Origin of the sequence: Escherichia sp. Marseille-Q3837 (genome assembly GCF_916618735.1) — a bacterium.
Lineage (GTDB): Bacteria > Pseudomonadota > Gammaproteobacteria > Enterobacterales > Enterobacteriaceae > Escherichia > Escherichia ruysiae.
Genome location: NZ_CAKAKC010000001.1, coordinates 2,244,417 through 2,359,759, shown reverse-complemented (window position 1 = coordinate 2,359,759; position 115,343 = coordinate 2,244,417). Strand labels below are relative to the sequence as shown.

The 115,343-nt window shown below is 50.6% G+C and carries 110 protein-coding genes, 6 tRNA genes, 1 other RNA gene and 3 pseudogenes (2 of these 120 cut by a window edge); 51 read left to right on the top strand and 69 right to left on the bottom strand.

The genetic code is table 11. The annotated features are described in order from the left end of the window. From LG381_RS11045 to LG381_RS11010, 8 genes are all read left to right on the top strand, one after another. A protein-coding gene (locus LG381_RS11045; RefSeq protein ID WP_000089393.1) for an integrase arm-type DNA-binding domain-containing protein crosses the window boundary here: on the top strand, positions 1 to 338 show its 3' end. Its footprint begins 949 nt before the window's first position; the window shows 338 of its 1,287 coding nt (coding positions 950-1,287); its start codon lies beyond the left edge, outside the window; the stop codon is at positions 336 to 338. Positions 339 to 508: 170 nt separating this feature from the next. Then, a protein-coding gene (locus LG381_RS11040) for an IS3 family transposase (RefSeq protein WP_085959875.1) occupies positions 509 to 1,737 on the top strand; the annotation gives its coding sequence in 2 pieces (ribosomal slippage) (positions 509 to 824 and positions 824 to 1,737; 1,230 coding nt in all). Further along, positions 1,712 to 2,422, top strand: a complete 711-nt coding sequence (locus LG381_RS11035) for a hypothetical protein (RefSeq protein WP_225762409.1) — start codon at positions 1,712 to 1,714, stop codon at positions 2,420 to 2,422. Before LG381_RS11040 ends, LG381_RS11035 begins: the two co-directional genes overlap by 26 nt. 156 nt (positions 2,423 to 2,578) lie before the next feature. Continuing rightward, positions 2,579 to 2,770: an AlpA family transcriptional regulator gene (locus LG381_RS11030; RefSeq protein WP_000749077.1), complete on the top strand. Its 192-nt coding sequence runs from the start codon at positions 2,579 to 2,581 to the stop codon at positions 2,768 to 2,770. Positions 2,771 to 2,818: 48 nt separating this feature from the next. Next, on the top strand, positions 2,819 to 3,010 hold the full coding sequence (locus tag LG381_RS11025; RefSeq protein WP_001176264.1) for a hypothetical protein: 192 nt from the start codon (positions 2,819 to 2,821) through the stop codon (positions 3,008 to 3,010). Between the two features lie 81 nt (positions 3,011 to 3,091). Continuing rightward, entirely contained in the window at positions 3,092 to 3,286 is a 195-nt protein-coding gene (locus tag LG381_RS11020) for a DNA-binding protein (RefSeq protein WP_000611589.1), read from the top strand. Further along, positions 3,283 to 3,669, top strand: coding sequence for a hypothetical protein (locus LG381_RS11015; RefSeq protein ID WP_000105963.1), 387 nt, complete (start codon positions 3,283 to 3,285; stop codon positions 3,667 to 3,669). The genes LG381_RS11020 and LG381_RS11015 overlap by 4 nt, the downstream gene beginning before the upstream one ends. A 473-nt stretch (positions 3,670 to 4,142) precedes the next feature. Then, positions 4,143 to 4,790 (top strand): replication protein, encoded by a 648-nt coding sequence (locus LG381_RS11010; RefSeq protein WP_122358587.1) that lies wholly within the window; start codon positions 4,143 to 4,145, stop codon positions 4,788 to 4,790. 753 nt (positions 4,791 to 5,543) lie between these two features. Here LG381_RS11010 and LG381_RS11005 read toward each other — a convergent pair. The 3 genes from LG381_RS11005 to LG381_RS10995 all read right to left on the bottom strand — a co-directional run bounded on the left by LG381_RS11005 (position 5,544) and on the right by LG381_RS10995 (position 9,786). Further along, a complete protein-coding gene (locus LG381_RS11005) occupies positions 5,544 to 8,828 on the bottom strand; it encodes a hypothetical protein (RefSeq protein WP_000989353.1) in 3,285 nt (1,094 codons plus the stop codon). A gap of 12 nt (positions 8,829 to 8,840) precedes the next feature. Next, positions 8,841 to 9,170 carry a hypothetical protein gene (locus LG381_RS11000; RefSeq protein WP_000346990.1) on the bottom strand — a complete coding sequence of 110 codons (330 nt, stop codon included), beginning with the start codon at positions 9,168 to 9,170 and terminating at the stop codon, positions 8,841 to 8,843. A 409-nt stretch (positions 9,171 to 9,579) separates the two neighbouring features. Next, positions 9,580 to 9,786, bottom strand: coding sequence for a hypothetical protein (locus LG381_RS10995; protein WP_000416087.1), 207 nt, complete (start codon positions 9,784 to 9,786; stop codon positions 9,580 to 9,582). A 363-nt stretch (positions 9,787 to 10,149) separates the two neighbouring features. Between LG381_RS10995 and LG381_RS10990 the strand changes: the two genes are divergently transcribed. From LG381_RS10990 to LG381_RS10980, 3 genes are all read left to right on the top strand, one after another. Beyond that, positions 10,150 to 10,776 carry a recombinase family protein gene (locus tag LG381_RS10990; protein WP_021554498.1) on the top strand — a complete coding sequence of 209 codons (627 nt, stop codon included), beginning with the start codon at positions 10,150 to 10,152 and terminating at the stop codon, positions 10,774 to 10,776. A gap of 320 nt (positions 10,777 to 11,096) precedes the next feature. Beyond that, positions 11,097 to 12,254 (top strand): prophage integrase IntS, encoded by a 1,158-nt coding sequence (intS, locus tag LG381_RS10985; RefSeq protein WP_225762979.1) that lies wholly within the window; start codon positions 11,097 to 11,099, stop codon positions 12,252 to 12,254. 207 nt (positions 12,255 to 12,461) lie between these two features. Next, complete coding sequence (locus LG381_RS10980; protein ID WP_225762408.1) at positions 12,462 to 14,300, top strand: acyltransferase; 1,839 nt, start codon at positions 12,462 to 12,464, stop codon at positions 14,298 to 14,300. Positions 14,301 to 14,370: 70 nt separating this feature from the next. On the opposite strand, the gene LG381_RS10975 is transcribed toward LG381_RS10980, so the two are convergent. Further along, positions 14,371 to 15,558, bottom strand: a complete 1,188-nt coding sequence (locus LG381_RS10975) for an IS4 family transposase (protein WP_225762407.1) — start codon at positions 15,556 to 15,558, stop codon at positions 14,371 to 14,373. A 339-nt stretch (positions 15,559 to 15,897) separates the two neighbouring features. On the opposite strand from LG381_RS10975, the pseudogene LG381_RS10970 reads away from it, so the two are divergent. From LG381_RS10970 to istB, 3 genes and pseudogenes are all read left to right on the top strand, one after another. Further along, positions 15,898 to 16,989 (top strand): annotated as a pseudogene (locus LG381_RS10970) (IS3 family transposase); the annotation flags it as partial. Between the two features lie 80 nt (positions 16,990 to 17,069). Further along, positions 17,070 to 18,091: pseudogene (gene istA, locus LG381_RS10965) on the top strand (IS21-like element IS100 family transposase). Continuing rightward, entirely contained in the window at positions 18,088 to 18,870 is a 783-nt protein-coding gene (gene istB / locus LG381_RS10960) for an IS21-like element IS100kyp family helper ATPase IstB (RefSeq protein ID WP_225762406.1), read from the top strand. Before istA ends, istB begins: the two are co-directional and overlap by 4 nt. Before the next feature lie 73 nt (positions 18,871 to 18,943). On the opposite strand, the gene LG381_RS10955 is transcribed toward istB, so the two are convergent. The 3 genes from LG381_RS10955 to LG381_RS22350 form a co-directional block, all read right to left on the bottom strand. Beyond that, positions 18,944 to 19,117, bottom strand: coding sequence for a hypothetical protein (locus LG381_RS10955; protein ID WP_225762405.1), 174 nt, complete (start codon positions 19,115 to 19,117; stop codon positions 18,944 to 18,946). A 180-nt stretch (positions 19,118 to 19,297) separates the two neighbouring features. Further along, complete coding sequence (locus LG381_RS10950) at positions 19,298 to 19,831, bottom strand: transposase (RefSeq protein WP_225762404.1); 534 nt, start codon at positions 19,829 to 19,831, stop codon at positions 19,298 to 19,300. Between the two features lie 19 nt (positions 19,832 to 19,850). Continuing rightward, complete coding sequence (locus tag LG381_RS22350; protein WP_300979951.1) at positions 19,851 to 19,985, bottom strand: hypothetical protein; 135 nt, start codon at positions 19,983 to 19,985, stop codon at positions 19,851 to 19,853. 345 nt (positions 19,986 to 20,330) lie between these two features. On the opposite strand from LG381_RS22350, the gene torI reads away from it, so the two are divergent. Beyond that, positions 20,331 to 20,531 carry a response regulator inhibitor TorI gene (torI, locus tag LG381_RS10945; protein WP_105290830.1) on the top strand — a complete coding sequence of 67 codons (201 nt, stop codon included), beginning with the start codon at positions 20,331 to 20,333 and terminating at the stop codon, positions 20,529 to 20,531. A gap of 92 nt (positions 20,532 to 20,623) precedes the next feature. Here torI and LG381_RS10940 read toward each other — a convergent pair whose 3' ends face one another. Beyond that, positions 20,624 to 20,866 carry a YfdY family protein gene (locus LG381_RS10940; protein WP_000639879.1) on the bottom strand — a complete coding sequence of 81 codons (243 nt, stop codon included), beginning with the start codon at positions 20,864 to 20,866 and terminating at the stop codon, positions 20,624 to 20,626. Between the two features lie 353 nt (positions 20,867 to 21,219). On the opposite strand from LG381_RS10940, the gene lpxP reads away from it, so the two are divergent. Together lpxP and ypdK are read left to right on the top strand one after the other, a co-directional pair. Further along, the gene (gene lpxP, locus LG381_RS10935) at positions 21,220 to 22,140 is read left to right on the top strand and encodes a kdo(2)-lipid IV(A) palmitoleoyltransferase (protein ID WP_000484421.1); all 921 of its coding nucleotides are present in this window, start codon (positions 21,220 to 21,222) and stop codon (positions 22,138 to 22,140) included. A 354-nt stretch (positions 22,141 to 22,494) separates the two neighbouring features. Continuing rightward, complete coding sequence (gene ypdK, locus LG381_RS10930; RefSeq protein ID WP_010723117.1) at positions 22,495 to 22,566, top strand: membrane protein YpdK; 72 nt, start codon at positions 22,495 to 22,497, stop codon at positions 22,564 to 22,566. Positions 22,567 to 22,629: 63 nt separating this feature from the next. Here the strand turns inward: ypdK and alaC are convergent, their stop codons facing one another. Further along, positions 22,630 to 23,868, bottom strand: coding sequence for an alanine transaminase (alaC, locus tag LG381_RS10925; protein WP_225762403.1), 1,239 nt, complete (start codon positions 23,866 to 23,868; stop codon positions 22,630 to 22,632). A 377-nt stretch (positions 23,869 to 24,245) separates the two neighbouring features. On the opposite strand from alaC, the gene ypdA reads away from it, so the two are divergent. From ypdA to LG381_RS10910, 3 genes are read left to right on the top strand one after another with little or no spacing between them, the layout of a single operon-like run. Beyond that, complete coding sequence (gene ypdA, locus LG381_RS10920; RefSeq protein WP_000544384.1) at positions 24,246 to 25,943, top strand: two-component system sensor histidine kinase YpdA; 1,698 nt, start codon at positions 24,246 to 24,248, stop codon at positions 25,941 to 25,943. Positions 25,944 to 25,957: 14 nt separating this feature from the next. Next, a complete protein-coding gene (gene ypdB, locus LG381_RS10915; RefSeq protein WP_001298580.1) occupies positions 25,958 to 26,692 on the top strand; it encodes a two-component system response regulator YpdB in 735 nt (244 codons plus the stop codon). Between the two features lie 12 nt (positions 26,693 to 26,704). After that, complete coding sequence (locus LG381_RS10910; protein WP_225762402.1) at positions 26,705 to 27,562, top strand: AraC family transcriptional regulator; 858 nt, start codon at positions 26,705 to 26,707, stop codon at positions 27,560 to 27,562. 2 nt (positions 27,563 to 27,564) lie between these two features. Here LG381_RS10910 and ptsP read toward each other — a convergent pair whose 3' ends face one another. From ptsP to glk, 6 genes are all read right to left on the bottom strand, one after another. Next, positions 27,565 to 30,060 carry a phosphoenolpyruvate--protein phosphotransferase gene (ptsP, locus tag LG381_RS10905; RefSeq protein WP_225762401.1) on the bottom strand — a complete coding sequence of 832 codons (2,496 nt, stop codon included), beginning with the start codon at positions 30,058 to 30,060 and terminating at the stop codon, positions 27,565 to 27,567. 24 nt (positions 30,061 to 30,084) lie between these two features. Next, a complete protein-coding gene (ypdE, locus tag LG381_RS10900; RefSeq protein WP_225762400.1) occupies positions 30,085 to 31,122 on the bottom strand; it encodes an aminopeptidase in 1,038 nt (345 codons plus the stop codon). Further along, positions 31,122 to 32,207 (bottom strand): aminopeptidase, encoded by a 1,086-nt coding sequence (gene ypdF / locus LG381_RS10895; protein ID WP_225762399.1) that lies wholly within the window; start codon positions 32,205 to 32,207, stop codon positions 31,122 to 31,124. Before ypdF ends, ypdE begins: the two co-directional genes overlap by 1 nt. Positions 32,208 to 32,221: 14 nt before the next feature. Then, positions 32,222 to 33,469, bottom strand: coding sequence for a PTS fructose transporter subunit IIC (locus LG381_RS10890; RefSeq protein ID WP_225762398.1), 1,248 nt, complete (start codon positions 33,467 to 33,469; stop codon positions 32,222 to 32,224). A gap of 21 nt (positions 33,470 to 33,490) precedes the next feature. Next, a complete protein-coding gene (locus LG381_RS10885) occupies positions 33,491 to 33,817 on the bottom strand; it encodes a PTS fructose transporter subunit IIB (protein ID WP_000038454.1) in 327 nt (108 codons plus the stop codon). A 218-nt stretch (positions 33,818 to 34,035) separates the two neighbouring features. Continuing rightward, positions 34,036 to 35,001: a glucokinase gene (gene glk / locus LG381_RS10880; RefSeq protein WP_000170385.1), complete on the bottom strand. Its 966-nt coding sequence runs from the start codon at positions 34,999 to 35,001 to the stop codon at positions 34,036 to 34,038. Between the two features lie 203 nt (positions 35,002 to 35,204). Between glk and LG381_RS10875 the strand changes: the two are divergent. Next, positions 35,205 to 36,460: pseudogene (locus LG381_RS10875) on the top strand (ion channel protein). Positions 36,461 to 36,574: 114 nt separating this feature from the next. Next, entirely contained in the window at positions 36,575 to 36,901 is a 327-nt protein-coding gene (ypeC, locus tag LG381_RS10870) for a DUF2502 domain-containing protein YpeC (protein WP_000490072.1), read from the top strand. Between the two features lie 142 nt (positions 36,902 to 37,043). Here the strand turns inward: ypeC and LG381_RS10865 are convergent, their stop codons facing one another. Continuing rightward, positions 37,044 to 38,282, bottom strand: a complete 1,239-nt coding sequence (locus tag LG381_RS10865; protein WP_032225852.1) for an Nramp family divalent metal transporter — start codon at positions 38,280 to 38,282, stop codon at positions 37,044 to 37,046. A gap of 338 nt (positions 38,283 to 38,620) precedes the next feature. Between LG381_RS10865 and nupC the strand changes: the two genes are divergently transcribed. Further along, a complete protein-coding gene (nupC, locus tag LG381_RS10860; protein ID WP_001516818.1) occupies positions 38,621 to 39,823 on the top strand; it encodes a nucleoside permease NupC in 1,203 nt (400 codons plus the stop codon). A 55-nt stretch (positions 39,824 to 39,878) separates the two neighbouring features. On the opposite strand, the gene LG381_RS10855 is transcribed toward nupC, so the two are convergent. The 3 genes from LG381_RS10855 to LG381_RS10845 all read right to left on the bottom strand — a co-directional run bounded on the left by LG381_RS10855 (position 39,879) and on the right by LG381_RS10845 (position 42,466). Beyond that, positions 39,879 to 42,068 (bottom strand): sensor domain-containing phosphodiesterase, encoded by a 2,190-nt coding sequence (locus tag LG381_RS10855; protein ID WP_225762397.1) that lies wholly within the window; start codon positions 42,066 to 42,068, stop codon positions 39,879 to 39,881. Positions 42,069 to 42,275: 207 nt separating this feature from the next. After that, positions 42,276 to 42,351: transfer RNA gene (locus tag LG381_RS10850), tRNA-Ala, on the bottom strand. Between the two features lie 39 nt (positions 42,352 to 42,390). After that, positions 42,391 to 42,466, bottom strand: a tRNA-Ala gene (locus LG381_RS10845). A 220-nt stretch (positions 42,467 to 42,686) separates the two neighbouring features. Here LG381_RS10845 and LG381_RS10840 point away from each other — a divergent pair. Both LG381_RS10840 and LG381_RS10835 read left to right on the top strand, forming a co-directional pair. Beyond that, on the top strand, positions 42,687 to 43,046 hold the full coding sequence (locus tag LG381_RS10840) for a YfeC-like transcriptional regulator (protein WP_000472029.1): 360 nt from the start codon (positions 42,687 to 42,689) through the stop codon (positions 43,044 to 43,046). Position 43,047: 1 nt separating this feature from the next. Then, positions 43,048 to 43,440 (top strand): YfeC-like transcriptional regulator, encoded by a 393-nt coding sequence (locus LG381_RS10835; protein WP_000826490.1) that lies wholly within the window; start codon positions 43,048 to 43,050, stop codon positions 43,438 to 43,440. A 50-nt stretch (positions 43,441 to 43,490) separates the two neighbouring features. On the opposite strand, the gene gltX is transcribed toward LG381_RS10835, so the two are convergent. Continuing rightward, entirely contained in the window at positions 43,491 to 44,906 is a 1,416-nt protein-coding gene (gene gltX, locus LG381_RS10830; protein WP_222680768.1) for a glutamate--tRNA ligase, read from the bottom strand. 258 nt (positions 44,907 to 45,164) lie between these two features. On the opposite strand from gltX, the gene LG381_RS10825 reads away from it, so the two are divergent. The 5 genes from LG381_RS10825 (at position 45,165) to LG381_RS10805 (ending at position 45,718) form a co-directional block, all read left to right on the top strand. Beyond that, positions 45,165 to 45,240 (top strand) — tRNA-Val (locus LG381_RS10825). Positions 45,241 to 45,284: 44 nt separating this feature from the next. Next, positions 45,285 to 45,360: transfer RNA gene (locus tag LG381_RS10820), tRNA-Val, on the top strand. A 46-nt stretch (positions 45,361 to 45,406) separates the two neighbouring features. Further along, positions 45,407 to 45,482: transfer RNA gene (locus LG381_RS10815), tRNA-Val, on the top strand. 4 nt (positions 45,483 to 45,486) lie between these two features. Next, a tRNA-Lys gene (locus tag LG381_RS10810) sits at positions 45,487 to 45,562 on the top strand. A 22-nt stretch (positions 45,563 to 45,584) separates the two neighbouring features. Beyond that, positions 45,585 to 45,718: non-coding RNA, RtT sRNA (locus LG381_RS10805), on the top strand. Positions 45,719 to 45,824: 106 nt separating this feature from the next. Here LG381_RS10805 and xapR read toward each other — a convergent pair. The 4 genes from xapR to xapA are packed head-to-tail and all read right to left on the bottom strand — an operon-like array spanning position 45,825 to position 49,110. Next, positions 45,825 to 46,709: a DNA-binding transcriptional regulator XapR gene (xapR, locus tag LG381_RS10800; RefSeq protein WP_000439925.1), complete on the bottom strand. Its 885-nt coding sequence runs from the start codon at positions 46,707 to 46,709 to the stop codon at positions 45,825 to 45,827. Between the two features lie 40 nt (positions 46,710 to 46,749). Further along, positions 46,750 to 46,908, bottom strand: a complete 159-nt coding sequence (locus tag LG381_RS10795) for a DUF1427 family protein (protein ID WP_000651752.1) — start codon at positions 46,906 to 46,908, stop codon at positions 46,750 to 46,752. A gap of 52 nt (positions 46,909 to 46,960) precedes the next feature. Continuing rightward, positions 46,961 to 48,217, bottom strand: a complete 1,257-nt coding sequence (gene xapB / locus LG381_RS10790; RefSeq protein ID WP_000020387.1) for a xanthosine/proton symporter XapB — start codon at positions 48,215 to 48,217, stop codon at positions 46,961 to 46,963. A 59-nt stretch (positions 48,218 to 48,276) separates the two neighbouring features. Next, positions 48,277 to 49,110 (bottom strand): xanthosine phosphorylase, encoded by an 834-nt coding sequence (gene xapA, locus LG381_RS10785; RefSeq protein ID WP_225762396.1) that lies wholly within the window; start codon positions 49,108 to 49,110, stop codon positions 48,277 to 48,279. A 249-nt stretch (positions 49,111 to 49,359) separates the two neighbouring features. Here xapA and LG381_RS10780 point away from each other — a divergent pair, with 249 nt between their 5' ends. Continuing rightward, entirely contained in the window at positions 49,360 to 50,124 is a 765-nt protein-coding gene (locus tag LG381_RS10780; RefSeq protein ID WP_000716426.1) for an outer membrane protein OmpK, read from the top strand. A gap of 283 nt (positions 50,125 to 50,407) precedes the next feature. Beyond that, a complete protein-coding gene (locus LG381_RS10775) occupies positions 50,408 to 51,406 on the top strand; it encodes a bile acid:sodium symporter family protein (RefSeq protein ID WP_000765627.1) in 999 nt (332 codons plus the stop codon). On the opposite strand, the gene LG381_RS10770 is transcribed toward LG381_RS10775, so the two are convergent. From LG381_RS10770 to zipA, 3 genes are all read right to left on the bottom strand, one after another. Further along, positions 51,403 to 51,621, bottom strand: coding sequence for a DUF3820 family protein (locus LG381_RS10770; RefSeq protein ID WP_000410201.1), 219 nt, complete (start codon positions 51,619 to 51,621; stop codon positions 51,403 to 51,405). The genes LG381_RS10775 and LG381_RS10770 overlap by 4 nt on opposite strands. 1 nt (position 51,622) lies before the next feature. Continuing rightward, positions 51,623 to 53,638, bottom strand: a complete 2,016-nt coding sequence (gene ligA, locus LG381_RS10765) for an NAD-dependent DNA ligase LigA (RefSeq protein WP_000443720.1) — start codon at positions 53,636 to 53,638, stop codon at positions 51,623 to 51,625. A 70-nt stretch (positions 53,639 to 53,708) separates the two neighbouring features. Then, the gene (gene zipA / locus LG381_RS10760; RefSeq protein WP_225762395.1) at positions 53,709 to 54,701 is read right to left on the bottom strand and encodes a cell division protein ZipA; all 993 of its coding nucleotides are present in this window, start codon (positions 54,699 to 54,701) and stop codon (positions 53,709 to 53,711) included. Positions 54,702 to 54,930: 229 nt separating this feature from the next. Between zipA and cysZ the strand changes: the two genes are divergently transcribed. The 5 genes from cysZ to crr all read left to right on the top strand — a co-directional run bounded on the left by cysZ (position 54,931) and on the right by crr (position 59,810). Further along, entirely contained in the window at positions 54,931 to 55,692 is a 762-nt protein-coding gene (gene cysZ, locus LG381_RS10755) for a sulfate transporter CysZ (protein WP_000255356.1), read from the top strand. 183 nt (positions 55,693 to 55,875) lie between these two features. After that, positions 55,876 to 56,847 carry a cysteine synthase A gene (gene cysK, locus LG381_RS10750; RefSeq protein ID WP_000034402.1) on the top strand — a complete coding sequence of 324 codons (972 nt, stop codon included), beginning with the start codon at positions 55,876 to 55,878 and terminating at the stop codon, positions 56,845 to 56,847. Positions 56,848 to 57,230: 383 nt separating this feature from the next. Next, positions 57,231 to 57,488: a phosphocarrier protein Hpr gene (ptsH, locus tag LG381_RS10745; protein WP_000487600.1), complete on the top strand. Its 258-nt coding sequence runs from the start codon at positions 57,231 to 57,233 to the stop codon at positions 57,486 to 57,488. Between the two features lie 44 nt (positions 57,489 to 57,532). Then, positions 57,533 to 59,260, top strand: coding sequence for a phosphoenolpyruvate-protein phosphotransferase PtsI (gene ptsI / locus LG381_RS10740; protein WP_000623129.1), 1,728 nt, complete (start codon positions 57,533 to 57,535; stop codon positions 59,258 to 59,260). 40 nt (positions 59,261 to 59,300) lie between these two features. Continuing rightward, positions 59,301 to 59,810 (top strand): PTS glucose transporter subunit IIA, encoded by a 510-nt coding sequence (crr, locus tag LG381_RS10735; RefSeq protein ID WP_000522247.1) that lies wholly within the window; start codon positions 59,301 to 59,303, stop codon positions 59,808 to 59,810. A 41-nt stretch (positions 59,811 to 59,851) separates the two neighbouring features. Here crr and pdxK read toward each other — a convergent pair whose 3' ends face one another. Further along, complete coding sequence (pdxK, locus tag LG381_RS10730; RefSeq protein WP_032225896.1) at positions 59,852 to 60,703, bottom strand: pyridoxine/pyridoxal/pyridoxamine kinase; 852 nt, start codon at positions 60,701 to 60,703, stop codon at positions 59,852 to 59,854. Positions 60,704 to 60,806: 103 nt separating this feature from the next. Here pdxK and LG381_RS10725 point away from each other — a divergent pair, with 103 nt between their 5' ends. Beyond that, entirely contained in the window at positions 60,807 to 61,175 is a 369-nt protein-coding gene (locus LG381_RS10725) for a YfeK family protein (protein WP_225762394.1), read from the top strand. 2 nt (positions 61,176 to 61,177) lie between these two features. Here the strand turns inward: LG381_RS10725 and cysM are convergent, their stop codons facing one another. The 6 genes from cysM to ucpA all read right to left on the bottom strand — a co-directional run bounded on the left by cysM (position 61,178) and on the right by ucpA (position 67,130). Continuing rightward, positions 61,178 to 62,089 carry a cysteine synthase B gene (gene cysM, locus LG381_RS10720; RefSeq protein WP_000105472.1) on the bottom strand — a complete coding sequence of 304 codons (912 nt, stop codon included), beginning with the start codon at positions 62,087 to 62,089 and terminating at the stop codon, positions 61,178 to 61,180. 134 nt (positions 62,090 to 62,223) lie between these two features. Further along, on the bottom strand, positions 62,224 to 63,321 hold the full coding sequence (gene cysA, locus LG381_RS10715) for a sulfate/thiosulfate ABC transporter ATP-binding protein CysA (protein ID WP_225762393.1): 1,098 nt from the start codon (positions 63,319 to 63,321) through the stop codon (positions 62,224 to 62,226). Beyond that, positions 63,311 to 64,186, bottom strand: coding sequence for a sulfate/thiosulfate ABC transporter permease CysW (gene cysW / locus LG381_RS10710; RefSeq protein WP_225762392.1), 876 nt, complete (start codon positions 64,184 to 64,186; stop codon positions 63,311 to 63,313). The genes cysA and cysW overlap by 11 nt, the downstream gene beginning before the upstream one ends. Continuing rightward, on the bottom strand, positions 64,186 to 65,019 hold the full coding sequence (gene cysT / locus LG381_RS10705; RefSeq protein WP_032225900.1) for a sulfate/thiosulfate ABC transporter permease CysT: 834 nt from the start codon (positions 65,017 to 65,019) through the stop codon (positions 64,186 to 64,188). Before cysT ends, cysW begins: the two co-directional genes overlap by 1 nt. Beyond that, entirely contained in the window at positions 65,019 to 66,035 is a 1,017-nt protein-coding gene (cysP, locus tag LG381_RS10700) for a thiosulfate/sulfate ABC transporter substrate-binding protein CysP (protein ID WP_000290254.1), read from the bottom strand. The genes cysT and cysP overlap by 1 nt, the downstream gene beginning before the upstream one ends. Positions 66,036 to 66,338: 303 nt before the next feature. Beyond that, complete coding sequence (gene ucpA, locus LG381_RS10695; protein ID WP_225762391.1) at positions 66,339 to 67,130, bottom strand: SDR family oxidoreductase UcpA; 792 nt, start codon at positions 67,128 to 67,130, stop codon at positions 66,339 to 66,341. Positions 67,131 to 67,359: 229 nt separating this feature from the next. Here ucpA and murQ point away from each other — a divergent pair, with 229 nt between their 5' ends. Further along, positions 67,360 to 68,256, top strand: coding sequence for an N-acetylmuramic acid 6-phosphate etherase (murQ, locus tag LG381_RS10690; RefSeq protein ID WP_001175639.1), 897 nt, complete (start codon positions 67,360 to 67,362; stop codon positions 68,254 to 68,256). Positions 68,257 to 68,259: 3 nt separating this feature from the next. Further along, a complete protein-coding gene (murP, locus tag LG381_RS10685) occupies positions 68,260 to 69,684 on the top strand; it encodes a PTS N-acetylmuramic acid transporter subunit IIBC (RefSeq protein ID WP_001040441.1) in 1,425 nt (474 codons plus the stop codon). Between the two features lie 146 nt (positions 69,685 to 69,830). Here the strand turns inward: murP and yfeX are convergent, their stop codons facing one another. The 4 genes from yfeX to LG381_RS10665 all read right to left on the bottom strand — a co-directional run bounded on the left by yfeX (position 69,831) and on the right by LG381_RS10665 (position 72,323). Further along, positions 69,831 to 70,730: a porphyrinogen peroxidase gene (gene yfeX / locus LG381_RS10680; RefSeq protein ID WP_010344616.1), complete on the bottom strand. Its 900-nt coding sequence runs from the start codon at positions 70,728 to 70,730 to the stop codon at positions 69,831 to 69,833. A gap of 95 nt (positions 70,731 to 70,825) precedes the next feature. Next, the gene (locus LG381_RS10675) at positions 70,826 to 71,401 is read right to left on the bottom strand and encodes an RpoE-regulated lipoprotein (protein ID WP_065227367.1); all 576 of its coding nucleotides are present in this window, start codon (positions 71,399 to 71,401) and stop codon (positions 70,826 to 70,828) included. A 60-nt stretch (positions 71,402 to 71,461) separates the two neighbouring features. Further along, the gene (locus LG381_RS10670; protein ID WP_024212565.1) at positions 71,462 to 71,911 is read right to left on the bottom strand and encodes a DUF2919 domain-containing protein; all 450 of its coding nucleotides are present in this window, start codon (positions 71,909 to 71,911) and stop codon (positions 71,462 to 71,464) included. Further along, entirely contained in the window at positions 71,898 to 72,323 is a 426-nt protein-coding gene (locus LG381_RS10665; protein ID WP_000406000.1) for a GNAT family acetyltransferase, read from the bottom strand. The genes LG381_RS10670 and LG381_RS10665 overlap by 14 nt, the downstream gene beginning before the upstream one ends. 213 nt (positions 72,324 to 72,536) lie before the next feature. Between LG381_RS10665 and amiA the strand changes: the two genes are divergently transcribed. After that, complete coding sequence (amiA, locus tag LG381_RS10660) at positions 72,537 to 73,406, top strand: N-acetylmuramoyl-L-alanine amidase AmiA (protein WP_222680753.1); 870 nt, start codon at positions 72,537 to 72,539, stop codon at positions 73,404 to 73,406. 3 nt (positions 73,407 to 73,409) lie between these two features. Further along, positions 73,410 to 74,309 (top strand): oxygen-dependent coproporphyrinogen oxidase, encoded by a 900-nt coding sequence (hemF, locus tag LG381_RS10655; RefSeq protein WP_225762390.1) that lies wholly within the window; start codon positions 73,410 to 73,412, stop codon positions 74,307 to 74,309. A gap of 5 nt (positions 74,310 to 74,314) precedes the next feature. Here the strand turns inward: hemF and eutR are convergent, their stop codons facing one another. The 18 genes from eutR to maeB form a co-directional block, all read right to left on the bottom strand. Next, the gene (gene eutR, locus LG381_RS10650) at positions 74,315 to 75,367 is read right to left on the bottom strand and encodes an HTH-type transcriptional regulator EutR (RefSeq protein WP_032225906.1); all 1,053 of its coding nucleotides are present in this window, start codon (positions 75,365 to 75,367) and stop codon (positions 74,315 to 74,317) included. 45 nt (positions 75,368 to 75,412) lie between these two features. Then, positions 75,413 to 75,901: an ethanolamine utilization microcompartment protein EutK gene (gene eutK, locus LG381_RS10645; RefSeq protein WP_010350327.1), complete on the bottom strand. Its 489-nt coding sequence runs from the start codon at positions 75,899 to 75,901 to the stop codon at positions 75,413 to 75,415. A 12-nt stretch (positions 75,902 to 75,913) separates the two neighbouring features. Further along, the gene (eutL, locus tag LG381_RS10640; RefSeq protein ID WP_001111028.1) at positions 75,914 to 76,573 is read right to left on the bottom strand and encodes an ethanolamine utilization microcompartment protein EutL; all 660 of its coding nucleotides are present in this window, start codon (positions 76,571 to 76,573) and stop codon (positions 75,914 to 75,916) included. A gap of 9 nt (positions 76,574 to 76,582) precedes the next feature. Next, positions 76,583 to 77,470 carry an ethanolamine ammonia-lyase subunit beta gene (eutC, locus tag LG381_RS10635; protein WP_137325486.1) on the bottom strand — a complete coding sequence of 296 codons (888 nt, stop codon included), beginning with the start codon at positions 77,468 to 77,470 and terminating at the stop codon, positions 76,583 to 76,585. Positions 77,471 to 77,490: 20 nt separating this feature from the next. Beyond that, positions 77,491 to 78,852 carry an ethanolamine ammonia-lyase subunit alpha gene (gene eutB, locus LG381_RS10630; RefSeq protein ID WP_000769998.1) on the bottom strand — a complete coding sequence of 454 codons (1,362 nt, stop codon included), beginning with the start codon at positions 78,850 to 78,852 and terminating at the stop codon, positions 77,491 to 77,493. 11 nt (positions 78,853 to 78,863) lie between these two features. Continuing rightward, positions 78,864 to 80,267 (bottom strand): ethanolamine ammonia-lyase reactivating factor EutA, encoded by a 1,404-nt coding sequence (eutA, locus tag LG381_RS10625; protein WP_225762389.1) that lies wholly within the window; start codon positions 80,265 to 80,267, stop codon positions 78,864 to 78,866. Beyond that, positions 80,264 to 81,490, bottom strand: coding sequence for an ethanolamine utilization protein EutH (gene eutH / locus LG381_RS10620; RefSeq protein ID WP_000512384.1), 1,227 nt, complete (start codon positions 81,488 to 81,490; stop codon positions 80,264 to 80,266). Before eutH ends, eutA begins: the two co-directional genes overlap by 4 nt. Before the next feature lie 213 nt (positions 81,491 to 81,703). Beyond that, positions 81,704 to 82,891, bottom strand: coding sequence for an ethanolamine utilization ethanol dehydrogenase EutG (eutG, locus tag LG381_RS10615; protein WP_225762388.1), 1,188 nt, complete (start codon positions 82,889 to 82,891; stop codon positions 81,704 to 81,706). Continuing rightward, entirely contained in the window at positions 82,881 to 83,717 is an 837-nt protein-coding gene (gene eutJ, locus LG381_RS10610; RefSeq protein ID WP_225762387.1) for an ethanolamine utilization protein EutJ, read from the bottom strand. The genes eutG and eutJ overlap by 11 nt, the downstream gene beginning before the upstream one ends. A gap of 10 nt (positions 83,718 to 83,727) precedes the next feature. Beyond that, positions 83,728 to 85,131, bottom strand: a complete 1,404-nt coding sequence (locus LG381_RS10605; protein WP_225762386.1) for an aldehyde dehydrogenase family protein — start codon at positions 85,129 to 85,131, stop codon at positions 83,728 to 83,730. 11 nt (positions 85,132 to 85,142) lie between these two features. Next, complete coding sequence (gene eutN / locus LG381_RS10600) at positions 85,143 to 85,430, bottom strand: ethanolamine utilization microcompartment protein EutN (RefSeq protein WP_000762200.1); 288 nt, start codon at positions 85,428 to 85,430, stop codon at positions 85,143 to 85,145. A gap of 106 nt (positions 85,431 to 85,536) precedes the next feature. Then, positions 85,537 to 85,830: an ethanolamine utilization microcompartment protein EutM gene (gene eutM, locus LG381_RS10595; RefSeq protein ID WP_000387713.1), complete on the bottom strand. Its 294-nt coding sequence runs from the start codon at positions 85,828 to 85,830 to the stop codon at positions 85,537 to 85,539. Positions 85,831 to 85,868: 38 nt separating this feature from the next. After that, the gene (pta, locus tag LG381_RS10590) at positions 85,869 to 86,885 is read right to left on the bottom strand and encodes a phosphate acetyltransferase (protein ID WP_225762385.1); all 1,017 of its coding nucleotides are present in this window, start codon (positions 86,883 to 86,885) and stop codon (positions 85,869 to 85,871) included. Beyond that, entirely contained in the window at positions 86,882 to 87,685 is an 804-nt protein-coding gene (gene eutT, locus LG381_RS10585) for an ethanolamine utilization cob(I)yrinic acid a,c-diamide adenosyltransferase EutT (RefSeq protein ID WP_225762384.1), read from the bottom strand. The genes pta and eutT overlap by 4 nt, the downstream gene beginning before the upstream one ends. Then, the gene (gene eutQ / locus LG381_RS10580) at positions 87,682 to 88,383 is read right to left on the bottom strand and encodes an ethanolamine utilization acetate kinase EutQ (RefSeq protein WP_000733924.1); all 702 of its coding nucleotides are present in this window, start codon (positions 88,381 to 88,383) and stop codon (positions 87,682 to 87,684) included. Before eutQ ends, eutT begins: the two co-directional genes overlap by 4 nt. Beyond that, the gene (gene eutP / locus LG381_RS10575; protein WP_000820741.1) at positions 88,358 to 88,837 is read right to left on the bottom strand and encodes an ethanolamine utilization acetate kinase EutP; all 480 of its coding nucleotides are present in this window, start codon (positions 88,835 to 88,837) and stop codon (positions 88,358 to 88,360) included. The genes eutQ and eutP overlap by 26 nt, the downstream gene beginning before the upstream one ends. Positions 88,838 to 88,849: 12 nt before the next feature. Further along, positions 88,850 to 89,185, bottom strand: a complete 336-nt coding sequence (gene eutS / locus LG381_RS10570; RefSeq protein WP_000356956.1) for an ethanolamine utilization microcompartment protein EutS — start codon at positions 89,183 to 89,185, stop codon at positions 88,850 to 88,852. Positions 89,186 to 89,475: 290 nt separating this feature from the next. Next, positions 89,476 to 91,755 carry an NADP-dependent oxaloacetate-decarboxylating malate dehydrogenase gene (gene maeB, locus LG381_RS10565; RefSeq protein WP_000342666.1) on the bottom strand — a complete coding sequence of 760 codons (2,280 nt, stop codon included), beginning with the start codon at positions 91,753 to 91,755 and terminating at the stop codon, positions 89,476 to 89,478. A gap of 285 nt (positions 91,756 to 92,040) precedes the next feature. Between maeB and tal the strand changes: the two genes are divergently transcribed. Both tal and tkt read left to right on the top strand, forming a co-directional pair. Further along, entirely contained in the window at positions 92,041 to 92,991 is a 951-nt protein-coding gene (tal, locus tag LG381_RS10560; RefSeq protein WP_001003728.1) for a transaldolase, read from the top strand. A 19-nt stretch (positions 92,992 to 93,010) separates the two neighbouring features. Further along, a complete protein-coding gene (tkt, locus tag LG381_RS10555; protein WP_032225925.1) occupies positions 93,011 to 95,020 on the top strand; it encodes a transketolase in 2,010 nt (669 codons plus the stop codon). Positions 95,021 to 95,095: 75 nt separating this feature from the next. Here tkt and LG381_RS10550 read toward each other — a convergent pair whose 3' ends face one another. From LG381_RS10550 to aegA, 3 genes are all read right to left on the bottom strand, one after another. After that, the gene (locus tag LG381_RS10550; RefSeq protein WP_225762383.1) at positions 95,096 to 96,139 is read right to left on the bottom strand and encodes a DUF1176 domain-containing protein; all 1,044 of its coding nucleotides are present in this window, start codon (positions 96,137 to 96,139) and stop codon (positions 95,096 to 95,098) included. Positions 96,140 to 96,264: 125 nt separating this feature from the next. Continuing rightward, positions 96,265 to 96,840: a GDP-mannose pyrophosphatase NudK gene (nudK, locus tag LG381_RS10545; protein WP_010344584.1), complete on the bottom strand. Its 576-nt coding sequence runs from the start codon at positions 96,838 to 96,840 to the stop codon at positions 96,265 to 96,267. A 67-nt stretch (positions 96,841 to 96,907) separates the two neighbouring features. After that, complete coding sequence (gene aegA / locus LG381_RS10540; protein ID WP_225762382.1) at positions 96,908 to 98,887, bottom strand: formate-dependent uric acid utilization protein AegA; 1,980 nt, start codon at positions 98,885 to 98,887, stop codon at positions 96,908 to 96,910. Positions 98,888 to 99,092: 205 nt separating this feature from the next. Between aegA and narQ the strand changes: the two genes are divergently transcribed. Together narQ and acrD are read left to right on the top strand one after the other, a co-directional pair. After that, a complete protein-coding gene (gene narQ, locus LG381_RS10535) occupies positions 99,093 to 100,793 on the top strand; it encodes a nitrate/nitrite two-component system sensor histidine kinase NarQ (protein ID WP_024212552.1) in 1,701 nt (566 codons plus the stop codon). 163 nt (positions 100,794 to 100,956) lie between these two features. Then, complete coding sequence (acrD, locus tag LG381_RS10530; RefSeq protein ID WP_001263108.1) at positions 100,957 to 104,070, top strand: multidrug efflux RND transporter permease AcrD; 3,114 nt, start codon at positions 100,957 to 100,959, stop codon at positions 104,068 to 104,070. A gap of 98 nt (positions 104,071 to 104,168) precedes the next feature. Here the strand turns inward: acrD and ypfM are convergent, their stop codons facing one another. Next, positions 104,169 to 104,228, bottom strand: coding sequence for a protein YpfM (ypfM, locus tag LG381_RS10525; protein WP_001386977.1), 60 nt, complete (start codon positions 104,226 to 104,228; stop codon positions 104,169 to 104,171). Positions 104,229 to 104,606: 378 nt separating this feature from the next. Between ypfM and LG381_RS10520 the strand changes: the two genes are divergently transcribed. Genes LG381_RS10520 through LG381_RS10510 form a run of 3 tightly spaced genes read left to right on the top strand, consistent with a single transcriptional unit; the run spans position 104,607 to position 106,322 of the window. Next, the gene (locus tag LG381_RS10520) at positions 104,607 to 104,963 is read left to right on the top strand and encodes an ArsC family reductase (RefSeq protein ID WP_032225932.1); all 357 of its coding nucleotides are present in this window, start codon (positions 104,607 to 104,609) and stop codon (positions 104,961 to 104,963) included. Between the two features lie 3 nt (positions 104,964 to 104,966). Further along, complete coding sequence (gene dapE / locus LG381_RS10515; protein ID WP_225762381.1) at positions 104,967 to 106,094, top strand: succinyl-diaminopimelate desuccinylase; 1,128 nt, start codon at positions 104,967 to 104,969, stop codon at positions 106,092 to 106,094. A gap of 27 nt (positions 106,095 to 106,121) precedes the next feature. After that, positions 106,122 to 106,322 carry a YpfN family protein gene (locus LG381_RS10510; RefSeq protein ID WP_000383836.1) on the top strand — a complete coding sequence of 67 codons (201 nt, stop codon included), beginning with the start codon at positions 106,122 to 106,124 and terminating at the stop codon, positions 106,320 to 106,322. Positions 106,323 to 106,450: 128 nt separating this feature from the next. Here the strand turns inward: LG381_RS10510 and ypfH are convergent, their stop codons facing one another. The 8 genes from ypfH to dapA form a co-directional block, all read right to left on the bottom strand. Continuing rightward, the gene (gene ypfH, locus LG381_RS10505; RefSeq protein WP_085461008.1) at positions 106,451 to 107,149 is read right to left on the bottom strand and encodes an esterase; all 699 of its coding nucleotides are present in this window, start codon (positions 107,147 to 107,149) and stop codon (positions 106,451 to 106,453) included. A gap of 73 nt (positions 107,150 to 107,222) precedes the next feature. After that, entirely contained in the window at positions 107,223 to 109,238 is a 2,016-nt protein-coding gene (gene tmcA, locus LG381_RS10500) for a tRNA cytosine(34) acetyltransferase TmcA (protein WP_225762380.1), read from the bottom strand. Positions 109,239 to 109,252: 14 nt separating this feature from the next. Then, complete coding sequence (locus LG381_RS10495; RefSeq protein ID WP_001267512.1) at positions 109,253 to 110,116, bottom strand: neutral zinc metallopeptidase; 864 nt, start codon at positions 110,114 to 110,116, stop codon at positions 109,253 to 109,255. 146 nt (positions 110,117 to 110,262) lie between these two features. Further along, positions 110,263 to 110,661 carry a type II toxin-antitoxin system VapC family toxin gene (locus LG381_RS10490; RefSeq protein WP_016158766.1) on the bottom strand — a complete coding sequence of 133 codons (399 nt, stop codon included), beginning with the start codon at positions 110,659 to 110,661 and terminating at the stop codon, positions 110,263 to 110,265. Further along, the gene (vapB, locus tag LG381_RS10485) at positions 110,661 to 110,888 is read right to left on the bottom strand and encodes a toxin-antitoxin system antitoxin VapB (RefSeq protein ID WP_000450525.1); all 228 of its coding nucleotides are present in this window, start codon (positions 110,886 to 110,888) and stop codon (positions 110,661 to 110,663) included. Before vapB ends, LG381_RS10490 begins: the two co-directional genes overlap by 1 nt. 153 nt (positions 110,889 to 111,041) lie before the next feature. After that, positions 111,042 to 111,755 carry a phosphoribosylaminoimidazolesuccinocarboxamide synthase gene (purC, locus tag LG381_RS10480; protein WP_001295467.1) on the bottom strand — a complete coding sequence of 238 codons (714 nt, stop codon included), beginning with the start codon at positions 111,753 to 111,755 and terminating at the stop codon, positions 111,042 to 111,044. Positions 111,756 to 111,967: 212 nt separating this feature from the next. After that, entirely contained in the window at positions 111,968 to 113,002 is a 1,035-nt protein-coding gene (bamC, locus tag LG381_RS10475) for an outer membrane protein assembly factor BamC (protein ID WP_010344578.1), read from the bottom strand. Between the two features lie 16 nt (positions 113,003 to 113,018). Next, positions 113,019 to 113,897 (bottom strand): 4-hydroxy-tetrahydrodipicolinate synthase, encoded by an 879-nt coding sequence (dapA, locus tag LG381_RS10470; RefSeq protein WP_010349870.1) that lies wholly within the window; start codon positions 113,895 to 113,897, stop codon positions 113,019 to 113,021. Positions 113,898 to 114,043: 146 nt separating this feature from the next. On the opposite strand from dapA, the gene LG381_RS10465 reads away from it, so the two are divergent. Further along, a complete protein-coding gene (locus LG381_RS10465) occupies positions 114,044 to 114,616 on the top strand; it encodes a glycine cleavage system transcriptional repressor (protein ID WP_000176182.1) in 573 nt (190 codons plus the stop codon). Continuing rightward, positions 114,616 to 115,086 carry a thioredoxin-dependent thiol peroxidase gene (gene bcp, locus LG381_RS10460; RefSeq protein ID WP_001068678.1) on the top strand — a complete coding sequence of 157 codons (471 nt, stop codon included), beginning with the start codon at positions 114,616 to 114,618 and terminating at the stop codon, positions 115,084 to 115,086. Before LG381_RS10465 ends, bcp begins: the two co-directional genes overlap by 1 nt. 75 nt (positions 115,087 to 115,161) lie before the next feature. On the opposite strand, the gene LG381_RS10455 is transcribed toward bcp, so the two are convergent. Next, positions 115,162 to 115,343, bottom strand: the end of a protein-coding gene (locus tag LG381_RS10455; protein ID WP_000892038.1) for an AI-2E family transporter. It continues 880 nt past the right edge of the window; 182 of the gene's 1,062 nt are visible here — the last part of the coding sequence; the start codon falls outside the window, past its right edge; its stop codon occupies positions 115,162 to 115,164.

Below are 115,343 nucleotides of genomic sequence, written 5' to 3'. Positions count from 1 at the left end.
TTCCGAATGAAAGAAACACCAAAGGCGTGATGAGTGAAAACACGGTAAACAAGGCATTACGCTTAATGGGCTATAACACGCAAGAGGACGTAACTGGACATGGATTCCGTGCCACAGCCTGTAGTTCCCTGATGGAGTCCGGTTTGTGGCAGGAGGACGCAGTAGAGCGCCAGATGAGCCACAAAGAATATAAAGACGTTAAAAGAGCCTACAAGCACAAGGCTGATTACTTAGAAGAGCGCAAACTAATGCTTCAATGGTGGGCAGATTATCTGGACGCCAATCGAGAAATACACATAAGCCCTTACGAGTTCGGAAGGAGAACACGCCGTGACTAAGATGACAGGACTAGATGCGTTTTATAACGAGTCAGAAGATAAAATCTGGTTTGGTAATCTGATCAGCGAACTGGCAAGATAGACTGGCCCCCTGAATCTCCAGACAACCAATATCACTTATTTAAGTGATAGTCTTAATACTAGTTTTTAGACTAGTCATTGGAGAGCAGATGATTGATGTCTTAGGACCGGAGAAACGCAGACGGCGTACTACACAGGAAAAGATCGCTATTGTTCAGCAGAGTTTTGAACCGGGAATGACAGTCTCCCTTGTTGCCCGGCAACACGGTGTGGCAGCCAGCCAGTTATTTCTCTGGCGCAAGCAATACCAGGAGGGAAGTCTTACTGCTGTGGCCGCAGGAGAACAGGTCGTTCCTGCCTCTGAACTTGCTGCCGCCATGAAGCAGATTAAAGAACTCCAGCGCCTGCTCGGCAAAAAAACGATGGAAAATGAACTCCTTAAAGAAGCCGTTGAATACGGGCGTGCAAAAAAGTGGATAGCGCACGCGCCCTTATTGCCCGGGGATGGGGAGTAAGCTTAGTCAGCCGTTGTCTCCGGGTGTCGCGTGCGCAGTTGCACGTCATTCTCAGACGAACCGATGACTGGAAAGATGGTCGCCGCAGCCGTCACTCAGATGATACGGATGTGCTTCTCCGTATACACCATGTTATCGGAGAGCTGCCCACATATGGTTATCGTCGGGTATGGGCGCTGCTTCGCAGACAGGCCGAACTTGATGGTATGCCTGCGATCAATGCCAAACGTATTTACCGGATCATGCGCCAGAATGCGCTGTTGCTTGAGCGAAAACCCGCTGTACCGCCATCGAAACGGGCACATACCGGCAGAGTGGCTGTGAAAGAAAGTAATCAGCGATGGTGCTCTGACGGGTTCGAGTTCCGCTGTGATAACGGAGAAAAACTGCGAGTCACGTTCGCGCTGGACTGCTGTGACCGTGAGGCACTGCACTGGGCGGTCACTACGGGCGGCTTCAACAGTGAAACAGTACAGGACGTCATGCTGGGAGCGGTGGAACGCCGTTTCGGCAACGAGCTTCCGGCGTCTCCAGTAGAGTGGCTGACGGATAATGGTTCATGCTACCGGGCTAATGAAACACGGCAGTTTGCCCGGATGTTGGGGCTTGAACCGAAGAACACGGCGGTGCGGAGTCCGGAGAGTAACGGCATAGCAGAGAGCTTCGTGAAAACGATAAAGCGTGACTACATCAGTGTCATGCCCAAACCAGACGGGTTAACGGCAGCAAAGAACCTTGCAGAGGCATTCGAGCATTATAACGAATGGCATCCGCATAGTGCACTGGGTTATCGCTCGCCACGGGAATATCTACGGCAGCAAGCCAGTAATGGGTTAAGTGATAACAGGTGTCTGGAAATATAGGGGCAAATCCACAAGACTAAACAATGAAAATGAAAGAATGATAGCTGCCGCTATCTTAAGTAACTACAGATTGAGCAAGACTAAACCAGATACTTTAGGGGGGCTGGGCTTTTATCAGTTCGATTGGGTATCTGGTTTTACGACAAATGAAGACTTTGAAAAGCAGTGTGTGGAGTTTTTAGGTCTTCTGGCTATGGGGCATGAATACAGGGAGAGCCCGATACCGGGGGAAGAAGGGACTTTCAACGTTAGGAAAGGAGAAGACTTTTTATATCACGATGATGAGGATGATTGGTATGGGTCTTACGATTCGTTTTATTTCAAGCGATCCGAGGTTGTGAACTTCTTCCCAGAACTGGATATGAATGTTCCAGATAACGAACCAGAAATTGGAGCACTGTCAAAAAAAGTAGAAAGAGAACAAAACTGGAGAGGAAAAGATACGGCTTTAAAGATGATCGCCGGAATGGCGATTGCCTTATTTGAATCAAGCAAAGATTTCCATAGTGGAGGAAACCTTAGTATCAATAGGGTTAGTGCCCAAGTAATAGAAAACAACATAATATTCGGGAACGATGAAGACAGCGATACCCACCCAGATACATTTCGGAGATTGCTAACGAACGCTTTGGATAAGTACGCCCCCAAATTTAAGAACAAAGCAACCAAAAAGCGTCCAAAATAAAGGAAGGATGTTCCCAAATTGTGCGTTAGAACTAAAAAATAACGCCCAATTTGGGGTAATTCTATTCCCAAAAATTTTTTCTCCAAATTCACAGAAAACTTAAAAAAACAATGATTTACTATCTCACATAGTCAAGCAACGTATTACGAGGTAGATATGAAAAAGTCGCTGATTCGGCTATCTGAGGTTTTGAAACGCACTGGCTATAGCAAGGCGTGGGTATATGCTCTGATGAGCCGAGGACAATTCCCCCAATCAGTCAAGATTGGTGCTCGCGCAATAGCTTTTATTGAAAGCGAGATCGATGACTGGATCGATCAACGTATAGCCGAATCGCGTAGCAACTAAAGAACAGAAACAAACAGGATACAAACAATACGTTATTAGGTATTAAGAATGCAGTTGAAACCTACCAATCAAAAGCTGAACGTAACCCATGTTGATTTTGAAACCTTCGCGGCACTGATTAGATCAGAGCCACAAAAGGTGAGCACCAGCACCAGGGTTTATGATGTGAAATCCACCAGCGGTGGAAAAGCTATCGGCATTGCCTCTGGCGATGATTACTTAGTAATAGATCTGATTTAATCGCACAAAAATTGTAGAGTAATTTGGGGAGACAGGAAGTCTCCTCCGTATTGCATTTTGGTACAACAGTAAGGGAATAAAATGATTAATTACCTGACCGCTAAAGACGCAGCAGAATATCTTGGCGTCTGTCTGTCACGCTTCTATCAGTTAAAGCGATATATCCGAAGCTTTCCTCCCTATATAAATCAGACCATCAATGGTCGCAAGCGCCGGGTGTGGCTTGCCTCCAGCCTTGATCAATTTGCCGACAGATTTCTGGGGGGACGAAAATGAGCACTCTTACACGCTCTCAGGTCGCCGCGAATATACGCGATATCCTACTAAGTGGCAGGAAGCTTACCCCAAAAGAGTTTGACGACATATTAAGGAAAGCCGGAAATCACGAACGTAGTCGCGTTTTAACGCTGTTACGCAACGATTGGGGAATTCCTGTTGAGCAGTTTAAAACAGGGGCGTATCACGTCACAGAACGCAATTTAGAAGCATACCACAGCGATAAAGACGAAACATTGAAGATCTGGAGGACGAACGCCAGATATGTAAAGACATTGCGTAAGGTAAACATAACGTTGTCGTTGTTGCGTGGGCTGGTGGGTAAAGTGCCTGAAGACACGCTTAGAACTGTTTACAAGGGTATTGAAACCAAATACCTGTGATTGACAAAGCAGAAAGCCGACTTTGCGAGAGTCGGCTTTGAAGCAATTGAAATATATGAACTTTACACATGGAATTATACGATAAAGACGCGAGTCTATCCACAAAATCACAAGCCGTAATCAATCACATCAATGGTCGCACATTAGCTTATGTGAAATCAGTTACGCACAAACGTAATGAATTAAAGGCAGAGAATAAACGCCAATCATCAAAGGCTAACCACTGCATACCACCAGCCTGGACAAAGAAGAAATGGCGTACAATGAGGCGAGCTTTGTTTACTCTGGATGTCGAATCAACTAGTGGTATCCCCTACTCCTTTACCTTCAGACCCGTTAAGGGAACAACGCCAGAGAAATTCAACAAAGCGTTAAAGGCACTTACCAGATGGTTGACTTCGAAAGGCAATCAGTGGGTTTACGTCATGGAGTGGGCTCAACACCAGTCAGAGCCGCATGTACACGCAATAATCATGGTGAACGAAAGAAGCATTAATGGGCAAGCTGGCAAAATTGTCAGCAAATGGGTAACACTGGCAAACAATGCAATCCCATCAAATGTTCCTCCTCAGTGGGATCTAGATTTGAAAGGTCAGCAATATTCAGAGCCTACCAAGCATATAGGTAAACAAATTGATTACATGGCAAAGCCCGAAACTAAGTTAAATGACTTTAATAGAGAGGCGAGCAAGAGCCTATATGATTGGTCAGATGCCAGCGTTTGGGGTTATTCGAATGGCTGGGCGCGGCATGAGATAAAAAAAGAAACACTTTCTGTCACTGGCTTTCATGCTGTAAGACGCATACTAAAAGCCGTTCAGGCATCAAGGAAAGACAACTACAAATCTAAGCGGCAGATACAGCGTACATTAAAACGGCAAGACATAAATCGCTCACCAATCGCCCCATTCGAAGCACCGTTAATTAGCAAGCACGATTGGGACTTATCAGTGATAGCGGTCACCAAAGAGGCAGAGACAGAGCGTAGGGAGTTACTATCCTCACAGATAATAAACTCGAACAAAGTACAAACCCACCCGCTGTTAAGGATGTTAAGAAAAGCACGAGTGAGAGCATCCAGAGCCAGAAGAGAAAGCGGAGGTTATGACCATTACTACTAGTAGTGACAGATCGTGACAAGGCAGAGCAAAAAACGACCAATAATAAGAGAAATATGCCTGCCAAACAGCCAAAAGCGCGGAGCGCGGCAAACGCAGCGAGAGGCGCAAGAAGGCGAACCTATCCATTGAAACGGTCAGAAGAGCGCATCGCGCTCGATGACCGGAGTCCCAACTAACACCATCAATAAAAGATCAAAGTCTTAGAAAAAAATGATTTTCCATTGATGGGCATCCATCCGTAAAAATCAATTTTTTAGAAAAAGTACTTATAGAAATTAATCACTTTATAAGAATGTGTTGACGTTAGCAGGCATCGCTTAAGCTCATCATTAATTACATAAAAAACAATCCAATAGAGATATCTGGCAATCAAAACCCCAGAAAAAAACCATCAACATAACATCAACTTTATAAGCGATTTTACCGGTATTTCTTAGGTTGAATTCACGTAGAAATCTCAGTCGTGAATTTAAACCACATAGAAGCAATTTTTTGCATAATTGTACCTGAGTTAGTTTCCTTTAACATGTTACTTAACCATCCCAAAAATAAATCCAATGATGATCCTCAGGTCAGACGGGCGATATTGATACCTTACCTGGCAGTACCTGGCAGTCGGCTGTGCCTAAAGCGGACGTTAGGAATAAACCAATGACGAGCAGGTCACATCATTGGTTAAGGGACACAGCTTGTACCAATTTATATTTTTGATTGTTCTAAATCCAATCACTATAATAGTTCATCTGACAATGATTAACTTGCTTCAATACTCCCTTGCTCATCTATTTTTTTACCATTCTGACAAGCAACCAGGCTCTCATTACATGCTTTAATATCCAGAAAATGTCCTATTGTGAACTCAGTAGTCAGCAATGATATCAATTCCAAGTATTTACGAACTCTTCGAGGCATATCTATTACATTATAGATTAGTAATGCTAATCTTTGTTCAGCAGTTTCACCATCCAGATTAACTATTGCAGAGCGACAGCAATAATTAAAAACATGCTCAACATATCCATCATACCGTGGATTGTGTGCTCTACCACCAGCTAAAATAGCTCCATCTATGCAAGCCATCACTGTTACGTTTCTCACAATTGCAGTTAGGTAGTTTAGAGAAGATCCTGTTGCAGAAATGGTTTCTCCATATTTTTCCATAAACTTGAATACTAAGTATGTATCAGAAATTTCTGCTGAGCGGCTGAGATATAATATATCATCATACAAAATTGGAACAGGTGTACCCGAAGATAAGTTAGTTTGAATGCTTTTTTTTCTTTCCGGCAAAGATAAAGAGTTTAAAATCCTCATGACAAAGGAATTCATATTTGCCGTTGGATACTCTGAACTATACGCTAATTCACACATCAAATGGTCAATGCTAAGCAATGGGATACTATTTGCTATAGAAAGCTGGAAGGTAGAGTAAACAGCCCAATCAACCAAATCTCTTACTTTAACTAATAACTCTGGTGTATCTGCTGGTTTCAGCGGTTCTACTGTTACAAATTCAAGTAATATCTGGAGATTATGAATAAAATCACATGAATCCCTTCGAATATCTTCAGATGTGACTCTATAAAGTCCTTTATCAGATACACCTATAGACATGTAGTCTTCTCTTAGAATATTTTCAATCCACCCTTCCAATACTTGCTTTGTATATTTACATACAATTATTTCTATATTCGAATCTACTACAGCTGAAGAAAAACCCATTAATGAGAAATAAACAGCCGTATACACATCAATAATTACCTTATTTGGTGTTTCTTCTCCACTATTGAATAACTTCAAATATTTGGTTGATGTAATTGACGTTAAATGTGTTATAGCCCCTCTTACAGGGTCTGTAGGATCCGTAAAATTGCCTTTCATCGTTAAAGGTATATTGGGGGTATGCAATACTGCATCCCTTTCTTTATCTTTCGTAGAATATCGTTTTAGAATATTCTCAAAATAAGGAATGAATTCCTCTTCATGAGGAGGTAGAGAAAATTGTCTGAAAACATCAGTACCATCGTTACCTTTACTGCGAAGCTCCACAGCCTGCCTAAATACTGCGACGTAAGGAGGCACACGCTTAATCATTGTAAAGTCACCAGAACAATCTCCTTCCTGCATATTCTCGAGAATCTGTCCAAGTGGTGACTCTATTTCTAACAAGCACGGATGACTAGCCTCAACGTCACGTACAAGAATTCGGGTAAATGTTTCAAACCCATCAGAATATGTAATACCATCCCCACACTTATTAGGGACAAGTGGATTACTATTAACTTTTTGGCTATTTATCAATGAGTTTGCGTGAATCTGGGTCAAAGGCTTTGCCACTTTTACTGGGTTTTGGACAAACCAATCAACAAGCACTCTCTCCGCAATGTGTATATCAATATAAGTCGCTATTTCATTAACTAATGTGATCTTTGACTCATCGTAGGTAGAAAAAATAACTTCTGGGATCTCAAAAACAATTTCTTTAAGAAACTGCGCATCCCCCCCATTTTTTCTTGATGTGTGCAGCAATAAGTACCAGGAATAAGGGTTGTTTGGTGAAATTTCAATTGCAAATCTGATCGATTTTATTGATAGCTCATATTCATCTAATCGGTCGTACACTTGGGCTTCTCTTAAATAAATTAGCTCTGTTTTATCGCATGGTTCTAAGTGCTTTATTTTATTTAAAAATAAATCAATCTTATCACTGAGAAATAGAGCGTTAAGATAACATTCGAAAATCGGAGATACCCAAGCTTCATCAGATAACAATGGGGTGAGATAATTAACCGCGTTCAATGGTAAATTACATAAAATAAATTTATCGCATAAGTTTAATATGTTCGCAGGGTTTATTAGCATAAACTTTTTAGAATCTAATTCTAAAAAATCTTGCGCTTTTTTATCCAGCAGTTGGATTTCATTCTTATCGTCAACCGAACATACTAGCGCCCTAAGGTACAAGTTCAAGAAGGAATTAATATAATCATCTCCTGTTTCAATTATCCCTCCATTGTCTATCCAGTTATTTACGTCTTTAGCTTTCATCTGATTATTCTCAATAGCAAAAATAAGAAATGAAAACTTTTCCAAATCCAAAACATCAGATACTAATTCAAATTTAATATCGGGAGTGCTCATTCCTATTGAGGACTGCTCTAGATACTCCGCAGAAAAGGAGTCTATCTCCCTAACTTTATCAATATGCAACTTTCCTAAATTATAAAGTCGACTATCTGAAAAATAGGTAAGTTTAAGCAAATTGGTTAAAACAGCGATATATCTATCATCTTTTCCATCATCAATATCAGCTAGTAATTGGATTATTAACCGGTCAACATTATCTTTTTCCTGTTTACTAAGTGAAACATAATGATTACGTTGGTTTCGAGTTATGAGTAAACAGGTTTCAGTGTATAGCCGAAGAATCCTTGAATTATTGGATGAATAATACTTATCCAGATTCTGAGCCAGTTCAAACGCAAAAACAAAATCTTGGACTCTTAAAGCACCGCGAACTAATCCAGTTAACTCTTGCTCGGATAAATCATAAACCTCTGTGTTATGATAGCTTTTAGATAGCTCTTCCATTGAGGCTAATCGCTCAAAGAACACCTCTTTGAGATAGAACCCATCTATTTTTAAATCTGAATATCTTTTTTTAGCTAACTCTTCAGAGGTTCTCGATTCCAAATCGATCAATATAGATGTAATGACCTCACGAACATCACCAGGGAGGTCATTGTTCTGTAGCAATTTTAGAAGATCATTTTTTGATGATGATATCGAGCCTTTTACCAACTCAAGCTTTACATTCAAAGCATTCAATAGTAGATATACATCATTTTCTAATGAATGAATATTATTAAGAACGTCTAGCTTTTCACGAACTCTGCCTAATTCTCTATAGCAAATATCTCTCATTATACTGTCTATAACAGTCCGCAGATCCCTAGATTTAATACTACGAATTATATATTCGTATTTGTCACCTATGATATTGTCACCTACGCCACTGTGTATTTGATCTACCATCATCGTCCATTTCTTCTATTTGTATATATTTTTGTTTCCAATAATGTTATCACCAGAACCACTGTGATTCTGAGTCACTGACCCAATATTCGTGTTTTGCTCAGGCTGAATCAGTTTTAAAATTTGCTGTATTTCTGATGATTCGTTCAATTTTCGCTCGATAACATGCTCTCCATAATCCTTAAGCTCAAGAGTATTTACTTTATAAGCTAAAGTCTCCAATAAAGTATCGTCAACAATCCATCCATGTAGCTTTTCTTTCAAGAAACCTGTAGTTATTGCAACGCCGTTCTTAAACCCATCATAGAGTATTCCTGATAGCAGAGTACTTGTTAAAAAATCCATATCCCCCCCTTAAATTGCTTATTTAAACCTGTTGTCGCCGACTAAAACTGACCCATCCTTTTTGAGTTTTCGAGGTACAAAAGATGGTGTCTGAACTTGCTATCTGTGTTCTGGCTATATAGGACTAGTCCATTAAATGATGATTACCTACTTGAACCCATCATAGTGCCCGCCAATGGGCTTAACATACCCTAATGTAATTAATGTCTCAATGTGACTAGATCGCCCTTTTGCACTTTAGGACTGATAGATCCGCTGCTCGCTTAAGGTTGCCCGCTCCCTTCTGCATATGTTACTGAAGATGGTCAAGCAACATGCAAATGGGTAGTCAACTGGATGCGAATACTCATATTTTGTCTTATCCGACCATGTAAACACATCCCAGAGGGGTGTATATTGATGATTTAGGCTATTCAAGATCGCTAGTGTCGAAAACAATCTGCGACTTATCCATCTCCAGGCAATCTGGAGGCAAACCCAGCATAGCCTCAGCATCACCTACATTACCGATAATGGCGTAGTCATCATATCCCCATCTTTCCAGATCGAGATTGCTTTCGGGATAACCAGGGGATAGTAACAACCATTCACGCAACTCTTTCAGTGTCTTTTCCATAATCAATAAGTTCCATGTTTAAGATTGGCTGACCACCAGCTACAGTCAATGATTATCCCATACGGGTAAAGCGGTGTCGGGCTATTTCTTCCAACTATCCCCCAATGAGTAGGGTTATCAAGAACCAGCAAGATAGCGGCAGTTGGAAGAGTAAACATTGATGTTTGAGGCATAACGCAAATTTGCGTTATGCCTGATTAACGGTAAACCGGAACTACCAGCTATCATCCCCCTCTCAATAGGGTATACCGTAATGACAAGCTGATACAAAGTCTCAATAGGGTTTCCTAGGAACATTTTGACTACACAAAATACCTTATGTATCATTTGCACTTGTATTTATAACCCTATTGAGACAATGCAATGAACGTTAGAATTTACTGCCGAGCATCAACTGAGGGGCAACACGCTGATCGAGCACTTACCAGCCTACGTGAATTTTCAAAATTAAAAGGCTGGCAGATTGCTGGAGAGTACATAGAAAATGCTAGCGGGGCGAAGCTGGAGCGCGTAGAGCTTATGCGGCTATTGTCTGAAGCCCAGCCCGGCGATCTGTTGCTAGTGGAAGCTATAGATCGTCTGAGTCGCCTAGAACATAGCGCATGGGTTGAACTGAAAGATACGCTCAACCGAAAAGGGTTAATCATCGTATCAATGGATTTGCCAACGAGCTGGCAGATGGTCGAGATGGCAGGCAATGACCTAACCAGCGGCATCCTGAGAGCTGTAAATGCCATGTTGATAGATATCCTTGCCACAATGGCGCGACAGGATTACGAAACACGCCGTAAACGCCAACAGCAAGGCATAGAGCGGGCTAAAAGCGAAGGCATATACATTGGCAGGGAGAAAAATCAGGAAGCCCGTGAGATCGTTCAAGAGATGTTGGAGCAAGGAGTAAAACCTGAACTCATCATGAAGGCAGCAGGAATCAGCCGAGCGACTTACTACCGTATAAAAAGTGAGCTGTCAGTCGTAAAATCAGAATAACATTTGAAAGGTAGTCAGGCTTGTTTCATCAGCTAAAACCAGCTTTTCTGACCACAACATCTGGGGGCACCCATTGGGGCACCCACCAAAATCGAAAACAAAATTAATTAGAATTCAAATTTTTAATTGATTTTTCGATTCCTGCAGGGGACACCATTTATCAGTTCGCTCCCATCATCTGTACCAGTCCGCAAAATCCCTTTGAATATCAAGATGCCCGCGCATCCACAGTTCGTCATGATTCGCGTAAGATTGTTAACAGCCGCACTCCATGACGGGTAAAAGTGGATAAAATAATTTTACCCACCGGATTTTTACCCATGCTCACCGTTAAGCAGATTGAAGCAGCAAAGCCGAAAGAAAAACCATACCGCCTTCTCGATGGTAATGGTCTGTACATTTATGTCCCTGTATCCGGGAAAAAGGTATGGCAGATTCGCTACAAGATTGACGGCAAGGAGAAAATCCTGACTGTCGGAAAATATCCGCTTATGACTTTGCAGGAAGCAAGGGATAAGGCATGGGCTGCGAGGAAAGACATCTCGGTTGGCATCGATCCGGTAAAAGCGAAAAAGGCTTCGTCTAGCAACAATTCCTTTAGCGCAATTTACAAGGAATGGTACGAGCACAAGAAGCAAGTCTGGTCAGTAGGCTATGCGACTGAACTTGACAAAATGTTTGATGACGACATTTTACCCATCATCGGCGGTCTTGAGATTCAGGATATTGAGCCGATGCAATTGCTGGAAGTGATCCGCAGATTTGAAAATCGCGGTGCAATGGAGCGAGCCGACAAAGCACGCAGAAGATGCGGCGAGGTTTTCCGTTACGCTATTGTCACCGATAGGGCTAAATATAACCCGGCACCTGACCTTGCTGACGCCATGAAGGGATACCGTAAGAAAAACTTCCCGTTTCTGCCTGCAGACCAGATACCGGAATTCAACAAAGCACTGGCAACATTTTCAGGAAGTATCGTATCGCTCATTGCGACCAAAGTTTTACGCTACACAGCCCTAAGGACGAAAGAGCTTCGTTCTATGCTATGGAAGAACGTCGATTTTGAAAACAGGATTATCACCATCGACGCCAGTGTGATGAAGGGACGCAAAATTCATGTGGTTCCGATGTCAGACCAGGTGGTTGAACTTCTCATTACACTAAGCTCCATCACTAAACCAGTATCAGAGTTTGTTTGTGCCGGGCGTAACGATAAGAAGAAGCCAATCTGCGAGAACGCGGTACTGCTTGTGATCAAACAAATCGGCTATGAAGGTCTGGAAAGCGGTCACGGATTCAGGCATGAATTCAGCACGATTATGAACGAGCACGAATGGCCTGCTGATGCTATTGAAGTGCAACTGGCACATGCCAACGGCGGATCTGTGCGTGGTATTTACAACCATGCTCAGTATCTCGATAAGCGCAGAGAAATGATGCAGTGGTGGGCGGACTGGATTGATGGGAAGGTTGCATAGCCCTACCTACATCGCCGGACAATCATCAAGCTCAACTTGATGATGTACGTTATCACTCAGAATATAGGTCATAATGCTATCAACAAGTCATACTGCAAGACTGGCTTCTCCCTTGTGGTGTGGCTTTCACTTTTCTGGTTGATCTTGCTGATCTTGCTTGTTCATGCATGTACAATTCCCCAACTCAAAATCATAAAATTTACGAATATGACTATAAAATACAGACCAGATATTGACGGATTGAGGGCTATAGCAGTCCTGTCGGTTGTTATCTTTCACTTTCAGAATACAATACTTCCTGGTGGGTTTGTGGGGGTGGATGTGTTCTTCACAATATCAGGTTATTTAATGACCGGGATAATATTATCTTCTATTCAAGATAATAGTTTTTCAATATACAAATTTTATTTATCTCGTGCAAAAAGGATATTACCAGCACTGAGTTTATTATGTGCGACATTGATGGTTGCCGGGTGGTTCTTATTGCCACCGCTTCAATATACGGCATTAGGAAAACACGTTTTATCAAGCGTTCTTTTTGTTTCAAACTTTGTCTACTGGCAGGAGTCTGGATATTTTGATGCAGAATCTCATGAAAAATGGCTGTTACATACATGGTCGTTATCAACGGAATGGCAATTTTATCTTTTATTCCCAATATTTATCTTACTAATACAAAGATTACTTGGAAATAGATTGATATTGCCATCTCTCGTGGTTTTATTATTAGTAAGCTTTTGTTATAGTGCAATATATTCCTCATCATATCCAGTATCGTCATACTATTTACTTCCAAGCCGTGCATGGGAAATGATTGCAGGTGGACTAGCATATTTCTATGTCACTAGCAAATATGCAAATAAATCAGTTAAACTTCATTACGCTGGAGTAGGTGTTATTTTATTTTCTTGCTTCTACATATCCTCTAGTGACATATGGCCAGGATATTTTGCAGCATTACCAGTCATCGGTTCATGCATGTATCTTGCAGCCAATCATCAAGATAAAATTTTGAACTCAGCTCCTTTTAAATTAATTGGCAGATGGTCTTATTCAATTTATTTATGGCACTGGCCAATTGTAGTATACTGTCATATTAATAATATAAACATTAATATTTTACTGGGTATTTTCATTTCTATAATACTTGGTTTTATAAGTTTTTCAATTATTGAAAAAAGAAGAAGCGTAAAACTACTTGCAGGTACACCATTTACTGCAGCCGCAGCTTGCTTTTTATTTTTCAACTCTGGATATGCATATCAAATGCCTAAAGATGTTTATTCATCATCAATGCTTGATCCAAAATCAGATGATTATGGCGGATACACCTGGAAAAGAATCAAAGAATTAAACACTGGATTCACTTCTAACAAAAACAATAAAATACTGGTCATTGGTGATTCACAAGCAGGGGATTTCATAAATATACTTGATGAGTCAGGTTTGGCCAATGGTTACGAGATAAGGAGCAGGATGATATCTACAAGATGCTCATCTTTCTATTTAAACCAAGAGCAAAGGAATAAACTTTATACGATAATGCCTGAAATCCAAAAAGGGCTTATTACAAAAACTGATTGTGACAAAGAAATCGGAAGGGTGTTTGATGATAAAATTGTATATGATGCTGACGTTATATTCATTGCAATGAATTGGAAAGACTACGCCATACCCTACAATAAAGAATCTCTAATTAACCTTAGAGAGAAAACAAAAAAACCAATATACATTATAGGGAATAAGAATTATAGCAAAGCCTTGCCTTCAATCATCTACAATGCTTTTGTGAATAAAACCGATATTGGTAAAAGTGCTTATATTGCGTCTGAAAAAGAGATTCAGATTAATCATAAAATGAAAGAAATGGTCACATCTAGTGATATGGCTACATATATAAACCTTAAGGGCTACTCATGTAACTCAAAAATAAATGAATGTGTAACTAGTTATAAGGGTGAGCCTATCCTTTATGATGCTATGCATACAACAAAGAATGGCGCAGTATATTACTCCAAAGCACTGCAAGGAAAAGTAAAGTTGTAAAAGACCACCTCCTGAGGAGGTGGCTTTTCAGAATGCCCCCATAAGCTGAGGGATCCCCAGAAAATTTTCATCAGTAAGCCAGCACCATACTTCGGTAAGTGCTGGCCAACCGGCACAATATCTTTTCAGGTTGTGCTCGTCGTAGAAGTTCAGGGTTAAATCTCAGGACGTTTTCAGCCAGCGTCAGAAAAGACAATACTCTTCGTTTTTTGAGACTATTAGCCTGATACTTTAAATGAAATCCTTTATTTTCAAAATGATAACCAAGTAGCCAGAGTACGATACTGGCCAGTGTAACCAGTAGACTTAATACCAGAAAACGCTCTCCCCTCCGACTTCTGCTCGCCCGAAGGCCAAAACCAAAGCGTTCACTTTTTTCATCCCGAAAGTTTTGCTCTATCTGCATTCTTCGACTGTACAGTTTCATGATTTTTTTGGCATTAAACTCAGCTGTATTGCTGAATATTAACCATGGTTCTCTGCCTGCGGCTTTTTGTTCTTTTTCCGTTGTTGGTAAGCCCGGCCTCCCTCTGGCACGCCTGCTTTTTCTGCCTTTAGGTGAATGTTTATAAAGATAAAAATGTCCTTCACACTGCGAGCGTTTTTTCCGGGCCAGGGTTCCCGTCCCCAGGTATTTTGCCTCTGAACTCCCCCTGCACATTTTTATGTCCAGCCACTTATCTTTGTCACTATCCAGCCTGAACTTCACTACCCCCCTGATACGGCCAATAAAATCCCATCCCAGTGATTTGATATGACGAAACCATGCACTTTGAAAACCGGCATCAGTAACAATAACAACACGAGTCCGGGGAGAAATGGCCCCGGAAAGCGCATCCAGAAAAGCGATTTCCACCGCCTCGTTTTTTTTTGACGGGAAGACCTGACTCATCAGGGGGATAGAACGACCGTCGCAGAGGAGGCTGGCACGAAGGACATGATATTTCTGAAAAGGGTAACCGCTCCAGTCAACAGCGATAACACACCACGACAGTTTTTTTGCCATCATGGAAGTAATATTTTTGAATATCAGAGGGATATCATTATGAAGTCGTGTATTACCCAGCAGACGGTCAACGCGTTTTATTTTATCTTTCACGCGAGCAGGACCGGGTAAATGCCGGCCAATGCTGGTAAGAGAAAGAGATGCGCCACCGACTAAAGCAGCAGCAGAATCAATAATGGCATTTTGTCGATACTGATGCGTGGAAGCTAAAGCATTACGGAAAAAAGTCAGGCATACTTTACGGGCAGGCATAGAGGTGATCTCATTGAATTTGTTAGCGCAATCAGTAGATCACAAAACTCTATGCCTGTCTTCTTTTCTGGGGATTCCTCAGCCATAAGGGGCGACTGTCATATTCCGTTTGAGACTGTAATTTAAATAGTGTAATTGCCTGGTTTTGATATGTTCACTCCAACAACGGAGACAGGTAAATTATGGACTAAAAGAAGCTTAAAGCCCTTGCGGCTGAACTGGCTAAAGGCCTCAATCAGTTTTCCCGTATGCTGATGAAATTAACTGTGAAGTGGTTTACTGAATTTGTCCACCTGAACAGAGGTGATATGCTCACCTCAGAACAACACAGGTGTCACAATGAAAAGAAGAAATTTCAGCGCAGAGTTTAAACGTGAATCCGCTCAACTGGTTCTTGATCAGACCTACACCGTTGCAGATGCGGCCAGTGCTATGAATGTGGGTCTTTCTAATGACGCAATGGGGAAAGCAGCTTCGTGATGAACGACAGGGCAAAACGCCAAAAGCCTCCCCCATAACCCCGGAGCAGATCGAAATACGTGAGCTCAGGAAAAAGCCACAACACATTGAAATGGAAAACGAAATATTAAAAAAGGCTACCGCGCTCTTGATGTCAGACTCCCTGAACAGTTCTCGTTAATCGGGAAACTCAGAGCGCATTATCCTGTGGTCACTCTCTGCCACGTGTTCGGGGTCCATCACAGCAGTTACAAATACTGGAAAAGCCGCCCTGAAAAGCCAGACGGCAGACGGGCTGTATGACGCAGTCAGGTTATGGAGCTGCATAACATCAGCCATGGCTCTGCCGGCGCAAGAAGTATCGCGACTATGGCAACCCAGAGAGGCTTCAGAATGGGCCGCTGCCTTGCCGGCAGGCTCATGAAAGAGCTGGGACTGGTGAGTCGTCAGTAGCCCACTCACTGGTATAAACGTGGTGGTCATGAACACATAGCTATCCCGAATCACCCTGAGCAACAGTTCGCAGTGACAGAGCCTAATCAGGTGTGGTGCGGCGACGTGACGTATATCTGGGCAGGAAAGAGTTGGGCTTACCTCGCTGTTGTTCTCGACCTGTTCGCAAGGAAAGCGGTGGGATGGGCAATATCGTTCTCACCGGACAGCAGACTGACCATCAAAGCACTGGAAATGGCGTGGGAAACTTGCAGTAAAACAGCCGGGGTGATGTTCCATAGCGACCAGGGGAGGTATTACACAAGCAGGCCGTTCCGGCAGTTACTGTGGCATTACCGGATCAAGCAGAGTATGAGCCGACGTGGAAATTGTTGGGATAACAGCCCGATGGAACACTTCTTCAGAAGTCTGAAGAACGAGTGGGTGCCGGTGACAGGTTATATAAACTTTAGCGAAGCAGCTCATGCAATCACAGGGTATATCGTCGGGTATTACAGCTCGCTGAGGCCACATTGTTACGAACGGTGCAAAAGTGATCCACACCCAACGCCTGAAATCAGATCCAGGGGGTTATCTGCTCTCCTGATTCAGGAGAGCTTATGGTCACTTTTGAGACAGTTATGGAAATTAAAATCCTGCACAAGCAGGGAATGAGTAGCCGGGCGATTGCTAGAGAACTGGGGATCTCCCGCAATACGGTTAAACGTTATTTGCAGGCAAAATCTGAGCCGCCAAAATATACGCCGCGACCTGCTGTTGCTTCACTCCTGGATGAATACCGGGATTATATTCGTCAACGCATCGCCGATGCTCATCCTTACAAAATCCCGGCAACGGTAATCGCTCGCGAGATCAGAGACCAGGGATATCGTGGCGGCATGACCATTCTCAGGGCGTTCATTCGTTCTCTCTCGCTTCCTCAGGAGCAGGAGGCTGCTGTTCGGTTCGAAACTGAACCCGGACGACAGATGCAGGTTGACTGGGGCACTATGCGTAATGGTCGCTCACCGCTTCACGTGTTCGTTGCTGTTCTCGGATACAGCCGAATGCTGTACATCGAATTCACTGACAATATGCGTTATGACACGCTGGAGACCTGCCATCGTAATGCGTTCCGCTTCTTTGGTGGTGTGCCGCGCGAAGTGTTGTATGACAATATGAAAACTGTGGTTCTGCAACGTGACGCATATCAGACCGGTCAGCACCGGTTCCATCCTTCGCTGTGGCAGTTCGGCAAGGAGATGGGCTTCTCTCCCCGACTGTGTCGTCCCTTCAGGGCACAGACTAAAGGTAAGGTGGAACGGATGGTGCAGTACACCCGTAACAGTTTTTACATCCCACTAATGACTCGCCTGCGCCCGATGGGGATCACTGTCGATGTTGAAACAGCCAACCGCCACGGTCTGCGCTGGCTGCATGATGTCGCTAACCAACGAAAGCATGAAACAATCCAGGCCCGTCCCTGCGATCGCTGGCTCGAAGAGCAGCAGTCCATGCTGGCACTGCCTCCGGAGAAAAAAGAGTATGACGTGCATCTTGGTGAAAATCTGGTGAACTTCGACAACCCCCCCTGCATCATCCACTCTCCATCTACGACTCATTCTGCAGAGGAGTGGCGTGATGATGGAACTGCAACATCAACGACTGATGTCGCTCGCCGGACAGTTGCAACTGGAAAGCCTTATAAGCGCAGCGCCTGCGCTGTCACAACAGGCAGTAGACCAGGAATGGAGTTATATGGACTTCCTGGAGCATCTGCTTCATGAAGAAAAACTGGCACGTCATCAACGTAAACAGGCGATGTATACCCGAATGGCAGCCTTCCCGGCGGTGAAAACGTTCGAAGAGTATGACTTCACGTTCGCCACCGGAGCACCGCAGAAGCAACTCCAGTCGTTACGCTCACTCAGCTTCATAGAACGTAATGAAAATATCGTATTACTGGGGCCATCAGGTGTGGGGAAAACCCATCTGGCAATAGCGATGGGCTATGAAGCAGTCCGTGCAGGTATCAAGGTTCGCTTCACAACAGCAGCAGATCTGTTACTTCAGTTATCTACGGCACAACGTCAGGGCCGTTATAAAACGACGCTTCAGCGTGGAGTAATGGCCCCCCGCCTGCTCATCATTGATGAAATAGGCTATCTGCCGTTCAGTCAGGAAGAAGCAAAGCTGTTCTTCCAGGTCATCGCTAAACGTTACGAAAAGAGCGCAATGATCCTGACATCCAATTTGCCGTTCGGGCAGTGGGATCAAACGTTCGCCGGTGATGCAGCCCTGACCTCAGCGATGCTGGACCGTATCTTACACCACTCACATGTCGTTCAAATCAAAGGAGAAAGCTATCGACTCAGACAGAAACGAAAGGCCGGGGTTATAGCAGAAGCTAATCCTGAGTAAAACGGTGGATCAATATTGGGCCGTTGGTGGAGATATAAGTGGATCACTTTTCATCCGTCGTTGACACACATGATTATAATGGTGGATTATCACCAAACGAATCGGAAAACCGATACTGGAAAAAATCTAAAACCGTGGTCAGTTTTTGTTGACCATATATGGACGCCCCAGGTGATGCAAGTACTGGTTCTATGCGGTTTGCGACCATATGTCCGGCATCGTTAGTAGGTTCAATGACCTGCGCCATGATGTTATCCGAGTCCTGTTTCCTAATCACTACACCGGTATTTAATTACCCAGGTCAACTTCAGACTGTTACAGGGACGGTAGCCGTTATCTCATCAGTGCCTGCAAACTCATTTAAAAATGTTTTCTGTAATTTGCTGTTTTTATTTAATTCATCGCAACGGCCTTCTGCATATTAAAATCAACACCATCGGTCAAAACACGCCGATAATTCTCTCCCACTCGAGAACTGTGTAGCATCAACTTCGCTGAGAAATGCTACTGCAATCAGGGGACCGACGTCCGGGATTGTTAATAAATGCCGGTACTCAATTTGTTGTGATGACAGCAGTCGACGAAGAGTGAATGTCAGGCTGTTTGAGGCATCTTCAATCAGTTCCGGTAGCTTTTGCTGGAGACGCAGGAGCCCGACAGGAATAGTGAAGCCATATTCAGCGAGCAGAGAACGAAGCTGGTTGGCCAGCGCCGTTCTCTGCTTAACCATCAGTTGACGTGTGTTCCGGAGCGCCTTGATATCCTGCTGTTCTGTGGTTTTTACAGAAACAAAGTGAATACCCGGGCGAAATGCTGTCTCGCAAATTGCCAGTGCATCATTAGCATCATTTTTCTGGCTACGGACAAAAGCCTTTATGTGTTGTGCAGGGATGCGCCTGACACAATAGCTCATAGATGTGAGGGTTCGCCCCCAGACATGCGGAGTGGCGCAAGCCTCCATAGCAACAAGAGTTCCAGGTTCAATGTCGGATAGTCTCCAGCAATTTAGAACGAGAGATTTTTTTGTTCCATGTGACGGGGCTATCGACCATCCAGACGCAGACCTGAAATACTGATTTGGCGATATCAATACCAACAACCCTGATTGTGTTCATGTGATTTACTCCCGTAGCAAACGCAGACAGTAAAAGTATGGCACTGGCTGCTTCAGGAAAGGGCGTCCATCACATCACTACAGTTCCGGCATTCAAAGGCATCCTCAACGAATGGGATTCACTCGTTGCTCTGTTGAAGTCTGAAATGAAGATACACGGAAACAAAGCACCAGAGACTTACAGAAGAATTAGTGAGCTACGCAAGAACTAACTATGGAATCACACAGCCTCACACTCGATTAGGCCTGTCAGTTGCTCAAGATATCCAGACCAACCATCGCCGCATCAATGCGTTTTTTTATTGCCTTATTTGCAGGTTCGATTCCCTATTCGGAGATAGCACTCATGCAACACGAACTACAGCCTGATTCATTGGTTGATTTGAAATTCATCATGGCTGATACTGGTTTCGGTAAAACCTTCATCTACGACCGGATTAAGTCCGGCACCCTGCCAAAAGCCAAAGTTATCCACGGGCGCGCAAGATGGTTATATCGTGACCATTGTGAATTCAAAAATAAGCTCTTAAGCCGCGCCAATGGGTAAAATAGCGGGTAAAAGATTTCTCACATCTAAAAAACACCAGTCCGATCAATCCCCTGCCGCTTCAAGTAGATGTCTGCAGGGGACACCATTCACTACCGCCTTCCATACCCCACCATAAAGCGGATCATCAAGCCACAAGCTGGGGCAATAAACATAAATATCCCCGTTACCAGCTCATTACCGCCAGTTAAACACATAGTGAAGTAATAAATGAGGGCGGCGAGGATCACCATGCCGAAAAATGAAGAGACGGCAGATACTACATTTAGTACCTGGCCAATATATCCGCTGACACAAACAATACACAGGGCGAGAAACATCCATAAATAAATCATAGCTCAACCTCCTGCCGCGCTAAAAAACCTGTTACTTCAGGTGATTTAATAGTAAGACAATTCTTAATCACTGGCAATTTTTGCCAGGTTCTAATAAAAACAAGATGTTAAAAAATAGGGTTATTCGCTCCTGAAAAATATTTACTTGAGTGATTAATAATCAGTAGCTGAAAACAATCGGCTGATGATAAAATGGAAGTACCGCATTCATGCTCCTCGTGGTTTTGTCCTGACTAGTCTTTACACTCTTTACAGGAACCATTGTCGTACATGATGGCCTAATATTATTGAGTGTACCGCTGTCGACATGGAATCTTCTGCGATACAACAATTCGTATCTACAGAAGGTAACTATGTTTCCACAGCGCAAATTTTCCCGCGAGTTTCTCCATCCTCGCTACTGGCTCACGTGGTTTGGTCTGGGCGTACTCTGGCTTTGGGTACAACTTCCTTATCCTGTCTTGTGCTTTCTTGGCACACGTATCGGCACGATGGCCAGACCATTTCTGAAACGTCGCGAATCCATCGCCCGTAAAAACCTTGAACTTTGCTTCCCGCAGCATTCATCTGAAGAACGCGAGAAGATGATTGCCGAAAACTTTCGTTCACTCGGCATGGCGCTGGTAGAAACCGGCATGGCGTGGTTCTGGCCCGATCGTCGCGTGCGTAAATGGTTTGATGTTGAAGGTCTGGATAACCTGCAACGCGCACAAATGCAAAATCGCGGCGTAATGGTCGTCGGCGTACATTTTATGTCTCTGGAACTGGGTGGCCGCGTAATGGGGCTTTGCCAGCCAATGATGGCAACTTATCGTCCGCATAATAATCAATTGATGGAATGGGTGCAGACCCGTGGTCGGATGCGCTCAAATAAAGCGATGATCGGCAGGAATAATCTGCGCGGTATTGTTGGTGCTTTGAAAAAAGGTGAAGCCGTATGGTTCGCTCCCGACCAGGATTATGGTCGTAAAGGAAGCTCCTTCGCTCCGTTCTTTGCGGTAGAAAATGTTGCGACGACCAATGGCACTTACGTGTTGTCACGCCTCTCAGGTTCCGCCATGTTAACTGTGACGATGGTACGAAAAGCCGATTACAGCGGATACCGTTTGTATATCACCCCAGAAATGGAAGGCTACCCGACTGATGAAGGTCAGGCTGCGGCTTATATGAACAAGATTATTGAGAAAGAGATTATGCGCGCACCGGAGCAGTATCTCTGGATCCACCGCCGCTTCAAAACGCGTCCGGTGGGTGAAGCATCGTTATACGTTTAACAAACGACCAACACTTCTTCCCTCCTCAAATTAGCCATAATAACCCAATGGTTTTTATGGCTTTTTTCTTAAGGCTTTTCCCTTCGCTGAATTATGAATTATTACTGACAGAAATTAAACTGTCGCCGATATGAGACACTTGTAAGTTACTAAAAGTAAATAAGAAAATGCCACTTGTTTCAATTTAGTTTTAGGCGTACATTAGCGCCGTCTCGAGCAAATCAGCTCAGAATTCTGGGGTGATGCCCACGGCAAAACAGAGCCCTGTTAAGGTCGTTTTCCCGGTGTCAACTCACTGTATCAGATGTAATGAAGTCATTCAGGCGTAACAGTAATTACGCGGAGAGATGTAAAGTGAAATATTTCTTTATGGGCATTTCTTTTATGGTCATCGTTTGGGCCGGTACTTTTGCCCTGATGATCTAAAAGCAAACTGTGCAATGAAAAACAGGAGCCATCTGGCTCCTGTTTTCGTTCCTGAGAATGCATTTATTCGGCGTTTTCGTGAATATGTTTACTGCTGGCTGGAAGTAAACCATCGGCGCGGAACATCGCTTTGATGCCTCTGACTGCCTGACGAATACGGTCACGGTTTTCAATCAACGCAAAGCGTACATGCGTGTCGCCGTAGTCACCAAAGCCAATCCCCGGCGAGACACAGACCTTCGCTTCGTTAAGCAGCTTTTTGGCAAACTCCAGCGAGCCCATTGCCGCATACGGTTCAGGGATTTTCGCCCAGACATACATCGAAGCTTTCGGCATTTCGACCATCCAGCCCGCTTCATGCAGCCCTTTTACCAGCACATCGCGGCGGCGCTTATACTGTTCGGCAATATCGCGCACGCACTGTTGATCGCCTTCCAGCGCGGCAATTGCAGCCACCTGTAACGGTGTAAAGGTGCCGTAATCGTGATAACTTTTGATACGCGCCAGCGCACTGACCAGCGTTTTGTTACCAACCATAAAGCCGATACGCCAGCCTGCCATGTTGTAACTTTTCGACAAGGTAAAGAACTCAACCGCCACGTCACGTGCGCCCGGCACCTGCATAATTGACGGCGCTTTCCAGCCATCGTAGACAATATCAGCATAGGCCAGGTCGTGGACCACCAGCACATCGTAGCGTTTCGCCAGCGCCACCACTTTTTCGAAGAACTCCAGTTCCACACATTGCGCTGTTGGGTTCGACGGGAAGCCGAGGATCATCATCTTCGGTTTCGGATAACTTTCGCGAATAGCGCGTTCCAGTTCATTGAAGAAATCGACACCCTCCACCAGCGGCACTGAACGTACCTGCGCACCGGCAATCACAGCGCCGTAGATATGAATCGGATAACTTGGATTCGGCACCAGCACCGTGTCGCCGTGATCCAGCGTCGCCAGCATCAGATGCGCCAGCCCCTCTTTCGAGCCAATGGTGACGATGGCTTCTGATTCCGGATCAATCTCGACATCGTAGCGATCCTGATACCAGCGGGAAATGGCGCGACGTAAGCGCGGAATGCCGCGTGAAGTGGAATAGCCGTGTGTGTCCGGGCGCTGCGCCACGGTACAGAGTTTTTCGACGATATGCGGCGGGGTCGCGCCGTCCGGATTGCCCATACTGAAATCGATAATATCTTCGCCACGCCGACGCGCAGCCATTTTCAGTTCAGCGGTAATGTTAAAAACGTAGGGCGGGAGACGATCAATACGCGTAAAGCGACGTTCAGGGCGAGTGTCAGCCATAATTTCCTCAGATTAACGTGAGCGCCCGGACCGTCCGAGCGACGCTGCCACGATGGGTGGCTGTTTTGAAAATAGCCTGATTAATTTCTGTCTGTCGAGCGTTTTAGCAAAAAATTTTTTCTACCAAAAAATGAGGAACACTTGTAATAAAATGGGAAATCCTTACTTTCTTTCAAGAAAATCAAACTCACATTAATTAACATTATAATTTCAATAATTTTACTTATTGAGTGTGCATTATCAAGAGATGCATTGCCAATACACCATTCACCTGATAATCCCCTTTTAAAACTGTGGTTTTTCCTCAAAAACGGCCTGCTGGTCATCAGCCTTCAGGTTACCTATCATAGAGGTTTAATCCTTATCCAGAGTTACCCGTGCACGAAATATTCAACATGCTGCTGGCGGTCTTCGATCGGGCAGCGTTAATGCTTATCTGCCTGTTCTTCCTTATTCGTATCCGCCTGTTTCGCGAGTTGTTGCACAAGTCGGCGCACTCACCGAAAGAGCTGCTCGCAGTTACCGCCATTTTCTCGCTGTTCGCCCTGTTCAGCACCTGGTCCGGCGTGCCGGTGGAAGGCTCACTGGTTAACGTGCGTATTATTGCGGTGATGTCAGGCGGGATTTTATTTGGTCCGTGGGTGGGGATCATTACCGGCGTGATAGCCGGGATTCACCGCTATCTTATTGATATTGGTGGCGTGACGGCGATTCCCTGCTTTATCACCAGTATTCTGGCGGGATGTATATCGGGCTGGATCAACCTAAAAATCCCCAAAGCGCAGCGTTGGCGTGTCGGTATTCTCGGCGGTATGTTGTGTGAAACGTTGACCATGATTCTGGTGATTGTCTGGGCGCCGACCACCGAACTGGGGATCGATATCGTCTCTAAAATCGGTATCCCGATGATCCTTGGCAGCGTCTGTATCGGCTTTATTGTGCTGCTGGTGCAAAGCGTTGAGGGCGAAAAGGAGGCCAGCGCCGCGCGGCAGGCCAAGCTGGCGCTGGATATCGCCAACAAAACACTGCCGCTGTTTCGCCATGTCAATAGCGAATCGTTACGTAAAGTCTGCGAAATTATCCGCGATGACATTCACGCCGATGCGGTAGCAATCACCAATACCGATCATGTGCTGGCCTACGTTGGCGTGGGTGAACATAACTATCAGAATGGTGATGACTTTATTAGCCCAACCACACGGCAGGCGATGAATTACGGTAAAATCATCATTAAAAACAATGATGAAGCCCATCGCACGCCGGAAATCCACTCGATGCTGGTGATCCCGCTTTGGGAGAAAGGTGTCGTGACCGGGACGCTGAAAATCTACTACTGCCACGCGCATCAGATCACCTCGTCATTGCAGGAAATGGCGGTCGGTCTGTCGCAAATCATCTCCACGCAACTGGAGGTTTCGCGTGCCGAGCAGCTACGTGAAATGGCAAATAAGGCAGAGCTTCGCGCCCTGCAAAGCAAAATTAATCCCCATTTCCTGTTTAACGCTCTGAACGCAATCTCCTCATCAATTCGCCTGAATCCGGATACCGCTCGCCAGCTGATCTTTAATCTGTCGCGTTATCTGCGCTATAACATTGAATTAAAAGACGATGAGCAAATCGATATCAAAAAAGAGCTGTATCAAATTAAAGACTATATTGCCATTGAGCAGGCCCGCTTTGGCGACAAGCTGACGGTTATCTATGATATTGATGAAGAGGTGAATTGCTGCATTCCCAGCCTGCTGATCCAGCCGTTGGTGGAGAACGCCATTGTCCACGGTATTCAGCCTTGCAAAGGTAAAGGCGTTGTCACCATCAGCGTTGCAGAGTGCGGTAATCGGGTACGCATTGCGGTGCGAGATACCGGGCACGGCATCGATCCAAAGGTGATTGAGCGGGTCGAAGCGAATGAAATGCCGGGCAATAAAATTGGCCTGCTGAATGTGCATCATCGCGTGAAGTTGTTATATGGTGAGGGGCTGCATATTCGTCGTCTGGAGCCTGGGACGGAAATCGCGTTTTACATTCCTAACCAACGCACCCCTGTCGCCTCACAGGCTACGTTATTGCTTTGAGCCGGAGTGATATTGTGAAAGTCATCATTGTTGAAGACGAATTCCTGGCACAACAGGAACTGAGCTGGCTAATTAAAGAGCACAGCCAGATGGAGATTGTCGGCACCTTTGACGACGGTCTGGACGTGTTGAAGTTTTTGCAGCATAACCGCGTCGACGCCATTTTTCTGGATATCAATATTCCGTCGCTGGATGGCGTGTTGCTGGCGCAAAACATCAGCCAGTTCGCCCATAAACCGTTTATTGTGTTTATCACCGCGTGGAAAGAACATGCGGTAGAAGCGTTTGAACTGGAGGCGTTTGACTACATTCTCAAACCGTATCAGGAATCACGCATCACCGGGATGCTGCAAAAACTGGAAGCGGCCTGGCAGCAACAGCAAACCAGCAGTACGCCTGCCACAACGGTAACGCGTGAGAATGACACCATTAATCTGGTGAAAGATGAGCGAATTATCGTTACGCCAATTAATGATATCTATTACGCCGAAGCGCACGAAAAAATGACCTTTGTCTATACGCGGCGTGAATCCTACGTAATGCCGATGAACATTACCGAGTTTTGCAGCAAGCTGCCTCCATCGCATTTTTTCCGCTGCCATCGCTCGTTTTGTGTCAATCTGAACAAAATCCGCGAAATCGAACCGTGGTTTAATAACACTTATATTCTGCGGCTAAAAGATCTGGATTTTGAAGTGCCGGTCAGTCGCAGCAAAGTAAAAGAATTCAGGCAGTTAATGCATCTGTAATCAGGAATACTCATGAAAGCAACAGGCTTGCCCGCCGATCAACAATTTTTCGCCGATCTGTTCAGCGGCCTGGTGCTTAACCCGCAACTACTTGGGCGCGTCTGGTTTGCCAGCCAGCCTGCCTCGTTGCCGGTGGGTAGTTTATGTATTGACTTTCCCCGTCTGGATATCGTGCTGCGCGGCGAATACGGCAATCTGCTGGAAGCAAAGCAGCAGCGTATGGTGGAAGGGGAAATGCTGTTTATTCCGGCGCGCGCGGCTAATTTACCGGTCAACAACAAACCGGTAATGCTGTTAAGCCTGGTGTTCGCACCGACCTGGCTTGGGTTATCGTATTACGATAGCCGCAGCACGTCATTGTTGCATCCGGTTCGCCGGATCCAGCTTCCCAGTCTGCAACGCGGTGAAGGTGAAGCAATGCTCACCGCCCTCACCCATCTCAGCCGTTCGCCTCTGGAGCAGAATATCATTCAGCCACTGGTGTTAAGTTTGCTGCATCTTTGCCGCAACGTGGTGAATATGCCGCCGGGCAATTCGCAACCTCGCGGCGATTTTCTCTATCACAGCATTTGTAACTGGGTTCAGGATAACTACGCCCAGCCGCTCACCCGCGAGAGCGTGGCGCTGTTTTTTAATATCACGCCCAATCATTTGTCAAAACTGTTTGCGCAGCATGGGACGATACGTTTTATCGAATATGTGCGTTGGGTGCGAATGGCGAAGGCGAGGATGATTTTGCAGAAATATCATCTGTCGATTCATGAAGTGGCGCAGCGTTGCGGCTTTCCGGATAGCGACTATTTTTGTCGCGTCTTCCGGCGTCAGTTTGGCCTGACGCCGGGAGAGTACAGCGCCCGTTTTCAGGGCTAACATTAGAAGGTTAATTCCGTTTCCAGCAGCGTCAGGATGCTTTGTGCGTCTTGCGCGGCGAACAGCGACTGGCGGAAGTTTTTATTCACCAGTTTGCGCGCCAGCTGCGAGAAGACCTTCACATGGTTCATCCCTTCGCTAGCGCCCAGCGTCAGCATGATCACCAGCTCGACTTCGCCCATTTCTGACTGCCAGTCAACCGGTTTCGCCAGCCGGGCAATGCTGATACTGGAATGACGGATCCACTGAGATTTAGTGTGCGGGATCGCCACGCCAAAACCAACGCCAGTAGTAACAATCTCTTCCCGTTGCCAGACATCTTCTTCCAGCTCGAACGGATGCTCAGTGCGCCCGTTGACGCCAAGGTTGCCGCACAGAAACTGAATCGCCTGCTCTTTATTACTAAAGGCCTGATCAACAAAGATATTCTCCAGCGCCAGCAATGGGCGAACGTCTTCTTCCGGCGTAAAGGCGGTGAGTAACGCTTCAATTTCCTGCGCACTGCGGCACTCGCAAGCCTGACGCGCAAGTTCCCGACACGCCTCGCTATCCAGTTGACGCAACTGGCTTTTCACCGCCGGAATGCGTGGGCTACTCATACTTAGCTCATCCAGGCCCAGCCCAAGCAGTAGCGGCAGATAACGGCTTTCACCACCCAGCTCACCGCAAATGCCGACCCATTTTCCCCGCTGATGCGCAGTGGTCACTATCTGCTGCAACATGCGCAGGAAAGATGGCGTAATCGGGTTATACAGCGGCGATACGCGCGGGTTATTACGATCGACCGCATACAGATACTGGGTCATATCGTTGGAGCCGATACTAAAGAAATCGACCTCATCGCAGAAGTGATCGATGATGTAGCACACCGACGGCACTTCCACCATGATACCCAGCGTAATCGTCTCTGCATGACGCAGGCCATCGCGCTTAAGCTCAACGATTGCTTTCTGGATCTCACTCTTCACCCATAAGATCTGATCGAGGCTGTGAACCATCGGGATCATCAACTGAGCGTTACCGTAACTGGCAGCACGCAAAATGGCCCGTAGCTGGGTACGGAACAGGCCAGCAAATTCCGGGTAAATACGCACAGCACGATAGCCGAGGAACGGGTTCTCTTCCTGGGGAATGTTGAGATATGGAATGCTTTTATCGCCGCCGATGTCCATCGTGCGGAAAATAATTGGCTTGTCGCCCGCCGCCAGTAACACCTGCTGGTAGGCTTCAAACTGTTCCTGCTCGTCCGGCGCGCTATCGCGATCCATATACAGCATTTCGGTGCGGAACAGCCCGACGCCTTCCGCGCCATTGGCAAACGCACCAGGAGCTTCCAGAGCGGTGCCAATATTCGCGGCGATATCAATTCGCTTGTTATCACGGGAATAGGCCAGTTGCGCGGCGGCCTGCGCCTGTTGTTTTTGGCGTTTGTCCGCCAGCGTCTGCGCAACCTGGTAATAACCGCTCACCGCGTCATCAGGATTAATCGCCAGCACGCCACACTGGGCGTCAAGCACCGCCGGTTGCCCGGCATAACGGGCTATCGCATCCAGCGGCAAGCCGCTCAGTACCGGGATCGCCGAAGCTCGCGCCAGAATCAGGGTATGCGATGTGCGCCCGGTTTTCTCCAGAATCATGCCTGCGAGATTTTTTAAATCGAGACTCAAAAACTGGCTTGGAGTTAAATCTTCGGCGACCAGAATGGTCGATTTTTCAAGCAGCAGATTATTGCGCGGCTTCACTTCCGGCCAGGTGATATGCAGCAACTGTTCGCTGATATCACGAATATCACTAACTCGTTCGCGCAGATAATCGCTGGCAGAGGCAGAAAGTTTGTCGCAAACCTGCTCCATATTGCTGATGATTGCCGCCCCCAGTCCCTGATGTTGTTCTGCCATCAGACGACGGATATTCCCCGCAAACTCTTCATCCTGAATCAGCGACAAATGGGCGCTAAGAATGGTTTTACTTTCGCCGTCACGCTCGCGCAGCTGCTGGTTCAGTTGTTCGGCAAGCGTTGCCAGGCTGTGTTCCAGCCGGGTGGTGTCTTGCACACTGGCAGGGATCGCCCGATAACTGTCGAGGCTGTCGCTCTGCAACAACGTTAACGTACCAACACCGACGCCGCTCGCCAGCACGTTACCGTACAGCAAATCAGGGTTAAGGCGACTTAATGAACGTGGCAGCGGATGCGCCGTCAGTTCTGCTTGTGTCGGTTGGATGCTGTCGCTGTCGATAAAGCGCACCTGGATGTACTCTTCCAGTACGCGCCGTGCCTGTTCTTCATCGCTACCGCTAATGTTCAGGCTGCAACTGTCATTAAATAAAGTGCCGGTGCCAATCAGCGCCAGTGAACTTTTGGCATCGGCCTTGGCGTTCTGGCGATGGTTGATAAAAGCGATTTCGCTTTGCCACTGACTACACTGTTCTTTAAGTTCCCACGCCGGACGGGCATGAAGTCCGTTAGGCAAAGGACAGAGAAATTGAATCGATAACATAACCGCTCCGGGTTAATCGGGAAATCATCTGAAATCCGTCAGTTGAACAACCGTCTCACGGGTAAGACGTTGAATAAGGGCAGATAAAAGTTGCTGCATCTGCAAGATGTCGCGGCAGTCGGCAATCGATGCGGCGCAATGTCCGTGCCGGGTGGCAGGCCCCATCACCACTGTGGGTACGCCAGTACCGGTTAAATGCACCGCTCCGCCGTCCGTACCGCCGTTGCTGAACATATCGGCCTGCAACGGAACACCAATTTCTGCCGCCACGGTTTCGATCCAGGCTGTGAGTTTTGGCGGCGCAATCAGCGATTTATCGCTTAACACCAGCATCGGACCGTTACCAATCTGGCGATGGTTCGCCGCGCCATAATCAAAGTTTTTCGCCCAGCAGGCGGTATCAAGCACAATGGCGACGTCCGGCGACACCGCGCGGGTGGCGGTTTGCCCGCCGCGTAATCCCACCTCTTCGCTGGAACTTGCCACCAGCCACACTTCCGCAGGCAACTCGGCGCGGTGTAGTTCGCGCAGTAAGGTCACCAGCAGATAGCAACCGAGGCGGTCATCAAAAGCTTTCCCCATCACTCGCTGGTGGGGGAGAACCTGAAAAGTAGTATCAAACGTGACGCGATCGCCTGGACGAATTCCCGCCTGCATCACTTCGTCATACGAGCGCGCACCAATGTCCACGCGCATGGCGCTGACCTCATTTCCCTGCCGCTCGCCGTCAAGCAGGCCGGGAATTTTGCACTCTTCACGGGTGGTGATGCGCACCGGCTGCAACTGGCGGGCAGCCATGCGCACGTTGCCAACCGGCAGCACGTCAATAGCGCCTTCGCGGGAGATGCTGCGCACCATAAATCCCACTTCGTCCATATGCGCACAGATCATCACTTTCGGACCTGTCGATTCATTGAGGCGGATCAGCACCGATCCCAGACCATCAAATCGCACTTCTTTTTGCAGTCGATCCGCTTCATCCAGCAGAATCTGCCGGACTTCCTGTTCCGAGGAGGCGATCGCATCGGCCTCGCTCAACGCTTTTAATAGCGATAAATCCATTATGCCTCTCCCGTGAGCAACACTGTTTTCGGCATGGCGTAGAGCACTTCTGCGCCTTGCGGGGTAACCAGCACGACATCTTCGATGCGCACGCCCCCTTGCCCTGGCAAATAAATCCCCGGCTCTACGGTCAGTAACATGCCTGGCTGGAGCATCGTGGTATCACGTGGTGAAAAACGCGGATCTTCATGTACGTCAATGCCGATTGCATGACCGGTGTTATGGCCGAAATACTCTCCATAACCGGCTTCTGTAATGACCCGACGCGCGGCGTCGTCAACCTGCTGGCAACGCACGCCGGGGAGAATTGCGGAGATTGCCGCCAGCTGTGCCTGCAGGACAATCTGATAGACGTTAAACAGCGGGTGAGATTCGGCGCTCACCCCTTCGCCATGAACCAGGAAGGTGCGCGTCATATCAGAGCAGTAGCCCTGATACAGCGCACCGAAATCGAGTGTGACAAACTCGCCCGCTACAACCACTTTGTCGCTGGCCTTGCCGTGCGGCAGCGCCCCACGCCAGCCACTGGCAACAATGGTGTCAAAGGAGGCTTTTTCCGCGCCCTGCTGGCGCATAAACCACTCCAGTTCAGCGGCAATCTCGCGCTCGCTCATCCCCGCCTGAATAAAGCGGCGAATATGCTCTGCACCACGATCGGCAATCCCACAGGCGAGACGGATTTTTTCCACCTCCTCTGGCGTTTTGATTTGCCGCAGCACATCCGGCGTGGCGCTGACCAGCTTTGCATTAAGTTCAGCCTGCCAGCGGTGCGCGGTTTCCCAACTCACCTGCTGGCCTTCAAAACCGAGCGTTTGCAGCTGCTCATCGGCAATGATTTGATTGACGATGGTTGCCAGCGTGTGCATCGCGTCAAGCAAATGTAGCTGGTAGCCTTGCGCACGAGCTTCCACCTCCACGTAATAGCGCGAATCCACCAGAATGTGCGCACTTTCACGGCCAATCAGCACATAGCCTGACCCGGTGGAAATCCCCAGATGGGGCTGTTTGTTCTGCCGTGAGGAGAGAAGCACCGCATCCAGCTGTTGCGCCTTAAGCCAGTCGCGCAGCGAAGCGAGTAATGTCATCAGGATTGTCCTTCTTACAGGCTATCGATTAACAATTTGCCTTTGCGGAACATCATCAAACGCAGGAACACCACCATCAGCGCGGTAATGATTGCCCCCAGCGCGATCCCCGCCATGTAAACGCCCAGATTAGTCACCAGCGGCCACGCCCAGATTGCTGATTCCGGGAACCATTGCACTGCGCCCAGCCAGACAGCGGCGGTGGAGCCGACAACCGCACCGACCATATAGGACGGAATTGCGGTGATGGGGCTTTCCAGCGCAAACGGAATCGCACCTTCACTGATCCCCATAAAGGCCAGGAACATGGCGGTTTTACCCTGCGGATAAAGCTGGGCGTTAAACAGGCGTTTGCCGGTTAAACGACGGTCGATAATAGTCGCCAGACCCAGACCAATCGGCGGAATGACGATTGCGATAGAACGCGCGGTAACCGGTAATACGTGGTCAGTGGTAAAGCTGAAAGCAACGAAACCTGCTGCTTTGTTGATGGGGCCACCGAGGTCGATTGCGGTCGCTGCTGCGATACCCATCGCATACATCAGCGCCCCCTTCTCTCCTGCGGCGGTCAATACGGCACGGATCCCACCGTTGATCCAACCGCCAAATGGGGTGATGACGTAATACATCGCCAGCATGACAAAAATGGCGGAAAGAATCGGTAGCAAAAATGTGGTTTTGAACGCTAACAGGAAATCCGGTAACTGGATTTTCTGGTTCATCCACTTCACAAGGTAACCTGCAACGATAGAAATGATCAGCGCACCAATGAAGGTAGACGGCACCGGTGAAGAGGTCGCCCACTGCATGGTACTGGGATCAAAGTTCAGCAGTTGCGTTGGCTGGGTAGACATTAACCCGCCGATAAACCCAGCCGGGAACGCCAGTTTGCCGCCAATGGAGTTCGCCACAAAAGCAGCAAACATCGGAATGGCAAAACCAAACAACACGCCGCCAAAGGACTGCGACAGCCAGGCAAATTTCAGTAAGGAGAGGTCGAAACCGGAAAATTTCCCGCTATTAAGTGCATCCATAATGCCAATGTCAGCGGGAATTTTTAGCCAGCTATAAGCAATCAGCTGGCTGAAAGCGAGGATCACGCCGCCCATAATTAAGGTCGGCACCATGCGTGAAATCCCTGACATCACATGCTGCGGAAGTTCACCCCAGAAGCTGCTTTTAGAGACCTGCGGATTCTTAATTGCCGCTGCCGCACCGGATGCGCCAGGCACAACGGTTGCACTGCGTTTTTTAATGGCCATAACAATTATCCCTGTCGAAAATTACGGTTGTTCAGCGGCAATCATCTCTTCGATTTCTTTGATGATGCCCGCAGCGTTTTTAATTGCGTCCTGCAAAGTGATTTCATAAACGTCGCGGGATTCGAAACGTTCGTTATCTTCTGGGGTAACAGCTACGGAGTGGATGATGATGGTCGCTTCGGCGATATCCTGCGCCGTCAGGCGATTCTGGATGCCGTCTGCGCCCTGGGTTTCAATCTTCACTTCATAGCCAGCTTCCACTGCGGCCTCTTCCAGCGCCTGAGCCGCCATAAAAGTGTGCGCCAGGCCCATCGGGCAGGCACATAAGGCAATCAGTTTCTTACTCATCGTTATTTCCTCGTTCGTTTATAGTTAACGAGTGAAATTATGAACGTGCAAAACAAATTGCCGTTACCAGACAAATAATGCATTTACTGGAGAATTAATCCCGTAGTGCGGAAGTGTGACGCAGGTCGGCCTTGTGATGAAACACAAAGAAAAATTGAACTAACCGTATGATTTAAAAGATTATCGGGAGGATTATCTCCCGATATGGCAGGAAAGATTTACAGGACGTACCCTAAGGTCTGGCGTAAATGTGCACCTGAGCCGAGAAGACCCGGATTGTCATGGACGATAAGATAAGCCGGAATATCATGGACATATTCTTTAAAGCGGCCTTTGTCTTCAAAAGCGGCACGGAAACCAGAGGCTTTGAAGAATTCAAGGAAACGCGGCACGATACCGCCCGCAATAAACACGCCGCCAAATGTGCCGAGATTGAGCGCCAGATTGCCGCCAAAACGGCCCATAATCACGCAAAACAGCGACAACGCGCGGCGGCAATCGGTGCAACTGTCGGCCAGCGCGCGTTCGGTAATATCTTTTGGCTTGAGATTTTCTGGCAGACGGTTATCTGCTTTCACAATCGCGCGGTACAAATTCACCAGCCCTGGCCCAGAGAGCACGCGTTCAGCAGAGACATGGCCTATTTCAGCACGCAGTATTTCGAGAATAATGGCCTCTTCTTCGCTGTTTGGCGCAAAATCAACGTGACCGCCTTCGCCTGGCAGGCTTACCCAGCGTTTATCAACATGAACCAGATGCGCCACGCCTAGCCCCGTTCCGGCACCGTAAACCGCGATAGGTTTACCTTCAACTGGTTCCTTACCGCCAAACTGGATCAGATGCTCTTTTTTCAGCATCGGGATCGCCATCGATACAGCGGTAAAATCGTTAATAATTTCCAGATGGCTAAAACCGAGATTCTTTTTCATTTCGGCAATTGAGAACGCCCAGGTATGGTTGGTCATTGCCACCCAGTCACCGGTAATTGGGCAAGCGATGGCAATACAACCGTCTTTCACCTCGACCTTATGTTCTTCGAGATAAACGCGGATAACCGCTTCCAGGCTGGGATAATCAAGCCCAGAATAGGTTTTAGCCTGCGAGATTTCACCACTGGTAATATCACACAGAGCAAGACGTGCGTTGGTGCCGCCCACATCACCGACTAATGCATACTTTGTCATTCTTCTACTGCTCCGCTAAAGTCAAAATAATTCTTTCTCACACTGTAAATACCTGGGAGCCTAACAACAACGCCGGAAAGGCGGGCTCCCTGTAAATATCGATCTGGGTCACACTATTACTTTATCGTTTCAGCACCAATTGCAGCGATGCCTTTATGCAAGCTGGGCAAACTAAGTATCTGACCCCGCATAAGGAATAGAACATGCTCCATTCGCGAGCCAGAACCATGTTGTTATTATCGCTTCCCGCCCTGGCAATTGGGATTGCGTCCAGTCTTATTCTGATTGTGGTGATGAAAATCGCCTCGGTATTACAGAATTTACTCTGGCAGCGACTGCCGGGAAGTCTGGGGATAGCCCAGGATTCACCGCTGTGGATCATCGGAATATTAACGCTGACGGGGATCGCAGTGGGACTGGTTATCCGTTTCAGCCAGGGTCATGCCGGACCAGATCCCGCCAGTGAACCGCTGATCGGCGCGCCAGTCCCCCTTCTGCGCTACCAGGGCTTATCGTAGCATTAATTCTCGGTCTTGCCGGTGGCGTCAGCCTGGGGCCGGAACATCCGATTATGACCGTTAATATCGCCCTCGCGGTAACGATAGGCGCTCGCCTGTTACCTCGAGTTAACCGGATGGAATGGACTATTTTAGCCTCAGCCGGAACTATCGGTGCGCTATTTGGCACACCTATTGCGGCGGCGTTGATATTTTCGCAAACCTTAAATGGCAGTAATGAAGTGCCTCTATGGGATCGACTCTTTGCGCCGTTAATGGCAGCGGCGGCTGGTGCGCTGACGACAAGTCTATTTTTCCACCCCCATTTTTCGCTGCCCATTGCGCATTACGGACAGATGCAGATGGCAGACATTATCAGCGGTGCGATTGTAGCGGCGATTGCCATCGCTGCGGGGATGGTCGCCGTATGGTGTCTGCCACGGTTGCACGCAATGATGCATCAGATTAAAAACCCTGTGCTTATGCTCGGGGTTGGCGGGTTTATTCTCGGTATTTTGGGCGTTATTGGTGGGCCGGTTTCACTGTTTAAAGGGCTGGATGAGATGCAGCAAATGGTGATGAATCAGGCTTTCAGCACCAGTGATTACTTTTTACTGGCAGTGATTAAGCTCGCCGCTCTGGTCATTGCCGCCGCCAGCGGGTTTCGTGGCGGGCGAATCTTCCCGGCAGTGTTTGTTGGCGTGGCGTTAGGTTTGATGCTACATGAACACGTTCCCGCAGTCCCGGCGGCAATTACTGTCTCCTGCGCTATTCTCGGTATGGTACTGGTGGTAACGCGCGATGGCTGGTTAAGCCTGTTTATGGCGGCAGTCGTTGTACCTGATACCAATCTGCTACCGCTACTTTGTATCGTTATGCTTCCGGCATGGCTATTGCTGGCTGGCAAACCGATGATGATTGTGAATCGCCCGAAGCAGCAACCACCCCACGATAATCTTTAGCAAAAAATGCTCTCCATCATGATTTAAGAGTTATGGCGATGAAACGGGGCTTTACCTCCCCGTAATATTGCGTTAACAGGCCGCTGACGGCTTCGATCGTGAAGGAGAATAACAATGTTCAGGTCACTGTTTCTGGCGGCCGCCCTGATGGCTTTTACCCCGCTTGCGGCAAACGCAGGTGAAATTACCCTACTGCCATCAATCAAATTACAAATTGGCGATCGCGATCATTACGGTAATTACTGGGACGGTGGTCATTGGCGCGACCGTGATTACTGGCACCGTAATTACGAATGGCGTAAAAACCGCTGGTGGCGTCACGATAATGGCTACCACCGTGGCTGGGATAAGCGTAAAGCGTATGAGCGTGGCTATCGTGAAGGCTGGCGCGACCGTGATGATCATCGAGGGAAAGGCCGTGGACACGGACATCGTCATTAAACACATCCACCAATGGAGCACGATGCCTGATGCGACGCCCGCGCGTCTTATCAGGCCTACAGCCCCACTCCATTGAACGCGTAGGGCGGATAAGGCGTTTACGCCGCATCCGCCAGTGATGCCTGGTACGACGCCAGTTGAACTACAACCCCAGCGCCGTTCCCACCAACAGCCAGATATTCAGCGCCACTACCAATACCACAATCACCCAGCCAGCCTGTTTTACGCGTTTGCTGTTCACCAAATCGCCCATCAACTTACTGTCGCTGGTGAAAATCAACAGTGGAACCAGCGCCAGGGCGATACCAAAACTTAGCAGCACCTGACTCATGACCAGAATCCGTGTCGGATCTAATCCCATCAGGATGACAATAAATGACGGCAACATGGTCACTGTCCGGCGCACCCACAGCGGGATATGGAAACGAATAAAGCCCTGCATCACCACCTGCCCCGCCAGCGTACCCACCACCGTTGAAGAAAGCCCTGCTGCCACCAGGCTTAAACCAAAGACCGTCGCTGCAGCATTGCTTAACAGCGGTTGCAGCGTCAGGTAGGCTTCGTCAAGATCGGCGACACCAGTATGGCCGGAAAAGTGGAACGCGGCAGCAGCCGTTGCCATCATCGCCAGATTGACAAAACCAGCAATAGTCATGGCAATCGCGACATCCCATTTGGTGGCTGAATAACGTTGCTGGCGTGACCCACCATGCAGATGCTGGGTCAGCGAAGAGTGCAAATAAATCACATGCGGCATAATTGTCGCACCCAGCACACCCGCAGCCAGGAAGACCGCCTCTGAGGTCGGTAAACTCGGGATCACCATCCCTTTACTCAACTGCACCAGGTTAGGCTGGGAGAAGATCAGCTCAACAATGTAAGCCGCTGCGACAAACAGCAGTAGCCCGCCAATCACTTTCTCCAACGGTTTTTGCCCGCGACGTTGCAGCATTAAAATCAGGAAGGTTGCGATACCCGTCAGTACGGCGCCTTGCAACAACGAAACCCCAAGAATCAGTTTGAAACCGATAGCCGCACCAATAAATTCCGCCAGGTCGGTAGCCATCGCAATAATTTCTGCCTGAACCCAATAGAACCAGACGACCGGACGCGGGTAGTGATCGCGAATTTGTTCCGCCAGATTTTTACCGGTGGCAATCCCCAGTTTGGCCGAGAGGATCTGAATCAACATCGCCATCAGATTAGCCCAGACAACAACCCACAATAGCTGATAGCCGAAGCTGGCACCCGCCTGAATATTGGTCGCAAAGTTACCAGGATCGATATAACCAATCGCCGCAATGAACGCAGGTCCCATTAATGCGAGCCTCATCTTGCGCGCCGCCCGTCCGCTGCTACTCTCAACGCGATAGTTCGCCATCTTGTTGTGCCTCTAAAACATAGCCTTTGCTATGTTTCATGCTATGTCAAACGAGAATGATTATCAAATTCATTTAAATGGGTTGTGATGATTTCTCTGATAGACCAGGATTATGACTACGAAAAGATTGATGGTTTGAATGTTATTTTTATGTTTAATGTTAGCACATTTACATAACTTTCCGCTTCCATACACAACATAGCAGAAATGTAGGACAGCTCACTATTTTTGAAGCTTGTCACAGGACGTCATTATAGTGTGTGTCAGATCTCGTTTTCCTGAATCATGTTGCATAGAATGTGCACGGAAATTTAACCTGCCTCATATTTGGAGCAAATATGGACCGCGTCCTTCATTTTGTACTGGCACTAGCCGTTGTTGCGATTCTCGCATTGCTGGCAAGCAGCGACCGCAAAAAAATTCGTATCCGTTATATTATTCAACTGCTTGTTATCGAAGTATTACTGGCGTGGTTCTTCCTGAACTCTGACGTTGGTCTGGGCTTCGTGAAAGGCTTCTCCGAAATGTTCGAAAAACTGCTCGGATTTGCCAACGAAGGTACTAACTTCGTCTTTGGTAGTATGAATGATCAAGGCCTGGCGTTCTTCTTCCTGAAAGTGCTATGCCCTATCGTCTTTATTTCTGCGTTGATCGGTATTCTCCAGCACATTCGCGTGTTGCCGGTGATTATCCGTGCAATTGGTTTCCTGCTTTCCAAAGTCAATGGCATGGGCAAACTGGAATCCTTTAACGCCGTCAGCTCCCTGATTTTGGGACAATCCGAGAACTTTATCGCCTATAAAGATATCCTCGGCAAAATCTCCCGTAATCGTATGTACACCATGGCAGCAACGGCGATGTCCACCGTGTCGATGTCCATCGTTGGCGCATACATGACGATGCTGGAGCCGAAATACGTCGTTGCTGCACTGGTACTGAACATGTTCAGCACCTTTATCGTACTGTCGCTGATCAACCCTTACCGCGTTGATGCCAGCGAAGAAAACATTCAGATGTCCAACCTGCACGAAGGTCAGAGCTTCTTCGAAATGCTGGGTGAATACATTCTGGCAGGTTTCAAAGTCGCCATTATCGTTGCAGCGATGCTGATCGGCTTTATCGCCCTGATCGCCGCACTGAACGCACTGTTTGCCACCGTGACTGGTTGGTTTGGCTACAGCATCTCCTTCCAGGGCATCCTGGGCTACATCTTCTATCCGATTGCATGGGTGATGGGTGTTCCTTCCAGTGAAGCACTGCAAGTAGGCAGTATCATGGCGACCAAACTGGTTTCCAACGAGTTCGTAGCAATGATGGATCTGCAGAAAATTGCTTCCACGCTTTCTCCGCGTGCAGAAGGCATCATCTCTGTATTCCTGGTATCTTTTGCTAACTTCTCTTCTATCGGGATTATCGCGGGCGCGGTTAAAGGCCTGAACGAAGAGCAAGGTAACGTCGTTTCTCGCTTCGGTCTGAAACTGGTTTACGGCTCTACGCTGGTGAGTGTGCTTTCTGCGTCAATCGCAGCACTGGTGCTGTAAGTCCAATACATTCATTAAAAAAGCCGGGGATAATTCCCCGGCTTTTTTACGTCTGTTAATCAACTAATGGCTGAGGGCGACCAATCAAATACCCTTGCAGATATTGCACCCCAAGTTTATGCAATAACGCCTGCTGCTGTTGCGTTTCGACAAACTCCGCTACCACGCTTAACGACTTCGCTTTCGCCAGGTCGGTAATTGACCGCACAATCATCGCATCCAGCGTATTAGTCACTATATCTTTCACAAAGACGCCATCAATCTTGATGATATCGGCCTGCAAACGTTTTAATCGCTCGTAGTTGGCATAACCAGTGCCAAAATCATCAATCGCAATACGGAAGCCAAATTTATGCAGTTGCTCGATGTTGTACATGCTGCTTTCTGCATTTGAAAACGCCTGCTCCTCGGTGATCTCAAGAATGACTGTCTCCGGGGAGATGTGATAACGCTTAAACAGACGAATAATCCGCCCGGCGATATTTTTTTGCAGCAGAGTGAGCGGCATTAAATTGACTGAAAAGCGCGGACCTTTACTGTTGGAAGGGTGAGTTGCTAACCACTTCAACAGAGATTCCAGCACCTGCAAATCGAAACGCGCGCTAAGGTTAAACTGGGCGATAAGCGGCAGAAATTTATCCGGCGTCATAATGCCGTCGTCATATTTCAGACGCGCCAGGATCTCATCATAGCCCTGCCCCTCTTTGTTTCGAATGGGCTGAGCGTAGAGGAGCAAGTCACCATTATCTAACGCCTTACGAATGGTGTTCAGCAACAGTACCTGTTTGGTGGTCTGCCCGGACGCTATTTCCTCTCGATTATCCAACGCCAACACATGATGATGAACGCAGGATTGTTCCGCCAGCCAGCTTAACTGCCCCAGCATGGGCTGCAGGGTTTCCTGATTGCCATCAAAACGCCCCCAGGCGGCACCATAGCCCATATCCAGGCCGGTGTTGTTCCAGTGAATCTGCCGACTATTGAGGATGTTAACCATATGCTGTAGTCGACCTTCCGTTTCCGGCCCGGTCAGTACCAACAGCAATTCACTGCCCGGCAGTTGATACAACTTTTCGTTTTCCTGCATCAACGGCAGCAAGGTACGGTAAATTGAGCGGATACAATGAACACGCATCACCAGGCCGTAATGACGACTCAGAAACTCAAGATTATCAATACGCAGGCAGCAAAAACTCTTTCCTGCCTCCTGCTCTTGCGATTGCTCCAGTGCACGAAAGTTGGGTAATAGCGTTAATGGATCGGTCAGCGCCTGCAAATGCCAGCGGCGGTTAAGCCATTCACTTCGATGATAAATACGCACCATGTAAAGCAGGCAAACGCTAAAGGAAATCAGCACCGCGAGAATAAATGCCAGCGAATATTCGGTTTCGACCCCTTGTAAAAAATTCTGGTTGTAATTCAGGAGGAAAAGAGTCGAAACAGCCCAGGTGAGATTTAAAAACGGATAACGAAGTTTACCAACACCAAGGGTAAAGATGATGAAGAAAACGGGCACCAGGTAACCGGCAATAAAATCGTTTTCATAAGGCGTACACATCAGAAGCAGCAGCACGCTAAGAGTTGCCAGCCAGCTTAAAGTAAATGCACGTTTCTCTTTGTTCAGCGACGGGGCGATATCCCTGCGCCACAATATCTGCGCAAAGTGGGGACTTACAACTATGCGAGTGAGATAGTAAAAGAACATGTTGTAAATCAGCACAGCGGTGAAAAGGCTAAGCAAATCAACGACCGTGAAAATAGCATCTGCATCGCCGAAAAATGTCGATATCTTTAGCGGGAAATCAAAAAAGCTACCCACCAGATACATGCTGCCTTTGATGCCAATCGGCGTCACTAAACCAAGCCAGAAGAGACGTTGCCAGACGTATCGGGTGGTCAACCCATAACGCCAACGCGTTCCTAACTGCCAGCGTAATATTGCACAGGCACACAGCACTACAAATGTCTGGCTGCCGAGCATGACGGCAGTTTGCAAAAATGAGAGATGAAAATTCCACAGATTAGTGCAAAACATCCCGCATAAAACAGGAACAACACCACGCCAGCCAAAGATGAATAATATTGACAGCATTACGCACAGTGGCATCCACGCCAGAAAGATATAGCTGGAATGGATAACGGCCAGTGGCGAAATAAAACGGGATAGCTGAATAAGTACCACGGTGAGCGTAAACGCCAGTGTGAATATCTTGATATTTTTTATCAGGTTATGCTCCACAAACATGAGTAGACTACTCTCACTGATCGGGGTTTTCAGGCACACAAATAATGAGTTTATTCGCATCGCGAAGCAAACAGGGGCCGGCCTGTTGCCGATTTTTCATCCAATGATGCTTTCACCAGGCGGCACTAACCCGGACGTAGACTGTATTACAAAAGCGGCAAAAATCAGAGACAAAAAACCCCCGCTTCACAGCGAGGGTTTGAAATTTGGTGGAGCTAAGCGGGATCGAACCGCTGACCTCTTGCATGCCATGCAAGCGCTCTCCCAGCTGAGCTATAGCCCCACGAGGCGTTTACGTACCAAATTTGCTGGGTGCAAAATTTGGTGGAGCTAAGCGGGATCGAACCGCTGACCTCTTGCATGCCATGCAAGCGCTCTCCCAGCTGAGCTATAGCCCCGTCACGTAAAGCTTGTCGAGTTGACGGGCGGCATCATATGAATTCCGTCCGAATGTGTCAACGGCAAATTGCAGCGCCTTGTTTCAATCGCTGAAAAATCAGGCAAATGAACATTTTTGGATTACGCCTCGCATTCAGTAGTTATTCATGTCACGGTTTCATGTAAATTGATGCTATAAAATGAACACTTAATAGACCCACAACTATTCCGGGAATTGTTATGTTCAAGGAGAGGATGACGCCAGATGAACTTGCCAGACTGACCGGTTATAGCCGCCAGACCATTAATAAATGGGTACGCAAGGAAGGCTGGACGACATCACCCAAACCAGGCGTCCAGGGGGGCAAGGCTCGACTGGTACACGTCAATGAACAGGTTCGTGAATATATTCGCAATGCAGAACGCACGGAGGGTCAGGGAGAAATCCCAGCCCTGTCTGGCGATGCACCGCTTGAAGTGCTGTTAGCTACGCTGGCGAAAGAGATGACGCCGGCTGAACAAAAACAGTTTACATCATTGCTTCTGCGGGAAGGGATTATCGGGTTATTACAACGCTTAGGGATTCGCAATAGCAAATAATATGAAAAGATTACGCAATAAAATGACCACCGAAGAACTGGCGGAATGCCTCGGTGTGGCTAAACAAACCGTTAACCGCTGGATTAGAGAAAAAGGCTGGAAAACAGAAAAATTTCCCGGAGTGAAAGGAGGTCGCGCCAGACTTATTCTACTGGACACACACGTTTGCGAATTTATTCAAAACACGCCTGCCTTCCATAATACGCCAATGCTTCTTGAGGCCGAAGAACCCCTTGCTGAATACGCGCCAGGTATGCGCACTCCGGCTTATCGGCAAATCATCAGCGCAATAGACAATATGACTCACAGTGAGCAGGAAAAAGTTGCGCAATTTTTGTCACGTGAAGGGATTCGTAATTTCCTTGCCCGTCTCGACATAGACGAATCAGCATAAATAAAAAACGGCAGGGGTATTTCTCCTGCCGTTTATCTTTTATGCGCTAATTACTGCTGGTTTTCGCGTTCAGCAATAAAAGCCAGAGCTTTATTGATGCGCTCGATGCTACGTGCTTTGCCGATCGCGTGAACGGTAACATCCAGTGCCGGAGACTGCCCCGCACCAGTAACGGCGACACGCAGCGGCATACCAACTTTACCCATTCCCACTTCCAGCTCGTCCGCCGTCGTCTGAATAGCGTGGTGAACGTTTTCAGCTGTCCAGTCAGTAATCGCGGCCAGTTTGTCGCGAACTACTTCCAGCGGCTGACGTGCTACCGGGCGCAGATGTTTTTTCGCTGCATCGGCATCGAACTCAGCAAAATCTTCGTAGAAGTAACGGCAGCTCTGTGCCATCTCTTTCAGCGTCTTGCAGCGTTCACCCAGCAGTTTAACCAGATCCGCCAGCTGCGGGCCGTTGCGGGTATCGATATTTTCCTGCTCGATGTGCCACTGTAAATGGGTAGCAACATACTCCGGCTGCAGCGTGTTAATGTAGTGATGGTTCAACCACAGCAGCTTGTCGGTATTGAACGCGCTGGCGGATTTGCTGACGGCATTCAGGGTGAAGTATTTGATCATCTCTTCACGGGTGAAGATTTCCTGATCGCCGTGGGACCAGCCCAGACGCACCAGATAGTTCAGCAACGCTTCCGGCAGATAGCCGTCATCACGATACTGCATTACGCTGACCGCACCGTGGCGTTTGGACAGTTTTTTACCATCATCGCCGTTGATCATAGAAACGTGCGCATAAACCGGCACTGGTGCTTTCAGGGCTTTAAGAATGTTGATCTGGCGTGGCGTGTTGTTGATATGGTCTTCACCACGGATAACATGGGTGATTTCCATATCCCAGTCATCGACAACTACACAGAAGTTATAGGTCGGAGAACCATCGGTACGGCGGATGATCAGATCATCCAGCTCCTGGTTGCTGAACTCGATCGGACCACGGATCTGATCGTCAAAAACCACAGAACCTTCTTGCGGATTAGCAAAACGAACGACACATGGTTCATCATCAGCATGATGCTCATGGCTGTGGCGGCAGCGACCGTCATAACGCGGCTTCTCACCTTTCGCCATTTGCTCTTCACGCAGTGCTTCCAGACGCTCTTTAGAGCAATAGCATTTATAGGCCGTGCCCTCTTCCAGCATCTGATCGATAACTGCGTTATAGCGATCAAAACGTTTGGTCTGATAGTACGGACCTTCATCCCACTCCAGACTCAGCCAGTTCATACCATCCATAATGGCTTCGATAGCTTCCGGCGTAGAACGCTCAAGATCGGTGTCTTCAATACGCAGCACGAACTCACCGCCGTGGTTACGTGCAAAAAGCCAGGAGTAAAGAGCAGTACGCGCGCCGCCAACGTGCAGATAGCCTGTTGGGCTTGGCGCGAAGCGAGTTTTGATTTTCATGAAATGGCCTTACGTTTAGAAAGATGCCGACAACCGGCAAATCCTGGAAAAATTGAGTGGGCGATATTCTATCACTCCAGCCTGATTCCTCAATGTAGTTCGGGTTGCTACATGATGCATTATTGTTTTCGTTGAGAAATTGCGCAACGCGGTCTGTTTTGCGATCATCCTGCTTAATTTTACGACGAACAAACAAATTCTTTAGAAAATGCGTTGACTCATTTCCAACTCTCCCTATAATGCGACTCCACACAGCGGGGGTGATTAGCTCAGCTGGGAGAGCACCTCCCTTACAAGGAGGGGGTCGGCGGTTCGATCCCGTCATCACCCACCAACTACTTTATGTAGTCTCCGCCGTGTAGCAAGAAATTGAGAAGTGGGTGATTAGCTCAGCTGGGAGAGCACCTCCCTTACAAGGAGGGGGTCGGCGGTTCGATCCCGTCATCACCCACCACTTTCTCGCCAGCTAAATTTCTTGCAATAATGTGAAGTACCGAAGTGGGTGATTAGCTCAGCTGGGAGAGCACCTCCCTTACAAGGAGGGGGTCGGCGGTTCGATCCCGTCATCACCCACCACTTCGGGTCGTTAGCTCAGTTGGTAGAGCAGTTGACTTTTAATCAATTGGTCGCAGGTTCGAATCCTGCACGACCCACCAATGTAAAAAAGCGCCCTAAAGGCGCTTTTTTGCTATGTGCGATATTCAAAGATTCGAACCTGCAGCAGGTTCGAGTTGAGCGCAGCGAAACAACGGAGCCGCTTGCGGCGACGACCCGAAGGGCGAGCGAAGCGAGTCATCCTGCACGACCCACCAATGTAAAAAAGCGCCCTAAAGGCGCTTTTTTGCTATGTGCGATTTGCGAAATTGCCAGATTCGCTTCGCTTATCAGACCTACGATTTCCGGCAATCTCCCCCTCGCCTACTGTCTCAATGCTGCCAACAGCTTAACCATCGCGGGCGTCACCTGCTGCGTTTCATAAACAATATATAAATCTGCCGGGATGCGCTCTTTGAGCGGACGGAAAATGACACCAGGCCAGTTCATCTGTGCATAGCTGTCTGCTATCAATGTGATACCAATGCCCATACTGATCATGGCCAGCACCGTTTGTGGTTCATTAACTTCGCGAATAACAACCGGTGAAAAACCCGCCTGCTGACAAACGCGCTGCAAAAATTCCCAGTCAGTGTACACGGGCGGCATTGTGACAAAATACTCGTCACGTAGTGCTTCCAGCGGAACGTCGGAATATGATGAGAGGTGATGCTCTTCAGGCATCGCTACCAGAAACGCCGATTCATGCAAGCGTAAGCTGGTAAAATCTTCCGGTGGTTCTGTCGCCATTCGCCAGATCCCGGCATCGAGTTCGCGGCGCTCCAACAGCGCCATTTGCATCGCAGGCATCTTTTCGCGAAACAGTACTTCAACGTTGGGGTTTTCCCTAAGGAATCGCCGCATAACCGGCCGCATCCGTCCCCACATTGCCGTTCCGACCACACCGAGTTCAATCCGCCCTGCTTCTCCCCGGCCTATTTGTTCAATCCGAGCCAACACCTGATTTGCATTCATCAGCAACCGGCGCGATTCTTCCATCAAGATTTTGCCCGCGTGTGTCAGGGCGACGCTGCGCGAATGACGAATAAAAAGCTGTGTGCCGAGTTGATTTTCCAGCTCTTTAATATGAATACTGAGCGGAGGCTGAGACATATTTAAACGCGCCGCTGCGCGGCCAAAATGTAACTCTTCCGCTACAGCAAGAAAATAACGGAGCAACTTAAGGTCTGTTCTGTAAATGCGTTCCATAATTAAATGCTCCGTTTAATACAAATATCTTATTAAATTATCACGGCATAAAGTATTTCACCACCAGATAACCTACATACATAAACACAATAGATAATATACCCGGCAATACATTTGGCACGGGAATAGGTAACCGCACGATTGTAAATAAAGCACCAATACCAAAACCGACGCCAGAAGAAAATAAAATATCTTTCATTAATTAACCTTTATCATAAAAGCAGCCCTGAAAAACGGAGCTGCCAGTTCTTTTAATGTGTCACTGTTCGATGTGTTATCTTTTCAGGGTCATGGTTATATTTAAATCCAAAGAAAAATATCACTGCGAGGAAAAGAGAATATCCTGCAAACATCAACCAGATAGTTTGCCAGTCTTTTACGCCATCTACCGAGAAATAATCCACTGCCATGCCGCTCAGAATCGAGCCGACCCAAGCACCGACACCATTTACCATGGTCATAAAGAGCCCCTGTGCGCTGGCACGAATGTTGGAATCAACTTCCTGTTCAACAAAGACCGAACCGGAAATATTGAAGAAATCAAATGCGCAGCCGTAAACAATCATCGACAGCAGCAGCAAAATAAACCCAGTTGGTGACGGATCGCCATAAGCAAAGAAGCCAAAGCGCAGCGTCCAGGCCACCATACTCATAAGCATGACCGTTTTGATGCCGAAACGCTTCAAAAAGAACGGAATCGTCAGAATGAAACCGACTTCAGCCATCTGTGAAACTGACAATAAAATGGACGGATATTTCACCACGAAGCTATCAGCAAACTCCGGGTTACGGGCAAAATCATGCAGGAACGGGTTGCCAAAAACGTTGGTAATTTGCAGTACCGCGCCCAGCATCATGGCGAAGAGGAAAAAGATGGCCATACGCGGATTTTTGAATAGCACAAACGCGTCCAGACCGAGTTTACTGGCAAGCGAAGTAGTCACTTTTTTCTGCGCAACAGGAATTTTAGGCAAAGTCAGCGCGTAAGCCGACAGCAGCAGAGACGCACCGGAAGCGATATACAATTGCAGGCTGCTCAATTCCAGATGCAGTAAGCTTACTGCCCACATCGCAATGATGAACCCCACCGTACCAAAAACGCGAATAGGCGGGAAAGCTGTCACCGGGTCAAGCCCGGCCTGAGCGAGGCAGGAATAAGAGACGCTGTTTGATAACGCGATGGTCGGCATAAATGCCATTGCATTGACTAACATCACCCAAAACATCGTATCCGGATCACTGACGGATGCCGCATAAAAAAGCACGCCAGCACACACCAGGTGGCACAGCATATATGCGCGTTCCGCACGCAGCCATTTATCCGCGATAATCCCCATAATGCCAGGCATAATAATCGCAGCAATCCCTTTGGAGCTGTAGACCATACCGACGTTAGCGCCGGTAAAATGAAGGGTATTAATCATGTAGGAACCGAGGGTAACCAGCCAGCTCCCCCAGATAAAATATTGCAAAAAAGACATTACCTTTAAGCGCAAAGCGATGCTCATAATCGTTTCCTTGTCGCATCATGTGGCCTCACCCGTGAGGCCGTTTATTGTTGTTTTAATCAGGCAATATTGCGCAGAAAGCCGCAAATAAGGTTGATAAAGTTCTGCTTAGAGAGATCCGCTGCCGCCAACGTTTGGGTATGCGAGAGCTTCACGTCACTCAGACCTTCCGCCATATTGGTAATCGCAGAAACGGCCACGACCTTCAGGTCACAATGGCGTGCTGAAATAACTTCAGGCACAACGGACATTCCAACGACATCCCCGCCAATAATTTGCATCATGCGAATCTCTGCCGCCGTTTCGAAATTCGGCCCCGGATACGAGACGAACACACCTTCCGTCAGGGGGAAACCCTCTTCTTTCGCCACTTTTTGCAACAGTGCGCGGTAGTCCGCATCGTAGGCATTCGCCAGCGAGAAGAAGCGTTCGCCAAAGCGTTCATCGTTAAGACCCACCATCGGTGTACCTGGCATGGTGTTGATGTGGTCTTTCAGCGCAACCAGACTGCCCGCACCGACTTCCGGACGCAGTGAGCCCGCCGCATTGGTGCAGAACAGCAGTTCACAGCCCAGCAATTTGAAAGTACGAATCGCGTCGGTCATGATGGTCATTCCACGACCTTCATAGAAATGCCCTCGACCTTTCATACATGCCACCGGAACGCCCTGGAGATGCCCCAACACCAGCTCACCCGCATGTCCATGCACCGTACTCACCGGGAAACCCGGCAGCTTTTCATAGGAAATGGCGACAGCGTTATCAATCTGATCGGCCAGCGCGCCCAGCCCGGAACCTAAAATAAAAGCCACTCGTGGTGTGAAATCTGGTTTATAAGCCTGGATAATATCGACGCAATACAGCGGGGTATGAGAAAATGGAGCCTGAGACATATATATCCTTTTTTCAGTAGGGTTGAATCTAATGTCTTTTTATAGCGAGGTTGTCCCGGCTCTTACCAATACACTTTCCTCACGCATTCAATAGCGATTTGATATCGATCGATTTATATCTTTTCACTATTAATTCCCTGCAAAAACTATATTGGCGATATCTACTTTCTTGCATTAACAATATGCCGTTTTTAACAAACCACTTTATTAAGCAATCTACTAATAACGATCGGCATAGGGAATTATGCTATGAAAAAACATCTTTTAACTCTGACGCTCACCTCTTTATTAGCCGTACCCGTAATCTCCCACGCAGAATTTAAAGGTGGGTTTGCAGATATCGGCGTGCATTACCTGGACTGGACCAGCCGAACCACCGAGAAATCGTCAACTAAGTCACACAAAGATGATTTTGGTTATCTGGAACTGGAAGGCGGTGCCAACTTTAGTTGGGGAGAAATGTACGGGTTTTTCGACTGGGAAAACTTTTATAACGACCGCCACGATAAACCAGGTAGTGAGCAGCGTTATACCTTTAAAAATACCAACCGCATTTACCTGGGCAATACCGGATTTAATCTCTACCTGCACGCGTATGGCACCTACGGTTCTGCAAATCGGGTAAATTTCCACGACGATATGTTCCTGTACGGTTTTGGCTACAACTTCACCGGTAACAGTTGGTGGTTCAAACCGTTCTTCGCCAAACGCTATACGGATCAAACCTATTACACGGGCGATAACGGCTACGTGGCAGGTTGGGTTGCGGGTTACAGCTTTATGCTGGGCAGAGAGAAATTCACCCTCACCAACTGGAACGAGTACGAGTTTGACCGTGACACGACCTATGCGGCAGGTAATGGCGGTAAAGAAGGGCTGAACGGTGCGGTCGCCCTCTGGTGGAATGCTACCCCGAATATAACTACGGGGCTTCAGTATCGCTACGCGGACGACAAGCTGGGAGAAGCCTGGTATCAGGACGCCATCATTTACTCGGTCAAATTTAACTTCTGAACCATTTCTGCCGGGATTCCCGGCAGAAATGCATAACACGATATATGATACAACGATTCCCCTTCTCGCCCTGCCATCACTATTCCCCCTGTTCTTGCTCCACGTCCTCTAATGCTTCACCAGCTGTTGAAAGTGTCCGGTTCTTCCTTCGCTACTGTGACGAAAACCTTTAATTGTTTTAAAGAGTCATTCATCTATTTTCTTCATGAATGAATGCAATAAATCAATTTTATTTCTCAAACTGGAAGAAGCACAATAGAACCATCGATTATCTGGAGCCTTTATGAAACTTTTTCGTATCCTCGATCCTTTCACCTTAACCCTGGTCACGGTGGTGTTACTGGCTTCTTTCTTTCCGGCCAGAGGCGATTTCGTCCCCTTCTTTGAAAATCTGACCACAGCAGCCATTGCCCTGCTGTTCTTTATGCACGGCGCGAAGTTGTCGCGAGAGGCCATTATTGCAGGCGGTAGTCACTGGCGACTGCATTTGTGGGTGATGTGCAGTACCTTCGTGCTGTTTCCGGTTCTGGGCGTGTTGTTTGCCTGGTGGAAACCAGTAAACGTCGATCCCATGCTCTATTCCGGCTTTCTCTATCTTTGCATTCTTCCTGCCACGGTGCAGTCTGCAATCGCTTTTACCTCGATGGCGGGCGGTAACGTTGCGGCGGCCGTTTGTTCTGCATCAGCATCCAGCCTGCTGGGTATTTTCCTTTCGCCATTGTTGGTTGGTCTGGTAATGAATGTTCACGGTGCAGAGGGCAGCCTCGAACAGGTCGGTAAGATTATGCTGCAGCTGTTACTACCTTTTGTGTTGGGACATCTTTCTCGCCCGTGGATTGGCAACTGGGTGGCGCGCAATAAAAAGTGGATTGCGAAAACTGACCAGACCTCCATTCTGTTGGTGGTCTATACGGCCTTCAGCGAAGCTGTTGTTAACGGCATCTGGCACAAAGTCGGCTGGGGATCGTTGCTGTTTATCGTGGTGGTCAGCTGCGTGCTGTTGGCTATCGTGATTGTGATTAACGTCTTTATGGCACGCCGACTGGGTTTCAATAAGGCGGATGAGATAACGATTGTCTTCTGTGGTTCGAAAAAGAGCCTGGCGAATGGCATTCCGATGGCGAACATTCTGTTCCCAACGTCAGTTATCGGTATGATGGTGCTGCCACTGATGATTTTCCATCAGATCCAGCTGATGGTTTGCGCGGTGCTGGCGCGTCGTTATAAGCGCCAGACCGAGCAACTACAGGCGCAGCAGGAAAGCCACGCAGGGAAGATTTAAAGCGGACGTTTCAGGGGCTGAACCAGTTGCGTCAGCCCCTCGGTTTTAATCAGCAGCGTGATTTGCATTAGCTCACCGAGTTTTCCTGCCGGGAACTCATCCTTGCGGGCAAACCACAAAAGATACTCTTCCGGCAGGTCGATTAAGCGACGCCCTTTGTACTTGCCAAACGGCATTATCGTATTGGCTATTTCAATCAGCTGCTCTTTTTCCATCTCAGTTACCCAGCAAACGTAGCATCTCTGCTTCGTCGATCACTTCAATGCCCAATTCCTGCGCTTTCGCCAGTTTAGAACCTGCGGCTTCTCCGGCGATCACCAGATCGGTTTTCTTCGAAACGCTGCCCGCGACTTTCGCGCCCAGTTCGACCAGGCGAGCTTTAGCATCATCACGCGACATCTGACTTAAGCTACCGGTGAGCACCACGGTTTTACCGGCAAACGGGCTGTCGATCTCTTCCGCGTTAATCACCACCGGCGCAGGCCAGTGAACACCTTCCGCCAACAGCTCGCTGATGACATTGCGGTTACTGTCTTCGGCAAAGAAGTTGTGAACATGGGATGCGACGACAATTCCGACATCGGGCACTTTTTGCAGCTCTTCAATCGAGGCTGCTTCCAGTGCGTCCAGCGTGCCGAAATATGCTGCCAGACCTGCTGCAGTGGCCTCGCCGACTTCGCGAATGCCAAGCGCATAAAGGAAGCGAGCAAAGGTGGTTTCTTTCGCTTTTTCCAGCGCGTTAACCACGTTTTGCGCTGATTTCGGCCCCATTCTCTCCAGTCCGGTCAGTTTGCCTGCGGTGAGTTTAAACAGGTCAGCAGGTGTGTGGACGTACTCTTTTTCGACAAGCTGGTCGATGATTTTGTCACCCATACCGTCAACGTCCATCGCCCGACGGGAAACAAAATGTTTCAGTGACTCTTTACGCTGAGCGCCGCAAATCAGGCCACCGGTACAGCGGGCGACTGCTTCTCCTTCCACACGTTCAACATCAGAACCACATACCGGACAATGTGTCGGGAACTCTACGGCACGGGTATCTTCCGGGCGTTCAGAAAGCACGACGTTAACCACCTGCGGGATCACATCGCCAGCGCGGCGGATCACCACCTTATCGCCAATACGTAAACCAAGACGTTCGATTTCATCGGCATTGTGTAAGGTAGCATTGCTCACCAGCACGCCTGCAACATGTACAGGTTCCAGACGCGCAACGGGCGTAATAGCGCCGGTACGTCCAACCTGAAACTCAACGTCGCGCACGAAAGTCATCTGTTCCTGCGCCGGGAATTTAAACGCCACTGCCCAGCGCGGGGCACGTGAAACAAACCCAAGCTGTTCCTGCTGCGCCAGTGAGTTGACTTTAATCACCACGCCGTCGATATCAAAGCCCAGCGTCGGACGGTCTTCTTCCACTTTGTGGTAAAACGCCAGCACCTCTTCTGCCGATTCACATAACGTGACACGATCGCTGACCGGTAATCCCCACTTTTTAAATTGCATTAAACGACCAAGATGGGTGTCCGGCAGCTCGCCGCCTTCCAGCACACCAACGCCGTAGCAGAAGAACGTGAGCGGTCGCTTCGCCGTGATACGCGGATCAAGCTGACGCAGCGAACCTGCCGCAGCATTACGTGGGTTAGCAAATACTTTCCCGCCCGTGCGTCGCGCCTCTTCGTTGATCTTTTCGAACCCTGCTTGTGGCAGGAATACTTCACCACGCACTTCCAGGCGCGCCGGGATATTCTCACCATGCAATTTCAGCGGAATCGCGCGAATAGTACGGACGTTAGAGGTGATGTCTTCGCCGGTGGTGCCATCACCACGGGTCGCCGCACTGACCAGAACGCCATTCTCATACAGAATGCTGACGGCAAGGCCATCAAGCTTCAGCTCACAGCACCAGGTGACTTTTTCGTTACTTTTCAGACGATCCAGTACGCGTTTGTTGAAAGCGAGAAAACTCTCTTCATCAAAAACGTTGTCCAGCGACAGCATCGGTACTTCATGACGGATCTGGCTGAAGGCTGCCAGCGGCGCTGCACCTACGCGCTGGGTTGGTGAATCCGGGGTAATGAGTTCCGGATGTTTTGCTTCCAGCTCGCGCAGCTCACGCATCAGCCTGTCGTATTCAGCGTCGGGAATTTCCGGCGCATCCATCACATGATAAAGATATTCATGATGGCGAAGCGTCGTTCGCAGTTCTGTGAGTTGTCTTTCGATTGATTCCATATCGCACCATCAATGCTAAAAACCCCCGACAAGCGGGGGTTCGAAGAAGAGTTAATTTGCCTTAAGTGTATCAGACGTTAGCGTCTTTCACTTCGCGGATGATGTCCTGATACTCGCGCAGTTTCTGCGGAGTCATCATACGGCGCTGATCGTCAAGAACTACGCCACCGACTTCATCAGCGATATGCTGCGCAGATTGCAGCATCAGCTTGAAGTTTTGCAGTTCATCACCATAAGACGGAACCTGCATAAAGATAGTGACGCCAGGAGTGGTGAAATCCTTCATTTCAGGATCGAATGTTCCCGGTTTCACCATATTCGCCAGGCTGAATAACGCAGGGCCACTGCCGTCCGGGCTGAGATGACGATGGTAAATATTCATATCGCCAAAGATAAAGCCCGCCTGCTGAATGCTGTTAAGAAGCAGTTCACAATTCAGCTCGCTACCGTGATGCGCCGCGACGTTCATAATGATCACCGCTTCTTTACGCTTCGGCTTATCCATGACAGGTGCCGGTTCATTTACAGGTTCAGGCTGCGGTGCCGCTACGGGTTCCGCAACCTGGAAAGCCTGCTGCGCTGGTTGGGGCGCTGGCTGCGTCGGTTGCGGAGCTGGCGGTACTTGCGAAGCAACCTGCTGTTCAGGCTGCGGCTGGTAGGTCGGCTGCTGAACCGGCTGCGGTTGCTGAATCGGCTGCGCTGAATGCGGAGCATGTTGCGGCGATACCTGCACTTCAGGCGGCTGCTGAACCGGTTGACGCGGCTGCGCAGACGCATAAGGCGGTTGGTACTGGTGTTGCGGCGACGGACGAGCAGCCTCATGCTCCTGGGCTTTAGCCGGGGCATGATTTACGCGGTGAACACGAACCTCACCAACGCCCTCATCATCTTCGACATCCTCATCATAAGAATCGTCGTCACGTTTTGACTTCATTCGTTTTAATGGCCGATCGCGGAACATAGAAGATCGTTCTTTACGGCTGGTCCAGAAACCATGTACCAGTAAAGCGATTATGGCGATCGCGCCAACAATGATTAATATCAGACGCAAATCCTGCATCATTATATTCTCTGTTGTTCTAACACCTTGCCACCACGGCAAACATTTACTCACTAAGAGTATTTGCCGATTACCTCGAGTGCAAGTGCACTCTTAACTTTCACAGCACAAAGATAGATGAAATCGTGCTTTTTGCTGTTTTTTCGAACATATCCTAACTGTCCATTGCGCAATTACCCGGTAAAATACGCAGAATTTTCCTGGGATTGGTCAAAAGGAGCATCTCCTGATTATGGTTTCAACATACACATCTTCCCCACGCAGCGGTTTTTACTATTTTGCGCAAGGCTGGAAGCTCGTCTCGCAACCCGGGATTCGGCGTTTTGTCATTTTACCTCTGTTGGTCAATATTTTGTTGATGGGAAGTGCATTCTGGTGGCTCTTTACCCAACTGGATGTCTGGATCCCATCATTAATGAGCCACGTGCCTGACTGGCTGCAATGGTTAAGCTATTTGCTGTGGCCTGTCGCGGTTCTCTCCGTGCTGCTGATTTTTGGCTATTTTTTCTCAACTATTGCGAACTGGATTGCCGCGCCATTTAACGGTTTATTGGCTGAACAACTGGAAGCAAGGCTGACAGGCGCTACGCCGCCGGATACCGGAATTTTGGGTATCATGAAAGATGTGCCGCGAATTATGAAACGCGAATGGCAAAAATTTGCGTGGTATTTGCCACGCGCCATCGTATTGCTGATCCTCTACTTTATCCCAGGCATCGGGCAAACCGTCGCGCCAGTGTTGTGGTTCCTGTTCAGCGCCTGGATGTTAGCCATTCAGTACTGCGACTATCCGTTCGACAACCACAAAGTGCCGTTCAAAGAAATGCGCACTGCCCTGCGCACGCGCAAAATCACTAACATGCAGTTTGGCGCATTAACGAGTCTGTTCACGATGATCCCGGTGCTCAACCTGTTCATCATGCCGGTGGCCGTCTGTGGCGCGACAGCAATGTGGGTCGATTGCTATCGCGCTAAACATGCACTATGGCGGTAACAATCTTCCGGTTGTTTTGTAAACTATTTGTATGAAACAAGGGTGGCTTATGCCACCCTTATTCCATCTTGCAAGTCATTATTTCCCTTCTGCATATAGATATGCTAAATCCTTACTTCCGCATATTCTCTGAGCGGGTATGCTACCTGTTGTATCCCAATTTCATACAGTTAAGGACAGGCCATGAGTAAGATTTTTGAAGATAACTCGCTGACTATCGGTCACACACCGCTGGTTCGCCTGAATCGCATCGGTAACGGACGTATTCTGGCGAAGGTGGAATCTCGTAACCCCAGCTTCAGCGTTAAGTGCCGTATCGGTGCCAATATGATTTGGGATGCCGAAAAACGCGGCGTGCTGAAACCCGGCGTTGAACTGGTTGAACCCACCAGCGGCAACACTGGTATTGCTCTGGCTTATGTGGCAGCCGCTCGCGGTTATAAACTCACTCTGACCATGCCAGAGACAATGAGTATTGAACGCCGCAAACTGCTGAAAGCCCTGGGCGCAAACCTGGTACTGACTGAAGGCGCGAAAGGCATGAAAGGCGCGATTCAAAAAGCAGAAGAAATTGTCGCCAGTAACCCAGAGAAATACCTGCTGCTACAACAATTCAGCAACCCGGCGAATCCGGAAATTCATGAAAAAACCACCGGTCCGGAGATCTGGGAAGATACCGACGGTCAGGTTGATGTATTTATTGCGGGTGTCGGTACTGGCGGTACGCTGACCGGCGTCAGCCGCTACATTAAAGGCACCAAAGGCAAGACTGACCTCATCTCTGTTGCCGTTGAGCCAACCGATTCTCCCGTCATCGCCCAGGCGCTGGCAGGTGAAGAAATCAAACCCGGCCCGCATAAAATCCAGGGCATCGGCGCTGGCTTTATCCCGGCGAACCTTGATCTCAAACTGGTCGATAAAGTTATTGGCATCACCAATGAAGAAGCTATCTCTACTGCACGTCGTTTAATGGAAGAAGAAGGCATTCTTGCCGGAATCTCTTCCGGCGCGGCGGTTGCTGCGGCGTTGAAACTACAAGAAGATGAAAGCTTTACCAATAAGAATATTGTGGTTATTCTGCCATCATCGGGTGAGCGTTATTTAAGCACCGCATTATTTGCCGATCTCTTTACCGAAAAAGAATTGCAACAGTAATGCCAGGTTGTTAAAAATGCGTAAAAAAGCACCTTTTCAGGTGCTTTTTTGTGGCCTACTTCAAATTTTAGCCTCTCCTGGCATTGATTCAGCCTGTCGGAACTGGTATTTAACCTGACTAATTATTTTGATGCGCGAAATTAATCGTTACAGGAAAAGCCTTAGCTGAATCGATTTTATGATTTGGTTCAATTCTTCCTTTAGCGGCATAATGTTTAATGATGAACGAAACGTCAGCGGTCGATATCCGCCAGCAATGGACTGTACAGAACACTTCGTGCGTCGCGTCTGTTAAAAACTGGCGCTAACAATACAGGCTAAAGTCAAACCGCCAGGCTAGACTTTAGTTCCACAACACTAAACCTATAAGTTGGGGAAATACAATGTTCCAGCAAGAAGTTACCATTACCGCTCCGAACGGTCTGCACACCCGCCCTGCTGCCCAGTTTGTAAAAGAAGCTAAGGGCTTCACTTCTGAAATTACTGTGACTTCCAACGGCAAAAGCGCCAGCGCGAAAAGCCTGTTTAAACTGCAGACTCTGGGCCTGACTCAAGGGACCGTTGTGACTATCTCCGCTGAAGGCGAAGACGAGCAGAAAGCGGTTGAACATCTGGTTAAACTGATGGCGGAACTCGAGTAATTTCCCGGGTTCTTTTAAAAATCAGTCACAAGTAAGGTAGGGTTATGATTTCAGGCATTTTAGCATCCCCGGGTATTGCTTTCGGTAAAGCTCTGCTTCTGAAAGAAGACGAAATCGTCATTGACCGGAAAAAAATTTCTGCCGACCAGGTTGATCAGGAAGTTGAACGTTTTCTGAGCGGTCGTGCCAAGGCATCAGCCCAGCTGGAAACGATCAAAACGAAAGCTGGTGAAACGTTCGGTGAAGAAAAAGAAGCCATCTTTGAAGGGCATATTATGCTGCTCGAAGATGAGGAGCTGGAGCAGGAAATCATAGCCCTGATTAAAGATAAGCACATGACGGCTGACGCAGCTGCTCATGAAGTTATTGAAGGTCAGGCTTCTGCCCTGGAAGAACTGGATGATGAATACCTGAAAGAGCGTGCGGCTGACGTGCGTGATATCGGTAAGCGCCTGCTGCGCAACATCCTGGGTCTGAAGATTATCGATCTGAGCGCCATTCAGGATGAAGTCATTCTGGTTGCCGCTGACCTGACACCGTCCGAAACCGCACAGTTGAACCTGAAGAAGGTGCTGGGTTTCATCACCGACGCGGGTGGCCGTACTTCCCACACTTCTATTATGGCGCGTTCTCTGGAGCTGCCGGCCATCGTGGGTACTGGTAGCGTCACTTCGCAGGTGAAAAATGACGACTATCTGATTCTGGATGCCGTAAATAATCAGGTTTACGTCAATCCAACCAACGAAGTTATCGATAAATTGCGCGCTGTTCAGGAGCAAGTTGCTTCTGAAAAAGCAGAGCTTGCTAAACTGAAAGATCTCCCGGCTATTACGCTGGACGGTCACCAGGTAGAAGTGTGCGCTAACATCGGTACTGTTCGTGATGTTGAAGGTGCAGAACGTAACGGCGCTGAAGGCGTTGGTCTGTATCGTACCGAATTCTTGTTCATGGACCGCGACGCGCTGCCAACAGAAGAAGAACAGTTTGCTGCCTATAAAGCAGTGGCTGAAGCGTGTGGTTCGCAGGCTGTTATCGTTCGTACCATGGACATTGGCGGCGACAAAGAGCTGCCGTACATGAACTTCCCGAAAGAAGAGAACCCGTTCCTCGGCTGGCGTGCTATCCGTATCGCGATGGATCGTAAAGAGATCCTGCGCGATCAGCTCCGCGCTATCCTGCGTGCCTCGGCTTTCGGTAAATTGCGCATCATGTTCCCGATGATCATCTCTGTCGAAGAAGTACGCGCTCTGCGCAAAGAGATCGAAATCTACAAGCAGGAACTGCGCGACGAAGGTAAAGCGTTTGACGAATCAATTGAAATTGGCGTAATGGTGGAAACACCGGCTGCCGCAACAATTGCGCGTCATTTAGCCAAAGAAGTTGATTTCTTTAGTATCGGCACCAATGATTTAACGCAGTACACTCTGGCAGTTGACCGTGGTAATGATATGATTTCACACCTTTACCAGCCAATGTCACCGTCCGTGCTGAACTTGATCAAGCAAGTTATTGATGCTTCTCATGCTGAAGGCAAATGGACTGGCATGTGTGGTGAGCTTGCTGGCGATGAACGTGCTACACTTCTGTTGCTGGGGATGGGTCTGGACGAATTCTCTATGAGCGCCATTTCTATCCCGCGCATTAAGAAGATTATCCGTAACACGAACTTCGAAGATGCGAAGGTGTTAGCAGAGCAGGCTCTTGCTCAACCGACAACGGACGAGTTAATGACGCTGGTTAACAAGTTCATTGAAGAAAAAACAATCTGCTAATCCACGAGATGCGGCCCAATTTACTGCTTAGGAGAAGATCATGGGTTTGTTCGATAAACTGAAATCTCTGGTTTCCGATGACAAAAAGGATACCGGAACTATTGAGATCATTGCTCCGCTCTCTGGCGAGATCGTCAATATCGAAGACGTGCCGGATGTCGTTTTTGCGGAAAAAATCGTTGGTGATGGCATTGCTATCAAACCAACTGGTAACAAAATGGTCGCTCCGGTTGACGGCACCATTGGTAAAATCTTTGAAACCAACCACGCGTTCTCTATCGAATCCGATAGCGGCGTTGAGCTGTTCGTCCACTTCGGTATCGACACCGTTGAACTGAAAGGCGAAGGCTTCAAGCGTATTGCTGAAGAAGGTCAGCGCGTGAAAGTTGGCGATACGGTTATTGAATTCGATCTGCCGCTGCTGGAAGAGAAAGCCAAGTCTACCCTGACTCCGGTTGTTATCTCCAACATGGACGAAATCAAAGAACTGATCAAACTGTCCGGTAGCGTGACTGTGGGTGAAACCCCGGTTATCCGCATCAAGAAGTAATTCTTGCCGCAATGAAAAATGGCGCCATCGGCGCCATTTTTTTATGCTTCTAACAGCGGCGGCAAAATCAATTCATCGCTCTCATGTTGCTGGGTATAACGCATTACCTCCAGCACACGTAAGCCCGCGCTGTGTACTGCGTCGGTTAACGCCTTCCCTTTCAGTAACCCACTAATAAGCTGGGCGCAAAACAGATCGCCAGTACCTTTCAGGTCGGTTTTTACCCGTGAATGGGAAATGACATTCACGCTATCGGCACTGACCACCACCACCTGCATCTCCTGATGTTCTTCATTGCCGGAGGCGCTGGTAACAACCACCCATTTTAATGTCTCTGAAAGCAGGCTTTTTGCAGCAGCAATGGCGCTGTCGAGGTCGCGGCAGTTTTTACCGGTCAATATTTCCAGCTCAAAGATATTTGGCGTAATCCCCTGCGCCAGCGGCAGTAAATATTGCCGATACGCATCGGGAAGATCAGCTTTGACGTAAATACCGCTATCAATATCGCCAATCACCGGATCAACCATAATCAGCAAGTCAGGATGCTCTTCGCGTAAGGCTGTCAGCCATTCGGCAAGGATTTTGATTTGCGATGCCGTCCCCATATAGCCCGTGGTAACAGCGCGAAGTTGGCGCAGCGCATCACGCTCCTGTAGCGCACGCAAATAGCCGCTAAACCACTCGTCCGGAATCGCACCACCGTAGAACGTATCGTAATGCGGCGTATTGCTCAGCAACACGGTCGGCACGGAAAAGACCTTCAGGCCGTTCTGTTTAATCGCAGGCACGGCAATGCTGTTACCTACGCTGCCGTACACGACCTGCGACTGCACGGCGACGATATCCGCCTGCAGCGCCCTGCTCTTATCGTTAAACAACAACAAACTACTCATTTAGTTTTTCTCCTTGCCGATGATCCCCATCGTATTCCAACCGAAACTTTACCTGATTCTGGCAGTCAAATCGGCTATCACAAAACAAGGATAAGGTAATTCAGTGAAGAAAATCATTTGTCTGGTCATTACGCTGTTAATGGCACTTCCCGCTTACGCGAAGTTAACAGCCTATGAAGAAGCCCGCATCAACGCCATGTTGGATGCATTAGCACAGAAAAAGGATTTGATATTTGTACGCAACGGCGATGAACACACCTGTGATGAAGCGGTTTCCCACCTGCGTCTGAAGCTGGGCAATATCCGTAATCGCATTGATACTGCCGAGCAATTTATTGATAAGGTTGCCTCGTCATCATCGATTACCGGAAAGCCTTACATTGTGAAGATCCCTGGTAAGAGCGATGAAAACGCGCAACCTTTTTTACATACGTTAATTGCCCGGACGGATAAAACAGTGCCTGCGCAATAAACTCAAATCCCCGCCCCCTGGCTAAAGTGTTCTTCGCCAAATACGCCGGTGGAAAGGTAGCGATCGCCGCGATCGCAGATGATCGCCACCACTACCGCGCCAGCGTTAGCTTTTGCCACGCGCAGCGCACCAGCAACCGCGCCGCCAGAACTAACGCCGCAGAAAATACCTTCCCGCACCGCCAGTTCGCGCATGGTGTTTTCCGCATCGCGCTGATGAATATCCAGCACCTCATCCACCAGCGAGGCGTTGAAAATCCCCGGCAGATATTCCGCTGGCCAGCGGCGAATCCCCGGAATGCTGCTGCCCTCTTCTGGCTGCAGGCCAACAATGGTCACCGGTTTGGATTGCTCGCGCATAAACCGTGACACGCCGGTAATGGTGCCGGTCGTCCCCATACTGGAGACAAAATGGGTAATGCGCCCACCGGTCTGCTGCCAAATTTCCGGCCCGGTGGTGGTGTAATGTGCATAAGGGTTATCGGGGTTGTTGAACTGATCGAGCAACTTGCCTTCGCCCCGGTTCGCCATTTCCAGCGCCAGATCGCGCGCGCCTTCCATGCCTTGTTCTTTGGTCACCAGAATCAGCTCCGCACCATAGGCACGCATCGCCGCACGGCGTTCCTGGCTCATGTTGTCGGGCATCAGCAATTTCATGCGATAGCCTTTAAGCGCGGCAATCATTGCCAGCGCAATGCCGGTGTTACCGCTGGTGGCTTCAATCAACACATCGCCCGGTTTAATCTCACCGCGTTTTTCCGCCTCAACAATCATCGATAGCGCCGCACGATCTTTCACCGAGCCTGCCGGGTTATTACCTTCCAGTTTTAACCAGACTTCACTGCCGTTATCCGGCCCCATTCGCTGTAACTTCACCAGAGGCGTATTGCCTATTGTTTGTTCTAATGTACTCACGATCTCTGTCCATACATGGTGTTGCCTGATGCGAGGCTTGTGCGTCTTATCAGGTCTACAGGTTACAAAACCTTGCCATTAAAAAGCCCGGATCGCGGGAAGCGCCTCCGGGCGTTTAACATTCACTCAACCTATCAGGCGCTTTGTGCGAGAGCAAGTTCCTCATCGCGGGTTTCGATACGCTCGTCACCGTTATACAGCCGCGCATGTTGCAGCCCAACAAACAGGCGATCGCCGCGTACTGGCGCGTCATCCCCGCGCATCACCACGGTTAGCGGGTCGTCATACCATCCCAGCGGCTGCACCACTAATTGGGTGTAGTGGCCTTTCGGGCTGGCTTCCAGCACCTGAACCGGCAGCGGCGAATCCAGGCTGGTGCGGCGGCTGATATCCACTTCCCACGGACGCAGGAAGAGATCCACCGGCCCCTGATAGGCAGGCGTATATCCCAGCGGCCAGCGATGTGCGCCAACATGGAACTGCCCGCCGCGAATGGTGCCACGCAGACGGTTTACTTCGCCCATAAATTCCAGCACAAAACGGGTCGCCGGTTCGCGCCATACTTGATCCGGCGCGTCAGCCTGTTCAATATTGCCCTGGCTCATCACCACCACGCGGTTAGCGACTTCCATCGCTTCTTCCTGGTCGTGGGTCACGAAGACGCTGGTGAATTTCAGTTCTTCATGCAGTTGACGCAACCAACGACGCAGCTCTTTACGCACCTGCGCATCCAGTGCGCCGAACGGTTCATCGAGCAGCAGAATTTGCGGTTCAACAGCAAGGGCGCGCGCCAGCGCCACACGCTGTTTCTGACCGCCCGAAAGCTGTGCCGGATAACGATCCGCCAGATGAGCAAGCTGCACCATCTCCAGCAATTTTGTCACTTTCGCTTTGATGGCTGCGGCATTTGGCCGCTCGCGACGCGGCAGCACCGTCAGGCCAAAAGCGATATTGTCGAATACCGTCATATGGCGGAACAACGCGTAATGCTGGAACACGAAACCGACTTTACGGTCGCGCGCGTGCAGGCGGCTGACGTCAGTGCCGTTGAAGCGAATATGTCCGCTGGTTTGATGTTCCAGCCCGGCAATAATACGCAGCAGCGTGGTTTTCCCGGAACCGGACGGCCCCAGCAGCGCGACCATCTGGCCTGAAGGAATATCCAGTGAGATATCGTTCAGCACCTGGGTGCGACCAAAAGACTTCTTAATCCTGGCAATCTCAATGCTCATGATGTTCCTCCTGCTGCGCGCGTTTTTCCTGATTCTCCAGGCGCCATTGCAACATACTCTTCAAAAACAGGGTGATAATCGCCATCAGCGTCAATAACGCCGCAGCGGTAAAGGAGCCGACAGTGTTGTAGTCCTGCTCCAGCAATTCAATTTGTAACGGCAGCGACAGGGTTTCGCCGCGAATCGAGCCGGAAACCACCGATACCGCGCCAAACTCGCCAATTGCGCGGGCGTTGGTCAGCACCACGCCGTAAAGCAGCGCCCAGCGAATATTCGGCAGCGTGACGCGGCGGAACATCTGCCAGCCAGATGCACCAAGCAAAATCGCCGCTTCGTCTTCCTGGCTGCCCTGGCTCAACATCACCGGCACCAGCTCGCGCACCACAAACGGGCATGTCACGAAGATGGTGACCAGCACCATCCCCGGCCAAGAGAACATAATTTGTAGGTTATGCTCGTCGAGCCAACCGCCCAGCGGGCCATTCGAGCCGTAAAACAGCAGATAGACCAGACCGGCAACCACCGGCGATACGGCAAACGGGATGTCCAGCAGCGTCAGCAGCAACTGACGTCCCGGAAAATCAAAACGCGTCACCAGCCAGGCCAGCAGAATGCCGAATACCAGGTTTACCGGTACGGCAATCAGGGCGATCATCACCGTCAGCCAGATGGCGTGCAGCATGTCCGGGTCGGCCAGATTCTGTAAAACCGGTATCAGCCCTTTGCTGAATGCCTGCACGAAGATGTAAATCATTGGCACCAGCAGGATGAACGCCGAAACCAGCATCCCGGTGCCAATCAGAAACCATTTGCCCCAGTTAATCGGGCGCGCGTCATAACGCTTCAATTGGGTAACTTCCGCCATTAATGACCTACCACACGCCGACCAAAGCGACTTTGCAGAGTGTTAATAGAGAACAGCAGCAGCAGTGATGCCGCGAGGATCACCGAAGCGATCGCGCTCGCCGCCGGGTAATCAAATTCCTGTAACCGCACAAAAATCATCAGCGATGTGACTTCGGTTTTCCATGCGATGTTCCCGGCGATAAAAATCACTGCGCCAAACTCACCGAGGCTACGGGTGAACGACAGCGCCACACCCGCCACCAGCGCAGGGGAAAGCTCCGGCAGCACCACTTTGCAGAAACTCTGCCAGCGCGTTGCTCCGAGCGTTTCCGCCGCTTCTTCATATTCCGGGCCTAACTCTTCAAGCACCGGCTGCACGGTACGCACCACAAACGGAATACTGGTAAAGGCCATTGCCACCGCAATCCCCAGCCAGGTGTAGGTGACTTTGATATCAAACTTCGCCAGCCATTCACCGTAAAAACCGTTGACCGAAAACAGCGAAGCCAGCGTTAAACCTGCTACCGCCGTCGGCAATGCAAACGGCAAATCCATCAGCGCATCAAGCAGAGTGCGCCCCGGAAAGCGATAACGGGTTAGGATCCATGCCATCAGCAGACCGAAAACGCCGTTAAAAATCGATGCCACAAACGCCGACAGCAACGTCACTTTATAGGCCGCCACCACCTGCGGGTTGGTGATCACCTCCCAGTACTGCGCCCAGCTCATCTCAGAGAGCTGCATCACCAGTGCGGAAAGCGGCAGTAACAAAATCAGGCACACAAACAGCAGACTGGTGCCGAGGCTTAAGGTAAAGCCCGGCAGCACACGTCTGGAAGCGACGGCAAACATCAGCTACGCCCCGCCGCTAACAGCTTGTCTAACTCGCCGCCGCTGGTGAAGTGAGTTTTCATCACTTCCGGCCAGGAGCCAAATTTGTCTTCCACGCGGAACAGCTCGGTCTGCGGGAATTTATCTTTCAGTTTGTCCATAACTTCCGGGTTATTTACGCGGTAGTAATAGTCGGTGATGATGGTTTGCGCCTGCGGGCTGTAGAGCCAGTTCAGGTAAGCTTTGGCGGCTTTTTCCGTACCGTTGGCCTGCACGTTTTTATCCACCCACGCCACCGGGAACTCCGCCAGAATGTTGGTTTTTGGAATCACCACTTCGAAGCCCTGCGCTTCATACTGTTTACGGATGTTGTTCACTTCCGATTCGAAGCTGATCAGCACATCGCCCAAACCGCGCTCGGCAAAAGTGGTGGTTGCGCCACGACCGCCGGTATCGAACACTTCGACGTTTTTCAGGAACTGGGTCATAAACTGTTCGGTTTTGGCTTTATCGCCACCGTCGGCTTTATCCGCTGCGCCCCACGCGGCTAAATAGGTGTAGCGCGCGTTACCGGACGTTTTCGGGTTCGGGAAAATCAGCTTCACGTCGGAGCGAACCAAATCGTTCCAGTCGTGGATATTCTTCGGGTTGCCCTTACGCACCAGGAAGCCCATGGTGGAGTAGAACGGCGAGCTGTTGTTCGGCAGGCGCGACTGCCAGTCCGCCGGGATCAGCTTGCCTTTGTCGTGCAGGATTTGTACGTCGGTCACCTGGTTATAAGTAACAACGTCGGCTTTTAAGCCCTGCAAAATCGCCAGCGCCTGTTTTGATGACCCGGCATGAGATTGTTTTATCGTCAGTTTGTCGCCGCCGTTATCTTTTGCCCACTGCTGTTCAAACGGGGTATTCAGGGCTGCAAACAGCTCGCGGGAGACGTCATAAGAACTGTTAAGCAGTTCCGTTGCCTGCACGTGGCCAGCCAGCAGCAGCGAAGCGACCAGCGCGAGAGAGTTCTTTTTCAGTAAGTTAACGGCCATTGCGCACCCTTATATATTTAATGACTTTCTAATAGCCATCATATTTATAACGGGCATGAAAGGAGTAACGGTTTTATATACCGTTTGGTGATTTGGAAGTTGAAAAGGGAATAAGAACTTGGTTCAACAGGCGTAATTGTTGCAGTCAGTTTGAACACGGACAGCGCGGAGAAACCGGAGCGTACACATAGTACGTGAGGATTTCGAGCACTGCCCGGGGCAAAAATGACAAATAAAATAGCCTGGTGAACTTAGTTCAAGACGAAATCCTCCCCACTAATGCAGGGAGGAAACAGAGGTGAATCAGATGCCGACGCTAACCGTCTCCGGTAGTGTGCTACCGCCATCGATCACATTCTGTGTACCTGTTAAATAGCTGGATTCATCCGACGCGAGGAAGGCTGCCAGTTCGCCGACTTCCAGCGGATCGGCGAGGCGACGCAGCGGGATTGCTTTTGCCATTTCGGTGAGCACCAATTCCGGATCTTGCGGATTTGACTGACGGGCGATGCTTTCCGCCATTGGCGTGCGAACGTAACCAGGGCAGATTGCATTAACGCGAATCCCCGACTGTGCATACTCCACCGCCAGCGATTTGGTCAGCCCCACAATCGCCGCTTTCGTTAAGGCATACGCTGTTTCGCCCGGATCGGCCACCATATCGCCGGTGACCGAAGACATCATCACAATGCGACCATCTTTGCGGGCAATCATCTCCGGCAGCACCGCCTTCGTGACGTTCCAGACACCTTTGATATTGATATCAATATGGAAATCGCGATCGTCATCGCTCATTTCAAGAAAACTACCCAGACGGCAAACACCTGCGTTATTCACCAGAATATCAATGCGCCCTTCTTTTTCCTTCGCGCGCTTGATCGCTGCCGTAACTGACACCGGGTCGCGTACATCGGCAATTACCGCCGTACAGCGATGACCACGACCACACAGCTCATCCGCCAGCTTTTCAATCTCAGGGGAGATATCCAGCAAGATTAGGTTTGCGCCATGACGCGCAAAGGTTCTGGCAATTCCTTCACCAATGCCTTGCGATGCGCCCGTAATCAGTGCTGTCTTGCCCGTGAGTTTACCCATTTCAAGTTTCTCCTTTTGAATACAGAGCATTACGCTCTATTGTCCCTACCATACCTGAATAACAGATCAATGCTGAGGAGTGGATCTAAATTCAGGAAAATCTTAAGTAAAATCTCCCATAACCACAACTCTGTCATTGTATGCATTCCCTGCTGTACATAATCAGGCAGGGAGATATGATTCACTCCATATGAAATTATTCGAAGGCAAATATTTAAGGTGATTGTATATGCAACTTGAAAAAATGATTACTGAAGGTTCGAACAGCGCCTCGGCTGAAATCGACCGCGTATCGACGCTGGAAATGTGCCGGATTATCAACGATGAAGATAAAACCGTTCCATTGGCCGTTGAGCGAGTACTGCCGGATATCGCAGCGGCGATTGATGTCATCCACGCCCAGGTGAGCGGTGGCGGTCGTCTGATTTATCTCGGTGCCGGAACTTCCGGTCGGCTGGGGATTCTGGATGCCAGCGAGTGCCCCCCAACCTACGGCGTGAAACCTGGTCTGGTGGTTGGTTTGATTGCTGGCGGCGAATATGCCATTCAGCACGCGGTGGAAGGCGCGGAAGACAGCCGGGAAGGCGGCGTCAACGATCTGAAAAATATTGCGTTAACGGCGCAGGATGTGGTTGTCGGTATTGCTGCCAGTGGTCGCACGCCGTATGTGATTGCCGGGCTGGAATACGCTCGCCAGTTGGGCTGCCGCACGGTGGGCATTTCCTGTAATCCCGGTAGTGCTGTTTCAACAACCGCAGAGTTTGCTATTACGCCAGTCGTCGGGGCTGAAGTGGTTACCGGTTCTTCGCGGATGAAAGCAGGTACGGCGCAGAAACTGGTGCTCAACATGCTCTCCACCGGGCTGATGATTAAGTCAGGAAAAGTGTTCGGCAACCTGATGGTCGATGTGGTCGCCACCAATGAAAAACTACACGTGCGCCAGGTCAATATTGTCAAAAACGCGACCGGATGTAGCGCGGAACAGGCGGAAGCGGCGCTAATTGCCTGCGATCGCCACTGCAAAACAGCGATTGTAATGGTCTTGAAAAATCTCGATGCCGCAGAAGCGAAAAAACGCCTGGCGCAGCATGGCGGTTTTATTCGTAAGGCTCTGGAAAAGGAATAACCTATGGCTAAAGAGATCAGCAGTGAGCTTCTGAACACCATTCTTACCCGCGTCGGCGGCGCGGGAAATATCGCCAGTTGTGGTCACTGTATGACGCGTCTGCGTCTCGGTGTACATGACAGTTCACTGGTTGATCCTGATATCAAAACGCTGGAAGGGGTGAAGGGTGTCATTTTGACCAGCGATCAAGTACAGGTGGTATTTGGGTCGGGCAAAGCGCATCGTGCCGCAAAAGCGATGAGCGTGTTGTTGGGTGAAACACCAGTGCAGGATGCCGCAGAAATCGCCGCTCAGAACAAACGTCAGTTAAAAGCCAGACAAACCTCTGGCGTGCAGCAATTTCTCGCCAAATTCGCCACTATCTTTACGCCGCTAATCCCCGGATTTATTGCCGCCGGTCTGCTGCTGGGGATTGCGACGTTAATCGCCACGGTGATGCACGTTCCGGCAGATGCCCAGGGAACGCTGCCCGATGCGCTGAATTTTATGAAGGTATTCAGCAAAGGCTTATTCACCTTCCTGGTGATCCTGGTGGGATATAACGCCGCTCAGGCCTTCGGCGGCACAGGTGTAAATGGCGCGATTATCGCCGCACTGTTTTTGCTCGGTTATAACCCAGGCGCGACCACCGGTTACTACGCTGGTTTTCACGATTTCTTCGGCCTGCCTATCGATCCGCGCGGAAATATCATCGGCGTACTGATTGCCGCCTGGGCCTGCGCCCGCATTGAAGGTATGGTGCGTCAATTTATGCCGGACGATCTCGACATGCTGCTGACCTCGTTAATCACTCTGCTGATCACCGCTACGCTGGCATATCTGGTGATTATGCCGCTGGGAGGCTGGTTATTCGAAGGCATGTCCTGGCTGTTTATGCATCTGAACAGTAATCCACTTGGCTGTGCAGTGCTTGCCGGACTGTTCCTGATTGCCGTGGTCTTCGGCGTGCATCAGGGCTTTATTCCCGTTTATCTTGCCTTGATGGACAGCCAGGGTTTCAACAGTCTATTCCCGATCCTTTCAATGGCAGGCGCAGGTCAGGTGGGCGCGGCGCTGGCGCTTTACTGGCGCGCGCAGCCGCACAGTGCCTTACGCAGCCAGGTGCGCGGGGCGATTATCCCTGGTCTGCTGGGCGTTGGTGAACCGTTGATTTACGGTGTCACCCTGCCGCGCATGAAACCGTTTGTTACCGCTTGTTTAGGCGGCGCAGCAGGTGGATTGTTTATTGGTCTTATCGCATGGTGGGGTCTGCCGATGGGGCTAAACAGTGCCTTTGGGCCGTCTGGCCTGGTGGCGTTGCCGCTGATGACTTCGGCACAAGGCATCCTTCCGGCAATGGCTGTGTATGCAGGTGGGATTCTGGTGGCATGGATTAGCGGGTTCATTTTCACCACGCTCTTTGGCTGCCGTGACGTCAATCTGGACTAAGCCGTAACTTAGAAACAAAACAGCCCGATACGCTACGCTTATCGGGCCTGCAGGTTAACTGCAATTTATTGAATTTTAACGATCATACAGGCCGGATAAAGCATTTACGCCGCTCCGGCAAGACGCTACAGGTGCGTGAGTAAAACTTACAGCGCCATCAGCTTGTCCAGCGACGGTGCGAAGTAATAGCCGCCAGTGACCGGTTTGGTGAAACGTAACATTGCGTCACGTTTGCCATCAGTATCGCCAAACATGCTCAGCAGCTGTTGCTCAATGTTGTGCAGACGTGCGCAGTAAGCGCAGAAGTACAGACCGTGCGTGCCGCTGGCTGTACCGTATGGCAAGCTCTGGCGAACAATCTTCAGCCCTTTGCCGTCTTCTTTCAGATCAACGCGGGTCAGGTGAGAGGTTTCCGGACGTTCGTCGCCGTCAATCTCTTCGTTGGCTTCTTTGGTGCGCCCGATCATCATCTCCTGATCGTGAACACTCATACGGTTAAGCTGCTTCAGGTTGTGCTCCCAACGCTGCACAAACACATAGCTGCCGCCCGCATCCACGCCGTCTTTGATAACCGCCACTTCGCGACGCGTCTCTTCACCCGCCGGGTTTTCTGTACCGTCAACAAAGCCGCTCAGGTCACGCTCTTCAACCCAACGGAAGCCGTGGATCTCTTCTTTCACCTCAATGCAGTCACCAAAGGCTTCCATCGCCGCCTGAGCGACAGAGAAGTTTACGTCGTGACGCAGAGAAAGAATGTGGATCAACACATCGAACTGGGTCGTCGGCGCAAGACCTTTACCGTAGCCCGGAAAATCTTTCAGCTCTTCGGCCCCAACGCCGCCACTCAGAGCACGCCAGGTGTTGTTACCAAAGGCAACCACAGCACCGAGATGCGCGTCCGGGAATTTTGCTTCAAAGGTTGCCAGTTTATCGGCAAAGGTTTTACTGGCCGCACGCAGGGCATCAACATCCCCTTTTACGTTGGCTTCAATCCAAATCGCTGCGCGGCAATGTTCTGGCAAAATGCCACTCTGAACCTGAGACATTGTTCCTCCTGAAAATAAGAATGCCACGCAATCCGTGGCATTGTTGGGCGCTATTTTACGTGTTTTTTCGCGGCGGCGGTTTGTTCAGACGCAAATTAACGCCGCCAGATAATTTTACTGACTTTCCAGTTTTTCAGGGTATCGTCTGAAGGCATTAACCCTTCAGGACCACTCCACTCACCGCTGAACTGGTAGCTAATATGTTGACTGCCTTCGGCTTTACATTCGACGGCACGATTATCATCACTGTCGGCCTTTTGGCAATTGCCAAATGCTTTGCTGTAAAGGTCGCTAAACGGTGTACCGATTTTAACACCGGTGTCAGCAGCAATATCGCTATCCAGCACATCAATGCGGCTGATCGTGCCTTGATCGCCGTTAATCACCATCGCCACGTTGTCGCCTTTCATCACTTCAAAAAAGCGCACCACGTTGCCGTTCGCGGTTTTCATTCCGCTGCGCAGGCGATAATCGCCATCAAGCGCATCGGCAATGGCTTGTTCTTGCAGTGGTGTGGACGCCGTTAATTCACCCACGCCCTGCTCGCTCACTTTGGTGGACGAACCAAACCAGTTCCACGGGTTAGCGGCAGACCAGTTAACTGACGACATCGTGGAACAGCCGGCCAGCATCAACGGCATAGCGCATAACATTAAACGCAGCGATTTCATGTCACTTCCTTTGGTTATTCAATAACGTTGCTTGGAGTGCAAATTCACCAAAAAGTGCCGTTATTCTTTTTCTTCATTAAAACAAGCGCGTAAACGTCGATTGGTCAGCAGCCAGATTAACGCCACAATATCCGCCACTACCAGCGCCAGACCGATACCGCTAACGGATTCACCGTTCAGCCACAGCCACGGTTGCCAGCAAAGTAAAACCACTTGCGCTAACAGCAACAGAAAATAGAGCCCATGCCAGGTGCGAGGAAACGTAGCCCGCCGACCGCTCAACAAAAACGCCAGCACCGCCGGAATGCCAGGAATCAGCCCCAGCCAGAAATTATCGTGATCGGGATAAAACAGATTTAGCAGCGCAGTACCCTGCTCGCGCGACGCACCGGCAATCACAAACAGTACCCAGGTTCGCGCCTGTAGCAAAAGCACAATCCAGAAGAGAAAAGGTAAACGCAGGCGTCCGTGCGCATCATAATGGACAGGATGAAACTCAGTACTCTTCATCTTCAATCAAACGCTTACCCAGACTCAGCACGTCGGCGTGTTCATATCCCAGGCGTTCATACATTCCGAGCACCATGTCGTTATCTTCCGGCACGTTGATCTGAATTTTCGGGCAGCCGCGAGCAATCAGCTTTTTCTCCAGCCGGTTAAGCAACGCATTGGCAATCCCACGCCCACGAAACTCAGGATGCACGCCAAGATAATAAGCAGACCCGCGATGCCCGTCATAACCGCCCATCACCGTTCCGACCACTTCACCGTTCACCTCAGCGACCAGAAACAAACTGACGTCATGGTTCATCTTGCGCTCGATGTCCATTTCCGGATCATTCCACGGACGCAGCAAGTCGCAACGCTCCCAAAGGGTGATGACCTCTTCGAAATCTTCCTGGCGAAATACGCGTATCTCCATGGTATTCGTTACCTTTTTGCGGGTTAAAAGGGTGATTATGGCGTGAACGGTTGAATTAGCCAATATCTGACGAAAATCGGTTGAAAAAGTGGCATAATGGGGAGTTGTCAACTATTGAAATGAAAAGTAAAACAATTCTCAACAGCAAACGGTCGTAACGGATTACGCGATACGATATAACATCTGGAACTTTATTATTACAACTCAGGCCGTATGAGCACTTTTAAACCACTAAAAACACTCACTTCGCGCCGCCAGGTGCTGAAAGCCGGATTGGCTGCCCTGACGTTGTCAGGCATGTCGCAAGCCATCGCCAAAGAAGAACCTTTAAAAACCAGTAACGGACACAGTAAGCCGAAAACCAAAAAAGCCGGCGGCAAACGTGTCGTTGTTCTCGATCCAGGCCACGGCGGGATTGATACCGGGGCGATTGGCCGCAATGGATCGAAAGAAAAACATGTGGTGCTGGCAATTGCCAAAAACGTCCGTTCCATTTTGCGCAATCATGGCATTGATGCGCGTTTAACGCGTTCTGGCGATACGTTTATCCCACTGTACGATCGCGTTGAAATCGCCCATAAACATGGCGCGGATCTGTTTATGTCAATTCACGCCGACGGCTTTACCAACCCAAAAGCCGCAGGTGCATCAGTCTTTGCCCTATCTAACCGTGGCGCAAGTAGTGCGATGGCAAAATATTTGTCGGAACGCGAAAACCGTGCCGATGAAGTCGCCGGGAAAAAAGCGACTGACAGAGATCATCTATTGCAGCAAGTGCTGTTTGATCTGGTGCAAACAGATACCATTAAAAACAGCCTGACGCTTGGCTCGCATATTCTGAAGAAGATTAAGCCGGTGCATAAACTGCACAGCCGCAACACCGAACAAGCCGCGTTTGTGGTGTTGAAATCGCCGTCGGTTCCTTCAGTGCTGGTGGAAACTTCGTTTATCACCAACCCGGAAGAAGAGCGACTGTTAGGCACGGCGGCGTTTCGTCAGAAAATTGCCACAGCGATTGCTGAAGGCGTGATCAGTTATTTCCACTGGTTTGACAACCAGAAAGCACACTCGAAAAAACGGTAAGTTATGAAGCCCGACGCACACCAGGTTAAACAGTTCCTGCTCAACCTTCAGGACACAATTTGCCAGCAGCTAAGCGCCGTAGATGGCGCAGAGTTTGTCGAAGATAGCTGGCAGCGCGACGCTGGCGGCGGCGGGCGTAGTCGGGTGTTGCGTAATGGTGGTGTTTTCGAACAGGCGGGCGTCAACTTTTCTCACGTCCACGGTGAGGCGATGCCTGCTTCCGCCACCGCTCATCGCCCGGAACTTGCCGGGCGCAGTTTTGAGGCGATGGGCGTTTCGCTGGTCGTGCATCCGCATAATCCGTATGTTCCCACCAGCCACGCGAATGTGCGCTTTTTTATTGCCGAAAAACCAGGCGCCGATCCTGTCTGGTGGTTTGGCGGTGGCTTCGACTTAACCCCCTTCTATGGCTTTGAAGAAGACGCCATTCACTGGCACCGCACCGCCCGTGACCTGTGCCTGCCATTTGGTGAAGACGTTTATCCCCGTTACAAAAAGTGGTGCGACGATTACTTCTACCTCAAACATCGCAACGAACAGCGCGGTATTGGCGGGCTGTTCTTTGATGATCTGAACACGCCAGATTTCGACCACTGTTTTGCCTTTATGCAGGCAGTAGGCAAAGGCTACACCGACGCTTATTTACCAATTGTAGAGCGACGTAAAGCGATGGAATACGGCGAGCGCGAGCGTAATTTCCAGCTCTACCGTCGCGGGCGTTATGTCGAGTTCAACCTGGTCTGGGATCGCGGCACGCTGTTTGGCCTGCAAACTGGCGGGCGCACCGAATCGATCCTGATGTCAATGCCGCCGCTGGTACGCTGGGAGTACGATTATCAGCCGGAAGAAGGCAGTCCGGAAGCGGCGTTGAGTGAGTTTATTCAGGTCAGGGATTGGGTGTAACTCCCTCACCCCAACTCCCGCATCCGCTGATGCAGCGTCAGTGACGGCTTCTCGGCAAACAGTTGCTGGTAATCCGTGGCGAATTGCCCCAGATGCCAGAATCCCCACTGCATGGCAGCGTCTTTTACCGTTGTGCTTTGCGACCACGGGCTTATCAGTTCGCGTCGCACGGCGTTCAGACGAATACGTTTCAACCACGCGTTCGGGCCAATGCCTAAAATAGCGTGAAACGCGTTTTGTAACGTGCGGCGACTGACATGCAGTTGATTACACAAGTCCAGCACCGTCACCGGTTCGGACATGTTTTCCAGCACATATTCACGGGCGCGGGAAAGCAATCGACGGTAACTCTGATGACTGATGCTTTCCGCCGTCATCATCGGCTGCGCTTCTTCCAGCATCGCCCCCATCGCCATTAGCAAATTATCCCCCAGCACTTTACGCACCGCAGGCTGATGAAGATTTTCCGGGTTCTCGCAAAACGTCGCCAGCGCCTGTTGGACAAAGCCCCACAGAGCGGCTTTATGCTGCTCTTTCACTTCCAGCGCCGACTGGCTACGCAGCATATGTAATACCCGATCCGGATTATGCAAAAAGTTAGCCTGCCGGGTAATGACGTCTTCAGAAAGCACCACGCCAAGAATTGTGTAATCGTCCGGCGTACTTAATTCAAACTCGGTTCCACCAGGGCGCGTGGCAATTTCTGCGCTTCCCAGACATTGCGAACCGATAAATCCCTGTTCACCACGTGTCGCCGGAATGCCAAACCAGAACGAGTTCGGCCAGACCAGACACGACTGACGCAGCGCCAGACCGGTGTATTCACGGAAAACCTGAATATCATCGAGCAGGATTTCCGTAAATTCACCATGAAACTTGCCCGGATGGAGCTGATCGTAAATCTGCTGCCAGGCGGTAATCGTCAAGGCATGTTCATAGACATCCGTTGTCTGTCGTTGATGAACATTATCCACTTCGACCTTCGGCGTGAGCTTCAGGTTTTCGGGTAAGGGTTCATGATAAAGATGGTGCAAATTGGCTGTACGGGTCTTTTTCATGATGTTAATGCCGGGTGTTGTATGACACCCGGCACCTCCGACAGGTTAATGGGGCTTGAGACGATAACGACTACTGCGTTTACGTAACGTCCCGGCAGAAAAGAGCTGTTCGAGCGCATTTCTGGCTTTTTCCAGCGGCCAGCCAAAGTGGGCAGCCACTTCTCCTGCCGTCATTCCCTGACGTACTGATGTTAACAGCGCCAACAACTCGTCAGCAGATCCCTCGGCAATAGCGGACGCGTCAGGTTGCTTCGGCTGGCGATTAAAGCCAGTAACCAGCCACTGGGTGTCATCATCAGGCCGACCAATCTCCTTGCGGCTGATGACACGCCCGGTACGCATCGCGGCGGCACAACCTGCATCCAGCGCCGCACGACACGCCGCCAGATCGCCTTCCACCACCAGCGTTAAGCGACCAGGGTCAAGCACTTCGTGACTGAGCAGACGCACGTTAGCCGCTTTCAGCATGGCATCCGCCGCATCTATCGCGGCGACCATGCCGTCCACTTCCAGCAATCCCAGTGCATTGATCATCGGCAACCTCCGTTACGCACGCTGGATTGGATTACGCGCGATTTCCAGCACGGCATCGGTAAAGGCGTTGCAGGCCGCTTTACACGCTGCCTGGCTACCGGTTAAAAATGCCGCTGAATAGTTGGTTTCTGACGGTGGCGGTACATAGGTCACCAGTTGCACGTCAGCCGATTTCAACGCCGCATCAATGCCATAGGTCGCTTCCAGCGGCGGCGCCACCAGATACGCCAGCGGATCGCCAAGCGTGATCCCGGCGGTTGATGAGAGATAAGAACCGGTACGCGAAACTACATGCGCGAGGAATGCGGTGTCTTGCTTATCGTTCGCCCACTGGAACGCCGCACCATTTTCAATATGCGCAACCATCGCATCCAGGCCGGCACGCACTTCCGCCGGGTTTGGCCCGCCGAGCATAATCAGCACTTCACCGGCAGTCGGTGACGGTCCGTGCGCCGCTCCGGCATACAGCGAGCGGCCATACACCACTTCGACCATCGCCTGCTTGGTCGCTTCGTCAGCCGCAATGTAGGTGACGTCATCGGAATCAGCAGAAATCAGCCCGAGACTACGAATATGCGGCGGTAATTTCAGTTCACGCGCAAAATCAGCGTTAACGGAGGCAATCACCCGCATGGCGGTGACCGACGGTCGAATCAAATCTAAAGCTGGCATGATGCCTCCTTATCGGGTCATGTTGATGCCGGATGCTTTCTGCTCCAGCATACGTTTCGCCAAATCCACAATGACGGCTGCGGCTTCAACCGGCGGTGTACCGCCCTGGTGAATGTTAGAGATGCAGGTGCGATCGGCCTCAACGGTGGTCGCCATACGCGGCGAGTAAACAGCGTAGCAGGAGAGACTTTCCGACTGCCCTAACCCCGGACGTTCACCCACCAGCAGGATCACCACTTTCGCGCCGAGAAGTTCGCCAATCTGGTCTTCAATTTTCACGCGACCATAACGCACAAAGAACGGCGTACCGACTTTCAGCCCCGCCTGTTGCAGACCTGCCATCAGCGGCGGCAGGATCTCTTCATAGTTGACGGTGATGGCATCAGTTGACAAACCATCGGAGACAACGACCTGTACGTCCGGATTGGCAACGCACTGTGCTTTCAAGGCTTCAACAGCTTCCGCACACAGGCGACGCCCCATGTCCGGGCGAGTCAGGTAGAGATTTTTGTCACTGATTTCAGAGCGTACTTCCAGCAAACCCTGCGCTTTCACCCACTCTTCCGGCACTTCTTTCAGTACGGTATCTTTCGAACGAGAGTGGTCGGCCAGGAAACGCAGCAACGCCTGAGTACGCGGACGCGGGCCGGCACGACCGGTACAAACGCGAGCCACGGTGCTGCGACGCAGTTCTGTTAATACGTCTGCGCGATGCGGATTTTCCACGCCAATCCATGCCTTCGCTTCAGCGGAACCTAAATCCAGCGCGCAACTTTCAGAGGTCACCGGCGCAGCGCACGTTGTGGTGGCGCATTTGGTTTCCGCTGGCGCGGCATCCGCCTGCCCCATTGACGCCATCACGCTGCGTACAATTTCTTCAATCTGTTTTTGATCCATGATGTGTTATCTCCGCGTCATCAGAAGAACAGTGACGGATCGCCCGCCCGTTTGGTCAGGCGACCGTTTGCCATAATGCCCATGCTTTCCAGCCAGCGTTCAAACTCCGGTGACGGACGCAGGTTGAGTAACTGACGCACTGTGGCGGTGTCATGGAAGGCGGTGGTCTGATAGTTGAGCATGATGTCATCGCCCAGCGGCATCCCCATGATGTAGTTGCAGCCTGCGGTAGCAAGCAGGATCATCAGGTTTTCGTTGAGGTTCTGGTCAGCGTCAGCGTGGTTGGTGTAGCAGCAGTCACAGCCCATAGAGATGCCGCTCAGCTTGCCCATAAAGTGATCTTCTAAGCCCGCGCGGATAATCTGCCGGTCATTGTAGAGATACTCCGGCCCAATAAAACCGACCACGGTGTTGACGATAAACGGATCGTAATGACGCGCCAGCCCGTAGTTTCGCGCTTCCATCGTCACCTGGTCAGCGCCGAAATTAGCGCCAGCGGAGAGCGCAGAACCTTGCCCGGTTTCGAAGTAGAGGCAGTTTTCCCCGGCAATACGGTTGAACTCCGCGCCCACTGCGCGGGCTTCGTCAAGCATCGCCAGCTCCACGCCAAACTCTTTCAGCCCTTTTTCACTGCCACAAATACTCTGGAAAATCAGGCCGCCCGGCGCGCCGCGACGGATCGCTTCGATCTGGGTGGTGACATGCGCCAGCACGCAGCCCTGAGTTGGAATGTTGAATTTGTCGATAACACCGTAAATGGTGTCCAGCACGCGGCTTAAGTTTTCCACGTCATCAGTCACCGGGTTAACGCCAATCACCGCATCGCCCACGCCGAAAGAAAGCCCTTCGTAGATTTGTGCGGCAATACTTTGCACGTCGTCACGGGTATCATTTGGCTGCAAACGGGCGCTGAAAGTGCCTGGGATACCGATGGTGGTATTGGCCTTTTTGATCACCGGCATTTTCTTCGCGCCGTAGATGAGATCCGCGTTGGAACAAATTTTCGCCACCGCCGCGACCACTTCCGAGGTCAGCCCTTTGCGGGTAAAGGCAATGTCATCCACGCTGGTTTCGTCGCTCAGCACATACTCGCGCAGTTCGCTGATGCTCCAGTTTTTAATCTGGTTGTAGGCCGTTTCGTTAACGTCGTCCTGAATCAGCCGCGTTACGCAGTCCTCTTCATAAGAAATTACCGGATTATTGCGGATATCCGCCACCGTCATTTCCGACAACACCTGCTTTGCCGCCACGCGCTCCTGCGAGCTTGCCGCTGCAACGCCCGCCAGCACATCCCCCGAACGCAGTTCGTTGGCTTTAGCCAGCACCTCTTTTACATCCTTAAACTGATATACATTGCCGAACAATGTGGTCTTTAGTTTCATAAGTCGTTCCCTCAGGAAGGAAATGCGAGTGATTTCACCGTCACCGGCACAACCGATCCGCCAAAAAGAGGCGTACCAATGTCGATATAGTCCCCCGCGCGAACAATCACTTCGTCAATGACTGCCAACGGGAGTTGTTGTAGCTGTGGGCGCAATAACATGCCCAGAGCTTTACCAAAGTCCTGCCCGGCTACCACCAGCAGGGGATGCGGATTCGGAAAACGCGCGACGAAATCGACCAGCGCGTTGATGACCGTCAGTACCGAGGCGTAACGCACCGGAAGCCCGGCGGGAAGTGCCAGCACGTACGCGTCAGTTTTGGGGCATAGATCAAGCTGAATCAGCGCCTGTTGCCAGCCATTCACCAGATCCGTTTCATCAATTGGGATCGCCACTGGCAAATTGCGCAGCGGCAGTTGTACGCCCTCCAGCCAGATAGTGCTGCCCGAGAGCGAAAGGGTATGCGCGCCCGCGCCAATCACTGTGGCGCGCACGGTTTGCGCGGGAAACTGCACGTTCATTTCACGCAGGCGCGGATGCTCATGCAGCGCCGTTGCCAGCAACGGGCCAATATCGGCAAAACAGAACGGGTCAGCGGGCTGGTGGCGATAACATTCGCCAACTCCGCCGGAGAGCGTAATGATTTCGGGCGTTGCGCCTGCGGGCAGCAAACCGGTTTGCATCAATGCCTGCGCGAGCGGCGAGAGCGTTCCTTCAATCACTTCGACAATCAGCGCCGCCATCCGCCGGGTGACCTGCACCAGTTGCGCACCGGTCAGTGAACGGGCATCGGTGCCTGCGCCGAAGCACTCATCCACAATCATCTGCCCCGGTTTATGGGCGTAAACCACGCGTCCCTGGCTGTCGGTTTCCAACAGGCGACCGCCGACGTTGAGGCAGGCAGTCCCGCTGATTTTTCCGGCATCGAACAGGGCGTAGTTCGCAGTGCCACCGCCGATGTCAATATTCAGTACCCGACATAACCGTTGTTCAGAAAGGGTTTGCGCCCCGGCGCCGTGGCCTGCAATCACGGATTCGAGATGCGGTCCGGCGCTGGCGACGACAAAATCGCCCAGCGACCGGGAGAGCGCCATCACCGCCGGACGGGCATTGCGGGTTTTCGCGCTTTCACCGGTGATGATGATGGCACCAGAATCAACGCTTTCCGGCGCAATTCCCGCAGCCTGATATTGCTCTAAAATCAGCGATTTCAGTTCCGCTTCTTTTAAACCGCCCTGTTTATCGACAGGGGTAAAGAACACCGGGCTTTGCCAGCTAATTTCGCGTTTGATAAATTCGTAGCGCGGCACCTGCGACACCGCCGCACGGTTAACCAGTTCCAGATGGGAGAAGATCACCTGAGTGGTGGTGGTGCCGATATCAATACCGACGCTCAGTAGCTGGCGAGTGCTCACGATTGCGCCTCCGCTGCGTTTTTAGCCGTTGCCGCGTCTTCTTTTGGCACCAGCATCATCGCCACGCCAATCGCCGTGACGCCGCCGATCAGCTTGCCGACAATCATCGGGAAGATCATGGCGTTCATGTTGGCAGCCGCGAAGCCTAAATGGTCGCCCAGGGCGAAGGCTGCGGAAACGGCGAAGGCACAGTTGATGACTTTGCCGCGAGTATCCATCTGCTTCATCATGCCGAACATCGGGATATTGTTGGCAAGCGTCGCCACCATGCCTGCTGCCGCGATATTGTTCATATTCAGCACTTTACCGACGCTCATCAGCGGTTTTTCAAACCAGCGGGTCAGTAGCAGTACCATCGGATACGCGCCAAGCAGGACGCAGGAGATCGAACCGATAACCTCAATCGCGCGCATCACTTCGCCAGGTTTGTCGCCAGGCGCCATGAAGATGGGATCAAGACCGGGGATCAGTTCCCAGCCAAGCAGGAATTTCACCACCGCAGCGGCAAGACCGAGGGTAATTAATGCAACGAGAAATTTGGCGAAGATCTGGAAGCCGTTGATCATTTTTTCCGGGATGAACTTCAGCCCCAGCGCCACCAGCACCGCAACGATAAGCACCGGGATCATGTTCATCAGAATCAGGGCGAAGGTGAACTCCACCGGCTGGCCGTTGATCTGTACGCCTGAGTACATTGCCACCAGGCCACCGGCGATACAACCAATCGGAATGGTCACAATGCCCGCCAGCACGCCGAGTGCCAGATAACGACGATCTGAGGGTTCGATAATGCCGAGCGCCACCGGAATGGAAAACACAATCGTTGGCCCCATCATCGATCCGAGAATTAACCCAGAGTATAGCCACGCTGCTACGTCACCGCCCGCCAGCTCTTTGGCGAGGAAGAAGCCGCCCATATCGCACGCCAGCAGTGTTCCGGCGAACATGGAAGGGTTTGCGCCGAGCATTTCATAAACGGGGATGATTACCGGCCCAAGTACATGCGCCAGTACCGGTGCCAGCGCGGTCATACCGACCATCGCCAGACCCAGTGCGCCCATCGCCATAAAGCCTTCTTCGAACTGTCCGCCCGATCCTTCAATACTTTTACCGAATTTACCGAGGAAACGTGCAGAACCGCCGAACTGCGACAGGATCCTGTCTACGGCAGCTATCAGCATAAAGAACATCATGATGTACATGATGATTTCGTTAATTCCCATCGCCTTTACTCCCTGTTAGTTGTTATTTATTGGCGGATGCGGCGTAAACGCCTTATCCGCCATACATATGCAATCCCGTAGGCCGGATAAGACGCGACAAGCGTCGCATCCGGCAATTGCTCCGCACTGGCGGATGCGGCGTGAACGCCTTATCCGCCCTACATGTGCAATCCCGTAGGCCGGATAAGACGCGACAAGCGTCGCATCCGGCGTTTATTGTGCTGCTGCGTACAGGCCGACAATCTGTTCCAGGCTGGCGGTACGCGGATTACTGCGCAGACAAATATCTTCCAGCGCGGCCTGCGCCCATGCGCCGTAATGCGCAGATGTCGCACCAACATCGCCCAGTCGTTTACCAATCCCAACTTCCGCAATCAGCTCACTAACCGCGTTAATAGCATCACGCTCGTCGGATTTTTTAGTTCGCAGCGCCCTGCCTACCTGGCTAAAACGTTCGCGGCATACCATCCGGTTAAACTCCATCACCGTTGGCAGCAGCATGGCATTCGCCAGACCGTGCGGAATATGCAGCGCCGCGCCCGGCTGATGCGCCATCGCGTGGCATAACCCAAGCCCCGCACTGGAAAACGCCATTCCCGCCATGCATGATGCGAGCAACATACTTTCGCGCGCGGCAAGGTCGTGCCCGTAGCCCACCGCTTTCGGCAGCGATTTACCAATCATCGCAATGGCGCCAATCGCCAGACTGTCGGTAAACGGTGTGGCGTTCAGTGCGCTATACGCTTCAATGGCATGGGTTAACGCATCGATGCCGGTCATCGCCGTGACATGCGACGGCACGCCTTCGGTCAGCGCGGCATCGAGAATCGCCACATCCGGCATCAGTGAGGCATGTGCTAACACCTGCTTGCGCCCGCTCACAGCGTCGATAATCACCGTTACGTTAGTGGTTTCAGAGCCGGTTCCGGCGGTCGTTGGAACGGCAATCAGCGGCAGGCGCGGTTGCAGAACGCGGGTTTCTGACATTTCTGCCAGCGTGCTATCGGGGTTCGTCACCAGCAACGCCACGGCTTTCGCCGCATCAAGCACCGATCCACCGCCAAACGCAATCACCCCATCGCAACCCGATTCACGCAGTTGCGCCACAGCCGCACACACGTCGGTAATGCACGGTTCGCCCACCGGACATGGCCAGAGCGTCATGGCGATACCTTTTACCGCCAGGCTACGCGTCAGCCCGGCGGTCATCCCCGCCTGATGCAAAAAGCTGTCTGCCATCACGAACAGATGTTTCAACCCGCGCGTTTGCGCCTGCTGTCCGCAACTGCTCACCGAGCCCGGACCGCAAAGCGTCACCGGTGGGACGCTAAATGTTTTTACCCGTTGCAGATTCAGGGTATCGAACGCCTGAAAGAGCGCGGTCTGCAATTCATTTTGCATATAGCCCCTCCGCTTTTTCTCGCCCGCTACTGGCGATCGCCAGCGGGGTCATAAACAAACTGTGCTGCGGTAAATGCACCTGTAACGCCGGGAATTGTTTGCGAAACAGCTCCGCCACGCCCGGTTGCATACAGGAGCCGCCTGCCAGCCATAAATCAGTAATGCCCTGCCCTGCGATATGCCGCGCGACAATGTCCGCCATTTTTTCGTACACCGGTTTCACCACTGGCCAAATCTCTTCACCGTGACCGCGCTTGTACTGCTCCGCCTCTTCCAGCGGAATACGACGATTTCCGGCGAGCGTCAGAGAAATGTGATGTCCGCCGGTGGCTTCATCCGCCGAGTAAGTCACTTTGCCCTGTTTCACGATGGCAATACCGGTGGTGCCGCCGCCAATATCCACTACGCCTGCGTTATCCAGTTGCAGCAGATCCACCACCGCCGTTGGTTCATCCAGAACATGGCTGACTTCCAGTCCGGCAGATTCCAGTACGTTGATGGAAATACGCGCATCCGTACCTGGGGGAAATGACGTCGCCGCATGGCTAAAACGGCGACCGAATTGCTGCTCAAGGGTGTCGAGATGGCGACGAACAATGGTGACTGCGCCGAAGAAATCCCAGACGATGCCGTCGCGGACCACATCGGCCCAGTCGAGGCATACCGCCACCGGCTGACCTTCGCGGTCGACAACCATCGACACCACATCGCAGGTGCCCAGATCCACCCCCAGCCACAGCGGAGACTCCGTCGCGCCAGGCGTCTGGTTACACAGCGTTGCCGCCGTTTGCAGACGCGGGGTGAGCCATTGTTCGTCGTGCGCCATCGGTTACTCCTTAAACAATGCGAAACGCATCGACTAATACACAGCGACGCAGACGGACAAACGTCCGTGCGCTGGTTACCCCTTCACCGGTTGGCGTGGTGATGGTCATGGTGGTCCAGCCCTCCCCGCCCAGACCCAGCCCGGCAATGCACGGTCCGTTCTTAACGAAAATGCTGGTATCAATGGCGTTCGCCATCTGGTTCATGTTTTCGATATTGCGCGAGTGCATTGCCGCCGTATGGTGGCAACCGCCTTCCAGTTTCACCGCCAGCGCAATGGCATCCGCCACATTGGCGACGCGCACCACCGGCAGTACCGGCATCATCAGTTCGGTCACGGCAAACGGATGTTCTGCGGTGGTTTCTACAAACAGCAAGCGCGTTTCTTGCGGCACGTTCAGGCCGATTGCCGCCGCGATTTTCGCCGCATCGCGACCTACCCAGTCGCGGCTGACTGTGCCCTTTCCGCGTTCGTCGATATTTTTCAGCAACACTGGTTGTAGCTGCTGCGCCTGTTCTGCGGTCAGTTTCACCGCGTGCTGGCCTTCCATCAGACGCATCAGTTCATCGGCTACGCTATCAACGACAATCAGTACCTTTTCATCGGCACAAATAATGTTGTTATCGAAAGAAGCGCCTTTGACAATGGACTGAGCGGCACGGGCAAGGTCGGCGGTTTCATCCACCACTACCGGCGGGTTGCCTGCACCTGCGACTATCAGACGTTTATTGGTGTGTTTACGCGCCGCTTCCACCACTGCTTCGCCGCCGGTCACCACCAAAAGGCCGATGCCCGGAAACTTGAACAAGCGTTGCGCGGTTTCGATATCCGGATTTGCCACGGTCACCAGTAAGTTTTCCGGCCCGCCTGCGGCAACAATCGCCTGGTTGAGCAGCGTAATCGCCCGCTGGGAGACTTTTTTCGCCGCCGGATGCGGGGCAAAAATGACGCTGTTGCCCGCCGCAATCAGGCTGATGGCGTTATTAATAACGGTCGCCGCCGGGTTAGTGGACGGCGTTACCGAAGCCACCACGCCCCAGGGCGCGTTTTCAATTAAAGTCAGGCCGTTGTCGCCCGTCAGCACCTGCGCAGAGAGACACTCAACGCCTGGCGTGCCGCGTGCCTGAGCGACGTTTTTGGCAAATTTATCTTCCACGCGCCCCATGCCGGTTTCACTGACGGCAAGTTCCGCTAAATCTCTGGCGTGTTTTTCGCCTGCTTCACGAATGGCAGCAATAGCTAACTGGCGCATTGCCACGCTTTTTAACCCCTGCTGAGCAATTTTGGCTGCCGCAACGGCGTCATCCAGGGAAGCGAAAACGCCCATCTCATGAACGACGGCGGGCGGCATGTCGCTGCTTTGCATTTTCAGCAGTACCGCTTTCACCACCTGTTCAATATCCTGTTGATTCATGATGTTCTTCCTTATTTGTGGAAAATTACCTGACCGCCAGAGACCACCTCATCGACGATGCCAATCACGCACAGATCGACCGGTGACGTTTCGCTTTTATGCGCCTGGCGGGCGGAACTGCCACTCACCAGCAACACCCACTCCCCGGTTCCTGCGCCAATGTTGTCGATGGCAACGGCACACTGCCCGTCAGGGTTTCCCTGTGAATCAATCATTTCCACCATCAGCAATTTGTCATGCGCCAGTCCGTGATGGCGTACGGTACAAACAATTTGTCCAGTGACGACTGCCAGTTTCATACCCGCCTCCGTGGCGTATTTCAGGTAAAAGCTCCCCCTACCCTCCGCAGAAGGTAAATAGAAAAAGGAGAGAGCGTGACGCCCGAATCGACGTCACACAGGGTGATTACAGGTTACTGCTGTCGCCTTTCAGGCCGATCGGGAACACTTCTTCCAGGTCGCCGTGCGGACGCGGAATAACGTGGACAGATACTAGCTCGCCGATACGCTGTGCCGCTGCGGCACCGGCATCGGTCGCCGCTTTACAGGCAGCAACATCACCGCGAACCATCGCAGTACACAGGCCGCCGCCAATCTGCTTAACACCAACCAGTTTGACGCGCGCAGCTTTTACCATCGCGTCAGAAGCCTCAATCAGTGCAACCAGGCCCCGGGTTTCGATCATTCCTAATGCTTCCATTGTGTTTTCCTCTTTATAGGGGTCCAGAACGGGACCGTTCATTCAACCAGTGTTTGTAAACTGCTTTCGCGGTTCACTTCTGTCTGACGCGGTACGGCTGCCACCAGCGCCAGTTCGATAATTTCCTGCACGCTACAGCCACGAGAGAGATCGTGCATCGGCGCGGCAAGCCCTTGTATCAATGGCCCGACGGCACGATATCCGCCAAGTCGTTGTGCGATTTTGTAGCCAATATTTCCGGCTTCCAGCGACGGAAAAACCATTACATTCGCTTTGCCCTGTAGCGGGCTGGCAGGCGCTTTTTGCGCCGCGACATCCGGCACGAAGGCGGCGTCAAACTGTAATTCTCCATCCACCACAAGCTGTGGCGCGCGTTCACGGACGATTTCGGTCGCCTGCTGAACGTTAGCAACGCAGGGGTGACGGGCGCTGCCGTTGCTGGAAAACGACAGCATCGCTACGCGCGGCTCTTCTCCGGTGATGGCGCGCCAGGTGTCGGCGCTGGCAAGCGCGATATCCGCCAGTTGCGCCGCCGTCGGCTGTGGCACCACGCTGCAATCGGCAAAGCCCAACGCGGAGCCGCTGTACTGCGGCAGCATCAGGAAAATGGAGGAGAGCGTTTTACAGCCCGGCTGCAAACCAATAATGCGTAATCCGGCGCGTAACACATTCGCCGTGGAAGAGAGGTTGCCCGCAATGCAAACATTCGCTTTACCGGCGCTGACCATTGCGGCGGCAAACATCAGCGGATCGGTGAGTTTATCCAGCACGTCCGGCGGCGTTTTATCGCCTGCGCGAGCAAGCCAGCGGTGGGCAAATTCTTCCCGCATCGCAAGATTGCTGTGTGGATCTATCACCTGTAGCCCGTCCATCGCCACGCCATGACTGAGCGCAAACTGGCGAAGTTCAAACGGATTGGCGACCAGAATGGGCGTTGCCAGACCTTGTTGATGTAAATATTGCGCGGCTTTCAGCACACGTTGATCTAACGCATCCGGAAAAATCACTCTGGCGGGCGCTCGCAACGCCAGTTCACGACAACGTTCAATTATCATGGCGTCTCTCCCAGTCGTTGTTGGATCTGCGTCACCGTTAGCGGCTGCTTCGTCACGCTCAGGATCATCATCACGTAAACTGTGCTGGAAAGGCGGTTCAGCGCCTGCAAGATGTCCGGACGTACTACGTCAAAGCTGCGGGTGATAAACACCTGCGCCGCTACGGTTTCGGTTTCACGCACTTTGGTGCGTAGCAGATTGAGCAACGCGGCATCGCGCCCGTGGCTGGCTTCCGGCACCAGATGATCGTGATCGAGATAACGCAGAGGCTGATGGGAAAGCCGATGCAGGTCTTCGTCTGAAAGCCCGACAATCGCCTGGCAGCCCAGCGGTTCTCCCAGCGCATCGGCGCGCATAATGTTGCCAAGACGCGAACGGATATCCGCCAGCCACGGCTGCCACGGTTCCGCCAGTTCAATTTGCAGCCACACTGTCAGCGCAATGGTGCTGTCGAGAACAGCGCGAAAACCCAGGCGCGGATCGCTTTTAGCGACCATTTTTTCCGCCGACAGATGAGTCAGCGTGTCTGGCTTTTTCGCCACCGGCTGGTGGCAGAGTTCGCAGCACGCCTGCGGATATTCATCGCTACTGGTCAGCCCGTGAACGGGCTGTGGCTGCTGCTGTTCATCGTCAACAAACAGGCTGCCCTGCTCGTCAATAAACTTGATGCGCAGATGGCGGCTTTCCAGCAACTCCCGGGCAGAGGGCGTCAGGCGACTGTGCGCAGGGAGATGGATCTCTGCGCCTTCGCTAAGCGTATGGTTCGCTCTTAGCCATGCTTCGGTGATGAAATCTTTCATAGGGATTGCCAGTTAGCCGGCCAGGCGACATACAAAAACTTCACGCTGGATGTCGTACCAAATTCGATGCTGGAACCCTTCGGGATAAACATCACGTCGCCCGCTTTGGCGATCATGGTTTCGCCTTCATGGCGAACGTGCAGTTCACCTTCCAGTACCATGTCGATTTCGTCGTAGTTCAGCTTCCACGGGAAGAAGGCGTTATCCCACTGCATAAAACCCGCAGCCATGCTGCTGCCGTCATCTCCGGTAACCAGATCGGTCAACCCGACGCATTGAGGCTCCGCGCCGTCGAAACGACCAAACTTCACACTGCCGCCATCGATAACTTTGATGCCGCCTTTGCCGGTCACCGATTTAAAACTCGACTGCATTGCGCCCTGCTCCAGCGACTGCTTTTCCTTCATCACTTTTTCCATCAGTTGCGCGACCAGGCTTTCGGTAAACTGGCCTTCCGGCAGTTGGGCGATGATGGTTTCGCGAATGCGCTGACTTTCGGTTTTATCGGCAGGCGCGCTGGCAGGAACGGACGCCGTTACCGGTGTCGATTCATCGCATTCGGTGATGGTAAACCCCAGCAGATCCGCCACTTCTCGCGCTTCCGGGGTGATAATGCTGGCGCGCAGAACCACGGACATTGCCTGTTCGCCGCGCGCATGGGCTTCACGAATATCATTCGCTGTGATGAGTTTTTTCACCTGCTTCCTCCTGTTCGGTGAGAGATGCCAGATAATCCACCAGTTGCTGCACGCTTTGCGGGTCATGGCTGTTTAGCTCGAAAATCGGCTCTTCAAAGCCAGTCTCGCGCAATAACTGTCGCGTTGCGGCGACGTCAGCATCCGGCATGTCCGTTTTACTGATGACGGCGATTTGCCGTTTAGTGACGCCAATATCCAGCAACCCGGCAGGTAATCGGCTTTCCGGATCATTTGCGCCGTGGACATATATCAGCATGTCCACATCCTGTAGCGTGGTAATTAAGGCGTGATACCAGCGGGGATGGCTAAAATATTCACCTGGCGTATCAATATCACCCTTATTATTAAATTCCACAGCCTGCGTTTTTCGCGCGAGGGTATAATCCCCTTGCAACGCATTAAATAACGTTGTCTTTCCTGCTCCGACAGCACCCACAAACGCAATTCGTTTCATGAATGCCTCGCATTAACTTTTGGTCATTTCACAAAGCGTATAATTTAATAAGCGCCCTAAACCGCTGACGGTTTGTGATAACGCTTCTTCTACCGCGCCCACCGAGCCATAAATCACCAGCGCGCCGCTAAAACGGTCAAGAAAACCGATATGCACATCGGCGGCTTTCAGTGCTAAATCGCCGGCGATCATCGCTGTTTCACCGGGAGTTAGCGTCATAATGCCGATTGCGCCAGCATCGGGAACGCCGATTTTCTTCGCCAGTTCCTCACCGGGATGCGCAATTAAATGCGCCAGCGTGACCTGTTTACCGGGCACAAATTCCTGAATGATGCGTTCTTTATCCATGAGTCGCCGCCTGTGAAAAATCTGGCGCTATCGTGACAATTTTTTGTCAGAGTAAATAACAAAATTCGGCAAGGGAGTTTAAAAGGTGAGGTAGATCACTAAGAATGGAGAGATATTTTATCTAATGCATAAATTTTCATGTACAGCACATGAATATAATTAAATTGATATTGATTTATTTTTATATGGCGCGCTTTATTATTCGAAAAACAAGTAATAATCCCTTCTGATATATTGCGATAAACCGCTTACCCTGAATATTCAGGGTAAGCGTAAGAGTTAAGAAAAAATTACAGCGGCTGGGTTTGCGCTTCAACCACGGCCAGCGCCACCATGTTGACGATACGACGTACCGATGCGATTGGCGTTAATACATGAACCGGTTTCGCCACGCCCATCAGCACCGGACCAACCGTTACACCTTCCGAGCTGGAAACGCGTAGTAAGTTGTAACTAATGCGGGCGGCTTCCATATTCGGCATCACCAGAATATTAGCGGAACCTTTCAGAGAGCTGTCCGGCATACGATCGTTGCGAATCGCTTCCACCAGCGCCGCATCACCGTGCATTTCGCCATCAATCATCAGTTCTGGCGCACGTTCCCTGACCAGTTCCAGGGCTTTACGCATTTTGCTGGACGACGGGCAATTTGAAGAACCAAAGTTGGAGTGCGAGAGTAAGGCAACACGCGGCTCAATACCGAAACGACGGACAGTTTCTGCCGCCATCAGCGTGATCTCCGCCAGCCCTTCTGCGTCTGGATCATCGTTGACGTAGGTGTCAGCAATGAAGGTGTTACCACTCGGCAGCAGCAGCGCGTTCATTGCGCCTGCGGTGTGAACGCCATCGCGATAACCAAACACATTTTTCACCACACTAAAGTGTTCGTGATAATCCCCCACCGTACCGCAGATCATTGCATCGGCTTCGCCACGCTGAACCATAATCGCGCCGATCACTGTCGGATTGCCGATCAATGCACGCTGTGCCTGTTCCTGGGTGACCCCGCGACGTTTCATGATCTGGAAGTATTCGCTCCAGTACTCTTTAAAGCGCGGATCGGATTCGTTATTGACGATCTCAAAATCAACGCCCGCTTTGATCTGCAAGCCCAGTTTCTGAATACGCATTTCGATCACGTTCGGACGACCAATAAGAATCGGTTTCGCCAGTCCCAGCGTTACCAGTTCCTGAGTCGCGTGCAACACGCGCGCCTCTTCACCTTCCGGCAGCACCACGCGCTTCGGCGCTTTGCGAGCCTGAGAGAAGATCGGCTTCATAAACAGGTTGGTTTTGTAAACGAACTCGGTCAGTTTGTCGATGTAGACGTCGAAATCAGCAATCGGACGCGTCGCCACACCGGACTCCATTGCCGCTTTTGCCACCGCTGGCGCGATCTTGACGATCAGACGCGGATCGAACGGTTTAGGAATGATGTATTCCGGGCCAAAGCTCAGATCCTGATCGCCATAGGCAGAAGCAACCACTTCGCTCTGTTCCGCATGAGCCAGTTCAGCAATCGCACGTACCGCCGCCAGTTTCATCTCTTCATTAATAGCGGTTGCACCAACGTCCAGCGCGCCACGGAAAATGAACGGGAAGCAAAGCACGTTGTTGACCTGGTTTGGATAGTCAGAACGACCAGTACAGATGATGGCATCCGGACGCACTTCTTTCGCCAGCGGCGGCAGAATTTCCGGTTCCGGATTCGCCAGCGCCAGGATCATCGGCGCGCGAGCCATTTTCTTCACCATTTCCTGGGTGAGCACTTTCGGGCCGGAGCAGCCAAGGAAAATATCCGCGCCTTCAATTACATCGTCGAGAGTACGTTTACCGTCATCCACCACCGCATAAGCGGCTTTGGTTTCCGCCATGTTCGGCTCTCGACCCTGATAGATAACGCCTTTCGAGTCACAAACCACGATGTTATGTTTTTGCAGCCCCAGTGCCACCAGCAGGTTCATACAGGCGATGGCGGCTGCCCCCGCGCCGGAAACTACCATCCGCACGTCGGAGATGTTTTTCTCTACCACGCGCAAGCCGTTAAGGATAGCGGCGGTGCTGATGATTGCCGTTCCGTGCTGGTCGTCGTGAAATACCGGAATGTTCATCCGCTGGCGCAGTTTCTGCTCAATATAGAAGCATTCTGGCGCTTTAATATCTTCGAGGTTGATGCCGCCAAAGGTCGGTTCCAGCGCAGCGACCACTTCGATAAATTTGTCCGGATCGAGTTCATCAACTTCAATGTCAAACACATCAATCCCGGCGAATTTCTTAAACAGAACGCCCTTGCCTTCCATCACTGGTTTGCCTGCCAGCGCGCCAATGTTGCCTAACCCCAGTACCGCCGTACCGTTGGAGATCACCGCCACCAGGTTACCGCGCGCAGTATATTTGTAGGCTTTTAACGGATCTTTCTCGATTTCAAGACAAGGCGCGGCGACGCCAGGTGAGTAGGCCAGCGCCAGATCGCGCTGCGTGGCCAGAGGTTTAGTGGGAGAAACCTGGATTTTCCCTGGAACTGGAAATTCATGGAAATCAAGTGCACTTTGTTTTAACTGGTCATCCATTTGGTTGTTCCTTTCACGTAACGTTCACAAAAATGCGTGGGCAACTGCCTCAGCCCACAACATGGCGCACATTATTACCTTGCCGGAGCTTTCAGACTTTGAGCAAGTCCAAACTCTCCTCATAAAAATAATATTTTGGCAATAATCCTATAACACTGATGTTACCTGCTTAATCCGGCAATACCATGCCTGTCTGCTATGCTTTTTTGATGCGATTAGCAAAATTTCTCAGAAGTGTGAATTAACGCACTCACCTAACACTTTACTTTTCAAGGAGTATTTCCTATGAACGAGTTAGACGGCATTAAACAATTCACCACTGTCGTGGCAGACAGCGGCGATATTGAGTCCATTCGCCATTATCATCCTCAGGATGCCACCACCAATCCTTCGCTATTACTCAAGGCTGCCGGATTATCACAATATGAGCATTTAATAGACGATGCTATCGCCTGGGGTAAAAAAAATGGTCAAACGCAGGAACAACAAGTGGTAGCTGCCTGCGATAAGCTGGCGGTCAATTTCGGTACAGAAATTCTCAAAATCGTACCCGGTCGTGTATCGACAGAAGTTGACGCACGCCTCTCTTTTGATAAAGAAAAGAGTATTGAGAAAGCGCGTCATCTGGTGGATTTGTACCAGCAGCAGGGCGTTGAGAAATCACGCATTCTGATCAAGCTAGCTTCAACCTGGGAAGGGATCCGCGCGGCAGAAGAGCTGGAAAAAGAAGGCATTAATTGCAATCTGACGCTGCTGTTTTCCTTTGCTCAGGCACGCGCCTGTGCAGAAGCGGGCGTTTTTCTGATTTCGCCATTTGTCGGGCGTATTTATGACTGGTATCAGGCGCGCAAGCCGCTGGATCCGTATGTGGTGGAAGAAGATCCGGGCGTTAAGTCGGTGCGTAATATCTACGACTATTTCAAGCAGCACCGCTATGAAACCATTGTGATGGGCGCAAGTTTCCGCCGTACCGAGCAAATCCTCGCTTTAACCGGTTGCGATCGTCTGACTATCGCGCCGAACTTGCTGAAAGAGTTGCAGGAAAAAGTCTCGCCAGTCGTCCGCAAATTGATCCCGCCTTCTCAGACGTTCCCACGCCCTGCCCCCATGAGCGAAGCGGAGTTCCGTTGGGAGCACAATCAGGATGCGATGGCGGTAGAAAAACTGTCTGAAGGCATCCGCCTGTTCGCCGTCGATCAACGCAAACTGGAAGATCTTCTTGCCGCCAAACTATAAACCAGCCACGGAGTGTTATATGTCCCGAAAAGACCTTGCCAATGCGATTCGCGCGCTCAGTATGGATGCGGTGCAAAAAGCCAATTCTGGTCATCCCGGCGCGCCGATGGGCATGGCCGATATTGCCGAAGTGCTGTGGAACGATTTTCTTAAACATAACCCCACCGATCCAACCTGGTATGATCGCGACCGCTTTATTCTCTCCAACGGTCATGCCTCGATGCTGCTCTACAGTTTGCTGCATCTGACCGGTTACGACCTGCCGCTGGAAGAGCTGAAGAACTTCCGTCAGTTGCATTCGAAAACCCCAGGACACCCTGAGCTTGGCTATACGCCAGGCGTTGAAACCACCACAGGGCCGCTGGGGCAAGGACTGGCGAACGCGGTCGGACTGGCGATAGCAGAACGTACGCTGGCGGCGCAGTTTAACCAGCCGGATCATGAAATTGTCGATCACTTCACTTATGTGTTTATGGGCGACGGCTGCCTGATGGAAGGTATTTCTCACGAAGTCTGTTCGCTGGCGGGCACGCTGGGGCTAGGCAAGCTGATTGGTTTTTACGATCACAACGGTATTTCCATCGACGGTGAAACCGAAGGCTGGTTTACCGACGATACGGCAAAACGTTTTGAAGCCTATCACTGGCATGTTGTCCATGAAATCGACGGTCACGATCCGCAGGCGGTGAAAGAAGCGATTCTCGAAGCGCAAAGCGTGAAAGATAAGCCGTCGTTGATTATCTGCCGCACAGTGATTGGCTTCGGTTCGCCTAATAAAGCGGGTAAGGAAGAGGCGCACGGCGCACCACTGGGGGAAGAAGAAGTGGCGCTGGCACGGCAAAAACTGGGCTGGCACCATCCGCCATTTGAGATCCCTAAAGAGATTTATCACGCCTGGGATGCCCGCGAAAAAGGCGAAAAAGCGCAGCAGAGCTGGAATGAAAAGTTTGCAGCTTATAAAAAAGCCCATCCGCAACTGGCAGAGGAGTTTACCCGCCGGATGAGCGGAGGTTTGCCGAAGGACTGGGAGAAAACGACGCAGAAATATATCAATGAGTTGCAGGCGAATCCGGCGAAAATCGCTACCCGTAAGGCGTCGCAAAATACGCTTAACGCTTACGGCCCCATGCTGCCGGAACTGCTCGGCGGTTCGGCGGATCTGGCTCCCAGTAACTTAACCATCTGGAAAGGTTCGGTGTCGCTGAAGGAAGATCTGGCAGGGAATTATATTCACTACGGAGTGCGTGAATTTGGTATGACCGCCATCGCCAACGGCATCGCGCACCACGGTGGATTTGTACCGTATACCGCGACGTTCCTGATGTTTGTTGAATACGCCCGCAACGCTGCACGTATGGCGGCGCTGATGAAAGCGCGGCAGATTATGGTTTATACCCATGACTCGATTGGTCTGGGGGAAGATGGCCCGACGCACCAGGCGGTTGAGCAACTGGCCAGTTTGCGCTTAACCCCGAATTTCAGCACCTGGCGACCGTGCGATCAGGTGGAAGCAGCGGTGGGCTGGAAGCTGGCGGTTGAGCGCCACAACGGGCCGACGGCGCTGATCCTCTCAAGGCAGAATCTGGCGCAGGTGGAACGTACGCCGGATCAGGTAAAAGAGATTGCTCGTGGTGGTTATGTGCTGAAAGACAGCGGCGGCAAGCCGGATATTATTTTGATTGCTACCGGTTCAGAGATGGAAATCACCCTACAAGCGGCGGAGAAATTAGCGGGAGAAGGTCGCAATGTTCGCGTGGTTTCCCTGCCCTCGACCGATATTTTCGACGCCCAGGATGAGGAATATCGGGAGTCGGTGTTGCCTTCTAACGTTACGGCTCGCGTAGCGGTGGAAGCAGGCATCGCCGATTACTGGTACAAATACGTTGGCCTGAAAGGTGCGATTGTCGGGATGACGGGTTATGGCGAATCGGCTCCGGCGGATAAGCTGTTCCCGTTCTTTGGCTTTACCGCCGAGAATATTGTGGCAAAAGCGCATAAGGTGCTGGGAGTGAAAGGTGCCGGATGCTGATTGCCGGATGCGACGCTGACGCGTCTTATCCGGCCTACAGCGTCTTATCCGGCCTACATGTTCCCGCCATTTTGTTTAACGGGTGATCCACAACGTGGGCCAGGCATCTGGCCCATGCCAGTTATCGCAGGTGGGTTCGGCAGCGTAACGCACCAGACGAAAACGCTGGCCGTCAAAACGCCAGCGCGTCTGGATACCACAATCGCTTAATCCACGGCCTTTCGCTAACGTCACCAGTTCACGCGATTTTTCATCAAATGTCGCGTTCATCAGTTCCAGTTCATTCGTCTCCTGACCGTTATTGAACGGCAAACGCAACCGTACCGGACGCGAGGCCAGCGGCTTTTTACGCGACACTATCCACGCCAGATCAATGGTGTTATAGGCGCCCGCCTCACAGCTAATCATCATCAGCGCTTTATCATCGGTTAGCGCAGTGACATTCACCTCTCGACGCAACGGATCAAGCGAACAACGCAGGCCATTCATCCGCCAGTTACCGTAATCCAGCAAATCATTACGCTCTTCGAGTGAGAGTGGCGTCGGCGTTGGGTTAACCACCACGACCTCTTTCAGCGCAGGCGCGGGCGGTACGCTGAGTGGCGGCTCGTCTCCTTTCTTGATCCACGCAGTTTCACTGCCAACGCGCTTTTGCTGGGCATCAATAAACAACAACGCCGCTTTTAATCCATTAAGAGAAATGGTCTGATCGCCGTCGCGTAAGGTAATTGCCTTCCCTTCCTGAATCATTTGCAAAAACGCGGTGATGGTTGCCGTATCATCGGTTACTAATAACCATGGTGAAATCCGCCACTTGTCACCACTTAACGCCAGCGGCTCACCATCTAACAGCAGTCGTGGCGCTATCGCCTCTTCCGACGCATCCGGCGACTTCAACCCGCCGCGCTCAATACGTAAAACGGCATCGGTATGCGCCCCGGCACTGCGACTGAGAGTCATCACCAGTCCATTATGATTGCCAGTGTTGCGCGCTACGCAGAAATTTTGGTTGTTACAGGTGACCTGCCAGTCAGAAAACGTCCGCTGCGCTGGTGCTGCCCACGCGAAAGACGCCGGCAACAAAGCGAAAAAAAAGAGAAGGAAAATGCGATAGCGCATGGACGGTACGACCCCAGAAGTTCAAACAAACAGCACAAGTCGTATCTTCGTTGCGCAGGTAGCGCGGCTCAATCGGATTTATCGGATTGAGCCAATAATAAACAACGAAATATTATTGTTATTTTTCAGTCCATTAAATGTGACGTTTGTAAATAGTTAAGCAATAACACCGTCTTACCGTCACGTATCTCGCCGGTATTAATCATCTCAAGCGCCTGGCTGAACGGCAGCTCAAGCACTTCAATATCTTCATCTTCGACGCCGCCCCCCGCGTTAGCACGCTGACTGTCACTGTATTCGGCGATAAAAAAGTGGATTAGCTCGGTCACACCGCCAGGCGACATATACAGTTCAAATAATTTGCGTACTTCGCCAACCTCATAACCCGTCTCTTCAATCGCTTCTTTGCGAATGCACACTTCGGGTTCGTCGTTGTCCAGCAGCCCGGCACAGGTTTCAATCAACTGCCCGCTTTCATTGCCATTAACCCAGGTCGCGACGCGGAACTGACGAATCAGAACTACGGTCTTTTTCTTCGCGTTGTACAGGAGGATCGTCGCGCCATTGCCGCGATCGTAAACTTCACGTTTATGGCGGATAACTTCGCCATCTTTGCGGGTGAGATCGTAAGTAATGTTGTGCAGGGTGAAATAGTTATCGGAGAGAATTTGGTCTTTGATGAGGGTGATTTGTTGCGTCATACCGACTCCACAGCGCGAAATGAACAAGTATCTTACGCTGTGAAGTCGGGTTTGTCTGCGGATGGAATTAGTGAGATTTGACTGATTTTATCCCCAGCCAGTCAATAATTCCCTGCGCCGCATGGCGCCCTTCCGCCATTGCAGTCACCACGAGATCCGCACCGCGCACGGCATCGCCACCGGCGAAGATTTTCGGGTTCGTCGTCTGGTAACGGTACTGACTTTCAACATCAGCCACGATGCGCCCCCATTTATCCACCGTTACACCGTGTGACTGAAGCCACGGCATATCATGCGGATTAAAACCAAACGCCATAATCACCGCGTCGGCAGGCATGACAAATTCACTGCCTTCCACCGGCACCGGACGCCGACGCCCTTGTGCATCCGGCTCGCCAAGACGCGTGCGCAGGAAACGAATCCCGCAGACGTGACCTTGCTCATTCAATTCAAGCGCCACTGGCTGGACGTTAAATTCGAAGTTAGCCCCCTCTTCGCGGGCGTTCTTCACCTCTTTTTTCGAACCGGGCATGTTAGCTTCATCACGACGATAGGCGCAGGTGACGTTACTTGCGCCGTGGCGCAGCGCGGTGCGCACACAGTCCATCGCGGTGTCGCCGCCGCCCAGTACAACGACATTTAGCCCGGCTGTATTGATAAACGGCTCTTCCGGTAGCTCTTCAAGCCCCATCACCTGTTTGGTGTTAGCAATAAGGAACGGCAGAGCGTCATAAACGCCCGGCGCATCTTCATTGGGTAAGCCCGCTTTCATGGAACGGTAAGTGCCGACGCCAACGAAGACTGCGTCGTATTGTTCGAGCAGCGAATCCAAAGAGACATCTTTACCCACTTCACAATTGAGTTTGAAGTGAATCCCCATTGCGCTGAAGATTTCCCGACGGCGCGCCATCAGCGATTTATCCAATTTGAAAGAAGGAATGCCAAAGGTGAGCAAGCCACCGATTTCTGGATGGCGATCGTATACCGTCACCTCCACGCCGCTGCGGGTCAGGACGTCCGCACAGGCCAGCCCCGCAGGCCCCGCACCGATAATCGCCACTCGCTTGTCCACTTTGGTGACATGGCTTAAGTCAGGACGCCAACCTTTCGCCAACGCCTGATCTGAAATGTAGCGTTCAATGTTGCCGATAGTCACCGCGCCGTGCTCATCGCGAATGGTGCAGGCGCCTTCACACAAGCGATCTTGCGGACAGACGCGTCCGGTAATTTCTGGCAGGGTGTTGGTCTGGTGAGAAAGCTCGACGGCGGCGTCGATATTTCCGGCTTTCACCAGTTCAATCCACTGCGGAATATGGTTATGCAGCGGACAGGTCCATTCACAGACGCTATGCTCGCCGCACTTCAGGCAGCGCGAGGCTTCCCGTTGTGCCTGGTCGGTGCGGAATGGCAGATAAATTTCATCAAAGCCGGTTTTGCGCGCTTCAATTGCCAGTTTATCCGGCTCGCCGCGCGCGGGCGTTGCCTGCATTTGCTCGACTTTACTCATTACCGGCATTTCTTGTGCCGCTGTACTGGAATGCCACGGTTGATGTTCCTGACGTGCAGTGCGCAAGCGGCGAGATTTCGCTATGCCGGAGAGTGCGGCGTCGGTGACCAGTTGCAGCGCATCCGCCGGGCAGTTTTCGACACAGGCGGGGCCGTTTTCTCGCCCTGCGCACAGGTCGCATTTATGTGCCGTGGCTTTCACTTTACCCGCTGTGACGGGTGTCAGGACAATCTGCATGGTGCCAAACGGACAGGCCACCACACAGGATTTACAGCCAATACACTTTTGCTGATTGACCTGAATGCTGTCATCAACATGGCTGATTGCGCCATTGGGGCAGCTACGGGCACAGGGCGCATCTTCGCAATGGTGACAGGTCACTGCACTACGTTGCTGCTGATGTTTGATAACCGTAATTCGGGGATGAAAATGGTGTTGGCTCAGGACATGTTGCTCATCATTGTGAGCCATGACACAGGCGATTTCACAAGCATGACAACCCAGACATTGCTGACTGTTGGCCATAATAAAACGATTCATAACGACCTTCTTTTTTGGTTGTAAAAACCTTATTCTTTATATGAGTGTTGTTATTACCCGACTTGCAGGGGAATCGGCAATGTCCATGTGCCCAGAACAAGTAACTATTTCGCTATAAACTGTGGCAGATCAAATAATCCCATCACTGACTAAATTGCGTTTCAACAACCTGGAACATTAATGATTTTATGTGGAGAAGACGCGTGTGATTGTTAAACGACCCGTCTCGGCCAGTCTGGCCAGGGCCTTTTTTTACATTGTGCTGCTGTCGATTCTTTCCACGGGTATCGCTCTGCTAACTCTGGCGAGCAGCTTGCGCGACGCTGAGGCGATCAATATTGCCGGATCGCTGCGTATGCAGAGTTACCGCCTGGGCTACGACTTGCAAAGTGGCAGTCCACAACTCAATGCGCATCGCCAGTTGTTCCAGCAGGCACTGCATTCACCGGTATTAACCAATCTCAACGTCTGGTATGTGCCAGAGGCAGTAAAAACCCGCTATGCGCATCTGAATGCCAACTGGCTGGAGATGAATAATCGGCTCAGCAAGGGGGATTTGCCGTGGTATCAGGCCAATATCGATAATTATGTCAATCAGATAGACCTGTTCGTGCTGGCTTTACAGCACTACGCTGAACGCAAAATGCTGCTGGTGGTGGCGATTTCGCTGGCTGGCGGCATCGGTATTTTCACGCTGGTCTTTTTTACTCTGCGCCGCATACGCCATCAGGTCGTTGCCCCACTGAATCAACTGGTTACCGCCAGTCAGCGTATTGAACACGGTCAGTTCGACTCACCGCCGCTGGATACCAGCCTGCCCAATGAGCTGGGACTGCTGGCCAAAACCTTTAACCAGATGTCGAGCGAACTGCATAAATTGTACCGTTCGCTGGAAGCGTCAGTAGAAGAAAAAACCCGCGATCTCCACGAGGCCAAGCGCCGTCTGGAGGTGTTGTATCAGTGTTCGCAGGCGCTGAACACCAGCCAGATTGATGTGCATTGTTTCCGCCACATTTTGCAGATTGTTCGCGACAATGAAGCGGCTGAATATCTGGAGTTAAATGTCGGTGAAAACTGGCGGATTAGCGAAGGAAAGCCCAACCCGCAACTGCCGATGCAGATTTTACCGGTGACCATGCAAGAGACGGTTTACGGCGAGCTGCACTGGCAAAACAGCAACGTGTCGGCCTCCGAACCGCTGCTTAATAGCGTTTCATCGATGCTGGGGCGCGGTTTGTACTTTAACCAGGCACAGAAGCATTTTCAGCAGTTGCTGTTGATGGAGGAACGCGCGACCATCGCCCGCGAATTGCACGACTCGCTGGCTCAGGTGCTTTCTTATTTGCGTATCCAGTTAACATTACTGAAGCGTTCGATACCGGAAGATAACGCCACCGCACAAAGTATCATGGCCGATTTTTCCCAGGCATTGAATGATGCGTATCGGCAGTTACGCGAGCTGCTGACCACTTTCCGCCTCACGCTGCAGCAGGCGGATCTCCCTTCCGCGCTGCGGGAAATGCTGGATACATTACAAAATCAAACCAGCGCCAAACTGACCCTCGACTGCCGCTTGCCAACCCTGGCGCTGGATGCGCAAATGCAGGTGCATCTGTTGCAAATTATTCGTGAAGCGGTGCTGAATGCGATGAAGCACGCCAACGCCAGCGAAATCGCTGTTAGCTGCGTCACCGCACCGGACGGCAACCACACGGTCTATATCCGTGACAACGGGATTGGCATCGGTGAACCGAAAGAACCTGAAGGCCATTATGGTCTGAATATTATGCGCGAGCGCGCGGAACGACTGGGCGGAACGCTGACATTTTCGCAACCTTCCGGCGGCGGCACGTTAGTGAGTATTAGCTTTCGCTCTGCGGCGGGTGAGGAAAGTCAACTGATGTAATACCTCTTGTTGACCAAAGAATACGGGCACTTAAGGTTCAGTATAAAAGGGCATGATAATTTACATTATCTCCTTTTTTTCTCCACGATTGGCTCGTACCTTGCCGCTACAGTGAAGCAAGTCAAGCCTACAACGATACGCAGAAACACGAGGTCCTCTTTTAATGGCGAATTTCTTTATTGATCGCCCCATTTTTGCCTGGGTACTGGCAATCCTGTTGTGTCTGACAGGAACCCTGGCGATTTTCTCATTGCCCGTTGAACAATACCCGGATCTCGCGCCGCCAAACGTGCGAGTGACCGCTAACTATCCAGGCGCTTCGGCTCAGACGCTGGAAAACACCGTAACCCAGGTTATCGAGCAGAATATGACTGGCCTCGATAACCTGATGTATATGTCGTCACAAAGCAGTGGCACCGGTCAGGCATCTGTCACCTTAAGTTTTAAAGCCGGAACCGACCCGGACGAGGCGGTGCAACAGGTGCAAAACCAGCTGCAATCGGCCATGCGTAAACTCCCACAGGCGGTACAAAACCAGGGCGTGACAGTACGTAAAACCGGCGATACTAACATCCTGACCATTGCTTTCGTCTCTACCGATGGTTCGATGGATAAACAAGATATTGCCGATTACGTTGCCAGTAATATTCAGGATCCGTTAAGCCGCGTTAACGGCGTTGGTGATATCGACGCCTATGGTTCACAGTACTCGATGCGTATCTGGCTTGATCCGGCAAAACTGAACAGCTTCCAGATGACGGCTAAAGATGTAACCGACGCCATTGAGTCACAGAACGCGCAGATTGCGGTCGGACAGCTTGGCGGTACACCTTCTGTAGATAAACAAGCATTGAACGCTACCATTAACGCCCAGTCGCTGTTGCAAACGCCTGAACAGTTCCGCGATATCACCTTGCGGGTAAATCAGGATGGTTCGGAAGTGAAACTGGGCGATGTTGCCACCGTCGAAATGGGGGCGGAGAAATACGATTATCTTAGCCGCTTTAATGGTAAGCCTGCCTCCGGTCTGGGAGTAAAACTGGCTTCCGGCGCGAACGAAATGGCCACAGCGAAGCTGGTACTGAACCGGCTCGACGAACTGGCGCAATACTTCCCCCCCGGGCTGGAATATAAGGTGGCATATGAAACCACCTCGTTTGTTAAAGCCTCCATTGAAGACGTGGTGAAAACCCTGTTAGAAGCTATCGCGCTGGTTTTCCTCGTCATGTATCTGTTCCTGCAAAACTTCCGCGCTACGCTGATTCCAACTATCGCCGTGCCGGTGGTGTTAATGGGCACTTTCTCCGTGCTTTACGCCTTCGGTTACAGCGTCAACACCTTAACCATGTTCGCGATGGTGCTGGCGATCGGTCTGCTGGTGGATGACGCCATCGTGGTAGTGGAAAACGTCGAACGTATTATGAGTGAGGAAGGACTCACTCCTCGCGAAGCTACACGTAAATCGATGGGGCAGATCCAGGGGGCACTGGTCGGGATTGCGATGGTGCTGTCGGCGGTATTTGTGCCAATGGCCTTCTTTGGCGGCACGACCGGAGCTATCTATCGCCAGTTCTCTATTACCATTGTTGCGGCGATGGTGCTGTCGGTGCTGGTGGCGATGATCCTCACTCCGGCGCTGTGTGCCACGCTACTTAAGCCACTGAAAAAAGGTGAGCATCACGGGCAGAAAGGCTTTTTTGCCTGGTTTAACCAGATGTTCAACCGTAACGCCGAACGCTACGAGAAAGGGGTGGCGAAAATTCTCCACCGCAGCCTGCGCTGGATTTTGATTTACGTCCTGCTGTTAGGCGGTATGGTGTTTCTGTTCCTGCGTCTGCCGACGTCATTCCTGCCACTGGAAGACCGTGGCATGTTCACCACGTCGGTGCAGCTACCCAGCGGTTCGACCCAGCAACAGACGCTGAAAGTGGTGGAACAGATCGAGAAGTATTACTTCACTCATGAGAAAGACAATATCACGTCGGTATTTGCCACGGTCGGTTCAGGCCCTGGCGGCAACGGGCAAAACGTGGCGCGTATGTTTATCCGCCTGAAAGACTGGAGTGAGCGCGACAGTAAGACCGGCACTTCGTTTGCCATTATCGAACGTGCAACGAAAGAATTTAATAAGATTAAAGAAGCCCGCGTTATCGCCAGCAGCCCGCCGGCAATTAGCGGTCTTGGCAGTTCTGCGGGTTTTGATATGGAGTTGCAGGATCACGCCGGAGCGGGTCACGATGCGCTGATGGCTGCACGTAACCAGTTGCTGGCGCTGGCAGCGGAAAATCCGGAATTAACCCGCGTGCGCCATAACGGTCTTGATGACAGTCCGCAGTTGCAGATTGATATCGACCAACGTAAAGCTCAGGCGCTGGGCGTTGCCATTGACGATATTAACGACACGCTGCAAACCGCGTGGGGTTCAAGCTATGTAAATGACTTTATGGATCGCGGTCGCGTGAAGAAAGTCTATGTGCAGGCCGCCGCGCCGTATCGGATGCTGCCGGATGATATCAACCTGTGGTATGTGCGTAACAAAGACGGTGGGATGGTGCCCTTCTCTGCCTTCGCGACCTCTCGCTGGGAGACAGGTTCGCCGCGTCTGGAACGCTATAACGGCTATTCTGCGGTAGAGATTGTCGGGGAAGCCGCACCGGGCGTCAGTACGGGTACAGCGATGGATATTATGGAATCGTTAGTGAAGCAGTTGCCGAACGGCTTTGGACTGGAGTGGACGGCGATGTCGTACCAGGAACGACTTTCCGGTGCGCAAGCTCCGGCGCTGTATGCCATTTCATTGCTGGTGGTATTCCTGTGTCTGGCTGCACTTTATGAAAGTTGGTCAGTACCGTTCTCGGTAATGCTGGTTGTACCGCTGGGAGTTATCGGCGCGCTGCTGGCAACCTGGATGCGCGGGCTGGAAAACGACGTTTACTTCCAGGTGGGTTTATTAACGGTCATTGGTTTATCGGCGAAAAACGCCATCCTCATTGTCGAGTTCGCTAACGAGATGAACCAAAAAGGTCACGACCTGTTTGAAGCGACGCTTTATGCCTGCCGCCAGCGTTTACGCCCGATACTGATGACCTCGCTGGCGTTTATCTTCGGCGTACTGCCGATGGCAATCAGCAGCGGTGCCGGTTCCGGTGGTCAACATGCGGTGGGTACTGGCGTAATGGGGGGAATGATCTCCGCCACCATTCTGGCGATTTACTTCGTGCCGCTGTTCTTTGTGCTGGTACGCCGTCGTTTCCCTCTGAAGCCACGCCCGGAATAAGCAATAAAAAAGGCGACATGCCAACGTGTCGCCTTTTTCAACTTTCTGATAAAGAACCTGTTCATCAGGTTCTTTCATTTTACCTTCTGTCCTGGTAATTACTTGCGAAGCATAACTTCGATAAAGTCTTTCCAGTTCCCCAGTTCACGTTCAATCATAACAACCTCTCTTATAATTATGGGTATTCTACGGAAACAATATACCGTGGTGAAGCTAATTTATTCGATTGCAGTGATTACTACCTCCGGGGCAAAACCTATGTAAATACTATGGCCCTGAGACAGGGATTTTTATGTGATGCAAAGCAACATTTCAACAGATTCATACGGATTCTAATACTTGCTTAATTCTGTTTGAAATACATACAGATACCTAGGGGAATATTCTTAATAATTACATTCAAAATGCTCACAATTATTTAATAATTGTTAAGTGAAACACCTTAATAATGTTATATTCCCTGGTATTCATTTGTCGGGGAAATGTATTGACCGTTAAATGAGTATTTATTCTTATAAATCGAAAAAGGATTCATTATGGTTACACTTTACGGCATTAAAAATTGTGACACCATTAAAAAGGCTCGCCGTTGGCTGGAAGCCAATAACATCGACTATCGTTTTCATGATTATCGCGTTGATGGGCTGGACAGCGAATTATTGAACGGTTTTATCAACGAATTAGGCTGGGAAGCGTTACTCAACACCCGTGGTACTACCTGGCGTAAACTGGACGAAACCACGCGCAATAAAATCACCGATGCGGCTTCTGCGGCGGCATTAATGACTGAAATGCCTGCAATTATCAAACGCCCATTGCTCTGCACGCCAGAGAAGCCTATGCTGCTGGGTTTCAGTGAATCCAGTTATCAGCAATTTTTCCATGAGGTGTAGTCTATGTCGTGTCCGGTTATTGAGCTGACACAGCAGCTTATTCGCCGCCCATCCTTAAGTCCTGATGACGCAGGATGTCAGGCAATCATTACCGAACGTTTACAGGCGATCGGTTTTACCATCGAACGCATGGACTTTGCGGATACGCAGAATTTTTGGGCGTGGCGTGGACAGGGAGAAACGTTAGCCTTTGCCGGACATACCGACGTTGTACCGCCTGGCGATGCCGACCGTTGGATCAATCCACCATTTGAACCGACCATTCGCGACGGTATGTTATTCGGGCGCGGCGCGGCAGATATGAAAGGGTCGCTGGCGGCGATGGTGGTAGCAGCAGAACGCTTTGTCGCTCAACATCCCAACCATAAAGGTCGACTGGCGTTTCTGATCACCTCAGACGAAGAAGCCAGCGCCCACAACGGCACGGTCAAAGTGGTCGAAACCTTAATGGCACGCCGTGAACGGCTGGATTACTGCCTGGTTGGTGAACCATCGAGTATCGAAGTGGTCGGTGATGTAGTGAAAAATGGCCGTCGCGGATCGTTGACCTGTAACCTTACTATTCATGGCGTGCAAGGGCATGTGGCCTACCCACACCTTGCAGATAACCCTGTACATCGTGCAGCCCCTTTCCTCAATGAGTTAGTGGCTATCGAGTGGGATCAGGGCAATGAGTTTTTCCCGGCAACCAGTATGCAAATAGCCAATATTCAGGCGGGTACTGGCAGTAATAATGTCATTCCGGGTGAGCTGTTTGTACAGTTTAACTTCCGCTTTAGCACCGAACTTACTGATGAAATGATCAAAACACAGGTGCTTACCCTGCTTGAAAAACATCAACTGCGTTATACGGTCGATTGGTGGCTTTCCGGGCAGCCATTTTTGACTGCGCGCGGTAAACTGGTAGATGCGGTCGTCAACGCGGTTGAGCACTATAATGAAATTAAACCGCAGCTACTGACCACAGGCGGAACGTCCGACGGGCGCTTTATTGCCCGCATGGGGGCGCAGGTGGTGGAACTTGGGCCGGTCAATGCCACTATTCATAAAATTAATGAATGTGTGAACGCTGCCGACCTGCAGCTACTTGCCCGTATGTATCAACGTATCATGGAACAGCTCGTCGCCTGATGAGTGGTTCTGCAAGAGGAAAAAAGCATGGACTGGCTGGCTAAATATTGGTGGATTCTGGTAATTGTCTTTTTGGTGGGCGTCCTGCTGAATGTTATCAAAGATCTCAAGCGCGTCGACCATAAGAAATTTCTCGCCAACAAGCCGGAGCTTCCCCCGCATCGTGATTTCAACGATAAATGGGACGATGACGACGACTGGCCGAAGAAGGATCAACCGAAGAAGTAAGCTGGAGGGGCCGGATAATGTCTGGCGCTCAACCGTAGGCCGGATAAGACGCGTCAGCGTCGCATCAGGCATCATAGCCGGATGCGGCGTGAACGCCTTATCCGGCCTACGCGTCCGGCACCTGTCTTTTACATCATTTCAATCACATCATCATCGCCAGGCTTACCGCCGCTTAACGCCTCGTCGAAGTAATGTTTCGGAATGGTATAACGCAAGTGATCCAGGGCAAATTGCATACTGCGATTATCGATCGCATGACCTAAATCCTCCACGATATCCAGCGTCACATCTCCACCGGCGTTAATTAACGCTTCCTGCGCCGCAACCGCGTGAGCCAGATCGATAACCGGATCTTCACCACCGTGGATCAGGTGAATTGTTGTAGCAGTAGAAGCCGTTTTCGGCAGGCTGGCATAGCGTCCGTTAAAGGCGATGACGCGTGAGGCAAGTCCCGGTTCGGCTTTAATACTCTCCAGCGCCATAATGGCCCCTTGTGAGAACCCGATCAGCGCCGTGGCGTTAGCCCCTACTCCGCTCTGTTTCTGCCAGTAGCGTACTGTCTCAATAAACGTCGGCATGATGGCATCCACCCGCGCCTGGCGATTCTCTTCCGTTACGCCCTGCACCGAAAACCATTGACGCCCTGCCGGATTACCGCTCGGCTCAGCACCACCGACACTTACCACCAGCGCATCTGGAAACAACGGTGCAAACCAGCTACCGATTTCCCCCATTGCCACCGGGTTATCCCCGACACCGTGGAAAAGCAGTAACAACTGTTGGGCAGGTTTATCCGGGCTTTGAACAACAAAATGGTCATGTTTCATGGCGAACTCCTTAACTGATGTCATTAATTTTACGCCGCTGACTCACAATGACCATGGGAGAAAATTGAAGGAGTCAGTGAAAAAATTGCCATTGTGTTATGCGATTGCGCAGGCGTTCAGTGCGGACATCATCAAGTGCGAATAGCGCCTGCGCGGCTTCTTCGCGTTGGCAAACCAGCAATGCCTTACGGCCTGAAAGTTTAAGTGTGGTACATAACTGCGCGTCGCTGACGTTTTTCTGCAACCGTCCTCGCAGCGCCGGTAATGCCCGTTCACTGGTTTGCAGCAGGCGTGTTAAACAACCTAACGACGTTAAAAGGGGACGATGGGCGAAAGCAAAACCGGCCAGTTCAAGCCAGTCATTATCAGAAAGCATGATATCGTTTAACGGATCAACCGAGATGCTTTCACCATTCCATTGCGAGAGAATTTGTGCGTCGCGGCGTAAACGATAATGCTCACATTCTGCCAATTGTTTACCCGCTTCGCTAATGGGTAATAGTGCCATCGCCGTATAACAGCCGCTACTGGCTTCGCGATGATTACCCATCCGTACCAGCACAAAACCGCAGCGTTGCCAGAAACGCCATAATTCCTCGGTGTAGCCAAAACTCACCGAAAGATAGTCGAGGCCATGCATATATTGCACAGCGTCAGCAATAAGTTGCTGCCCTGTACCTTCCCGCTGACGCGCCGGATGGACGGCAATGCGGCTGACACGCCGTCCGCGTAACGTTGCTGCCAGTGGATTGCTACCGTGTGCCGCCAGCGACTGAGCCACCAGGTTGCCACGCGGGCGACGAAAACCCGCCCATACCGCCTGACTGAGCTCTTCAGATAATCCCCCCTCATCCACCAGCCACAGCGCCCCGGCAATCTCGTTTTCGCAAGCAGCTTGTAAAAAATGTTGTCCAGGCGCGTCCATCATCCGGCGTAAATCCAGCGGTGAAGTCCGGTAGTGCGCACCAGACAATAACTGGTAAACCTTTAACGGCGTTTCTGGTTTGCTTCGCCATGAAGTCTGTTCAAATGCAGAAATGGTGATCTTGCCTTGTGGTACGCGCGTGAAGGTTTCATCGTCAAAAACCAGTGCCTCGCTAACCATTTTTTCCAGCGGGCATCCCTGCGCCCAGCGGATCGGCTGTTGCAATTCAAAACGCTGCAAATGCGGGAAGCGGGCGCAAAATTTCAGCAAAAAGCCACGCCCGGTGCCTTCATAGCCCTGCACCGTAGTGGTTAACAAAGTACGCGGAAAGCGTGATACCAGTTGATGTAATAGTGGGGCGGGTATTGCAGCAGCTTCATCGACAACCAGCCAATCAGCTTTTTCATCACTGGACAGCAATGCATCCGGCGCAACAAAACGAAACTTCTCTCCGGCAAATTGTGCCAGCACATTCGTTGCGGCTCTCGCAGGCGCAGTGACTATCGCACTGCCAGCGATACGGGAAATGAGTTGCCCTGCCAGCGCCGACTTACCGCGTCCGCGCGCAGCAGTTACCGCTGCCACGCCCGGTGGCATAGTCAGAAGCTGTTGTAGTATCTGTTGTTGTTCTGGTTGCGGTGCGCCGGTAGCGGATTGCCAGTCAGTACGGGGAGCAAAATGCGCCAACGTGAACGGTTGATTTTGCCGCCAGAGGATAGCGTCGTTATCCGCCGTAAGTACGCGTTTGAGATGCTGGACAAAATGCGGTGTAGCGATGGGACTGGCGCAATCACTCCAGCGCAGCGAATCAGCATCGGGATGGTTTTCCCATTCTTCCCATACAGGGAGTAACAAAACCAGCCAACTGCCCGCTTTCAGCGTTCCACCAAGCGCCGCAAAGGCTGCGGCATCAAAGCCCTGGCGAGCATCGAATACCGCATGCTGGAACTCGCGCCCAAGTAAAGTTTGTAGCGCCGCTGGCGTACAGTGGTTTTCAGAAGTTGGCTGCGGCGATACCCACAGCCAGTCGCCAGGTAATGCGTCACGCAATTTGAGTGCATGTTCACAGCACCAGCACGCATCCCCGCTCAACACCAACAGGCGGCGAATCCCTTCGCGTTTCATTTGCGCTGTTAATGTGTGTAGCGCGGTCAGTTCAGCCATCCCTGCCCCGAAAGTTAAATGCTTTTACCGAAAGTATTGCATTGTGCCGGATCGCCGCTGTCGAAACCACGTTTAAACCAGCTATAGCGTTGTTGGGATGTACCATGAGTAAAGCTGTCCGGCACTACCCGCCCCTGACTTTGCTGCTGTAAGCGGTCATCGCCGATGGCTTGCGCCGCATTCAGCGCCTCTTCCAGATCGCCAGTTTCCAGAACGCCTTGTTGCTGCATACTGTGCCCCCAGACACCGGCAAAACAGTCGGCCTGGAGTTCCATACGCACAGATAAGCGGTTCACTTCCGCCTGCGTCGCGTTTTGTTGCAATTGACGGACTTTCGGTTCAATGCCTAACAGTTTCTGCACATGATGACCGACTTCATGGGCGATAACGTATCCCTGAGCGAAATCACCATCCGCGCCCAGTTTGTCTTTCATGTCATCATAGAAAGAGAGATCGATATAGACCGTACCATCCGCCGGGCAATAGAACGGCCCCATAATGGACTGTCCGGCGCCGCAACCGGTGCGTGTCATTCCGCGATACATCACCAGCTTCGGTTGCTGATAAGTCTTACCCATCTTCTCGAATTGCTGTCCCCAGGTGTCTTCCGTGGTTGCCAGAATTACCGAGGTGAATTTTGCTGCTTCATCTTCATTTGGGCTAATTGAGCGCGTTGATTGCTGTTGAGAAATCGGCTGTCCGGTCATCAACCCAGTTAAATCAACACCATAGTAGCCAGCAACCAGCACCACTACCAGTAAAATCAGCCCACCTTTACCGCTTGGCAGACGGAAACCGGGACCGCCCATTGACGGACCACCAGAGCTGTTTCGCCTGTCTTCAACATTGTCACTTTCACGACGCCCTTGCCAGCGCATAGATACCTCAACAATATATTCATTATAGTGATGATCGTAGGTGCTTCAGAGGAAGATTACCACAGAAAAACGGGAGGAAATGATGGAGGAATTAAGGCTTCATTCCTCGTTATATAATTTACGAATGTTAGAAGTAAAAGAGAATGTTAGCTCCAGTCTTCTAGTCTGATTCCCGCTACTCGCTCAAACTCTCGGGTATTGTTGGTAACCACAATCAAACCGCGACTGCGAGCATGTCCCGCTATCATCTGGTCAAAAGGTCCAACGGGCCTTCCCTGCCGGGCAAGCTCGGCTCTGATTTGCCCAGTATGCGTCGCAGCAGCACTATCATAATCAAGCACTTCCAAACGAGATACGAAACCTTCAATCACCGCTAAATTGCGTTCTGGCATCTGACTTTTTTCTGCCCCATAGATAAGCTCCATCAATGTTACAGAACTTATACACATGCGGCCAGAATTCAGGTTAAAGCGATCCCTGACATGTACTGGTTTATTCTTAATAGTGAAAATACAGATATTGGTATCCAGCATGAATTTCAACATCAGAATGATTCCCTTTCCTGCATTGCGGGTTGATCACGGATATCCATAAAATCCGCACTCACATTTTCGCCATCAAACCAACTGTCCCAGGACTCACCAACGGGAGTAATGATTCTTGTACGACCAATCGCAATAATTTCTACTTTCTTAACGTCTTCTGGCAGAGCGACCGCTTTAGGTAATCTGACAGCCTGACTGCGATTACTTAAAAATACAGTAGTTTCCATAGCCCCTCCTTCTTTGGGATATACGTTATGTATATACATATTGGCTTGGTATTACTTTTCTGTCAAAGGGAGATAATGCGAAGTATTGTAGCGGGAGTAACGAAGACATTTAGCCGGAGCATCCTCCGGCTAAAAAATAAGCAATCAGAAAAATCAGTCCAGCTGTACACCCAGGCGGCGGGCGACGGCTTCATAAGCTTCAATCAGGCCACCGAGGCTCTGGCGGAAACGGTCTTTGTCCATTTTCTCCAGCGTTTCTTTGTCCCACAGGCGACTGCCGTCCGGGGAGAACTCATCGCCCAGTACCACTTCGCCTTTGTACAGACCAAACTCCAGCTTGAAGTCGACCAGAATCAGACCGGCATCATCAAACAGTTTTTTCAGCACGTCGTTCGCTTTGTAGGTCAGTTCTTTCATACGCGCTAGGTTCTCTTTGCTTACCCAGCCAAAGGTTTCGCAATAAGATTCGTTAACCATCGGGTCATGCATGGCATCGTTTTTCAGGAACAGATCGAACAGCGGCGGGTTCAGCTCAATACCTTCTTCAATTCCAAGACGTTTCACCAGAGAGCCAGCAGCACGGTTACGTACGACACACTCAACCGGCACCATATCCAGCTTTTTCACCAGACATTCAGTATCGGAGAGCAGACGCTCCATTTGAGTCGGGATACCCGCTTCAGCCAGTTTGCTCATAATGAAGTAGTTGAACTTGTTGTTCACCATACCTTTGCGATCAAACTGCTCAATGCGCGCACCATCACCTGCTGACGTATCATTGCGGAATTCGAGCACCAACAGATCCGGGTTTTCCGTGCTGTATACGGTTTTCGCTTTACCACGATACAACTCAGCTTGCTTTTGCATCTTTATCACTCCTGGGTGTGAATTAACGTTTTAAAATCTTTTGCTGTCTGGTGTGCCGGATATTTTGTCGGATGCGGCGTGAACGCCTTATCTGACCTGTGTCCGACAAACAAATTTCGTGCGAATTAACGCTAAAATCGCGTTTTTCTGCCGACGCACACGTTTGCGTATCATAACAGAAAAAAGGGCCGGATTACTCCAGCCCTGTATTTTTACTTGCTAAACGCTGCCTGGAAGACAGATACCAGTGCGTCGTTTTGGCTTTGAGTCAGCGTATGGCCTTTCGGATCGATGAACTGCAAGCTGCTGCGGTTATCCAAATCACCGACTTGCAGTTTATAGTCACCGGATGCCAGGCCTGGATCGCTCGCGCCCAGTTCCTGCCAGTCGCTGTCAGACAACGGCTTATAGGTCACGGCCATGCTGCCCTGCGAACGGGTGCTGTCGGTCACTTTCATGCCCACTTTTTCCAGCGCCGCTGGCAGACGTTGCCAAACCACGTTGAACGGCCCGCGAACGACCAGCATTGGTAAGCCTGTGTCATCAGCAGCACTTTGTACGTCCATGGTGGTGGAAGCGCGGTTTTGTGCCGCATTAGCCGCATCGGTCACGGATTTATCCAGACCGGCGGAAATGACGTTCATCATCTCCGTGCTGTAACGCTGCATGGAAGCCGCGTCTGCAACCGGTTTGCCCGCCTGCTCCAGGTTCAGCAGTTTCACCGTTACCGCCTGCTGATAACCCTGCGGTTTAACAGAGATTTGATAACGACCGCGATACTGCTCGTCTTCGTCCAGACGATTCCATTGCACCCAATCGGTAGTCAGCGTCTGACCAGCATCATCGCGTTGGGTAATGGTGTAGTTTTTCGCCTGCAGCACGCTAACAACCTGCGGCCACAAAGTATTACCACGACCATTTTCTACCAGCAGCGAGGCGGTGTCGCCCGTAAACTGGGTACGTGCGCCGGAAATCAGCGCCAACGGCTGGGCAGGTGGACGAATGTCCAGCGCCTTACCGACAGCACCGCTACCGTTGGTCACCGGTATTGCATAATCACCGGAAGTCACCGGCAAAATCATTCCTGCCGGAGCATGAAGCTCCGCAAGCGGTGCCGCTTCCAGATAGGCTTCATCACCACTCACCTGACGCTTATAGCGTGAGTCAGAACTACAGGCTGCGAGTAACAGAACAAGCGATACACCCGCAACCTTTGCCAGGCGCGACTTTTGAACAGAGTAAGCCATCAAATCTCCCTAAACTTTACAGCAAACCGGCATACTTAAGCGCCGCTCTGACCGTCTCACGACCACTGTCGGTGATTGGTGTCATTGGCAGGCGCAGCGTATCGGTCGCCACAAGACCCAGTTCCTTACATGCCCATTTCACCGGGATTGGATTGGGTTCGACAAATAGTTTGTTGTGTAATGGCATCAGACGCTGGTTAATAACGCGTGCCTCGGCAAAATGCCCTTCTGCCGCCAGTTTGCACATCTGAGCCATATCACGCGCTGCGACGTTAGCAGTAACGGAAATAACGCCATGACCACCTAACTGCATGAAGTCCAGCGTGCTCGCATCATCGCCGCTCAGCAGAACAAAATCGTCTGAAACCAGCTCTTTGATCTGGTTAACACGCGTTAAGTTCCCTGTTGCCTCTTTGATTCCGATAATATTTTTTACTTTCGCCAGACGGCCCACCGTTTCTGGTAGCAGATCGCAGCCAGTACGGGACGGCACATTATACAGGATTTGCGGCAGGTCAGTATGTTCAGCGATGGCTTTGAAATGCTGATACAGACCTTCCTGCGACGGGCGGTTGTAATAAGGGGTCACCGTCAGGCAGCCAACAATGCCACTGTCATTGAAACGCTGTGTCAGGCTAATGGCTTCCGCAGTAGCGTTAGCGCCGGTTCCGGCAATCACCGGAATACGCCCGTCAGCCAGCTCCAGGGTCATCATCACCACATCAACATGTTCGTCATGATTCAGGGTAGCGGACTCACCAGTGGTGCCAACAGAAACAATCGCCGAAGTACCGCTGGCGACATGATAATCAATCAGTTTTTTTAAGCTAGCCCGACAGACATTACCTTTTTCATCCATCGGAGTAACAATCGCGACAATACTTCCCGTGAACATGGGCCATCCTCTGTGCAAACAAGTGTCTCAATGGTACGTTTGGTATGGCATTAAAAGCAAGCAAACAGAACCGTTCTGATTGTTGTATGCATGTTTTTTTTATGCTTTCCTTAAGAGCTACTCTCCCCCTTGAAGGAATAACCGGTTTGACACTGTCATCGCAACATTATCTGGTGATCACTGCGCTGGGTGCCGATCGCCCAGGAATTGTGAACACTATCACCCGTCATGTCAGTAGTTGCGGCTGTAATATTGAAGACAGTCGCCTGGCGATGCTGGGAGAAGAGTTCACCTTTATCATGCTGCTTTCCGGTTCATGGAACGCAATCACCTTGATCGAATCAACGTTACCGTTGAAAGGTGCCGAACTGGATCTTTTAATCGTGATGAAGCGCACGACGGCTCGTCCGCGTCCGCCGATGCCCGCATCTGTCTGGGTTCAGATCGATGTGGCAGATTCACCGCATTTAATTGAACGCTTTACCGCACTTTTTGACGCGCACCATATGAACATTGCGGAGCTAGTGTCTCGCACGCAACCTGCTGAAAATGAACGAGCTGCGCAACTGCATATTCAGATAACCGCCCACAGCCCGGCGTCTGCGGATTCAGCAAATATTGAACAAGCTTTCAAAGCACTATGTACAGAACTCAATGCGCAAGGCAGTATTAGCGTCGTCAATTATTCCCAACATGATGAACAGGATGGAGTTAAGTAATGAATCCACTGAAAGCCGGTGACATCGCACCGAAATTTAGCTTGCCGGATCAAGACGGAGAACAAGTTAATTTGACCGACTTCCAGGGACAGCGTGTTCTGGTTTATTTCTACCCGAAAGCCATGACCCCCGGCTGTACCGTACAAGCCTGTGGCTTACGCGATAACATGGATGAGTTGAAAAAAGCCGGTGTTGATGTACTGGGTATTAGCACCGATAAACCCGAAAAACTCTTCCGTTTTGCGGAAAAAGAGCTGCTCAACTTTACGCTTCTGTCTGATGAAGACCACCAGGTGTGCGAACAATTCGGCGTCTGGGGAGAGAAGTCCTTCATGGGCAAAACCTACGATGGTATTCACCGCATCAGCTTCTTGATCGATGCTGACGGCAAAATCGAACATGTCTTTGACGATTTCAAAACCAGCAATCACCACGACGTAGTGATTAACTGGCTGAAAGAACACGCCTGATTACTTTGCTCCATTCCGTGCTGGCTGCGCTTGCGGCCAGCACTCCTCACCTCCGGCGATATAGCGGAATGAAGGTTAATCTTGCGCAATTTGACCATCGGGCCAGGCATGGATTACCGCTTTAATTAGCGTCGCCAGAGGAATGGCAAAGAACACCCCCCAGAATCCCCACAAACCACCGAAGATCACCACCGATAAAATAATCACCAGCGGATGCAGGTTAACCGCTTCGGAGAACAACACCGGTACTAACAGGT

Excerpts from the sequence above, each read along its gene's own strand:
- cysT (WP_032225900.1), bottom strand. The coding sequence starts at position 65,019 with ATGTTTGCCGTCGCTTCCAGACGTGTGCTGCCGGGCTTTACCTTAAGC.
- LG381_RS10980 (WP_225762408.1), top strand. The coding sequence starts at position 12,462 with ATGACTATAAAATACAGACCAGATATTGACGGATTGAGGGCTATAGCA.
- LG381_RS10995 (WP_000416087.1), bottom strand. The coding sequence starts at position 9,786 with ATGGAAAAGACACTGAAAGAGTTGCGTGAATGGTTGTTACTATCCCCT.
- vapB (WP_000450525.1), bottom strand. The coding sequence starts at position 110,888 with ATGGAAACTACTGTATTTTTAAGTAATCGCAGTCAGGCTGTCAGATTA.
- amiA (WP_222680753.1), top strand. The coding sequence starts at position 72,537 with ATGAGCACTTTTAAACCACTAAAAACACTCACTTCGCGCCGCCAGGTG.
- ucpA (WP_225762391.1), bottom strand. The coding sequence starts at position 67,130 with ATGGGTAAACTCACGGGCAAGACAGCACTGATTACGGGCGCATCGCAA.
- LG381_RS10605 (WP_225762386.1), bottom strand. The coding sequence starts at position 85,131 with ATGAATCAACAGGATATTGAACAGGTGGTGAAAGCGGTACTGCTGAAA.
- LG381_RS10775 (WP_000765627.1), top strand. The coding sequence starts at position 50,408 with ATGAAACTTTTTCGTATCCTCGATCCTTTCACCTTAACCCTGGTCACG.
- LG381_RS10520 (WP_032225932.1), top strand. The coding sequence starts at position 104,607 with ATGGTTACACTTTACGGCATTAAAAATTGTGACACCATTAAAAAGGCT.
- eutL (WP_001111028.1), bottom strand. The coding sequence starts at position 76,573 with ATGCCAGCTTTAGATTTGATTCGACCGTCGGTCACCGCCATGCGGGTG.
- intS (WP_225762979.1), top strand. The coding sequence starts at position 11,097 with ATGCTCACCGTTAAGCAGATTGAAGCAGCAAAGCCGAAAGAAAAACCA.
- crr (WP_000522247.1), top strand. The coding sequence starts at position 59,301 with ATGGGTTTGTTCGATAAACTGAAATCTCTGGTTTCCGATGACAAAAAG.
- eutB (WP_000769998.1), bottom strand. The coding sequence starts at position 78,852 with ATGAAACTAAAGACCACATTGTTCGGCAATGTATATCAGTTTAAGGAT.
- LG381_RS10770 (WP_000410201.1), bottom strand. The coding sequence starts at position 51,621 with ATGGAAAAAGAGCAGCTGATTGAAATAGCCAATACGATAATGCCGTTT.
- eutS (WP_000356956.1), bottom strand. The coding sequence starts at position 89,185 with ATGGATAAAGAACGCATCATTCAGGAATTTGTGCCCGGTAAACAGGTC.
- LG381_RS10975 (WP_225762407.1), bottom strand. The coding sequence starts at position 15,558 with ATGCCTGCCCGTAAAGTATGCCTGACTTTTTTCCGTAATGCTTTAGCT.
- eutJ (WP_225762387.1), bottom strand. The coding sequence starts at position 83,717 with ATGGCGCACGACGAACAATGGCTCACCCCGCGTCTGCAAACGGCGGCA.
- LG381_RS10950 (WP_225762404.1), bottom strand. The coding sequence starts at position 19,831 with ATGGAGGCTTGCGCCACTCCGCATGTCTGGGGGCGAACCCTCACATCT.
- tmcA (WP_225762380.1), bottom strand. The coding sequence starts at position 109,238 with ATGGCTGAACTGACCGCGCTACACACATTAACAGCGCAAATGAAACGC.
- aegA (WP_225762382.1), bottom strand. The coding sequence starts at position 98,887 with ATGAATCGTTTTATTATGGCCAACAGTCAGCAATGTCTGGGTTGTCAT.
- LG381_RS10885 (WP_000038454.1), bottom strand. The coding sequence starts at position 33,817 with ATGAGTAAGAAACTGATTGCCTTATGTGCCTGCCCGATGGGCCTGGCG.
- eutN (WP_000762200.1), bottom strand. The coding sequence starts at position 85,430 with ATGAAACTGGCAGTCGTCACTGGACAAATTGTTTGTACCGTACGCCAT.
- maeB (WP_000342666.1), bottom strand. The coding sequence starts at position 91,755 with ATGGATGACCAGTTAAAACAAAGTGCACTTGATTTCCATGAATTTCCA.
- eutC (WP_137325486.1), bottom strand. The coding sequence starts at position 77,470 with ATGGATCAAAAACAGATTGAAGAAATTGTACGCAGCGTGATGGCGTCA.
- cysK (WP_000034402.1), top strand. The coding sequence starts at position 55,876 with ATGAGTAAGATTTTTGAAGATAACTCGCTGACTATCGGTCACACACCG.
- LG381_RS10835 (WP_000826490.1), top strand. The coding sequence starts at position 43,048 with ATGAAAAGATTACGCAATAAAATGACCACCGAAGAACTGGCGGAATGC.
- LG381_RS10490 (WP_016158766.1), bottom strand. The coding sequence starts at position 110,661 with ATGTTGAAATTCATGCTGGATACCAATATCTGTATTTTCACTATTAAG.
- LG381_RS10865 (WP_032225852.1), bottom strand. The coding sequence starts at position 38,282 with ATGGCGAACTATCGCGTTGAGAGTAGCAGCGGACGGGCGGCGCGCAAG.
- zipA (WP_225762395.1), bottom strand. The coding sequence starts at position 54,701 with ATGATGCAGGATTTGCGTCTGATATTAATCATTGTTGGCGCGATCGCC.
- ypdE (WP_225762400.1), bottom strand. The coding sequence starts at position 31,122 with ATGGATTTATCGCTATTAAAAGCGTTGAGCGAGGCCGATGCGATCGCC.
- dapA (WP_010349870.1), bottom strand. The coding sequence starts at position 113,897 with ATGTTCACGGGAAGTATTGTCGCGATTGTTACTCCGATGGATGAAAAA.
- eutK (WP_010350327.1), bottom strand. The coding sequence starts at position 75,901 with ATGATCAATGCACTGGGATTGCTGGAAGTGGACGGCATGGTCGCCGCG.
- pta (WP_225762385.1), bottom strand. The coding sequence starts at position 86,885 with ATGATAATTGAACGTTGTCGTGAACTGGCGTTGCGAGCGCCCGCCAGA.
- eutR (WP_032225906.1), bottom strand. The coding sequence starts at position 75,367 with ATGAAAAAGACCCGTACAGCCAATTTGCACCATCTTTATCATGAACCC.
- alaC (WP_225762403.1), bottom strand. The coding sequence starts at position 23,868 with ATGGCTGACACTCGCCCTGAACGTCGCTTTACGCGTATTGATCGTCTC.
- LG381_RS10910 (WP_225762402.1), top strand. The coding sequence starts at position 26,705 with ATGAAAGCAACAGGCTTGCCCGCCGATCAACAATTTTTCGCCGATCTG.
- LG381_RS10795 (WP_000651752.1), bottom strand. The coding sequence starts at position 46,908 with ATGAAAGATATTTTATTTTCTTCTGGCGTCGGTTTTGGTATTGGTGCT.
- LG381_RS11015 (WP_000105963.1), top strand. The coding sequence starts at position 3,283 with ATGAGCACTCTTACACGCTCTCAGGTCGCCGCGAATATACGCGATATC.
- bamC (WP_010344578.1), bottom strand. The coding sequence starts at position 113,002 with ATGGCTTACTCTGTTCAAAAGTCGCGCCTGGCAAAGGTTGCGGGTGTA.
- LG381_RS10675 (WP_065227367.1), bottom strand. The coding sequence starts at position 71,401 with ATGAAATCGCTGCGTTTAATGTTATGCGCTATGCCGTTGATGCTGGCC.
- LG381_RS10855 (WP_225762397.1), bottom strand. The coding sequence starts at position 42,068 with ATGTTTGTGGAGCATAACCTGATAAAAAATATCAAGATATTCACACTG.
- LG381_RS11030 (WP_000749077.1), top strand. The coding sequence starts at position 2,579 with ATGAAAAAGTCGCTGATTCGGCTATCTGAGGTTTTGAAACGCACTGGC.
- LG381_RS10670 (WP_024212565.1), bottom strand. The coding sequence starts at position 71,911 with ATGAAGAGTACTGAGTTTCATCCTGTCCATTATGATGCGCACGGACGC.
- ypeC (WP_000490072.1), top strand. The coding sequence starts at position 36,575 with ATGTTCAGGTCACTGTTTCTGGCGGCCGCCCTGATGGCTTTTACCCCG.
- nupC (WP_001516818.1), top strand. The coding sequence starts at position 38,621 with ATGGACCGCGTCCTTCATTTTGTACTGGCACTAGCCGTTGTTGCGATT.
- murP (WP_001040441.1), top strand. The coding sequence starts at position 68,260 with ATGGCTAAAGAGATCAGCAGTGAGCTTCTGAACACCATTCTTACCCGC.
- gltX (WP_222680768.1), bottom strand. The coding sequence starts at position 44,906 with ATGAAAATCAAAACTCGCTTCGCGCCAAGCCCAACAGGCTATCTGCAC.
- LG381_RS11025 (WP_001176264.1), top strand. The coding sequence starts at position 2,819 with ATGCAGTTGAAACCTACCAATCAAAAGCTGAACGTAACCCATGTTGAT.
- tal (WP_001003728.1), top strand. The coding sequence starts at position 92,041 with ATGAACGAGTTAGACGGCATTAAACAATTCACCACTGTCGTGGCAGAC.
- eutP (WP_000820741.1), bottom strand. The coding sequence starts at position 88,837 with ATGAAACGAATTGCGTTTGTGGGTGCTGTCGGAGCAGGAAAGACAACG.
- LG381_RS10550 (WP_225762383.1), bottom strand. The coding sequence starts at position 96,139 with ATGCGCTATCGCATTTTCCTTCTCTTTTTTTTCGCTTTGTTGCCGGCG.
- cysW (WP_225762392.1), bottom strand. The coding sequence starts at position 64,186 with ATGGCGGAAGTTACCCAATTGAAGCGTTATGACGCGCGCCCGATTAAC.
- ptsI (WP_000623129.1), top strand. The coding sequence starts at position 57,533 with ATGATTTCAGGCATTTTAGCATCCCCGGGTATTGCTTTCGGTAAAGCT.
- eutT (WP_225762384.1), bottom strand. The coding sequence starts at position 87,685 with ATGAAAGATTTCATCACCGAAGCATGGCTAAGAGCGAACCATACGCTT.
- pdxK (WP_032225896.1), bottom strand. The coding sequence starts at position 60,703 with ATGAGTAGTTTGTTGTTGTTTAACGATAAGAGCAGGGCGCTGCAGGCG.
- eutM (WP_000387713.1), bottom strand. The coding sequence starts at position 85,830 with ATGGAAGCATTAGGAATGATCGAAACCCGGGGCCTGGTTGCACTGATT.
- nudK (WP_010344584.1), bottom strand. The coding sequence starts at position 96,840 with ATGACGCAACAAATCACCCTCATCAAAGACCAAATTCTCTCCGATAAC.
- ligA (WP_000443720.1), bottom strand. The coding sequence starts at position 53,638 with ATGGAATCAATCGAAAGACAACTCACAGAACTGCGAACGACGCTTCGC.
- LG381_RS10990 (WP_021554498.1), top strand. The coding sequence starts at position 10,150 with ATGAACGTTAGAATTTACTGCCGAGCATCAACTGAGGGGCAACACGCT.
- LG381_RS22350 (WP_300979951.1), bottom strand. The coding sequence starts at position 19,985 with ATGAACACAATCAGGGTTGTTGGTATTGATATCGCCAAATCAGTATTT.
- LG381_RS11000 (WP_000346990.1), bottom strand. The coding sequence starts at position 9,170 with ATGGATTTTTTAACAAGTACTCTGCTATCAGGAATACTCTATGATGGG.
- glk (WP_000170385.1), bottom strand. The coding sequence starts at position 35,001 with ATGACAAAGTATGCATTAGTCGGTGATGTGGGCGGCACCAACGCACGT.
- ptsH (WP_000487600.1), top strand. The coding sequence starts at position 57,231 with ATGTTCCAGCAAGAAGTTACCATTACCGCTCCGAACGGTCTGCACACC.
- ptsP (WP_225762401.1), bottom strand. The coding sequence starts at position 30,060 with ATGTTATCGATTCAATTTCTCTGTCCTTTGCCTAACGGACTTCATGCC.
- yfeX (WP_010344616.1), bottom strand. The coding sequence starts at position 70,730 with ATGTCTCAGGTTCAGAGTGGCATTTTGCCAGAACATTGCCGCGCAGCG.
- bcp (WP_001068678.1), top strand. The coding sequence starts at position 114,616 with ATGAATCCACTGAAAGCCGGTGACATCGCACCGAAATTTAGCTTGCCG.
- LG381_RS10955 (WP_225762405.1), bottom strand. The coding sequence starts at position 19,117 with ATGGCGCAGGTCATTGAACCTACTAACGATGCCGGACATATGGTCGCA.
- LG381_RS10665 (WP_000406000.1), bottom strand. The coding sequence starts at position 72,323 with ATGGAGATACGCGTATTTCGCCAGGAAGATTTCGAAGAGGTCATCACC.
- ypdF (WP_225762399.1), bottom strand. The coding sequence starts at position 32,207 with ATGACATTACTCGCTTCGCTGCGCGACTGGCTTAAGGCGCAACAGCTG.
- LG381_RS10890 (WP_225762398.1), bottom strand. The coding sequence starts at position 33,469 with ATGGCCATTAAAAAACGCAGTGCAACCGTTGTGCCTGGCGCATCCGGT.
- ypfH (WP_085461008.1), bottom strand. The coding sequence starts at position 107,149 with ATGAAACATGACCATTTTGTTGTTCAAAGCCCGGATAAACCTGCCCAA.
- acrD (WP_001263108.1), top strand. The coding sequence starts at position 100,957 with ATGGCGAATTTCTTTATTGATCGCCCCATTTTTGCCTGGGTACTGGCA.
- LG381_RS10840 (WP_000472029.1), top strand. The coding sequence starts at position 42,687 with ATGTTCAAGGAGAGGATGACGCCAGATGAACTTGCCAGACTGACCGGT.
- cysA (WP_225762393.1), bottom strand. The coding sequence starts at position 63,321 with ATGAGCATTGAGATTGCCAGGATTAAGAAGTCTTTTGGTCGCACCCAG.
- hemF (WP_225762390.1), top strand. The coding sequence starts at position 73,410 with ATGAAGCCCGACGCACACCAGGTTAAACAGTTCCTGCTCAACCTTCAG.
- LG381_RS11010 (WP_122358587.1), top strand. The coding sequence starts at position 4,143 with ATGGTGAACGAAAGAAGCATTAATGGGCAAGCTGGCAAAATTGTCAGC.
- tkt (WP_032225925.1), top strand. The coding sequence starts at position 93,011 with ATGTCCCGAAAAGACCTTGCCAATGCGATTCGCGCGCTCAGTATGGAT.
- xapA (WP_225762396.1), bottom strand. The coding sequence starts at position 49,110 with ATGTCTCAGGCTCCATTTTCTCATACCCCGCTGTATTGCGTCGATATT.
- xapB (WP_000020387.1), bottom strand. The coding sequence starts at position 48,217 with ATGAGCATCGCTTTGCGCTTAAAGGTAATGTCTTTTTTGCAATATTTT.
- LG381_RS11020 (WP_000611589.1), top strand. The coding sequence starts at position 3,092 with ATGATTAATTACCTGACCGCTAAAGACGCAGCAGAATATCTTGGCGTC.
- LG381_RS10510 (WP_000383836.1), top strand. The coding sequence starts at position 106,122 with ATGGACTGGCTGGCTAAATATTGGTGGATTCTGGTAATTGTCTTTTTG.
- LG381_RS10940 (WP_000639879.1), bottom strand. The coding sequence starts at position 20,866 with ATGATTTATTTATGGATGTTTCTCGCCCTGTGTATTGTTTGTGTCAGC.
- purC (WP_001295467.1), bottom strand. The coding sequence starts at position 111,755 with ATGCAAAAGCAAGCTGAGTTGTATCGTGGTAAAGCGAAAACCGTATAC.
- LG381_RS10780 (WP_000716426.1), top strand. The coding sequence starts at position 49,360 with ATGAAAAAACATCTTTTAACTCTGACGCTCACCTCTTTATTAGCCGTA.
- eutH (WP_000512384.1), bottom strand. The coding sequence starts at position 81,490 with ATGGGAATTAACGAAATCATCATGTACATCATGATGTTCTTTATGCTG.
- lpxP (WP_000484421.1), top strand. The coding sequence starts at position 21,220 with ATGTTTCCACAGCGCAAATTTTCCCGCGAGTTTCTCCATCCTCGCTAC.
- xapR (WP_000439925.1), bottom strand. The coding sequence starts at position 46,709 with ATGGAACGCATTTACAGAACAGACCTTAAGTTGCTCCGTTATTTTCTT.
- LG381_RS10495 (WP_001267512.1), bottom strand. The coding sequence starts at position 110,116 with ATGCGCTGGCAAGGGCGTCGTGAAAGTGACAATGTTGAAGACAGGCGA.
- eutG (WP_225762388.1), bottom strand. The coding sequence starts at position 82,891 with ATGCAAAATGAATTGCAGACCGCGCTCTTTCAGGCGTTCGATACCCTG.
- cysP (WP_000290254.1), bottom strand. The coding sequence starts at position 66,035 with ATGGCCGTTAACTTACTGAAAAAGAACTCTCTCGCGCTGGTCGCTTCG.
- murQ (WP_001175639.1), top strand. The coding sequence starts at position 67,360 with ATGCAACTTGAAAAAATGATTACTGAAGGTTCGAACAGCGCCTCGGCT.
- dapE (WP_225762381.1), top strand. The coding sequence starts at position 104,967 with ATGTCGTGTCCGGTTATTGAGCTGACACAGCAGCTTATTCGCCGCCCA.
- torI (WP_105290830.1), top strand. The coding sequence starts at position 20,331 with ATGCAACACGAACTACAGCCTGATTCATTGGTTGATTTGAAATTCATC.
- LG381_RS11005 (WP_000989353.1), bottom strand. The coding sequence starts at position 8,828 with ATGATGGTAGATCAAATACACAGTGGCGTAGGTGACAATATCATAGGT.
- cysZ (WP_000255356.1), top strand. The coding sequence starts at position 54,931 with ATGGTTTCAACATACACATCTTCCCCACGCAGCGGTTTTTACTATTTT.